105 protein-coding genes, 1 tRNA gene and 2 pseudogenes (2 of these 108 cut by a window edge) are annotated in these 115,343 nt (G+C 49.9%); 73 read left to right on the plus strand and 35 right to left on the minus strand.

Annotated elements, in window-relative coordinates:
* On the plus strand, nt 1-168 hold the end of the coding sequence (locus ACMYUL_RS11400; protein ID WP_415770623.1) for a fatty acid--CoA ligase. The gene continues 1,374 nt to the left of window position 1, outside the view; 168 of the gene's 1,542 nt are visible here — the last part of the coding sequence; its start codon lies off the left edge, out of view; its stop codon occupies nt 166-168.
* A gap of 35 nt (nt 169-203) precedes the next feature.
* Here ACMYUL_RS11400 and ACMYUL_RS11405 read toward each other — a convergent pair whose 3' ends face one another.
* Nucleotides 204-356: a hypothetical protein gene (locus ACMYUL_RS11405; protein ID WP_415770625.1), complete on the minus strand. Its 153-nt coding sequence runs from the start codon at nt 354-356 to the stop codon at nt 204-206.
* Here ACMYUL_RS11405 and ACMYUL_RS11410 point away from each other — a divergent pair.
* Nucleotides 355-1,902 (plus strand): ABC transporter ATP-binding protein, encoded by a 1,548-nt coding sequence (locus tag ACMYUL_RS11410; protein ID WP_415770627.1) that lies wholly within the window; start codon nt 355-357, stop codon nt 1,900-1,902. The two genes, ACMYUL_RS11405 and ACMYUL_RS11410, sit on opposite strands and share 2 nt — an antisense overlap.
* 150 nt (nt 1,903-2,052) lie before the next feature.
* Nucleotides 2,053-2,385, plus strand: coding sequence for a thioredoxin TrxA (gene trxA / locus ACMYUL_RS11415; protein WP_415770629.1), 333 nt, complete (start codon nt 2,053-2,055; stop codon nt 2,383-2,385).
* 229 nt (nt 2,386-2,614) lie between these two features.
* Here trxA and ACMYUL_RS11420 read toward each other — a convergent pair whose 3' ends face one another.
* The 4 genes from ACMYUL_RS11420 to ACMYUL_RS11435 all read right to left on the minus strand — a co-directional run bounded on the left by ACMYUL_RS11420 (nt 2,615) and on the right by ACMYUL_RS11435 (nt 8,995).
* A complete protein-coding gene (locus ACMYUL_RS11420; RefSeq protein WP_415770631.1) occupies nt 2,615-3,874 on the minus strand; it encodes an RsmB/NOP family class I SAM-dependent RNA methyltransferase in 1,260 nt (419 codons plus the stop codon).
* Nucleotides 3,875-3,944: 70 nt separating this feature from the next.
* Nucleotides 3,945-4,796 (minus strand): DUF1853 family protein, encoded by an 852-nt coding sequence (locus ACMYUL_RS11425; protein ID WP_342030999.1) that lies wholly within the window; start codon nt 4,794-4,796, stop codon nt 3,945-3,947.
* A 282-nt stretch (nt 4,797-5,078) separates the two neighbouring features.
* A complete protein-coding gene (locus tag ACMYUL_RS11430; protein WP_003757884.1) occupies nt 5,079-5,459 on the minus strand; it encodes a putative zinc-binding protein in 381 nt (126 codons plus the stop codon).
* 209 nt (nt 5,460-5,668) lie between these two features.
* Nucleotides 5,669-8,995: a DUF2339 domain-containing protein gene (locus ACMYUL_RS11435; RefSeq protein ID WP_415770633.1), complete on the minus strand. Its 3,327-nt coding sequence runs from the start codon at nt 8,993-8,995 to the stop codon at nt 5,669-5,671.
* A gap of 680 nt (nt 8,996-9,675) precedes the next feature.
* On the opposite strand from ACMYUL_RS11435, the gene ACMYUL_RS11440 reads away from it, so the two are divergent.
* From ACMYUL_RS11440 to ACMYUL_RS11450, 3 genes are all read left to right on the plus strand, one after another.
* Nucleotides 9,676-11,130: an efflux transporter outer membrane subunit gene (locus tag ACMYUL_RS11440; protein ID WP_415770635.1), complete on the plus strand. Its 1,455-nt coding sequence runs from the start codon at nt 9,676-9,678 to the stop codon at nt 11,128-11,130.
* A gap of 264 nt (nt 11,131-11,394) precedes the next feature.
* On the plus strand, nt 11,395-12,075 hold the full coding sequence (locus tag ACMYUL_RS11445; RefSeq protein WP_415770637.1) for a hypothetical protein: 681 nt from the start codon (nt 11,395-11,397) through the stop codon (nt 12,073-12,075).
* Between the two features lie 159 nt (nt 12,076-12,234).
* Nucleotides 12,235-12,669 carry a hypothetical protein gene (locus tag ACMYUL_RS11450; protein ID WP_342031003.1) on the plus strand — a complete coding sequence of 145 codons (435 nt, stop codon included), beginning with the start codon at nt 12,235-12,237 and terminating at the stop codon, nt 12,667-12,669.
* Between the two features lie 159 nt (nt 12,670-12,828).
* Here ACMYUL_RS11450 and ACMYUL_RS11455 read toward each other — a convergent pair.
* Both ACMYUL_RS11455 and ACMYUL_RS11460 read right to left on the minus strand, forming a co-directional pair.
* A tRNA-Asn gene (locus tag ACMYUL_RS11455) sits at nt 12,829-12,904 on the minus strand.
* A gap of 175 nt (nt 12,905-13,079) precedes the next feature.
* Entirely contained in the window at nt 13,080-13,568 is a 489-nt protein-coding gene (locus ACMYUL_RS11460; protein WP_415770639.1) for a NemA protein, read from the minus strand.
* A gap of 396 nt (nt 13,569-13,964) precedes the next feature.
* Here ACMYUL_RS11460 and dapF point away from each other — a divergent pair, with 396 nt between their 5' ends.
* From dapF to ACMYUL_RS11480, 4 genes are all read left to right on the plus strand, one after another.
* On the plus strand, nt 13,965-14,816 hold the full coding sequence (gene dapF, locus ACMYUL_RS11465; RefSeq protein WP_415770641.1) for a diaminopimelate epimerase: 852 nt from the start codon (nt 13,965-13,967) through the stop codon (nt 14,814-14,816).
* On the plus strand, nt 14,813-15,421 hold the full coding sequence (locus tag ACMYUL_RS11470) for a hypothetical protein (RefSeq protein WP_415770643.1): 609 nt from the start codon (nt 14,813-14,815) through the stop codon (nt 15,419-15,421). The genes dapF and ACMYUL_RS11470 overlap by 4 nt, the downstream gene beginning before the upstream one ends.
* A gap of 125 nt (nt 15,422-15,546) precedes the next feature.
* Nucleotides 15,547-16,479 (plus strand): cysteine synthase A, encoded by a 933-nt coding sequence (gene cysK / locus ACMYUL_RS11475; RefSeq protein ID WP_003755570.1) that lies wholly within the window; start codon nt 15,547-15,549, stop codon nt 16,477-16,479.
* 201 nt (nt 16,480-16,680) lie between these two features.
* On the plus strand, nt 16,681-17,193 hold the full coding sequence (locus ACMYUL_RS11480) for a lipoprotein (protein WP_009312050.1): 513 nt from the start codon (nt 16,681-16,683) through the stop codon (nt 17,191-17,193).
* Between the two features lie 67 nt (nt 17,194-17,260).
* Here ACMYUL_RS11480 and ACMYUL_RS11485 read toward each other — a convergent pair whose 3' ends face one another.
* The gene (locus ACMYUL_RS11485; RefSeq protein WP_003755567.1) at nt 17,261-17,659 is read right to left on the minus strand and encodes a YkvA family protein; all 399 of its coding nucleotides are present in this window, start codon (nt 17,657-17,659) and stop codon (nt 17,261-17,263) included.
* Between the two features lie 295 nt (nt 17,660-17,954).
* Between ACMYUL_RS11485 and sodC the strand changes: the two genes are divergently transcribed.
* The 18 genes and pseudogenes from sodC (at nt 17,955) to ACMYUL_RS11575 (ending at nt 37,865) form a co-directional block, all read left to right on the plus strand.
* A complete protein-coding gene (sodC, locus tag ACMYUL_RS11490) occupies nt 17,955-18,524 on the plus strand; it encodes a superoxide dismutase family protein (RefSeq protein ID WP_009312049.1) in 570 nt (189 codons plus the stop codon).
* 654 nt (nt 18,525-19,178) lie between these two features.
* Complete coding sequence (gene sdhC, locus ACMYUL_RS11495; protein ID WP_003779309.1) at nt 19,179-19,556, plus strand: succinate dehydrogenase, cytochrome b556 subunit; 378 nt, start codon at nt 19,179-19,181, stop codon at nt 19,554-19,556.
* Nucleotides 19,550-19,891, plus strand: coding sequence for a succinate dehydrogenase, hydrophobic membrane anchor protein (gene sdhD / locus ACMYUL_RS11500; protein WP_009312048.1), 342 nt, complete (start codon nt 19,550-19,552; stop codon nt 19,889-19,891). Before sdhC ends, sdhD begins: the two co-directional genes overlap by 7 nt.
* Before the next feature lie 2 nt (nt 19,892-19,893).
* Nucleotides 19,894-21,657 carry a succinate dehydrogenase flavoprotein subunit gene (sdhA, locus tag ACMYUL_RS11505; RefSeq protein ID WP_107825289.1) on the plus strand — a complete coding sequence of 588 codons (1,764 nt, stop codon included), beginning with the start codon at nt 19,894-19,896 and terminating at the stop codon, nt 21,655-21,657.
* A gap of 124 nt (nt 21,658-21,781) precedes the next feature.
* Entirely contained in the window at nt 21,782-22,489 is a 708-nt protein-coding gene (locus ACMYUL_RS11510) for a succinate dehydrogenase iron-sulfur subunit (protein WP_002241462.1), read from the plus strand.
* Nucleotides 22,490-22,492: 3 nt separating this feature from the next.
* Nucleotides 22,493-22,741: a succinate dehydrogenase assembly factor 2 gene (locus ACMYUL_RS11515; RefSeq protein ID WP_003755557.1), complete on the plus strand. Its 249-nt coding sequence runs from the start codon at nt 22,493-22,495 to the stop codon at nt 22,739-22,741.
* 117 nt (nt 22,742-22,858) lie between these two features.
* Entirely contained in the window at nt 22,859-24,142 is a 1,284-nt protein-coding gene (gltA, locus tag ACMYUL_RS11520; RefSeq protein ID WP_415770649.1) for a citrate synthase, read from the plus strand.
* A gap of 207 nt (nt 24,143-24,349) precedes the next feature.
* Nucleotides 24,350-27,178: a 2-oxoglutarate dehydrogenase E1 component gene (locus ACMYUL_RS11525; protein ID WP_342031853.1), complete on the plus strand. Its 2,829-nt coding sequence runs from the start codon at nt 24,350-24,352 to the stop codon at nt 27,176-27,178.
* 112 nt (nt 27,179-27,290) lie between these two features.
* Nucleotides 27,291-28,460, plus strand: coding sequence for a 2-oxoglutarate dehydrogenase complex dihydrolipoyllysine-residue succinyltransferase (odhB, locus tag ACMYUL_RS11530; protein ID WP_415770651.1), 1,170 nt, complete (start codon nt 27,291-27,293; stop codon nt 28,458-28,460).
* Nucleotides 28,461-28,653: 193 nt separating this feature from the next.
* Nucleotides 28,654-28,923, plus strand: a complete 270-nt coding sequence (locus ACMYUL_RS11535) for a hypothetical protein (RefSeq protein ID WP_377084078.1) — start codon at nt 28,654-28,656, stop codon at nt 28,921-28,923.
* Between the two features lie 285 nt (nt 28,924-29,208).
* Nucleotides 29,209-30,642, plus strand: a complete 1,434-nt coding sequence (gene lpdA, locus ACMYUL_RS11540) for a dihydrolipoyl dehydrogenase (RefSeq protein ID WP_003741784.1) — start codon at nt 29,209-29,211, stop codon at nt 30,640-30,642.
* Nucleotides 30,643-30,956: 314 nt separating this feature from the next.
* Nucleotides 30,957-31,244 carry a hypothetical protein gene (locus ACMYUL_RS11545; RefSeq protein ID WP_003755543.1) on the plus strand — a complete coding sequence of 96 codons (288 nt, stop codon included), beginning with the start codon at nt 30,957-30,959 and terminating at the stop codon, nt 31,242-31,244.
* Between the two features lie 95 nt (nt 31,245-31,339).
* A pseudogene (gene sucC, locus ACMYUL_RS11550) lies at nt 31,340-32,509 on the plus strand (ADP-forming succinate--CoA ligase subunit beta); the annotation flags it as partial.
* A gap of 10 nt (nt 32,510-32,519) precedes the next feature.
* Nucleotides 32,520-33,410 (plus strand): succinate--CoA ligase subunit alpha, encoded by an 891-nt coding sequence (gene sucD / locus ACMYUL_RS11555; RefSeq protein ID WP_415770654.1) that lies wholly within the window; start codon nt 32,520-32,522, stop codon nt 33,408-33,410.
* Nucleotides 33,411-33,874: 464 nt separating this feature from the next.
* Nucleotides 33,875-36,394 (plus strand): TonB-dependent siderophore receptor, encoded by a 2,520-nt coding sequence (locus tag ACMYUL_RS11560; protein ID WP_415770656.1) that lies wholly within the window; start codon nt 33,875-33,877, stop codon nt 36,392-36,394.
* Between the two features lie 234 nt (nt 36,395-36,628).
* A complete protein-coding gene (locus tag ACMYUL_RS11565; RefSeq protein ID WP_049231449.1) occupies nt 36,629-37,063 on the plus strand; it encodes a DUF883 family protein in 435 nt (144 codons plus the stop codon).
* Nucleotides 37,064-37,204: 141 nt separating this feature from the next.
* Nucleotides 37,205-37,603 (plus strand): phage holin family protein, encoded by a 399-nt coding sequence (locus tag ACMYUL_RS11570; protein ID WP_342031856.1) that lies wholly within the window; start codon nt 37,205-37,207, stop codon nt 37,601-37,603.
* Nucleotides 37,596-37,865, plus strand: coding sequence for a hypothetical protein (locus ACMYUL_RS11575; protein WP_019270317.1), 270 nt, complete (start codon nt 37,596-37,598; stop codon nt 37,863-37,865). Before ACMYUL_RS11570 ends, ACMYUL_RS11575 begins: the two co-directional genes overlap by 8 nt.
* Before the next feature lie 46 nt (nt 37,866-37,911).
* Here ACMYUL_RS11575 and ACMYUL_RS11580 read toward each other — a convergent pair whose 3' ends face one another.
* Nucleotides 37,912-39,453 carry a surface lipoprotein assembly modifier gene (locus tag ACMYUL_RS11580; protein ID WP_415770660.1) on the minus strand — a complete coding sequence of 514 codons (1,542 nt, stop codon included), beginning with the start codon at nt 39,451-39,453 and terminating at the stop codon, nt 37,912-37,914.
* A 565-nt stretch (nt 39,454-40,018) separates the two neighbouring features.
* On the opposite strand from ACMYUL_RS11580, the gene ACMYUL_RS11585 reads away from it, so the two are divergent.
* Together ACMYUL_RS11585 and ACMYUL_RS11590 are read left to right on the plus strand one after the other, a co-directional pair.
* Nucleotides 40,019-41,011 carry a Slam-dependent surface lipoprotein gene (locus tag ACMYUL_RS11585; protein WP_415770662.1) on the plus strand — a complete coding sequence of 331 codons (993 nt, stop codon included), beginning with the start codon at nt 40,019-40,021 and terminating at the stop codon, nt 41,009-41,011.
* Nucleotides 41,012-41,247: 236 nt separating this feature from the next.
* Complete coding sequence (locus tag ACMYUL_RS11590) at nt 41,248-43,485, plus strand: TonB-dependent hemoglobin/transferrin/lactoferrin family receptor (RefSeq protein ID WP_415772958.1); 2,238 nt, start codon at nt 41,248-41,250, stop codon at nt 43,483-43,485.
* 92 nt (nt 43,486-43,577) lie between these two features.
* Here the strand turns inward: ACMYUL_RS11590 and ACMYUL_RS11595 are convergent, their stop codons facing one another.
* From ACMYUL_RS11595 to ACMYUL_RS11605, 3 genes are all read right to left on the minus strand, one after another.
* Nucleotides 43,578-43,880: a hypothetical protein gene (locus tag ACMYUL_RS11595; RefSeq protein ID WP_070513787.1), complete on the minus strand. Its 303-nt coding sequence runs from the start codon at nt 43,878-43,880 to the stop codon at nt 43,578-43,580.
* 213 nt (nt 43,881-44,093) lie between these two features.
* Nucleotides 44,094-44,336 carry a DUF3969 family protein gene (locus ACMYUL_RS11600; protein ID WP_415770664.1) on the minus strand — a complete coding sequence of 81 codons (243 nt, stop codon included), beginning with the start codon at nt 44,334-44,336 and terminating at the stop codon, nt 44,094-44,096.
* A gap of 443 nt (nt 44,337-44,779) precedes the next feature.
* On the minus strand, nt 44,780-45,586 hold the full coding sequence (locus tag ACMYUL_RS11605) for an outer membrane protein assembly factor BamD (RefSeq protein ID WP_003742974.1): 807 nt from the start codon (nt 45,584-45,586) through the stop codon (nt 44,780-44,782).
* Here ACMYUL_RS11605 and rluD point away from each other — a divergent pair.
* The 3 genes from rluD to pgeF all read left to right on the plus strand — a co-directional run bounded on the left by rluD (nt 45,585) and on the right by pgeF (nt 48,188).
* Entirely contained in the window at nt 45,585-46,709 is a 1,125-nt protein-coding gene (gene rluD / locus ACMYUL_RS11610; protein ID WP_415770667.1) for a 23S rRNA pseudouridine(1911/1915/1917) synthase RluD, read from the plus strand. The genes ACMYUL_RS11605 and rluD overlap by 2 nt on opposite strands.
* A gap of 82 nt (nt 46,710-46,791) precedes the next feature.
* Entirely contained in the window at nt 46,792-47,376 is a 585-nt protein-coding gene (locus ACMYUL_RS11615; protein ID WP_415770669.1) for a hypothetical protein, read from the plus strand.
* A gap of 41 nt (nt 47,377-47,417) precedes the next feature.
* The gene (gene pgeF / locus ACMYUL_RS11620) at nt 47,418-48,188 is read left to right on the plus strand and encodes a peptidoglycan editing factor PgeF (RefSeq protein ID WP_415770671.1); all 771 of its coding nucleotides are present in this window, start codon (nt 47,418-47,420) and stop codon (nt 48,186-48,188) included.
* A gap of 70 nt (nt 48,189-48,258) precedes the next feature.
* On the opposite strand, the gene ACMYUL_RS11625 is transcribed toward pgeF, so the two are convergent.
* Nucleotides 48,259-48,417, minus strand: a complete 159-nt coding sequence (locus ACMYUL_RS11625) for a hypothetical protein (RefSeq protein WP_342031863.1) — start codon at nt 48,415-48,417, stop codon at nt 48,259-48,261.
* On the opposite strand from ACMYUL_RS11625, the gene ACMYUL_RS11630 reads away from it, so the two are divergent.
* From ACMYUL_RS11630 to ACMYUL_RS11660, 7 genes are all read left to right on the plus strand, one after another.
* Nucleotides 48,403-49,020 carry an SUKH-4 family immunity protein gene (locus ACMYUL_RS11630; RefSeq protein ID WP_415770673.1) on the plus strand — a complete coding sequence of 206 codons (618 nt, stop codon included), beginning with the start codon at nt 48,403-48,405 and terminating at the stop codon, nt 49,018-49,020. The genes ACMYUL_RS11625 and ACMYUL_RS11630 overlap by 15 nt on opposite strands.
* 88 nt (nt 49,021-49,108) lie before the next feature.
* Complete coding sequence (locus ACMYUL_RS11635; RefSeq protein ID WP_415770675.1) at nt 49,109-49,735, plus strand: hypothetical protein; 627 nt, start codon at nt 49,109-49,111, stop codon at nt 49,733-49,735.
* Nucleotides 49,732-50,241 carry a hypothetical protein gene (locus ACMYUL_RS11640; RefSeq protein ID WP_415770677.1) on the plus strand — a complete coding sequence of 170 codons (510 nt, stop codon included), beginning with the start codon at nt 49,732-49,734 and terminating at the stop codon, nt 50,239-50,241. Before ACMYUL_RS11635 ends, ACMYUL_RS11640 begins: the two co-directional genes overlap by 4 nt.
* 47 nt (nt 50,242-50,288) lie before the next feature.
* On the plus strand, nt 50,289-50,669 hold the full coding sequence (locus ACMYUL_RS11645; RefSeq protein WP_342031867.1) for a VOC family protein: 381 nt from the start codon (nt 50,289-50,291) through the stop codon (nt 50,667-50,669).
* 39 nt (nt 50,670-50,708) lie between these two features.
* Complete coding sequence (locus ACMYUL_RS11650; RefSeq protein ID WP_415770679.1) at nt 50,709-53,810, plus strand: ATP-binding cassette domain-containing protein; 3,102 nt, start codon at nt 50,709-50,711, stop codon at nt 53,808-53,810.
* Nucleotides 53,811-53,887: 77 nt separating this feature from the next.
* On the plus strand, nt 53,888-54,238 hold the full coding sequence (locus ACMYUL_RS11655; RefSeq protein WP_415770681.1) for an MmcQ/YjbR family DNA-binding protein: 351 nt from the start codon (nt 53,888-53,890) through the stop codon (nt 54,236-54,238).
* A gap of 37 nt (nt 54,239-54,275) precedes the next feature.
* The gene (locus tag ACMYUL_RS11660) at nt 54,276-54,968 is read left to right on the plus strand and encodes an aspartate/glutamate racemase family protein (RefSeq protein ID WP_415770683.1); all 693 of its coding nucleotides are present in this window, start codon (nt 54,276-54,278) and stop codon (nt 54,966-54,968) included.
* A 114-nt stretch (nt 54,969-55,082) separates the two neighbouring features.
* Here ACMYUL_RS11660 and ACMYUL_RS11665 read toward each other — a convergent pair whose 3' ends face one another.
* Nucleotides 55,083-55,541 carry a phage tail protein gene (locus ACMYUL_RS11665; protein WP_415770684.1) on the minus strand — a complete coding sequence of 153 codons (459 nt, stop codon included), beginning with the start codon at nt 55,539-55,541 and terminating at the stop codon, nt 55,083-55,085.
* A 324-nt stretch (nt 55,542-55,865) separates the two neighbouring features.
* Here ACMYUL_RS11665 and ACMYUL_RS11670 point away from each other — a divergent pair, with 324 nt between their 5' ends.
* The gene (locus ACMYUL_RS11670; protein ID WP_070513764.1) at nt 55,866-56,978 is read left to right on the plus strand and encodes an ABC transporter permease; all 1,113 of its coding nucleotides are present in this window, start codon (nt 55,866-55,868) and stop codon (nt 56,976-56,978) included.
* Between the two features lie 79 nt (nt 56,979-57,057).
* Nucleotides 57,058-57,582 carry a ClbS/DfsB family four-helix bundle protein gene (locus ACMYUL_RS11675; RefSeq protein WP_415770686.1) on the plus strand — a complete coding sequence of 175 codons (525 nt, stop codon included), beginning with the start codon at nt 57,058-57,060 and terminating at the stop codon, nt 57,580-57,582.
* Nucleotides 57,583-57,610: 28 nt separating this feature from the next.
* Here ACMYUL_RS11675 and ACMYUL_RS11680 read toward each other — a convergent pair whose 3' ends face one another.
* The 4 genes from ACMYUL_RS11680 to ACMYUL_RS11695 all read right to left on the minus strand — a co-directional run bounded on the left by ACMYUL_RS11680 (nt 57,611) and on the right by ACMYUL_RS11695 (nt 62,615).
* The gene (locus ACMYUL_RS11680) at nt 57,611-57,973 is read right to left on the minus strand and encodes a hypothetical protein (protein ID WP_415770688.1); all 363 of its coding nucleotides are present in this window, start codon (nt 57,971-57,973) and stop codon (nt 57,611-57,613) included.
* A gap of 231 nt (nt 57,974-58,204) precedes the next feature.
* Nucleotides 58,205-58,870, minus strand: a complete 666-nt coding sequence (gene pgmB, locus ACMYUL_RS11685) for a beta-phosphoglucomutase (protein ID WP_019270379.1) — start codon at nt 58,868-58,870, stop codon at nt 58,205-58,207.
* A 12-nt stretch (nt 58,871-58,882) separates the two neighbouring features.
* A complete protein-coding gene (locus ACMYUL_RS11690) occupies nt 58,883-61,141 on the minus strand; it encodes a glycoside hydrolase family 65 protein (RefSeq protein ID WP_415770691.1) in 2,259 nt (752 codons plus the stop codon).
* Between the two features lie 121 nt (nt 61,142-61,262).
* On the minus strand, nt 61,263-62,615 hold the full coding sequence (locus ACMYUL_RS11695; protein ID WP_070513755.1) for an SLC45 family MFS transporter: 1,353 nt from the start codon (nt 62,613-62,615) through the stop codon (nt 61,263-61,265).
* Between the two features lie 947 nt (nt 62,616-63,562).
* On the opposite strand from ACMYUL_RS11695, the gene ACMYUL_RS11700 reads away from it, so the two are divergent.
* From ACMYUL_RS11700 to ACMYUL_RS11740, 9 genes and pseudogenes are all read left to right on the plus strand, one after another.
* Entirely contained in the window at nt 63,563-64,678 is a 1,116-nt protein-coding gene (locus ACMYUL_RS11700; RefSeq protein WP_415770693.1) for a carbamoyl-phosphate synthase large subunit, read from the plus strand.
* A gap of 1 nt (nt 64,679) precedes the next feature.
* A complete protein-coding gene (locus ACMYUL_RS11705) occupies nt 64,680-65,756 on the plus strand; it encodes a GNAT family N-acetyltransferase (RefSeq protein ID WP_415770694.1) in 1,077 nt (358 codons plus the stop codon).
* A gap of 187 nt (nt 65,757-65,943) precedes the next feature.
* Nucleotides 65,944-66,396, plus strand: coding sequence for a hypothetical protein (locus ACMYUL_RS11710; protein ID WP_415770696.1), 453 nt, complete (start codon nt 65,944-65,946; stop codon nt 66,394-66,396).
* Nucleotides 66,397-66,477: 81 nt separating this feature from the next.
* Nucleotides 66,478-67,470, plus strand: a complete 993-nt coding sequence (locus ACMYUL_RS11715; protein ID WP_415770698.1) for a Rieske 2Fe-2S domain-containing protein — start codon at nt 66,478-66,480, stop codon at nt 67,468-67,470.
* A gap of 400 nt (nt 67,471-67,870) precedes the next feature.
* Nucleotides 67,871-69,598, plus strand: coding sequence for a biosynthetic-type acetolactate synthase large subunit (gene ilvB, locus ACMYUL_RS11720; protein ID WP_019271109.1), 1,728 nt, complete (start codon nt 67,871-67,873; stop codon nt 69,596-69,598).
* Nucleotides 69,599-69,609: 11 nt separating this feature from the next.
* Nucleotides 69,610-70,101: an acetolactate synthase small subunit gene (gene ilvN, locus ACMYUL_RS11725; RefSeq protein ID WP_049230419.1), complete on the plus strand. Its 492-nt coding sequence runs from the start codon at nt 69,610-69,612 to the stop codon at nt 70,099-70,101.
* A 62-nt stretch (nt 70,102-70,163) separates the two neighbouring features.
* Nucleotides 70,164-70,457, plus strand: coding sequence for a putative quinol monooxygenase (locus ACMYUL_RS11730; RefSeq protein WP_003674893.1), 294 nt, complete (start codon nt 70,164-70,166; stop codon nt 70,455-70,457).
* Between the two features lie 73 nt (nt 70,458-70,530).
* Nucleotides 70,531-71,544 (plus strand): ketol-acid reductoisomerase, encoded by a 1,014-nt coding sequence (gene ilvC, locus ACMYUL_RS11735; protein ID WP_003755457.1) that lies wholly within the window; start codon nt 70,531-70,533, stop codon nt 71,542-71,544.
* Nucleotides 71,545-71,640: 96 nt separating this feature from the next.
* Nucleotides 71,641-71,757, plus strand: a pseudogene (locus ACMYUL_RS11740) (IS5/IS1182 family transposase); the annotation flags it as partial.
* A 111-nt stretch (nt 71,758-71,868) separates the two neighbouring features.
* On the opposite strand, the gene ACMYUL_RS11745 reads toward ACMYUL_RS11740, so the two are convergent.
* Nucleotides 71,869-72,435 (minus strand): hypothetical protein, encoded by a 567-nt coding sequence (locus ACMYUL_RS11745; protein WP_342031385.1) that lies wholly within the window; start codon nt 72,433-72,435, stop codon nt 71,869-71,871.
* A gap of 255 nt (nt 72,436-72,690) precedes the next feature.
* The gene (locus ACMYUL_RS11750) at nt 72,691-73,332 is read right to left on the minus strand and encodes a hypothetical protein (RefSeq protein ID WP_415770702.1); all 642 of its coding nucleotides are present in this window, start codon (nt 73,330-73,332) and stop codon (nt 72,691-72,693) included.
* Nucleotides 73,333-73,951: 619 nt separating this feature from the next.
* Here ACMYUL_RS11750 and ACMYUL_RS11755 point away from each other — a divergent pair.
* Complete coding sequence (locus tag ACMYUL_RS11755) at nt 73,952-74,578, plus strand: hypothetical protein (protein ID WP_342031387.1); 627 nt, start codon at nt 73,952-73,954, stop codon at nt 74,576-74,578.
* Between the two features lie 191 nt (nt 74,579-74,769).
* On the opposite strand, the gene ACMYUL_RS11760 is transcribed toward ACMYUL_RS11755, so the two are convergent.
* From ACMYUL_RS11760 to ACMYUL_RS11780, 5 genes are all read right to left on the minus strand, one after another.
* On the minus strand, nt 74,770-74,913 hold the full coding sequence (locus tag ACMYUL_RS11760; RefSeq protein WP_415770705.1) for a hypothetical protein: 144 nt from the start codon (nt 74,911-74,913) through the stop codon (nt 74,770-74,772).
* Nucleotides 74,914-74,973: 60 nt separating this feature from the next.
* Nucleotides 74,974-75,216 carry a hypothetical protein gene (locus tag ACMYUL_RS11765; RefSeq protein ID WP_415770707.1) on the minus strand — a complete coding sequence of 81 codons (243 nt, stop codon included), beginning with the start codon at nt 75,214-75,216 and terminating at the stop codon, nt 74,974-74,976.
* 21 nt (nt 75,217-75,237) lie between these two features.
* Complete coding sequence (locus ACMYUL_RS11770) at nt 75,238-75,819, minus strand: hypothetical protein (RefSeq protein ID WP_415770709.1); 582 nt, start codon at nt 75,817-75,819, stop codon at nt 75,238-75,240.
* 193 nt (nt 75,820-76,012) lie between these two features.
* On the minus strand, nt 76,013-79,903 hold the full coding sequence (gene mfd / locus ACMYUL_RS11775) for a transcription-repair coupling factor (protein WP_415770711.1): 3,891 nt from the start codon (nt 79,901-79,903) through the stop codon (nt 76,013-76,015).
* A 220-nt stretch (nt 79,904-80,123) separates the two neighbouring features.
* Nucleotides 80,124-80,453, minus strand: coding sequence for a DUF6984 family protein (locus tag ACMYUL_RS11780; protein ID WP_415770713.1), 330 nt, complete (start codon nt 80,451-80,453; stop codon nt 80,124-80,126).
* 298 nt (nt 80,454-80,751) lie between these two features.
* Between ACMYUL_RS11780 and ACMYUL_RS11785 the strand changes: the two genes are divergently transcribed.
* A complete protein-coding gene (locus tag ACMYUL_RS11785; protein ID WP_415770715.1) occupies nt 80,752-81,270 on the plus strand; it encodes an LIC11966 family surface protein in 519 nt (172 codons plus the stop codon).
* Between the two features lie 192 nt (nt 81,271-81,462).
* Here the strand turns inward: ACMYUL_RS11785 and ACMYUL_RS11790 are convergent, their stop codons facing one another.
* The gene (locus ACMYUL_RS11790; RefSeq protein WP_415770717.1) at nt 81,463-82,155 is read right to left on the minus strand and encodes a VIT family protein; all 693 of its coding nucleotides are present in this window, start codon (nt 82,153-82,155) and stop codon (nt 81,463-81,465) included.
* A 189-nt stretch (nt 82,156-82,344) separates the two neighbouring features.
* On the opposite strand from ACMYUL_RS11790, the gene ACMYUL_RS11795 reads away from it, so the two are divergent.
* On the plus strand, nt 82,345-83,772 hold the full coding sequence (locus tag ACMYUL_RS11795; protein ID WP_415772960.1) for an acyl-CoA dehydrogenase family protein: 1,428 nt from the start codon (nt 82,345-82,347) through the stop codon (nt 83,770-83,772).
* Nucleotides 83,773-83,843: 71 nt separating this feature from the next.
* Here ACMYUL_RS11795 and ACMYUL_RS11800 read toward each other — a convergent pair.
* Nucleotides 83,844-84,691, minus strand: a protein-coding gene (locus ACMYUL_RS11800) for an IS630 family transposase (RefSeq protein ID WP_156798183.1) whose coding sequence is annotated in 2 segments (ribosomal slippage) — nt 83,844-84,376 and nt 84,376-84,691 — 849 coding nt in all. Because the reading frame shifts where the segments join, the coding sequence is not laid out codon by codon here.
* A gap of 134 nt (nt 84,692-84,825) precedes the next feature.
* Here ACMYUL_RS11800 and ACMYUL_RS11805 point away from each other — a divergent pair.
* Nucleotides 84,826-85,362: a hypothetical protein gene (locus ACMYUL_RS11805; protein ID WP_415770719.1), complete on the plus strand. Its 537-nt coding sequence runs from the start codon at nt 84,826-84,828 to the stop codon at nt 85,360-85,362.
* A 330-nt stretch (nt 85,363-85,692) separates the two neighbouring features.
* Here the strand turns inward: ACMYUL_RS11805 and typA are convergent, their stop codons facing one another.
* Nucleotides 85,693-87,504: a translational GTPase TypA gene (gene typA / locus ACMYUL_RS11810; RefSeq protein ID WP_415770721.1), complete on the minus strand. Its 1,812-nt coding sequence runs from the start codon at nt 87,502-87,504 to the stop codon at nt 85,693-85,695.
* Between the two features lie 583 nt (nt 87,505-88,087).
* Between typA and bfr (ACMYUL_RS11815) the strand changes: the two genes are divergently transcribed.
* The 7 genes from bfr (ACMYUL_RS11815) to ACMYUL_RS11845 all read left to right on the plus strand — a co-directional run bounded on the left by bfr (ACMYUL_RS11815) (nt 88,088) and on the right by ACMYUL_RS11845 (nt 93,830).
* On the plus strand, nt 88,088-88,552 hold the full coding sequence (bfr, locus tag ACMYUL_RS11815) for a bacterioferritin (protein WP_070514321.1): 465 nt from the start codon (nt 88,088-88,090) through the stop codon (nt 88,550-88,552).
* Nucleotides 88,553-88,576: 24 nt separating this feature from the next.
* Nucleotides 88,577-89,050, plus strand: a complete 474-nt coding sequence (gene bfr, locus ACMYUL_RS11820; RefSeq protein WP_016687569.1) for a bacterioferritin — start codon at nt 88,577-88,579, stop codon at nt 89,048-89,050.
* A 482-nt stretch (nt 89,051-89,532) separates the two neighbouring features.
* On the plus strand, nt 89,533-90,039 hold the full coding sequence (locus ACMYUL_RS11825; RefSeq protein WP_415770724.1) for a hypothetical protein: 507 nt from the start codon (nt 89,533-89,535) through the stop codon (nt 90,037-90,039).
* 126 nt (nt 90,040-90,165) lie between these two features.
* Nucleotides 90,166-90,720, plus strand: coding sequence for a hypothetical protein (locus ACMYUL_RS11830; RefSeq protein WP_070498033.1), 555 nt, complete (start codon nt 90,166-90,168; stop codon nt 90,718-90,720).
* Between the two features lie 373 nt (nt 90,721-91,093).
* A complete protein-coding gene (trxB, locus tag ACMYUL_RS11835) occupies nt 91,094-92,044 on the plus strand; it encodes a thioredoxin-disulfide reductase (RefSeq protein ID WP_045073357.1) in 951 nt (316 codons plus the stop codon).
* 103 nt (nt 92,045-92,147) lie between these two features.
* Nucleotides 92,148-93,218 (plus strand): magnesium/cobalt transporter CorA, encoded by a 1,071-nt coding sequence (gene corA / locus ACMYUL_RS11840; protein WP_415770727.1) that lies wholly within the window; start codon nt 92,148-92,150, stop codon nt 93,216-93,218.
* A gap of 129 nt (nt 93,219-93,347) precedes the next feature.
* Nucleotides 93,348-93,830 (plus strand): acyl-CoA thioesterase, encoded by a 483-nt coding sequence (locus ACMYUL_RS11845; protein WP_019270557.1) that lies wholly within the window; start codon nt 93,348-93,350, stop codon nt 93,828-93,830.
* Nucleotides 93,831-94,071: 241 nt separating this feature from the next.
* Here ACMYUL_RS11845 and ACMYUL_RS11850 read toward each other — a convergent pair whose 3' ends face one another.
* Entirely contained in the window at nt 94,072-94,536 is a 465-nt protein-coding gene (locus ACMYUL_RS11850) for a universal stress protein (RefSeq protein ID WP_003755397.1), read from the minus strand.
* A gap of 193 nt (nt 94,537-94,729) precedes the next feature.
* Here ACMYUL_RS11850 and ACMYUL_RS11855 point away from each other — a divergent pair, with 193 nt between their 5' ends.
* From ACMYUL_RS11855 to ACMYUL_RS11880, 6 genes are all read left to right on the plus strand, one after another.
* The gene (locus ACMYUL_RS11855; RefSeq protein WP_415770730.1) at nt 94,730-95,506 is read left to right on the plus strand and encodes a ThiF family adenylyltransferase; all 777 of its coding nucleotides are present in this window, start codon (nt 94,730-94,732) and stop codon (nt 95,504-95,506) included.
* 1 nt (nt 95,507) lies between these two features.
* Nucleotides 95,508-95,981 carry a hypothetical protein gene (locus tag ACMYUL_RS11860; protein WP_003763711.1) on the plus strand — a complete coding sequence of 158 codons (474 nt, stop codon included), beginning with the start codon at nt 95,508-95,510 and terminating at the stop codon, nt 95,979-95,981.
* Between the two features lie 51 nt (nt 95,982-96,032).
* Complete coding sequence (locus ACMYUL_RS11865) at nt 96,033-96,491, plus strand: hypothetical protein (protein ID WP_415770732.1); 459 nt, start codon at nt 96,033-96,035, stop codon at nt 96,489-96,491.
* Between the two features lie 105 nt (nt 96,492-96,596).
* Nucleotides 96,597-97,484 (plus strand): segregation and condensation protein A, encoded by an 888-nt coding sequence (locus ACMYUL_RS11870; RefSeq protein WP_415770734.1) that lies wholly within the window; start codon nt 96,597-96,599, stop codon nt 97,482-97,484.
* A 175-nt stretch (nt 97,485-97,659) separates the two neighbouring features.
* The gene (brnQ, locus tag ACMYUL_RS11875) at nt 97,660-98,997 is read left to right on the plus strand and encodes a branched-chain amino acid transport system II carrier protein (RefSeq protein WP_415770736.1); all 1,338 of its coding nucleotides are present in this window, start codon (nt 97,660-97,662) and stop codon (nt 98,995-98,997) included.
* Nucleotides 98,998-99,248: 251 nt separating this feature from the next.
* Entirely contained in the window at nt 99,249-100,715 is a 1,467-nt protein-coding gene (locus ACMYUL_RS11880; protein ID WP_342031402.1) for a DUF3360 family protein, read from the plus strand.
* 352 nt (nt 100,716-101,067) lie between these two features.
* On the opposite strand, the gene ACMYUL_RS11885 is transcribed toward ACMYUL_RS11880, so the two are convergent.
* The 3 genes from ACMYUL_RS11885 to ACMYUL_RS11895 all read right to left on the minus strand — a co-directional run bounded on the left by ACMYUL_RS11885 (nt 101,068) and on the right by ACMYUL_RS11895 (nt 104,548).
* Nucleotides 101,068-102,201, minus strand: a complete 1,134-nt coding sequence (locus tag ACMYUL_RS11885; RefSeq protein ID WP_415770738.1) for an AAA family ATPase — start codon at nt 102,199-102,201, stop codon at nt 101,068-101,070.
* A 32-nt stretch (nt 102,202-102,233) separates the two neighbouring features.
* Entirely contained in the window at nt 102,234-103,040 is an 807-nt protein-coding gene (locus ACMYUL_RS11890) for an RNA ligase family protein (protein WP_415770740.1), read from the minus strand.
* Between the two features lie 206 nt (nt 103,041-103,246).
* The gene (locus ACMYUL_RS11895) at nt 103,247-104,548 is read right to left on the minus strand and encodes a hemolysin family protein (protein ID WP_415770742.1); all 1,302 of its coding nucleotides are present in this window, start codon (nt 104,546-104,548) and stop codon (nt 103,247-103,249) included.
* 464 nt (nt 104,549-105,012) lie between these two features.
* Between ACMYUL_RS11895 and ACMYUL_RS11900 the strand changes: the two genes are divergently transcribed.
* Nucleotides 105,013-107,775, plus strand: coding sequence for a TonB-dependent receptor domain-containing protein (locus ACMYUL_RS11900; RefSeq protein WP_415770744.1), 2,763 nt, complete (start codon nt 105,013-105,015; stop codon nt 107,773-107,775).
* Between the two features lie 278 nt (nt 107,776-108,053).
* On the opposite strand, the gene ACMYUL_RS11905 is transcribed toward ACMYUL_RS11900, so the two are convergent.
* From ACMYUL_RS11905 to radA, 3 genes are all read right to left on the minus strand, one after another.
* A complete protein-coding gene (locus tag ACMYUL_RS11905; RefSeq protein WP_415770746.1) occupies nt 108,054-109,226 on the minus strand; it encodes an NYN domain-containing protein in 1,173 nt (390 codons plus the stop codon).
* 66 nt (nt 109,227-109,292) lie between these two features.
* On the minus strand, nt 109,293-110,279 hold the full coding sequence (locus ACMYUL_RS11910) for a malate dehydrogenase (protein ID WP_154885518.1): 987 nt from the start codon (nt 110,277-110,279) through the stop codon (nt 109,293-109,295).
* A gap of 125 nt (nt 110,280-110,404) precedes the next feature.
* Nucleotides 110,405-111,784, minus strand: coding sequence for a DNA repair protein RadA (radA, locus tag ACMYUL_RS11915; protein ID WP_415770748.1), 1,380 nt, complete (start codon nt 111,782-111,784; stop codon nt 110,405-110,407).
* A gap of 78 nt (nt 111,785-111,862) precedes the next feature.
* Between radA and ACMYUL_RS11920 the strand changes: the two genes are divergently transcribed.
* The 4 genes in view from ACMYUL_RS11920 to ACMYUL_RS11935 are tightly spaced (at most 59 nt apart) and all read left to right on the plus strand, a layout consistent with a single transcriptional unit that may run on beyond the window.
* On the plus strand, nt 111,863-112,099 hold the full coding sequence (locus tag ACMYUL_RS11920) for a hypothetical protein (protein WP_415770750.1): 237 nt from the start codon (nt 111,863-111,865) through the stop codon (nt 112,097-112,099).
* Nucleotides 112,100-112,158: 59 nt separating this feature from the next.
* Nucleotides 112,159-113,283 carry a DNA cytosine methyltransferase gene (locus ACMYUL_RS11925; protein ID WP_415770752.1) on the plus strand — a complete coding sequence of 375 codons (1,125 nt, stop codon included), beginning with the start codon at nt 112,159-112,161 and terminating at the stop codon, nt 113,281-113,283.
* Nucleotides 113,280-114,317: a restriction endonuclease PLD domain-containing protein gene (locus ACMYUL_RS11930; RefSeq protein ID WP_415770754.1), complete on the plus strand. Its 1,038-nt coding sequence runs from the start codon at nt 113,280-113,282 to the stop codon at nt 114,315-114,317. Before ACMYUL_RS11925 ends, ACMYUL_RS11930 begins: the two co-directional genes overlap by 4 nt.
* Nucleotides 114,318-115,343, plus strand: partial view of a Z1 domain-containing protein gene (locus tag ACMYUL_RS11935; protein WP_415770756.1) — the 5' portion only. 864 nt of this gene lie beyond the right edge of the window; 1,026 of the gene's 1,890 nt are visible here — the first part of the coding sequence; it begins with the start codon at nt 114,318-114,320; the stop codon falls past the right edge of the window. It begins immediately after the preceding gene.

A 115,343-nucleotide genomic window follows, 5' to 3' on the forward strand; every position in this document is an offset into this window, starting at 1 on the left:
CAACTCAAAGACGGCGAAACGTTGGATGAAGCCGACGTGCGCGCCCATTTGCGCGGACATTTGGCGAATTTTAAAATCCCCAAACAGATTTACTTTAAAGACGAACTGCCGAAAAACGCAACTGGCAAAGTGTTGAAACGGGTGTTGAAAGAGCAGTTTCAGAAATAATAAGCGTTCAGACGACCTCGGTTTGCGGGTTTGAATCAGAGGTCGTCTGAAAAGCAGAAAGCCGATGTTTGCTGGGCGCGTTTCTTGTTCATCATTAGATATTGGCTTATTGCTTCGTAAAGATTTCTGCCCGTGCGGCGGGTATTGCCGATTTGATTCCAACCGTTTTCAGACGACCTCGATACCATGACGAAACCCATCCTTGAAATTGAAAACCTAAACGCCTTTTTCCCCGGCAAGCAAGTCCTGCACGATGTCAGCCTGACCGTACAGACCGGCAGGAAACTGGCATTGGTCGGCGAGAGCGGCAGCGGTAAAACCGTGTTGGCGCAGGGCATTATGCGGCTGAATCCGCTGGTGTCGTTTGAAGGTCGTCTGAAATTCGACGGCAACGATTTGCTGACACAATCCGAACGCGCCCTGCAAAAGCTGCGCGGACGGGAAATCGGCATGGTGTTTCAAGAGCCGATGACCGCGCTCAACCCCGTGATGCGCGTCGGCGCGCAGATTGCCGAAGTGCTGACCCTGCATCTGGGTTTGGACAAAAAACAGGCATGGGCGAGGGCGGTCGAACTCTTGGCGGAAACCGGCATCCGCGAGCCGGAGCAGAAAGCCTTTGCCTATCCCTTCCAGCTTTCCGGCGGGCAGCGGCAGCGGGCGATGATTGCGATGGCGGTTGCCGCCGAACCCAAGCTCTTGATTGCCGACGAACCGACCACCGCCTTGGATGTCGCCGTGCAGGCGCAGATTCTCGATTTGTTGGCGCGCTTGCAACAGGCGCACAACATGACCATGCTCTACATTACTCACGACCTGAACCTTGTCCGCCGCTTTGCAGACGACGTCGCCGTGATGCGCGGCGGACGTATTGTCGAAACGGGCGCGGCGGCGGAAGTGTTTGCCCGTCCGCGACACGAATACACGCAAATGCTGTTGAACGCCGGTGCCGCGCGCAAGGTCGTACCTTTGGCGGGCAATCCCGCCACCGTCTTGCAGGCGGAGCAGCTTTCCGTTGCCGTCAAAGAAACGGCGGGCTGGTTCAAAAAACGCAGCAAAACCCTGCTGGAGCCGGTTTCCTTCGATTTGAAAGCGGGCGAAACGCTGGGCATCATCGGCGAGAGCGGCTGCGGCAAAACCACGCTGGCAAAAGCCGTGATGCACCTTATCGAAGCGGAAGGTCGTCTGAAAATCAACGGCGAAGACTGGAAACACGAATCCAGACGCGATATCCAAATGGTGTTCCAAGACCCCTTCGGCGCATTCAACCCGCGCATGAACGTCTTTAATATCGTTTCCGAAGCCCTGCGCGTCCACGAACCCGATTTGTCCCATGCAGAAATGCGGCAGCGCGTGCAAGACGTATTGCGGCAGGTCGGCCTGCCCGAAGACGCGCTCGAACGCTATCCGCACGCCTTTTCCGGCGGACAACGCCAGCGGCTCGCCATCGCCCGCGCCATCATCGTCCGCCCGAAAATCCTCGTTTTGGACGAACCCACCAGCGCGCTCGACGTACAATGGCAGCAACAGATTCTGGAGCTACTCGCCGATTTGCAGAAAAAACACGGTCTCAGCCTCATCATCATCAGCCACGACCTCGCCGTCATCCGCGCCCTGTCGCACCGCGTGATGGTGTTGAAAGACGGCAAAATCGTCGAAGAGGGCGGCTGCGAAACCGTATTTGCCAACCCTTCCAGCGATTACACGTGCCATCTGATGAGCTTCAGGGCAGGCTGAACCGTCGGATAGGTCGTCTGAAAAACATTAGCCAATCGCGATGGCGACCTTACAAAAAAACTATTACACTTTGGCGACACTTGAAATTTTCAGCCCCAAGCCCTATCCTGCACAACATCTGATTCAATTTGACACAAAAAGGAAAAACTCATGAGCAGCGAACTGATTATCCACACCACCGATGCAAATTTCGAACAAGACGTTTTGAAATCTGACGTCCCCGTATTGCTCGACTTCTGGGCACCTTGGTGCGGCCCTTGCAAAATGATCGCTCCGATCTTGGACGACATCGCCGCCGAATTTGAAGGTCGTCTGAAAGTCGTCAAACTCAACATCGACGACAACGAAGTCACCCCTGCCAAATTCGGCGTACGCGGTATCCCGACGCTGATGGTGTTCAAAAACGGCGAAAACGTCGCTACCAAAGTTGGTGCATTGGCAAAAGGTCAGTTGACCGCATTTGTAAACGCTTCTTTGGCTTAAGTTTCAACAACGCAAAAGGTCGTCTGAAAATTTTCAGACGACCTTTTTGTATGTTTGGATTTTAGGGAGACGGGGTGTTTTGCCTGTTCTCTTCTTTATCGTTTGAGGATTTCGGCAAACGGGCATTGCCCGATTAAATTCGCTTTAATCTGCACTAAAAAGGTCGTCTGAAAACCTAGTATCAGGTTTTTCAGACGACCTTCCGTGTGTTTATGCCTTATTTGAACATTTATTCCTTGCGTTGTAAAACGGCGGCGAAGAATCCGTCGGTTTGGTGTTTTGCCGAATCGAGGCGCAGGTATTTGCCAGTGTTCAAATCGATTTTTAAACCGGCGAGCAGTTCGGCGCAGTCGAGGAGTTCGTATTCGGGGTGTTCTTCCAAAAAGCGTTCGACCTGCGTTTCGTTTTCTTCGGGCAATACGCTGCAAGTGGCGTAAACCAGCCTGCCTTGCGGTTTGACCAGTTTGGCGGCGGCATCGAGGATGCTGTGTTGCTGCTCCAAAAGTTTGGCGACGGTTTCGGGCGACTGGCGGTATTTGAGGTCGGGATTACGGCGCAGTGTGCCTAAACCTGAGCAGGGGGCATCGACCAGAACGCGGTCGGCTTTGCCGGTCAGGCGGGCGATGCGGCTGTCGTGTTCGCTGCTGATGCGTTCGGGGTGGATGTTGGTCAGTCCGGCGCGGGTCATGCGGGGCTTGAGGTTGGCAAGGCGTTTTTCGGCGATGTCGAAGGCGTAGATTCTGCCTTTATTTGCCATTTGCGCGCCGACAGCGAGGGTTTTGCCGCCTGCGCCGGCGCAGAAATCGACGATGATTTCGCCGCGTTTGGCACCGACAAGCAGGGCGAGGAGCTGGCTGCCTTCGTCTTGGACTTCAAGCGTGCCGTCTAAAAACAATTCGTGTTTGTTGAGGGCGATTTTGTTTTTCAGGCGGATGCCCCAAGGGGAATAGGGCGTGGCTTCCGCATCGGGGCTTTCGGCTTGAAGCAGCGGCAGCACTTTGTCGCGTCTGCCTTTGAGCGTGTTGACGCGGATGTCCAGCGGCGCGGCTTGGTTGATGCTGCGGCCGAAGGCGAGGATTTCTTCGTCGCTGAAATGTTTCTGCAGTTGCTCCACCAGCCATTGCGGCAATTCGGCGGCGGTATGGAGGTCGTCTGAAAATTCGGTTTTGCGTGCTTTGAGGCTGCTGAGGAACTCAGTTTCTTCTTCGTCGAGCAGGTCTTTGATTTGGCTGATGTTGGTGCTTCTGCCGAGGACGAGTGCGGCAAGCGCGGCTTTGCGCGGCTGGGCGTGCGGACGGCGCAGGACGGCACTGATTTTTTGATAATGGCGCAGGGCGGCGAAGGCGGTTTCGGCAATTTCGTGGCGGTCTTGGCGGCCGAGTTTTTTGTGTTCGCGGAAGTAGGCGGACAAAACGGCATCGGCAGGCTGTTTGAAAGTCAGCATGTCAGCCAGGACTTTGGCGGTATGGTCGAGTTGGATCGGGGTCATGGTGGGTTCGCAATCGGGGGAAAGGCTTGGATTATACTGGAAAGGTCGTCTGAAAACGTTGAATCGGGTTTCAGACGACCTTCATGATGCGTTCGATTTCATGCCAAAAGCCGTCGGGGCGCAATTCGAGTTTGGCGATTAAGCCGCTTTCGATCTGGCGGACAGCATGGTCTGACAGGGTCTGCGCTTCGGCGACGCGGGCGGGGGCGAGGTATGCCATGCGGTCGATGAAGTGGTAGCGTGCGCCGTCGTGGGTCGGATATGCCGACCAGTCTCGGATAAAGACGCCACACCAGCAGTATGGGTTCAGCGGGGCTTCGGCGGAATTTGCGCCAGCGGGGAAAAAGCCGATGCCGCGTATGACGGAAGCGGGTTGCGGCGCGTCGGGGAGACGGTTTTGCCGCAGGGTTTCGCTGCCTTCGAGGGATTGAAGCAGGGCGAGTTGGCGGGGCAGTTTGGCGACTTTGGCGGCGAGGGTGTCTTTGGAATTGAGTCCGCACAGGTCTGTAGATTTGCCGCTGTCGCTGCCGTAATATTTGCAGGTCAGTTCGATATGGTAGGGTTTGCCGTTGATGGAGGCGATGAAATCGGCGGCGCCTTGCGTGAGGTCGTCTGAAAACACGGGTAGGTTGCAGGCGTGCAATTCGGTATGCGGCGCGTGGGCGAACCAAAATGCGAGCAGGCGCTCGGCGTAGATGCCGAGTCGGTTGCCGAAGGGAGCATGTTCGGCGAGATAGTCGTCTAAGGGGGCGGGATTACCGTCCAAATCCAAAAGATAGCGGAAGCCGCGTTCGCCCAATAGAGCGCGCACACTCAATTCGCAACCGCTTTGCCAAAGCGGCGGGGCAGTCAACAGGGTGGCGAGGTCGCGGACGGACGGGGTGGCGAGTTTCCACCATAGGGCATCTAGGGCGTAGTTCATGGGGCGGTGCGGATGTTGGGAAGGTGATGGATTTTATAATATTGAGCATGAAGTTGAAACCTGTAGGCCGCTGTACCGTCTAAGCAGCAATTGTTTTCCCCTTCAAGATATTGAACAAGTTGGCAATCGGGCGGTAACGTTCTCCCTGCCAAAAAAGGTCGTCTGAAAACGCTTTAGCGAGACTTGCTATCGGTTTTCAGACAACCTTTGTTTTGAAACGGTTGTCATCCATTCGGGTTTGTGTCGAAGGTTTTGCAAACGGATTGCTTGGGGGAAAGGTGGCTAGTTGCTTAACACATCGTGTTTTTTAGTTAAGACATATTGATAGACTTCTTCTACCGCCGCTTCGTCATAGCTTTTGCCAAAACGCTTTTTGTAGCCCAAGTCATAGAGTTTGACGTGATGTTCTTCTGAAATCTCGACGCCTACGTTTTCCAAACACGACTTGGCGCAATGCAGATGGCAACCATCGATGACCAGCATCGGCCGGCCGGACTGCGCTTTGCGTACTAAAGGTGCGACTTTGCCTCCTACGCCGGAAATGCACGACATTTCAAATTCACCGGCGTGATCAAGTGCTACGGCGGTATTGTTGGCAAGTTGCGCTACGTCAGAACATCCGGAACAGGAATAAATCAACGGAAGTTCGCTGCGGTTGGGCATTTTTAATCTCCTCTTTAGACTGTTTCATTTTGTATGTGTATTTTAATCCATCAATAATCGGTAAAGCATGCTTAGATTGAAGCAGGCCTGACAAAAGTGGTCGGATTTTCTGCAATGTCGGGTTGGATTCGGGATGCCTGAAGGTCGTCTGAAAATATTTTAGCAAAACTTGCTGTCGGTTTTCAGACGACCTTTGCTTTGGGACTGGACTATACCTTGTCCTCTTCATTTTCCACCGCTTTGGGCGGAACGGGCGCGAACCAGCCGACCAGAAGCAGCAGTACGCCGACGATGATGAAGGAGGCGATGCGGGCAATGCCGCCGCTGTTGGAAAGCTCGATGAGGAAGAGTTTGACGACGACAATCGCCATCAGCGCTGCGCCGGTTATCCAGAAGGGGCGCAGTTTGCGGCGGTTGCCGTACACCATGAGGATGATGGCGGTAACCGCCCACACGACGGAGAGGCTGGCTTGCAGGCCGAAGGATTGGAGCATGATGTCGAGTCGCCAAGTGATGCCGTCGTAGAAGTGCCACAGGCGCATCACGCCCGCGCTGATAACCATGAATGCGAGGGCGGCGACGCCGGGCGCGTTCACGCGGCGGTATTCCAAAGGCAGGGCTTCGGGCAGGGACTTCAGGGCAAACCAAAGCATTCCGGCGCAGGCGAGCTCCAGCGGGTTAAGCAGCGGGATATACGGCAACGGCGCGGGTTGGAACGGAGTGGAGAAGTTCGTCCATATCATCCAACTTGCCGACGCAAGGGCGGCTATCGGCAGGGCGAAATGCTGATAGGCGGCTTGATGTCGTCTGAAAAAGCCGCGCTGCCGCTGAGTATGGAGGACGACCCACATGATAAGCGGTACGGCAAGCCACGAGAGCTGCGACCAAACGCCGTCGAGACGCTCGCCGACGTACATTCCTGCCCAAAGCGACCAAAGGATGCCGAGCATGATGATGTTGAGTTTGTGCAAGTCGATAGGCGCATTGATTCGGTGGTTATTCAGGATGACGAAGTTCAACACGGTAGCGGCGGCAAGCGGGAGGGCTGCGGCGGCCATCCATAGGTGTTCGAGGTGATAGCCGATGAAGTGCAGGGCAAACAGGGGCATGAATGCCAAGGTCGTCTGAAAAAGTTCTTTCCAGTTCAAACGGTTGGCAAGCAACAGCAAGGTGATGAATATCGGCAATGCCCAAAGCTCGATAAACAGGGTTTCTTCGCCCGTCCATTGGGTGTAGGTGGCAAAGCCGCCCAACATCAGGGCGATAACGAGGATAGCCCAGCCTGCAATCCGTGAGAATGGGAGGGGTTGGTCTTGTGTGTCTTGGCTTTCCGAGACTTCGGTTTGGACACGCGAATATTGCAGCGCATAGGCGGCGGCAAACAGCAGCGGCGCGGCGGCAAAGAGATGCCAGTGTGTCAAAAAGCCGTAGGGTTCATCATTAATCGAGGCTTGGAAGATCAGAATAAAGATTGCATTGCCCAAGGCGAATGTGCTGAACACGTCCGACTTGCCTTTGCCCCGGCAGAACGCCCAAGCTGCGACCAAAGCAGAGAGAACGATGATGCTGCCGCGTTCTGCGAGAAACAGTAAAGGCAGGATGGATGTGTAGAACAGGGCGGCGCAGAGGGCTGCGTCTTGAAGCGTCTGTTCCCATTGCGCCGAGCTTTTACGGCGGTAGAGATGCCATTGCAGGTAAATTGCCGCGCCGCCGAACAGGGTCAGCAGGGTGGTGAACCATTGACCGTGCAGGATGGTGTTTTCTCCCGGCTGATAACCGCTCAGCTGGATCAGCGCTGCCAACAGATACACGACGAGCGCACCCAAACGCATATGCGGACGCTGTTGGCGCAGTCCGAAGAAATACACGAGCGCGGATTCTACCGTCCACAGGATGACGGTGTTGCCGCGTTCAAAGTAAAGCGGAACGGCGAGTGTGAGGAACAGCAGCGACAGGGTAAAAAACGCCTGACGCAGGATATATAAACCCTGTTGCCGTTTCAGCATCAGCGCGGCAAGCCCGTAAACGGCGGCGAAGCCCAGTGCGGAGAAGGCGTCCGCAGACGGCCAGTGTTCCACCATGCGGTATTGCAGCCCGAACGCCGCCGCCATCGTGCCGAACAATAAAGTATGGTCGAGGACATGGACGCGCAGACCGTGGGAGCAGAGGCTGTTCCAAATTTCTTCCAGCGTCGCATTGTCGGCAACAGGCGCGAGCGTGTCTTCGCGGCTTTCCGTCAGCTTGCGGCGGGCGAACAGATAGGCGATGAAGGTGTAGAGCAGCCAGTGGTAAATCAGGAAAGGCTCGGTGGTGGCGAAATGCTGCGGCGTATAGCTTTGCATGCCCCACAACGCGGCGATGGAGAAAGTTCCGGCGAAACCCGTCAGATTCAGCGGCCGCCATGCCTTAAACCAAGCAATCGCCGCTACGCCGGCATTGAGCAGGGAAAGGTAGGAAAACAGCACCAAATAATTGCCGCTGCCGTCCGATACTAGGATGGGCGCCGCCAGACCGCCGACCAAGGCGACCTGCGCCATAATCTGCGCGTTTTGCCTGATCGCCAGCAACGCCATTAATACGACCATCGCCACCATCAGCACGAACACGATCGGTGCGGGCAAGAGCGGATGCAGTTTCAACGCTGCCAAAGAAGTCAGATACATTACCGCCACGCCGAAGCCCTGCAACACCAAGCCGTATTCGCGTTTTCGGCTTTGCAGCTTCCAGCCGCCGACGACTGCTGCCAGACCTGCGCCTGCCACGGTCAGGTAACGCATTTCCACCGGTACATAAATCCGCTCGGAGGCATAGCGCAAGAGGAACGCCAAGCCGAGGAACAACACCACGATACCGGTTTTCAGCAGCGGATTGCCACGCAGGAACCAAGCAACAATCGGATTTTCGGAGAATTTGAAATCGAAACCTTCTTCTTTGTTGATAACGATTTCACTAGATTTTGCGTCTGCGTGTTCAGCTATATTTTCAGACGACATCTGCGCTTCATTTTCAGACGACGTTTGCAGGACAGGCGCGTTTTGTTTGCGTTCGTCTTCTTGAATAGCAGAAACTTGGATAGGCGTTTCCACGCTGTCTGCGTACAAAGCAGGTTCGGGCTGTACGGAAGGTTCAGCGGAAACAGGGGGAACAGGTGTAGAAAAAGAGGGCGCAGCAACCGGTTCGATGTGCGGTTCGACGGGCGCATTGTCCGCCGTTGCCAAAGGCTCAACCTTCTCATGAAGCGACGCAGGGGTCGTCTGAATATCGTCGGCATGTTCGGACAAAACAGCACGCAGTTTCCGTGCTTGCCCGACTTCTGCTTCATCATGAACGGATTCGTGTTCCAAAGCCGTCAAACGCAGCTTCAGCAACTCGATTTCTTTTTCCAGATTTTGCAGTTTCGCATCACGCTCTTCCTGACGTGGTTTGCCGAGTTCCCGCGCAAACAACCATAAAATAGAGCCGAAAATGACGCCGACGGTCATTTCGTCAAGAAAATAGCCAATGAGGATGGGGATGAGTAGGCAGAAATACTGCATAAAACACCTGTCCGATAGAGGTAAAAATATGCCAATTGTAGCATTCTTGTCATGAGAAAGATGTATAGAAGGCGTAACGGTAGGAAAAGCTGTTGTGCGGTAAGCGACATTGTATTTGCAGAATTAATTTACGGTACAAGGTTGTCTGAAAAGTGAAATTGGATTTCAGACGACCTTGTCGATGGGTTTTGTCCTGCTGTTTATCATGAATATAGGCTTTACATCGTGAAACCGGGCGCAAATCCTGTGAACTTGCCATGCTTGATACGGACTATTTATTATAGGCGTTAGCTTCGATAGGGTACGGTTTGTCTAGCCACCAAGTCTCAAGGCTTTTTTGATACCCATATTTTTCGAAAGAAAATCTAATGCCCCATTAACCCAACCATGCTTTGGGTTTCCCGCCAATTTTGTCTCCTCTCTTCATGGGAGAGGAGATTGAGGATGCTGAAACCCAACCATTTTTAGGGATTCGACCAATTTGTCCCCTCTCCCCGTGGGAGAGGGTTAGGTAGAGGGCAGTAAGCCGCAGGCTTACATTCAGGTTCCTAGGTTTCACAAAAAATATTTTGAAAGGTCGTCTGAAAGGTTGTCCGGTCAAGAGGCTGCACACTCTGAAAACGAGCGGAGCAAATTTTGCCAAAACGGAACGCTAAAACCTTTTCAAAAAGGAAAATACGATGAAATTCAATCAAATCCATTTATTGTGTATTGCCGCAGTCTTGGTGCTTGCTGCCTGCAAAAACACAGAAGTTCCGTTAAACAGTCAGGTTGAATTGCCCGAAACATTTACGCAGGATACGGCGGCGAAGGGCGATGCGGATATCGGGGCATGGTGGCAGAAGTGGAACGATCCGGTGTTAAGCGGATTAATCGCGCAGGGTTTGGCGCAGGGGCATGATGTGAAAATCACCGTCAGCCGTCTGAACGAAGCCCGTGCCGTGGCGGGGGCGGCGCGTGCCGATTTGGGGCCGACCGTCGGACTGAGTGGCAAGGTGGGGGCGAATTACAGCAAAATGGATAATCCGCTCGACAGCAATGCCAGGGCGTTGCTCTCGCGTTATCCGCAGGCCTCGTCTTTAAACGGCGATACCATCGAGTCCACAGGCACCAGCATGTACGGCGGACTGACCGCTTCGTGGGAGCCGGATATTTTCGGCAAGAAACGAAGCGATGCCGATGCCGCCCGTTATGCTGCGCTCGGACAACAAGAGCTGGCGTATGGCGCGCAAATGCTGGTGGCGGGCGATATTGCTGACAATTATTTCAAAGCACGTGCGGCACAAGGCCGTCTGAAAACCGCTGACCAAACCGTTGCCACTTTGCGGCGGATGGTGCGCTACATCGAAGGTCGGTTTAAGGCGGGACATGTCAGCGGCTATGAAGTGAACGAGGCGAAAGTGCAACTGACCGCAGCGGAAGCCAAACGCGCCACGATAGGGGCGGAATACGCCGCTTATGTGCGCAGTATCGCCGTGTTGACCGGTAACGTTCCGCAGACGTTTACGCTGCCCGAATCGTCTGTCGATGTGTTGGCGCGCCAACCCTCCGCGCCGGGCGGGCAGACGCCGCAAGGCTTGCTGGAACGCCGCCCCGATCTGCGCGCGCAGGCGGCGCAAGTCAATGCTTACGCCGCCAAATTCGCCAGTGCCAAAGCCGATTTGCTGCCGCGCTTCACCATCAGCTTTATGGGACAGGGCGGACGCATCGGTGTGGACGGCGACCGTTCGTTGACCGGCTGGGCAAGTTTGTTGTCGGTAGGCATACAGACGCCGCTGTTTACCAACGGCCGCATCAAGGCCAATATCAAAGCCGCCGACGCACGCCTTCAGACGGCATTGCTGGAATACGACAAACGGCTTCTGACCGCGCTGGGCGAAGTTGACAGCGCGTATCAAGGCGTGGAATCGCTAAGCCGTCAAACTGAGTTGCTGCAAACCGCCCATAATCAGGCGGCTCACCACGCGTCAGATACGGGAAAAATGTTCCGCAACGGCTACAAAACGCTGGATGTCGCCCTCAAAGCCCATATCGCCGAAGAACAAATGCAGGAAAACCTGATTGCGGCGCGGCTGGCAAGGGCGCAGATGCTGGTGTCGCTGTATAAGGCATTGGGCGGCGGTTGGTCGAAGTAAAGAGGTAAAAAGGTCGTCTGAAATTTTTCAGACGACCTAGGTTTATTAAAAAAATTGAAAATTCCTGATATAGGTATAAATAAGGTGCCGATTAAAAAGGTTAGTGGGTATTAGAACAATTTGTGTGTAAGGAAGTGCTGATGAATCAATGCGAACTGTATTGAGTTAGCGATATAAGGGGTTTTTAGAAATGAATGAGAAAAGCAGACTGTCTGCCCCATTTTTGCCAAATCAATATCTGGGAAGATTGGGTTAGGATTTTCAATGATGAAATTTTATTATTTGACTATTAGTCACAACATCCCTTGCGGGGTTGGTTTTTACAACAATTATCTATTGCCAGAGGAGTTGCTCCCCTCCTTCCAACTGAACGATTTTAAAGTGGAATATGGTTCTCTTCCTTGGTATGCTGGGATAACACGGAAGCGTAAAAAAATTATACTTCCTGATAATCTTATTTTGGTCTCTAATTTAAGGGAATATGACTATCCAGTACGTAGCTTATCTGAATACACTTATATCATTACTGAAGAATTTATGCGGTGTTTGGATGGAATGAAGACAAATATTTTACAAATAAAGCCTGTAAAATATATGAACGGAAAAACAAGAAATATCATATCAAATCGAGCTTATTATGCGATGACAACAGATAAGTTAGAACTAGAAGATGTTGTAAACCTAAAAGAATGCGAATATGAGCAGATTTATGGAGTTGATGAATTAATCAAAATGAGCATTTTGGAGAATTGTGATTACGATTTATTTGATATTAAACATGAGACTAAATGTTCTTTGATCGTTTCAGAAAAATTTCGACAAAAGGCTAATGATTTGAAGTTGGAGTATTTGGAATTTCTGCCTGTTGGATTGACAAGGTTAATCACATCCAAGGAATGGATGGCTACGGAGATAAATTCTTTGCCTAGATATACCCCTGTTTAATAAATTTTATATGTATTGTTTGATACACACAAAAGACTGTAAAAAGGTCGTCTGAAAAATTTCAGACGACCTGGGTTTATTAGAAGAATTGAAAATTTCTGATATCGATATAGATAAGGTTGTCGATTAAAAAGTTTTAGTGGGTATCAGACTAAATTTATGCGTGAGGAAGTGGTGATGAATCGATGTGAATTGTATTTAGTTAGTGATATTGTTGAAAGCGGAAGGGTTGGTAAGCTTCATGTAGGGGATGATCAAGAAGATATTTGCCAAGAGATCAAGGGTTTTGTATTAAACCCTATGAGGACTTCTAAAAAGTCAAAAATATTTTTAGATACTTATGAAAATATAATGTTCTTGTTAGAAAATAAAAAAATAATCTGTATGCAGATAAATTTCGAGAACAGAGATGCCAAATCCGTAGTTTTAAATGATTTGTTTTCAGAATTCTCAAGTATTGATGACTGGCTAAATTTTGCTGAAAAGTACGATTGGCAATGTGGGAAGAATGCATCAATATATGTATTTAGAAAAAATAATGTTTTTATTCATGTGAGTGCTCAGGGTGTGCTTCATTTAATATCTATTTATTAGGCTATTGAGGGCATCCAAGTTTCTATTCATGTTTAGTGTGTATGGAATACAAGTACAAGGATGTTTGGATTGGGGAAGTACCGAAGAAGAATGCTGAAGAAGTTAAAGTAGAGTCAGTAAACAAAAAAGCCTGAACATTGTGTTCAGGCTTTTAAAATTTGGCTCCCCGACCTGGGCTCGAACCAGGGACCTGCGGATTAACAGTCCGTCGCTCTACCGACTGAGCTATCGGGGAATAGGGGTGCATTATATCGTCTGAAAAAAAAGTGTCAATAGTATTTTTCAGATGAAGGGTAGTAATGTTACAAATATTTGAATGTTAAAAGTATTTATTTTGTGAATAGTTGTGTCGGAAATCAATAGGCGTAAATGGCAGCAGGTGCGGTTGGTCTGTCAGGGCACTATTCTGTCTAATATTTTGCACTGACGAGCTTGCCGTTGCGGAACTCTTGGTGTTGCATTACGGCGCCGTTATAGGCGTATGTAGTGAGTGAGCCGTCGTTTGGTGTAGCGCGGAATTGCATCAGTTGGTTGCGGCTTAAAATAAAGGGGTCTGTCCGCTTCCGGCTGTTGTCGCTGTAAAAATCTTGTACGGTATATTGATCGCCGCGTTTGTTTTTCAGCTGGCGGTAGTAGCCGCCTTTGACAGCGCTGTTGCTGGGATTGCCGTGTGTATCGAAATAAGTTACGATTTGTTCGTCAATAATATTGATGCCGCCTGTGTTGTTTGGGGCGGTTTTATTTTTGTCTAAGGCAATCGGTATGTTGACGGAAGTACCTAGTTCGACATGGCGCCCGATGCCTGTTCCTATGCCTAAACCGATGGACATGCCGGGTGTGCCGGCGGTGCAGGCGCAGAGTGTGGAAGAGAGAAGAATGAGGGGGATTGAGTGTTTCATGGCATTTCCTCGCTATGGGTAGGAGTGAAAATGAACCTGATTGCAGGCGGTAACGGGAAGGCGTGGTTTTCGTCGGACAGCTTACGGTTGGGGACTTTTCTTATTGAATTATATCGTTTTTATACAGTGAAGGACGTTAGTTTTGATAAAGGTGGAAGAAAGAGGAATTAAGGCTGTATAGATAATGAGGGCAGCGGTATGAAATCGGGAAAATCTGCGATATAGCATATATATAGTGTAGAATGCCGTTCAGACGACCCTTTAGACGGATTTTTTGTAAATTAAAGGGGCGTTTTCGGTAAAACTGACCTTACGATGATGGGGTAACGCTATCAAAGTTTGAGAAGATTTGGGTATTTGGTCGCTATTTGATCAATAACGAATTCTGGAAAAACAATGAAAACCTTGAAATTTACCAAAATGCACGGTTTGGGCAATGATTTTATGGTGGTAAACGGTATCGGGCAGGATTTTGATCCGCTAACTGCGCCGCTTGCCGAATGGTCTGACCGTTTTAGAGGGGTGGGCTTCGATCAGTTGCTGCTGGTGGAAAAGCCGTCTTCTGATGCAGTAGATTTCCGTTATCGTATATTTAATGCGGATGGCAGCGAGGTGGAGCAGTGTGGCAACGGCGCGCGCTGTTTTGCCCGATTTGTAGCGGATAAAGGCTTGACCGATAAAAAGGAAATTTTGGTTGAAACGGCTAAGGGTGTGATTATTCCCAAGCTGTTGGATAATGGTTTGGTTACTGTGAATATGGGCAAACCGCGCTTTACGTCGTCTGAAATCCCGTTTGTGCCGGTTCCTGACGAAGCAGATGATGCTTTGACGCATATGGTGATGGTCGGATTGGAGACGGTACAGGTCAGTTGTGTGAATATGGGCAATCCTCATGCTGTGATTGTGGTTGAGGATGTACAGACTGCACCCGTGGCTCATTGGGGCGAAGCCATTGAGTCGCACGAACAGTTTCCGGAACGTGTCAACGTCGGCTTTATGCAGATTGTCGATAGGGAATCTGTCCGCCTGCGCGTATTTGAACGCGGCGTGGGTGAAACTCAGGCTTGCGGTACGGGGGCTTGTGCGGCCGTGGTTGCCGGCGTTCGTTTGGGACTGCTGGCAGAAGGCGTGCCTGTGAAGGTTTCGCTGCCGGGCGGGGATTTGTTTATTACTTGGTCGCATGGTGAGGACGTTTTGATGACCGGGCCTGTTCAAACGGTATTTGAAGGCGAGTTGCAGTATTCATGATTTGGACGAATTTGGATTTTCTCGCCGTTGTTGCTTATGGACTGGTGTTTTTTGGATTGATTTTCCGCGCTGAAATGTTCCAGTGGTTTTGGGCTTCGGTCGTTTTGTGGCTGAGTGTGTCGATTTTGGGATCGCAGCTTTTGCCGGGAATGTGGGGGATTACACATGTCGGTCCGTTGTTTGTCCCGCATTTTTATCTGACTTTTGCCAGTGTGTTTTTCTTTGCTTTTCATTGGAAAAAGCAGGCGGATACTGATTTTTGGCAGGCGGACTTACGGCATCCGTTTTTGAGTGTGTTTGCTGTCAGCAATGTGTTGATGACTTTGGCTTTTGTGTCGATTGCCGCGATATTGTATTTTATGCTGCCGGGACGTTCTTTGGCTTTTACGTTTCCGGCTTTGTTGAAATTGTATGCGCTCAAGCCTGTTTATTGGTTTATTTTGCAGTTTGTTATCATGACCGTTTTTTATCTGCACCGCAGAAGCATTGCCAAGCAGTCGCCTGCGGTGTTCAGTAAAGCGCAGCTCAGGCTGGGCTGGCTGATGGCTTTGGTCATGCAGGTTATGGTAACAGGAGCTTTGGTCGGAGAAATTGGGCTTCATTAAGAAAAAAATTTTGCGAATCAAGCCAAACAACCAAAAGTTATAAAGAAAGAAATATTCGATATTGGTTTTTCAGACGACCTGTCTTTAATATACAGGTCATATCACATCAAAATCTGGAGTAGAAAATGAAGATTGCAAACAGCATCACCGAGCTGATCGGCAACACCCCGTTGGTCAAATTAAACCGTCTGACTGAAGGTTTGAAAGCCGAAATCGCTGTCAAACTGGAATTTTTCAATCCCGGCAGCAGCGTGAAAGACCGCATTGCCGAAGCGATGGTCGAAGCTGCTGAAAAAGCGGGCAAAATCGGTAAAGATACCGTAATTGTGGAAGCAACCAGCGGTAATACGGGTATCGGTTTGGCAATGGTGTGCGCGGCGCGCGGCTACAAGCTGGCAATCACGATGCCTGAAAGTATGAGTAAAGAACGCAAAATGCTGTTGCGTGCGTTCGGTGCGGAATTGATTTTGACTCCAGCATCTGAAGGTATGGCGGGTGCGATTGCAAAAGCCCAAGCCTTGGTGGACGAGCATCCCGATACTTATTTTATGCCGCGCCAATTCGATAACGAGGCGAACCCGCAAATCCACCGCGAAACGACCGCCGAAGAAATTTGGCGCGATACCGACGGTAAAGTCGATATTTTTGTGGCGGGTGTCGGTACGGGCGGTACGGTTACCGGCGTGGGCGAAGTGTTGAAAAAATACAAACCCGAAGTCAAAGTCGTTGCCGTCGAGCCGGAAGCTTCTCCGGTGTTGAGCGGTGGTGAAAAAGGTCCGCACCCGATTCAAGGTATTGGCGCCGGTTTCATCCCTACCGTGTTGAATACCAAGGTATATGACAGCGTTTCCCAAGTTCCGAACGAAGCGGCGTTTGAAACCGCCCGCGCGATGGCGGAAAAAGAAGGTATTTTGGTCGGTATTTCTTCCGGTGCGGCAGTATGGAGCGCGCTGCAGCTTGCCAAACAGCCTGAAAATGAAGGCAAACTGATTGTCGTGCTGCTGCCTTCTTATGGCGAACGCTATCTTTCTACGCCTCTGTTTGCCGATTTGGCATAGTAGAGTTGAGAGAACATGAGTGATAAAAAAGACCGCTTCGGCGGTCTTTTTTGCGGTCTTGCGGCATGGTGTGGCGCAAAAATGGATTTAAACCACCATATCGTGTAAAGATTGGAATGTAAGGCGAAAGTTGTTGTAATTCAGTCAACAGAAAAAGTCAGATTGATATAGAATTTGGTTATCTGGATAATCCTGATTATAATGGTAGACATGAAAAAATATATCCCCATCTTATTTGCGTTGGCGGCACTTGCCGGTTGTGAGACCATTTATGTCCCAAGTTTGCAAGAAGTGCCTGTCCGTCCGACTAATGTTAAGCCTAACGTTAAAGCAACTAAGGCTGAAAAACCTACAGCGTTCAGTTTGGCTTCTTCGCATTGGAGTGATGTTTCAAAAATCCGCGACGAGGCAACGCGTTTGAGCTATCAAGTCAGCCAAGGAAAAATGACCAAAGTTCAAGCTGCGCAATATCTGAACAAGTTCCGCATTCAGCTTGTCGGTCGCAATGTCGTGGATGACAGCGTATATGAGGTTTATCTGCGTTCTGCCGTTGACAGCCAACGAGGCGAAATCAATACCGAACAATCTAAGCTGTATATTCAAAACGCTTTGCGCGGATGGCAGCAACGCTGGAAAAATATGGGCAACAAACCTTCCAATCCGGCGTTTACCAACTTCCTGATGGAAGTGATGAATATGACTCCGTTGAAATAAGTTTCTCATTTCAAACAAAAGGTCGTCTGAAAATTTTCAGACGACCTTTTGTTTTGGATGTCGATATTTATGATGTTTTACGCAGCAGCTTCTCGGTTGCCAGTCTTGCTCGCTCTTTGATGTCTTCCGTCAGATAAGTTTTCATCTGGCTGTACACCAAAGTAATGACGGCAATGTCATCGCTGAATCCCAAAGGACCCAGCAAATCGGGAATGCTGTCGATAGGGCTGAGGAAGTAAACCAATGCGCCGACGATAATCATTTTGGCGCGTCTGGGGGTGTGAGGGGAGTCCCAAAGATAATACAGCGCATACAACTGGCGTACGATGGGCTCGCCCAACCGACCTGCAAAACGGGCGAGTTTATTGAGGAAACCTGTTTTATCCAAATTGCGCCTTCTGAATTTGGGGATAAAGTTTTCCGGATCGGAAGACTGGGTGTATTGTTTTTCTTCGGAATGTTTCATAACAAGCCTCACAGTAATTGAGTGGGAAGGGTTTGCCGTAATGCGGGCAAAGTATAAAACGGAGTAAGGCAAAGAAATGTCAGTTTTGCCTAAACGAGGCAAAAATTATGGTTGACTACTTCTTTATCGTAGCTGTTTCATATTATAAATAAATATTATTTCGATTAGTGGAAAAGATAGAAAAATCAAATGGCTTTGATAGCTAATAACATCTTAAAAATACTCGATTTACTCCCCATTTTGTTTAGAATACAAAGGGGCTTTGACATAAATTTGACATAAAAAGGAGATATAAATGAAATTTAAAACACTCGTAGCTGTTGGTATCAGTGCAATCTGTGCTGCGGGAGTGGTTAATGCGCATGAACACAAACATGACCACATGACACCTGCCGGTGCTTCTATTAAAGTGAAAGTGCAACAACTTGACCCGGTTAATGGTAATAAAGATGTAGGCACTGTAACGATTACCGAATCCAAGTACGGTTTGGTCTTTACTCCAAACTTAAGCGGATTAGAAGCTGGACTGCATGGCTTTCACATTCATCAAAACCCAAGCTGTGAGCCGAAAGAAAAAGACGGTAAACTGACTGCAGGCTTGGGCGCCGGCGGCCACTGGGATCCGAAAGAAACCAAAAAACACGGTTTCCCATGGCAAGATGATGCCCACTTAGGCGATTTGCCTGCATTAACCGTATTACACGATGGTACAGCCACCAATCCGGTTCTTGCGCCACGCATCAAACACCTTAATGAAGTTCGTGGTCATTCTATTATGATCCACGTTGGTGGCGACAATCATTCCGATCATCCTGCTCCGCTTGGTGGTGGCGGTGCACGCATGGCGTGTGGTGTGATTAAATAGGTTAATTGTTAGAAACAAAAAGTGCGGTTAAAAATGTTGAACGTTTTAACCGCACTTTTATTTGCAATGAGATCTACTTCAGCACTTCAGCTATGTCATTTAATTTATGAATAGCGTCAATCAGCTGTTTGTCTGAAGCCCGTATCATTCCGCTATGGTTGCAGCGCTGTCTTTTTGAAGGCATTAGTAGAAATCACACCATCGATATGAAGTATGACGCAAATCTATATTCACTAAAATATTGCAGTTTTGTAATAGAAAAATAAGAGGGTCGTCTGAAAAGTTGCCTGTTGAAATTTTGTTTTGAATGCAACGTTTTATCCCATAAGGTTATGGCTGTTTTTCTTGTGGATGCGTTAGTAAATGATATTAATTCATATTTTTATCACAAGAAACAGGATATTAATACTATTTTGATGGTGTGAGATTGTGCGAAACTGATTAAGCGGTAGTGGAAAAAATGTTGGTTTAAGTATTAATAGAGATGTTTATTGTTATTGGTACAGTTTATGATGTTTTTTGGTAAAATTTATTAGATTGTTTATAAATTAGACTGTTCAAAATCGGATAAAACAGGTAAATTATAGTTTATGTAACTCGATGTAATTTGAGTTATTGGTTTTGAGCTGATAAAAAAATACAGAGGAACTGGCTATGTCCGTCAAACCGCGTCCTGTCTTTTTGGAGATTCCCAATATACGGTTGCCTATACCGGGAATTGTCTCCATCTTGCACCGCATCAGCGGGGTAGGATTATTTATAATGCTTCCCGTTTTGCTGTATCTCCTGTCCGGTACGTTGAGCCGCGAGTCGGCGTTTGAAACTTACCGTGCCATCGTTTCCAATCCTTTGGTCAAGTTGATTTTAATCGGCGTGTTGTGGGCTTATCTGCACCATTTTCTCGCCGGTATCCGTTTTTTATTTTTAGATGCACACAAAGGCCTTGAGCTGAATACTGCGCGCAATACTGCCAAATTGGTGTTTGCCGCCGCTTTGGTGTTGACCGTCGTTTTGGGAGCGTTGTTATGGTAGAGCGTAAATTGACCGGTGCCCATTACGGTTTGCGCGATTGGGCGATGCAGCGTGCGACTGCGGTTATCATGTTGATTTATACCGTCGCACTTTTAGTGATTCTGTTTACCCTGCCTAAAGAATATTCGGCATGGCAGGTATTTTTCGATCAAGTTTGGGTGAAAGTGTTCACCCAGGTCAGCTTTATCGCCGTATTTTTGCACGCTTGGGTGGGTATCCGCGATTTGTGGATGGACTATATCAAACCCTTCGGTGTGCGTTTGTTTTTGCAGGTTGCCACCATCGTTTGGTTGGTCGGCTGCTTGGTGTATTCAGTTAAAGTAATTTGGGGGTAAGTATGGGTTTTCCTGTTCGCAAGTTTGATGCCGTGATTGTCGGCGGTGGTGGTGCAGGTTTACGCGCAGCCCTCCAATTATCCAAATCCGGTCTGAATTGTGCCGTTTTGTCTAAAGTGTTCCCGACCCGTTCGCATACTGTAGCGGCGCAGGGCGGTATTTCTGCTTCGCTGGGTAATGTGCAAGAAGACCGTTGGGACTGGCACATGTACGATACCGTGAAAGGTTCTGACTGGCTAGGCGACCAAGACGCGATTGAGTTTATGTGTCGCGCCGCGCCTGAAGCGGTGATTGAGTTGGAACACATGGGTATGCCTTTTGACCGCGTGGAAAGCGGCAAAATTTATCAGCGTCCTTTTGGCGGGCATACTGCCGAACACGGCAAGCGCGCGGTAGAACGTGCTTGCGCGGTTGCCGACCGTACCGGTCATGCGATGCTGCATACGCTGTATCAACAAAACGTCCGTGCCAATACGCAATTCTTTGTGGAATGGACGGCGCAAGATTTGATTCGTGATGAGAATGGTGATGTCGTCGGTGTTACCGCTATGGAAATGGAAACCGGCGAAGTTTACATTTTCCATGCTAAGGCTGTGATGTTTGCTACCGGCGGTGGCGGTCGTATTTATGCGTCTTCTACCAATGCCTATATGAATACCGGCGACGGTTTGGGTATTTGCGCTCGTGCAGGCATTCCGTTGGAAGACATGGAGTTCTGGCAATTCCACCCGACCGGTGTGGCAGGTGCAGGCGTGTTGATTACCGAAGGCGTGCGCGGTGAGGGCGGTATTCTGTTGAATGCCGACGGCGAGCGCTTTATGGAACGCTATGCACCGACCGTAAAAGACTTGGCTTCGCGCGACGTGGTTTCTCGCGCAATGGCGATGGAAATCTACGAAGGTCGCGGTTGCGGCAAAAACAAAGACCATGTTTTGCTGAAAATCGACCATATCGGTGCCGAAAAAATTATGGAAAAACTGCCGGGCATCCGTGAGATTTCCATTCAGTTTGCCGGTATCGATCCGATTAAAGACCCGATTCCCGTCGTGCCGACTACCCACTACATGATGGGCGGTATTCCGACCAACTATCATGGTGAAGTCGTTGTTCCGCAAGGCGATGAATATGAAGTGCCGGTGAAAGGTCTGTACGCAGCGGGCGAGTGCGCTTGTGCTTCCGTGCACGGTGCGAACCGTTTGGGTACCAACTCCCTGCTTGACTTGGTGGTATTCGGTAAAGCTGCCGGCGACAGCATGATTAAATTCATCAAAGAGCAAAGCGATTGGAAACCTCTGCCTGCGGATGCGGGCGAGCTGACCCGCCAACGTATCGAACGTTTGGATAATCAAACTGATGGTGAAAACGTTGATGCGTTGCGTCGCGAGCTGCAACGCTCTGTCCAACTGCACGCCGGCGTGTTCCGTACTGATGAGATTCTGAGCAAAGGCGTTCGAGAAATCATGGCGATTGCCGAGCGCGTGAAACGTACTGAAATCAAAGACAAGAGCAAAGTGTGGAATACCGCGCGTATCGAAGCTTTGGAATTGGATAACCTGATTGAAGTGGCAAAAGCGACTTTGGTGTCTGCTGAAGCACGGAAAGAATCACGCGGCGCGCACGCTTCAGACGACCATCCTGAGCGCGATGACGAAAACTGGATGAAACACACGCTGTATCATTCGGATACCAATACCTTGTCCTACAAACCGGTACACACCAAGCCTTTGAGCGTGGAATACATCAAACCGGCCAAGCGCGTTTACTGATGCGTTTTCAGACGACCTCCGTATCACAAGGGGTCGTCTGAAAATCAAATACACCACCACACTGAACAGCCTGAACCCATAACATAAAACCATCAGGCGGTTTATGAGAAAAGGAACACTTCTCATGGAAAAAATGAGTTTTGAAATTTACCGTTACAATCCGGACGTTGATGCCAAACCTTATATGCAACGTTACGAGTTGGAACTGGAACCTACCGACGTCAAACTTTTGGACGCGCTGGTGCGCCTGAAAGCGCAAGACGATACCCTGTCTTTCCGCCGTTCTTGCCGCGAAGGTATTTGCGGTTCTGACGGTATGAACATCAACGGCAAAAACGGCTTGGCATGTTTGACTGATTTACGCGGCTTGAAACAGCCCGTCAAAATCCGTCCGCTGCCCGGTCTGCCTGTCATCCGCGACCTGATTGTGGACATGACCCAGTTCTTCAAGCAATACCACTCCATCAAACCTTACGTCGTCAATGATAATCCCATCGATGCAGACAAAGAGCGCCTGCAAACTCAGGAAGAGCGTAAAGAGCTGGACGGTTTGTACGAATGTATTTTGTGCGCCTGCTGTTCGACTGCCTGTCCGTCGTTCTGGTGGAATCCCGACAAATTCGTTGGTCCGTCCGGTTTGCTGAACGCCTACCGCTTCATCGCCGACAGCCGAGATACCATCACCAACGAGCGTTTGGACAATTTGAACGACCCGTATCGTCTGTTCCGCTGCCATACCATCATGAACTGCGTGGACGTATGTCCTAAACACTTGAATCCGACCCGTGCCATCGGTAAGATTAAAGAAATTATGTTGAAACGAGCCGTTTAAGAAATGATGGTTTTTGACGATATTGCCAAACGGAAAATCCGTTTTCAAACCCGCCGAGGATTATTGGAGTTAGATCTGATTTTCGGCAGGTTTATGGAAAAAGAATTCGAGCATTTGAGCGATAAAGAGCTGTCCGAGTTTTCCGAAATCCTTGAGTTTCAAGATCAAGAGCTTCTTGCCCTGATCAACGGACATTCGGCGACAGACAAGGAACACCTTATCCCCATGCTTGAAAAAATCAGACAAGCTTGACGTATTGGAAATCCGCCTGCCTTTCGGCGGATTTCTAGGATACGGAGGTCGTCTGAAAATAAAGACCGTGCTGCATAGGCAGCAACGAAAGCCCCAACCTACAAAGGAGCGATAAATATGTCCAAATCAATTAAACTCAACGTACCCAATCAAGAGGATTTAGAACTGCCCGTATTGGAGGCGAGCATCGGTCATGACGTGGTTGATATCCGCGCACTGACGAAAAACACAGGCTTATTCTCATTCGACCCTGGATTCGTTTCAACAGCAAGCTGCGAATCCAAAATCACTTATATCGACGGCGACAAAGGTCTGCTGTATTACCGTGGTTATCCCATCGAACAACTCGCCGAAAAATCCGATTATTTGGAAGTCTGCTACCTGCTGATTTACGGCGAACTGCCGACGCCTGAGCAAAAGGCAGAATTTGACAATACCGTCCGCCGTCATACGATGGTGCATGAACAGCTGACTTGGTTCTTCCGCGGCTTCCGTCGAGACGCGCATCCGATGGCGATGATGGTCGGCGTGGTCGGTGCATTGTCTGCGTTCTATCAAGACAGCCTGGACATCACGAACCCCGAACACCGCAAAATCGCGATTTACCGTCTGATTTCCAAAATTCCGACGATTGCGGCAATGTGTTACCGTTATTCCAACGGTCTGCCGTTCAATTATCCAAAAAACAACCTCTCTTATTCCGAAAACTTCATGCACATGATGTTCGCTACACCATGTGAAGACTACAAACCCAATCCCGTATTGGCACGCGCGCTCGACCGCATCTTTATCCTTCATGCCGACCACGAGCAAAACGCATCGACTTCGACCGTCCGTTTGGCAGGTTCTTCAGGTGCGAACCCGTTTGCCTGTATCGCTGCCGGTATTGCCTGTCTGTGGGGTGCGTCCCACGGCGGTGCGAACGAAGCCGTCTTGAAAATGTTGGACGAAATTGGTGATGTGTCCCGTGTTGCCGAATATATGGAAGGCGTGAAACAGCGTAAATACCGCCTGATGGGCTTCGGACACCGTGTGTACCGCAACATGGATCCGCGCGCCAGCATCATGCGCGAGACCTGTTATGAAGTGCTGAAAGAATTGGGCTTGGAAGACAGTCCGAAATTCAAACTGGCGATGGAATTGGAACAAATCGCCCTGAAAGACCCGTTCTTCGTAGAGCGCAAACTGTACCCCAACGTCGACTTCTACTCCGGTATCGTCTTGTCCGCGCTTGGCATTCCGACCGAAATGTTTACCGTCATCTTCGCTCTGTCGCGCAGCGTAGGCTGGATTTCGCACTGGCATGAAATGATTAGCGATCCTTCGCTGAAAATCGGCCGTCCGCGCCAACTTTATACCGGTGCCGTACGTCGTGATTATGTACCGGCGGATAAACGCTGATAATCGGTATATTAATATGTTGTCGGAGTTTTATTTGAGAAAGCCGAATAGCTTTTTTAAATGAGTTTGTCCGCAATAAACGAAACAGATACAAGTAATTTGGCTGGAAATAGGGTAGAATGAAGTGTCATTTCAAACGGCATGGATTCCGTTGAAACACATGGAATTCTACCCTTTGTTTATATTTTAAAGAAAAGAGCTCGCGTCATGATGGATGAAAAACTCAATTTTTCTTATCTGTTCGGTTCAAATGCTCCCTACATCGAGGAGTTGTATGAGAATTTCTTGGAAAACCCAAGTTCTGTCGATGAGAAATGGAAGCAATATTTCACCGACTTAAGCAAGCAGCCCGGTGCGGCGGATGTTGATGTCGCCCATGCTCCGATTCGTGAATCCTTCGCTAATTTGGCAAAAACCAAATCGACAGCGGCTATTGCCGGCGGTATGGATGAAGCCATGATGAAGAAACAGGTCGGTGTATTGCGGTTGATTTCTGCTTACCGTATTCAAGGTGTGGGTGCTGCCCAGCTTGACCCGCTCAAACGTATCCCGCCACGCAACATTGAAGCCCTCGATCCCAAATTCCACGGACTGAATGATGCCGATATGGCGGTTCAGTTCAATATGGGCGAGGGCGATTTTTCCGGCCAAAGCAAGCTGCCTCTGTCCCAAATCATCAGCAACCTCAAACAAACCTACTGCGGTCACCTCGCATTGGAATACATCTACATTCCCAATACAGAAGAACGCCGCTGGTTGCGCAATTATTTCGAGGATGTGCTGTCCACCCCGAGTTACAGTGCCGAACAGAAACGCCGCATCCTGAAAGAAATGACCGCTGCCGAGACTTTGGAGCGTTACCTGCATACCAAATATGTCGGTCAGAAACGCTTCGGCGTAGAAGGCGGCGAGAGCGTGATTGCCGGTCTGAATTACCTCATTCAAAACGCAGGTAAAGACGGCGTCGAAGAAGTCATCATAGGTATGGCACACCGAGGTCGTCTGAATGTCTTGGTCAACATCTTGGGTAAGAAACCGGGCGATTTGTTTGCCGAATTTGAAGGCCGCGCCGAAATCAAGCTGCCTAGCGGCGACGTGAAATACCACATGGGTTTCAGCTCCGACATCGCTACGCCGAACGGTCCGATGCACGTTTCTTTGGCGTTCAACCCGTCGCACTTGGAAATCGTCAACCCTGTCGTTGAAGGTTCTGCACGCGCCAAACAAAAACGTTTGGGCGAAAACGGCCGCGACAAAGTATTGCCCGTATTGATTCACGGCGACTCTGCATTTGTCGGTTTGGGCGTCAACCAAGCGACCTTCAACCTGTCCAAAACGCGCGGCTACACCACCGGTGGTACGGTCCACATCGTCATCAACAACCAAATCGGCTTCACCACCTCCGATACCCGCGACACCCGTTCGACCGTGCATTGTACCGACGTGGCGAAAATGGTTTCCGCTCCGGTCATCCATGTCAACGGCGACGATCCGGAACGCGTTTGCTTCGCCATTCAAGCAGCTTTGGACTACCGTAAAAAATTCAATAAAGACATCGTGATCGATGTCGTCTGCTACCGCAAATGGGGTCACAACGAGGGCGACGATCCGACCCTGACACAGCCGATGATGTACAAAAAAGTATCGCAACACCCCGGTGCGCGTGCTTTGTACACCGAACAACTGATTGCAGAAGGCGTGGTGACGCAGGCAGAAGCCGACGGCTATATCCAAGCCTACCGCGATGCTTTGGATAAAGGCGAACATGTCGAACAAACGACGTTGAGCAATTTCCAACGCACGCAAATTGACTGGAGCAAATACCAAGGCAAAGACTGGCGCGAAGATGTGGAAACCGGCCTGCCCGCTGCCGACATCGAGCGTCTTGCCGAGAAATTTACCGCCGTTCCCGAAGGCTTTGCACTGCATCCGACTGCCAAACGCGTGCTCGAAGCGCGTAAAGGCATGGCTGCGGGCAGTCAGCCGATTGACTGGGGTATGGCGGAAACCCTCGCATACGCCAGCCTGGTCACCAAAGGACACGGCGTGCGCATTTCCGGCGAAGACTCCGGACGCGGTACGTTCTCACACCGCCATGCTGTATTGCACGACCAAAAACGCGAAAAATGGGATGACGGCACTTATGTACCGCTGCGCAATATGGGCGAAGGTACGGGCGAATTCCTCGTTATCGACTCCATCTTGAACGAAGAAGCAGTCATGGCGTTCGAATATGGTTTTGCCTGCTCTGCGCCCGACAAACTGACCATTTGGGAAGCGCAGTTCGGCGATTTTGCCAACGGCGCTCAAGTCACCATCGACCAATTCCTGTCATCCGGCGAAACCAAGTGGGGTCGTCTCTGCGGTCTGACCACCATCCTGCCGCACGGCTATGACGGACAAGGTCCGGAGCACTCATCCGGCCGCGTAGAACGCTGGTTGCAGCTTTGCTCCGAACACAATATGCAAATCATCATGCCGTCCGAAGCGTCGCAAATGTTCCATCTGCTGCAACGCCAAGTCTTGGGTTCGTACCGCAAACCGCTGGTGATTTTCATGTCCAAACGCCTGTTGCGCTTCAAAGGCGCGATGAGTCCGTTGGAAAACTTTACCGAAGGTTCACGCTTCCGTCCCGTCATCGGCGATACCGCCGAGCGTGGCAACAATGAAAGCGTGAAACGCGTGATTCTGTGCGCCGGACAGGTTTACTACGATTTGGAAGCAGGCCGTGCCGAGCGTAAACTGGAAAACGATGTCGCCATCGTCCGTGTCGAGCAGCTTTATCCGTTCCCATACGACGAGGTGCGTGCAGAGTTGGCGAAATATCCGAACGCGAAATCCGTGGTTTGGGCACAAGAAGAGCCGAAAAACCAAGGCGCGTTCTACCAAATCCGCCACCGCTTGGAAGACGTTATCGGCGAAAGCCAAAAACTGTCTTATGCCGGTCGTCCAAGCAGCGCATCGCCAGCCGTCGGCTATATGAGCAAACACGTCACCCAGCTGAAACAACTGGTTGAAGACGCAATGACGCTGTAACGCAATACGGTGCGGCGTTCCGAATGAAACACTTCAGACGGAACGCCCGCCAAACAAAAGAGATAACACACAACAGGTCGTCTGAAAACCAACGACCATCCGGAGACACAAAATGATTATTGATGTAAAAGTACCCATGCTGTCCGAAAGCGTATCCGAAGGCACGCTCTTGGAATGGAAGAAAAAAGTCGGCGAAGCCGTAGCGCGCGACGAAATCCTGATTGACATCGAAACCGACAAAGTGGTTTTGGAAGTACCTTCCCCACAAGCCGGCGTATTGGTTGAAATCATTGCCCAAAACGGCGAAACCGTTGCCGCCGAGCAAGTATTGGCACGCATCGACACCGCTGCAACCGCTTCTGCTGAAGCCCCAGTCGCTGCGCCTGAAGCCGCTCCCGCCGCTGCGCAAACCAATGCCGCCATGCCTGCCGCCGCCAAACTGGCAGCGGAAACCGGCGTGGATGTGAACGCGCTGCAAGGTTCCGGCCGCGACGGTCGCGTCTTGAAAGAAGACGTGCAAAACGCCGCCGCCAAACCTGCCGCTGCACCCGCTGCTGCGACTGCACCTGTTCCGGCGGGCGCACGTCCGGAACAACGCGTTCCGATGAGCCGCCTGCGCGCCCGTGTTGCCGAACGTCTCTTAGCTTCGCAACAGGAAAACGCGATTCTGACTACGTTTAACGAAGTCAACATGAAACCCATCATGGACTTGCGCGCGAAATACAAAGAAAAATTCGAGAAAGAACACGGTACCAAACTCGGCTTCATGTCTTTCTTCGTCAAAGCAGCCGTTGCCGCGCTGAAAAAATATCCGGTGATCAATGCCTCCGTTGACGGCAGCGACATCGTTTATCACGGTTACTTCGACATCGGTATCGCCATCGGCAGCCCGCGCGGTCTGGTCGTTCCGATTCTGCGCGATGCCGACCAAATGAGCATTGCCGACATCGAGCAAGCCATCGTCGATTACGCCAAAAAAGCCAAAGACGGCAAAATCGCGCTGGAAGATTTGACCGGCGGTACGTTCAGCATTACCAACGGCGGTACATTCGGCTCTATGATGTCCACCCCGATTATCAATCCGCCGCAATCCGCCATTTTGGGTATGCACGCGACCAAAGAGCGCGCAGTCGTAGAAAACGGTCAAGTCGTCGTCCGTCCGATGATGTATCTGGCACTCTCTTACGACCACCGCATCATCGACGGCCGCGAAGCCGTGTTGACTTTGGTTGCCATCAAAGACGCGCTGGAAGATCCGGCACGCCTGTTGTTGGATCTGTAAACGCCGCCAAAGTGATATAAAGCGGATAAAAACAAAGCAGTTTGAAATCGGGCTGCTTACTGGTTTTCAGACGACCTTGAAACGAAAAAAGGTCGTCTGAAAACGGCGGGATGTTTGAAATCTAAGGGAGAAAGTTTGTTGCTGCCATTTTCCGTGCATAAGCAAACGGTTGAAAATCCATAGGAGTATATCCATGAAACCCATTTCCCTGTTTCCGCTTTTGGCTGTCGTTTCCCTGCTTGGCGCGTGTGCCGCATTCGAAGGCAAGGAATATTCCGTCAATGCCTATGACGCGCGCGGCAGAATGTTGAACAAGCGTTTTGAAATGGACAGCAACAAAGCAGGTATTCCCGTCGCCCGCAGCGTTTTGTGCAAACGTTATCCGCACGCTACCGTCCGCGTTTACAACAATTTCACCGGACAGGAAGTCAGGGAATTCAGCCCGCATTCCTGCCGCCGCTGATGTGGCCGAACCAATCGGGCTGAAGTTTCAAAGGTCGTGCCTGCGGGCAGGCTTCGTACTCTGAAAAGGGCAGAATGAGTTTTAACTGCGTTGAAGCCGCGCTTTCAGACGACCTCTTATGCAAAATATAGTGGATGAACTTTAAATCAGGAGAAGGCGGCGAAGCCGCAGACAGTACAGATAGTACGGCAAGGCGAGGCAACGCTGTACTGGTTTAAAGTTAATCCACTATACCGCTGCCGAAGGTTTTCCTGCGGCAAAAATGTCAAACAAAGGATTTTTCACATGTCTCAATACGATGTAGTAGTCATCGGCGCAGGCCCCGGCGGATATGTTGCCGCCATCCGCGCCGCCCAACTGGGTTTCAAAACCGCCTGTGTCGATGCGGGCGTCAACAAAGCAGGCGATGCGCCCGCGCTGGGCGGCACCTGCCTGAACGTCGGCTGCATTCCTTCCAAAGCCCTGTTGCAGTCGAGCGAACATTTCCATGCTGCGCAGCATGATTTTGCCGAACACGGCATCAGCGTCGGCGACATCAAATTCGACGCAGCGAAAATGATTGCGCGCAAAGACGCCATCGTAACCAAGCTCACCGGCGGCGTGAAATTCCTGTTCCAAAAAAACAAAGTAACCAGCCTGTTCGGTACGGCGTCATTTGCCGGCAAAAACGGCGATGCCTACCAAATCGAAGTCGATAACAAAGGCGAGAAAACCGTTATCGAAGCCAAACACGTCATCGTAGCGACCGGTTCCGTGCCGCGTCCGCTGCCGCAGGTTGCCATCGACAATGTAAACGTATTGGACAACGAAGGCGCATTGAATCTGACCGAAGTGCCTGCCAAACTCGGCGTCATCGGTTCGGGCGTGATTGGTTTGGAAATGGGTTCGGTGTGGAACCGCGTCGGTTCGCAAGTTACCATCCTCGAAGCCATGCCGACCTTCCTTGCCGCTGCCGACCAGCAAATCGCCAAAGAAGCCTTCAAATATTTCACCAAAGAGCAGGGCTTGAACATCGAGTTGGGCGTGAAAATCGGCGACATCAAATCTGAAGGCAAAGGCGTTTCCGTTGCCTACCAAACCGCCGCAGGCGAAGCCAAAACCGAAGTTTTCGACAAACTCATCGTCGCCATCGGCCGCATTCCGAACACCAAAGGCTTGAACGCCGAAGCCGTCGGCTTAGAAAAAGACGAGCGCGGCTTTATCAAAGTGGACGGCGAATGCCGCACCAACCTGCCTAATGTCTGGGCAATCGGCGACGTGGTTCGCGGCCCGATGCTGGCGCACAAAGCCAGCGACGAGGGCGTGGCGGTTGCCGAGCGCATCGCCGGTCAAAAACCGCATATTGACTTCAACAACGTACCGTTTGTTATTTACACCGACCCTGAAATCGCTTGGGTGGGTAAAACCGAAGAGCAGCTCAAAGCCGAAGGCGTGGAATACAAAAAAGGCACTTCCGGCTTCGGTGCAAACGGCCGCGCTTTGGCAATGGGCAAGGCAAAAGGTACGGTCAAAGTGTTGGCGGATGCCAAAACCGACCGCATCTTGGGCGTACACATGATCGGCCCGGTTGTCAGCGAATTGGTTACCGAAGGCGTAACTGCGCTTGAATTCTTTGCCAGCAGCGAAGACATCGCCCGCATCATCCATGCCCACCCGACCTTGTCCGAAGTGGTTCACGAAGCCGCACTGGCCGCCGACAAACGCGCTTTGCATGGCTGATAAGGTCAAGTAGAGCATAAAAGGTCGTCTGAAACTTTTCAGACGACCTTTTCGGAAAGATGAATGTTCGGAAGCAATGTTCCGATAGGTATAGAGAGAAAATAGGGCATATGAGTTGCCATTGTTCCCTTACCGGAATGACGATTTAAGCATTTTCTATTTGAATCTGCGATAGTGGGTTAAGTTTAAATTCAGGACAAGGCGGAGAAGCCGCAGACAGTACAGATAGTACGGCAAGGCGAGGCAACGCAGTACTGGTTTAAACTTGAACCACTATATATAATCGGCGACACATTCACAGACAGCATTTGATTATGAATAAAGAAGTAATCGGTATCCTGTTTATACCGATGGGCATCATCAGCATGTGTATGGCCGCGTTGTGGCAGATGTATGTGATGATGACCGAAACTTATACGCTCAACCGTTTCAAAGACAAAGAATTGGTTTGGCGCGTAGCATTGTTGTTTATCAGTTTCAGCCTTGCCGTTTACCTGCTCTGCCCGAATTCGCGTAAAAAAGGCATCGTCTTTTTTATTCTCGGGGGCGGCGGTGCAATCATGTATCTGCTTGCGCGGATGTGGTTGCCGTTCAGCAAGTGAAACGATGATTTTCCGACCGCCGAAAGGTCGTCTGAAACGCATGGGATTGTCATTCAGAGACAGTCTCAGGGCATTCCACTAATCTAAAGGAGAAATCCATGAATCTACACGAGTATCAGGCTAAAGAACTGCTGGCAGGCTACGGCTTGCCCGTGCAAGGCGGTATTTTGGCGCACAACGGCGAAGAAGCTGCAGCCGCTTACGACAAACTGGGCGGCAAATTTGCTGTTGTCAAAGCCCAAGTCCATGCAGGCGGCCGCGGTAAAGCGGGCGGCGTAAAAGTCGTCAAAAGCCGTGAAGAAGCCAAAGAAGTGGCAGAAAGCCTGATTGGCACCAATCTGGTTACTTATCAAACCGATGCCAACGGTCAGCCGGTCAACAGCGTTTTGGTTTGCGAAGATATGTATCCGGTGCAAACCGAGCTGTATTTGGGCGCGGTGGTTGACCGTTCTACCCGTCGCATCACATTCATGGCTTCGACCGAAGGCGGTGTGGAAATCGAAAAAGTTGCCGCCGAAACCCCTGAAAAAATCTTCAAAGTAACCGTTGACCCGCTGGTCGGACTGCAACCTTGCCAAGCGCGTGAAGTGGCGTTCCAACTGGGCTTGAAAGACAAACAAATCAACGAGTTCGTCAAACTGATGACCGGCGCGTACAAAGCTTTTGTCGAAAACGACTTCGCTCTGTTTGAAGTGAACCCGCTGGCAGTCCGCGAAAACGGCGCGCTGGCCTGCGTGGACGGCAAAATCGGTATCGACAGCAACGCCCTTTACCGCCTGCCGAAAATCGCCGAATTGCGCGACAAATCCCAAGAAAACGAACGCGAGCTGAAAGCCTCCGAATTTGACCTGAACTACGTTGCGCTGGAAGGCAACATCGGCTGTATGGTTAACGGCGCAGGTTTGGCGATGGCAACCATGGACATCATCAAACTCAAAGGCGGCCAACCTGCCAACTTCTTGGACGTTGGCGGCGGCGCGACCAAAGAGCGCGTGGTTGAAGCGTTCAAACTGATTCTCGAAGACAAATCCGTTAAAGGCGTATTGATCAACATCTTCGGCGGTATCGTCCGTTGCGACATGATTGCGGAAGCCATCGTGGCAGCCGTTAAAGAAATCAACGTTGACGTGCCTGTCGTTGTCCGTCTGGAAGGCAACAACGCCGAACTCGGTGCGAAAATCCTGAACGAATCAGGTCTGAAACTGACTTCCGCCGACGGCCTGAATGACGCAGCCGAAAAAATTGTCGCAGCCGTAAACGCCTAAGGAGAAAAGAATGAGCGTATTGATTAATAAAGACACCAAAGTATTGGTTCAAGGTTTCACCGGTAAAAACGGTACTTTCCACTCCGAACAAGCTCTGGCTTACGGCACTAAAGTCGTCGGCGGCGTTACCCCGGGCAAAGGCGGTCAAACCCACCTGAACCTGCCCGTGTTCAACACCATGAAAGAAGCCGTTAAAGAAACCGGCGCAGACGCATCCGTGATTTACGTTCCCGCTCCGTTTGTGTTGGATTCTATCATTGAAGCGGTTGATTCCGGCGTAGGCTTGGTGGTTGTGATTACCGAAGGCGTACCGACTCTGGACATGCTCAAAGCCAAACGCTACTTGGAAACCAACGGCAACGGCACACGTTTGGTCGGCCCTAACTGCCCGGGCGTGATTACTCCGGGTGAGTGTAAAATCGGCATTATGCCGGGCCACATCCACACTCCCGGCCGTATCGGCATCATTTCCCGTTCCGGTACATTGACTTACGAAGCCGTGGCACAAACCACCAAACTGGGCTTGGGCCAATCAACCTGTATCGGTATCGGCGGCGACCCGATTCCGGGCATGAACCAAATCGACGCGCTGAAACTCTTCCAAGAAGACCCCGATACCGACGCCATCATCATGATCGGTGAAATCGGCGGTACTGCGGAAGAAGAAGCAGCCGAATACATCCAATCCAACGTAACCAAACCCGTTGTCGGCTACATCGCAGGTGTGACCGCTCCTAAAGGCAAACGCATGGGCCACGCCGGTGCGATTATCTCCGGTGGCAAAGGTACTGCGGAAGAAAAATTCGCCGCTTTCGAAAAAGCCGGCATCGCCTACACCCGCAGCCCTGCCGAATTGGGCAGCACCATGCTGGAAGTGTTGAAAGCAAAAGGCCTGGCATAACGCTTGGTCGTTTTGACTGAAGAGCTGAAAGGTCGTCTGAAAACTTGGAAACAGGTTTTCAGACGACCTTTTTACTTGGTTTGCCATAATCTGCAAATTTCGTTAGGCGTTTGTTTCCAGCGTTATAGTGGATTAAATTTAAATCAGGACAAGGCGACGAAGCCGCAGACAGTACAGATAGTACGGAACCGATTCACTTGGTGCTTCAGCACCTTAGAGAATCGTTCTCTTTGAGCTAAGGCGAGGCAACGCCGTACTGGTTTAAAGTTAATCCACTATATCGTACAGATTGTCGCATAAGCTACATAAATTGTCGGATATTCTATACTTTATATCATTATCTTTAATTTTTATTCAATATATAATCATTCTCAAAAACAAATCAATTATATCAACATCTTCCTATCTTGCTTTTTCAGACGACCTTACTCATATCTGAATTCGTTTCCCATCAAGGAGCAGCTATGAATAGTCTATGGAAACCCAGCCGTTTGAGTATCGTCATCGCTTTTGCATTTTCATCCGCATATGCTCAAACCGTAACCGACAAAGTCAATCTGAATGAAATTACCGTAAAGGGGGCAAGAAATACACCCGCCCAAAGTAATAGCAACTACACCGTCAAAGGCAGCACCTCGGCCACCAAGCTTGACTTAAAACTCAAAGAAACCCCGCAAAGTGTAACCGTTTTCACCCAGCAGCAGATGCAGGATCAGAATTTGCAGAACCTTGATCAGGTACTGGAAGAAACGCCGGGTATTACCGTCTTGCAGGACTCCGTTACCGGCATGGGCGAAGCCCAGTATTATTCACGCGGCTTTCCCGTCGACAATTACCAGCTTGACGGTGTACTGGCCAATAAATACCTGCTTGGCGGGCCACGTTTTATTGCCGCGCAGGACAGCTATCTTTACGACAGGGTGGAAATCATCCGTGGTTCGAACGGGTTGAGCACCGGAGTAGGCGATCCAGCGGCCAGCGTCAATTTTGTACGCAAACGCCCGATGGCGAAAAGCGCGGGGGAATTGAACCTGAAATACGGTTCTTGGAACAACAAACGTGTCGAATTCGATTACGGCGGTGCGTTGAACAAATCCCAAACCCTGCGCGGCCGCGTCGTCGGAACATGGGAGGACGGAGACAGCTTTATGGACAGAATCAAACGCAAATCCCATGCCTTCTACACAGTATTCGATTGGACGCCAACCGACAAAGACAGCTTTACGTTTGGCTTCAGCCGTCAGCACCGCAACATCACCGGTGCGCCGACTAAGGGGTTGATGCGTTATTCGAAAGTTACCCAGGATTATGATTTCGAATTGGGGGATTCCCCGACGCATTGGATAGATGCCCGCGACGTTCCGCCGAGCTTCAACAACGGGGCGGAATGGGCGTTTAACAAAGCCACCAGCGACAATATGTTTGCCGAATACAAACATCATTTCAACGACCATATCAAGCTGCAAACTGCCTATACCCGCAGCCGCGCCAAAAGCGATCTGCGTTACGGCGATATGGGGGTAAACGGCTACGCGCCGCAATTTAACGCGGCAACTTATGATTTCGGCCGCGAACGCGACAAATACGACGACAAGGCGTTCGATATCCATCTGGACAGCCGTTTCAAACTTTTTGACCAGGACCAGCAGTTTATTGTCGGTTTTAGCGGCATCCGCCATACCCAGACGAGGGACGATTATAATTTCAGCAGTAGCGGTGAATTGAATGTCGATGATGCCAAACCTACAGGTATTGCGGCCATGACCGGAGAACCGATAGACCGTAACTTCTATTTATGGCAGGCGATTCCGCTTGATTACTGGAATAACGGTAGCTATCCCATGCTGGGGTACAACCGGGCTTGGGAGAAAAAATTGGGACCGGACGGATTGATTTCCCGCGATCATTTGGCTTCGGAGCAATACGGACCCTATTTTGCCCTGAAGCTCAAACCGGCCAGGTGGCTGACGGCGGTGGTAGGCGGGCGTTGGCTGACATGGCGGGACAAAGGGGGCGGGAAATGGTCGTTTTACAAAAACAAAAACAACGTGATAACAGACGATACGGTTGAAATGCCCGACGAAGGGTACGCCCCCGATCACAATAAAAGCAGTATGTATCACGATACGGTGCGCAAATTCGTCCCGTACGGCGGCGTGATTGTAGAACTGACGCCGACCATCAATGCCTACGCCAGCTATACCGGCATCCTGAAAACTAACAATGTCTTAAGGAACAGGCCGGCCTATGGCGAGGGCGGCGGATGGCTGCCGCCGATTACCGGCAATTCCAAAGAAGTCGGCATCAAAGGCGGCTTGTGGAACGACAAGCTGAATTTCGCCCTGTCTTACTTCACCATGACCCAGAAAAATTACCCCACGCTCGAACCTACAGGCTCGCGTTGTTACGAATGGAAATACGGCGGGGAAAACGGCAACGAACCGTGGTGCTTCCAAGGCGATTGGGAATACGGCACAGGCAAGGGCTATACCAGCAGGGGTTTCGACATCAACCTTGCCGGACAGATTACCCCGAAATGGCGGATGCAGGCAGGCTTTGTCAAACTGAAGATAGACAAACCTTACGACGCGCCCAACTCCTCCAACGACTTGGGGGACGACATGAATCTGGAGTACGGCGGCACCTATACCGCGCCGGATAAAACCTTCAAATTTTTCACCAGCTACGACTTTACGCCTAAGCTGACGATGGGGGTGGGGATGCGCTGGGTTAGCGGCACCAAGCCCAAGCCTTGGGGGCATGGTCTTTCCAACGGGCAATATTACGTTTCCGACAAACCCAAAGCACTGTGGCAGCCTTCCTACTCGATATGGAACGTCATGGCGCGCTATAAAATCAACAAACACGCCGCACTGGCGGTCAACGTCGGCAACCTGACCAACAAACGCTATTACACCAACTCCCGCAGCAATTTTTACGGCAAACCGCGCAATGCCTCCGTTGCCTTGAAAATAAAGTGGTAGGCTGTTTGGACGGAGCCCTTCCGCCAAGAAGCAGTTTACATGACGGAAAAGTTTTAAAGAGGCCCAAAGGTCGTCTGAAAGTTTTCAGACGACCTTTTATCTCCCGCGTTAATCTTTACATGTTTTCAAACCACCTTTAGCCGAATTGACTTGAGAAGAAGTGTAAAGGGGTTATAATCAGTTAACAGATGAATAATCTGTTATTTCACCCATATGGACATCAAGGAGAAGGTAATGAGAAAGCATGATTTTGAATCCCGCAAAGAAGCTTTGTTGAAAGACATCCAAGACGTGATGAGCGATGTTGAAGAGCTGTACAGCAAAGGCGTAGAAGTCGGCTCGGAAGAAGGCAAAAAAGCCAAAGCCAAATTGCAGGAGAAACTTGAAGCTGCTAAGGATCGTTTGCATGACTTCCAAGAAGAAGCCGGTGACCGAATCAAATACCACGCTGACCGCGCGCGCGAAAAATACGACGAATTTGAAGAATTGGCAGAAGAGCGTTTCAAAGAAGGTAAAAAACGCTTTGCCGAGTTTGGAGAAGAAGCGGGCGACCGCATCAAACGCGGCGCACGCCAAGCCGATGCAGCCGTACACGACAAACCTTATTACGCAATGGGCTTTGCCGCACTGGCGGGCTTGGTCGTCGGCGTATTGCTGAACCGCCGATAATCGGTCAAACATGAATGCCGTCCGGACACGATTTCCCGAAATCTTGTTCTGGCGGCGTTTGCTTATTCGGGTCGGCAAAGGTTTCAGACGACCCCAAAGCCTTCGGATTGTCCGTTTTGGAACAATCAGGGAAATCGGAATATGGGTATCAGACAAAATATCGAACATACGAAAACGTTGCTGAATCAGGGTGTTGATTTGCTTTTGCTGCGTTTGCAGATTTTGAATCTGGATTTGGCGGAACAGGCGGAAAACGTGTTCCGCATCATCATATGGTTGGTCGTATCGGGCATCTTGCTGCTGATTGCATTCATCAGCCTGCTTTTCGGACTAAACAGTGTGTTGTCGGATATCGCAGCGATATGGGTATTTTTCGGGATAACTGCCGTCAGCCTGATCGTCATTGCGGTCTTGTTCGGCAAAGTCGCAAAAGACTGGCGCAGCCAAAACAACAAAATCGCCGCAACCTTGCAGGACATTAAGGCAGACATCGCCTGCCTGCGTGGTCAAGATATGCAGGAAGGAGAGGACGATGAATAAAACGGAACGCGATGAAGCACGCGAACTGCTGCAACTGGAAGCCAAGTTGGTTCGTCTGAGAATCGAAGCATCGCATATGAAACAGCAAAAATGGAAAGAACAGGACGATCGCAAGTCGGATAAGCTGATGACACTGCTGGACTTAGGCAGCGAGCTGAACCGCACACGCCTCCTGTATAAAACGGCAGGACTCGCCATTCCCCGAAAATTCCGCTTAGGGGCACTACTGGCAGCGTTTGCGTTGAAAGCTGCGATGAAGTAATTAGATTAAGACGCGGAGGTTTGCAAATTCGAATTTACGGCTGTTTTTAAAAATTCCATTCAGCTCCCAACGACCATTGACGGCTGCTGCGTCGTGCATAAGGGGCATTGCTGCGGATGCGGCTGTATCCGTAATTCAAGGTCGGCGTGATGCCTTTGTAGGACAATTTATCATGGCTGAGGCTGACGGAGAGGGAGTGCTCGCGGTTGCGTTGCGGCTCCGTGCCGAATGCCATAATGCCTTTATAGCGGCGGTTGGCAAATGAGGCGGTCAGGTGGCTGTTCAGCCCGCCCAAAAACGGCCATTGCTGTATCCAGCCTATGTTGAACCCGCTGCGGCGGTAGGCGGCATTGTTGACGGCATTGCGTATGTTTTTGTTTTCAGGAACAAAGCGGTTGTATTGCCAACCGCCGAACAGGGTCGTTCTGCCGAAACGGCGCGCCAGGGAGAGATAGGTGCCGTCGTGCCAACCGTCGTTACGCAGCGCACGATCAGTTTCCCGATAGTTTTGGTGGTAGCGTTCCAGCGAGTAATAAAGTTGTGTCGCGTTGCCGAGATTGACCATATGCGAAAGCTGTACGCCGACCCCGTGTGCCAGCATATACGGCGCGGCGCGGCGGTTGTTTTCTTTTTTGCTGTCAAACTCGCTGCTGCCTGCCAACTGCGTCTGATAAAACGGTAAAACGCTGACGGTTTGTTTGCCGTCCTTGCGCTGCCAGCCCAAATAAGCCCTGCCGAACGCATCGTCGTAAGCCGATTGGCGGTCAAAAAAATAGCTCGTTCCGCTGAGGTTGGCGCGGAATTTGACGGCGTGATGCCCGTAAAACGGGGTGAGTTTTTCGGTGTTCAATTCGTAATTCAAGCCGTTGGCACTGACAGGCAAAGTGATACTGCATGCGGTTTGCCCTCTTGCTTCGATGCAATAACGCGGGGCAGCGTTGTTGGCATTATCGTTATGCACGGGGCTGATTCCGCCGGACCATTTCCATTCTGTCTGCCGCTTGACGGCTTCTTGAAAACGTTTGACGTTTTCCAAAACGGGGGCAGGTATATCGCGTTGCGCGGCATGGCGGAAATGCGCCGCCGCCTCGCCCAAACGATAATCCTGAAACTCTGCCGCCGCCAAATCCAATAATATGCGGTCGTCTGAAACGTCAGATTCATAAAGGGTACGATAACGTTCGACCGCTTCGGAAGTCCGCCCTTTCAACTTTGCCAGCAAAGCATCGGCACGTGCAATCAGCTTGGGATTGTGGTTGGGCTGTTTGCGGTAAAGTGAGGCAAGCGAAGAAACCAAATCTACGCTATTGCCGTTAAGCGCTTGAATCAGTGCGTCCTCAAGAATATGCGGGTTTGCCGTTAAAAAATCATCGCCGACCACAGTCGGTTCGCCGACATTCTCATTCTTTTCAGACGACCTTTCTTCTTCGGACAAAATATCCAGCCATTGTTTTTGCTGCACTTGTACGGCAGCATCCTGAGAAGGCGCATCCTGCCGGATACCACCTTCGGGCAATTGAGCCAAGACTGCGGAAGGCAACAGGCAACATAAAGATGCCGAAACCATTTTTTGTTTTATTTTTAACATTCAAAATCATCCGAAATATATGTGTGTATATCACAGGGGTAGCTAAATGCAAACCGCCATGCCCTACTGATTCAATCCCCAGTCATGGATTTACAGCTATCAAAGGTCGTCTGAAACTTTTCAGACGACCTTATTTTTGCGTAAAAGCAACAGATTCGCATTAAGATGCAGCATTATAGAGGTAAATTTCCAAAACAAACATAACTAATTTATTTTTATGGTCTTATAAATTATTCAAATATTATTCATCAGTAGATTCATAGGATTAATCAAGCCAACCCACTAAACACGCCTGCAATATATCTTGCGAATCCAAAGCAATAGTTTGATCACACTATCACTCAATTTTCTCTGTCGGCAATCAAGTAGCAGCATTAAATCAAATATTTGGAGTAAAGTTTCAACTCTACATCATCAATTAATTCACTTGCTAATATTCATCTTGGAAACCATTTAAAACCCGTAAGGATATTGCCAAAACGGCATAATTATTACACAATATTACAACAAAATTGGTAATCCTTATCATTAATTTATAAAACATCAATATTAAGAGAAATTCATCATGAAAATCAAAGTACCCGCAATTTCTGCGGCAGCAACCCTTATTCTGACTGCCTGCGCTGGAGGAGGCGCATCCGAACCTAAAGTCCCCGTTGCCATACCAACGGCGCAGCCTATCGCCAATATCAAGCTGAGTGATGAAAGCAGTGCGGTACAGACCATCAACACCCTTTCCGGTAAAGGCGGCAGTCTGCATGAAGCGGAACTCGAAGTGAAAGCATCATGGGGCAGCTATACCGATAAACAATATGTCTATCAAACCCCTTCCGGCAACTATTACAACATCAGCTCATATTCCGACCCGATTGTCCCCTCTTACTCCAGCCCATCTTATGCCCTTCGTACCCGCCATGAAGGACAACCTTTATCTGAAGGTGGCAAACTGTTTGTCTGTTGCAGTAGTTCGGGACAATTCACCTATGCACCGGCAACCAAACATGACCACCTCAAATTCGGCGCATGGATAAATGCAGACGGCACGGCAGACCTGTTTGTCGGCGGCAAACCCGTCGGAACGGCGAAACCGTCTTATTACACTCCGTCAGACAGTACAGTGGCAAAAGGCAAGACTACATACGAAGTTTGGGCTGTCCGCGTCCGCAACGGCAATATCGTTACCTCAACCTACGATCCGGGCAAATCCTCTGGGTCGTCTGAAAAAAACACGCCCAAACTTTCACTGTTAACAGCCAATTTCAACACCAACAAACTCGGCGGCACGATTTTAGGTAATGCGGATTACGGTCCGGACGTTGTGATGAAAGATGTAGGCATCAACGGCGTTGATTTCTCAGGCACTGCTGAATCCGATGGTAAAAACGGCAAAGTCGAAGGGAAATTCTTTGGTCAATTTAACGGCGATAAAACAGAAGTCAGCATAGGCGGTAAAGTTACCTTTGATGCCGATAAATCGTTGGATACCGTGTTCGGCGGCGTGAAGAATGATGACGACCGCAATACGACGGATACAAGCTTGACACCTGTCAGCAAGTAACCGTACGTCAAACATCCCAATAAACCGATAATCAGTACATCTTTAAGAGGCAAAAAATGTCCTTCCCCTTTAAACCCGTACTGCTGGCAGCCATTGTCAGCCAAACTTTCCCTGCCTTCGCTGCCGACCCCGTACCACAAGCCCATCAGGACTTGAATGAAGTCAAAGTCATCGGCGGCCGCAAAGTCCAAAAACTCGGTGAAGAGAAAGTCCGCCGTCAGGCATTGGATAAACAAATGGTCTCTGACGAAAGCGACTTGGTGCGCTACGATCCGGGCATCAGCGTCGTCGAAGGCGGGCGCTCCGGTTCCAACGGTTTTACCATACGCGGTGTCGACAAAGACCGCGTCGCCATCAATGTGGACGGACTGGCACAAGCAGAAAGCAGGTCGTCTGAAGCATTCCAAGAGTTGTTCGGTGCATACGGCAACTTCAATGCAAACCGCAACACTTCCGAACCTGAAAATTTCTCGGAAGTAACCCTCACCAAAGGCGCGGACTCGCTCAAATCCGGCAGCGGTGCATTGGGCGGTGCCGTCAACTATAAAACCAAATCCGCAAGCGACTATGTTTCCGAAGAAAAGCCCTACCATTTGGGCATTAAAGGCGGCTATATCGGACGCAACAGCCAGAAATTCAGCAGCATAACCGCCGCAGGAACTTGGCTGGGTCTGGACGCATTGATGGTTTATACCCGCCGTTTCGGTAAAGAAACCAAAAACAACAGCGACGCTGCCGATACCGTCATCACCGACAACAAACAAAGTTGGAACCCGAATGCCGGCAGCACCAACTACGGCAGCCGCGGCATAGCGCGCAGCAAACCTGACCCTCAAAATTGGGAAAACATAAGCACCCTGTTCAAGCTGGGTTACAACTTCAACGATCAAAACCGTATCGGCTGGATTTACGAAGACTCTCGTACCGACCGCACAACGACCGAATTATCCAATATGTGGGCGGCAAACTGGAAAGGCGAGGCACTGGGCGATACCCGTTCCCGCCAAGACATCTCCTACCGTAAACGCATCGGTTTTGAATACAAAAACCAACTTGACAAAGGACCATGGGACAGCCTCAACCTGCATTACGACCGTCAAACCATCGACATGAGCACCTGGAGCTGGGATTTGCCGACGGATTATAATCGCAGCGGTGTGAACAGCGACGTGTACCATATGTTTCGCAACATCCGTCAAAAAAATACCCAATTTGGTGCCGATGCTGAAAAACAAATCGACTTTTCCAAATTGGTATGGGCAATGCAATACGGATTGGGTGGTTCCCAAAACGACAACGACAATAGAGATCATAGCTATTGGGTACGCCTATACGACCCGAAATATCAAACGTCCAACAACCAAGAATTGACTATGCTGGTCGAAAGCTCCTCCAAAAACCGTTTTGCCTACTGGAACAACACATTCCAATTCGGCGACAGCAGCCAATACCGCCTCAATGCCGGGCTTCGCTACGACAACAGCAGCAGCAAAGCCAAAGACAATCCCAACTACACTCCTGCCATCCGCGGTCAAATTCCTTATCTCGGCAGCGAACGTAAACACAGCGGTTTCAGCTACGGTTTAGGATTAGACTGGAAATTCACGCCGCGTCTGAATCTTTTGGCAAAATATAGCACTGGCTTCCGCGCGCCGACTTCAGACGAAACCTGGCTATTGTTCCCGCATCCTGACTTCTACCTTAAAGCAAACCCTAACCTTAAGGCAGAAACCGCCAAAAACTTCGAACTGGGACTTGCCGGCAGCGGCAAAGCCGGAAACTTTAAACTCTCCGGCTTCCAAACCCGCTACCGCAACTTTATCGAACTGACCTACATGGGCGTGTCCTCAGACAACCCCAACAGCCCTAATTATGCGCCGATTTCCGACGGTACCGCATTGGTCAGCTCACCCGTTTGGCAAAACCAAAACCGTTCCTCCGCATGGGTGAAAGGTTTGGAATTTAACGGCACATGGAACCTTGACAGCATCGGTTTGCCGCAAGGCACGCACGCAGGTGTCAACCTTAGTTATATCAAAGGTAAAGCCAAACAGACCAACGGACAAGAAACCCCGATTAACGCTCTTTCCCCGTGGTCTGCTGTTTACAATTTGGGCTACGATGCGCCGTCCAAACGCTGGGGCGTCAATGCGTACCTGACCCACACCGCAGCTAAAAAACCGTCTGACACCGTTCACAGCAGTGATGATTTGAACAACCCATGGCCATTTGCCAAGCACAGCAAAGCCTATACGCTTTTCGACCTGACAGGCTACGTCAACTTGGGCAAATACTTCACCCTGCGCGCCGGTGCGTACAACATCGGCAACAAAAAATACTATACTTGGGAATCGCTGCGCAGCATCCGCGAATTCGGCACAGTCAACCGCGTTGACAACAAAACCCATGCCGGTATAGAACGCTTCACCTCTCCGGGCAGAAGCTACAACTTCACGCTTGAAGCCAAGTTCTAAAAAAGTTTGAAGTAACAAGAAAGGTCGTCTGAAAACGTTTTTCAGACGACCTTAATATTTGGTTGGGTTTTGTCTAATCTACGATTTCTTTCTTAAGAAATTGAAACAACATCAGCAATGCATCTTGCCCCATCAAAAATTTTAAATTTTGTTCCTTGCGGGATCTTTTCATTTTTCCTTATGAGAAACCAAGCCTTCGCATAGCTGATGTTTTTATTGGCTATATGTTCGTAAATATCTAAAACGATACTTCTAGGAAAATTTTCTTGAAAAATCCCATCTTCAAATTTGCTTACAGGATAAAAGAGACCAGTAGGGGGAATTATCTTGCAACCTCCGTCTTCTCGGGACTTCCAAAAAATTTGAACATTAACAGTATTGTCAGCATTGATCATCTCGCCCTCCTGATACTTAATTTCAACAGTTTGAGGTTATAGATTGTTTTCATTTAAAGTATTTGTAATTTCATATTTCATTAGTATGGGGTAATAATCTGGCTGTTTTATTGTAGTTTGATCTGGGTATGGAGAGAAAAGGTCGTCTGAAAACGTTTTTCAGACGGCCTGATTAAACTGTTGTGGTTTGATCTACCATACGATCACTATGATTTATTTAATTAAATATTCAGTCTTGTCAAATAACAAGGTAATGTTAATTGGGTCTTGTTTGGATAGAGATATAGATTGATAGTTATTTAATATTGTTTTTTGTATAGATGCCAAATAATCATCTAATTTTTCAGGAAATAAACTTGCTATATCCTCGATTTCCGTACCTTGGTGAATAATATCTGAGTATATGGATTCAATAGGAATCAATTTTAGAAGTTCAATACTCTTCGGTCCAAACATCAAATATTCTATATCGTCAATATTTGCCTTCTTCTGTAATAGAGATGTTACTCCCCCCCAAGAGTAAGGTATTGAGCAAAAATTTAAACTGATCTAGATTGCTTGTATCTATTGAGATTTCCATAGTTGTCTTTCTCTTCATTTAAATGTCAAAGTATATATTATCAATATTCCTATGAAGGACTCCGTCTTTGCTTTGTTTTGATATCAAAAAGCAAACTGGTTTTCGTATATTCAAAAACCATCATAACCAGTAGATGTATTAAGGATGCCAGATTCAGTTCACCTTGTAAGGCGGAAAGGGTAGAGTGGACTTTACCTGCGAAGAAGTTGTTTGAAACATAAAAAGGTCGTCTGAAACTGTATTTTTCAATTTCAGACGACCTTTGGTTTCAGAAAAGCATAGTGTGATACGGTATCACTATACTTTTAGACTTCAAAATTTAACGCCAGTAACGCCACCAAGGCATGTCGTTCGGCTGCCATTGGTGTTGCAGGAACGGGCTTTGCGGGAAGTTGGTTTCCAAGACGCGGCGGGTGTCGGCGGCGAGTTGGGGTTTGTCCAGTTTTTTGTAAGCCAGCTCCATCATGGCAAGGGCTTCTTCGACGTAGCGGGTGTTTTGGTAACGCTCGACGATTTTTTGAGCGCGGTTGACGGCGGCAAGGTAGGCGCCGCGTTTCATGTAGTAGCGGGCAACGGAGATTTCGTTACCGCCCAACGCGTCCACCAGTTTCGCCATGCGCTCGGTGGCGTCGGCGGCGTATTTGCTCTCCGGATAGCGTTGTACCAATTCGGCGAATGCTTGGTATGCGCTGCGGTTGGCTTTAGGGTCGCGGTCGGACCAGTCTTGCGAGGCGAGTTTGTTGAGGAAGGATTGGTCTTCGTTGAACAAAACCAAGCCTTTGAGATAAAGCGCGTAATCCATATTCGGATGTTGCGGGTGATGGCGCTGGAAGCGGTCGATGGCGGCGAGGGCTTTTTCAGGCTCGTCATCTTTGTAATAGGCGTATGCGGTATCCAGTTGCGCCTGTTGCGCGTAGCGGCCATTGGGGAAGCGGGATTCTAAAATTTCGTATAACTTGATGGCTCGCGTATAATTGCTGCTGTTCAACTCGTCATGCGCTTCGGCATAGAGTTTTTCTACGTTCCAATCTTGTGTGATTTGCGCGTCTTTATCGACCGTACCTTTATTGCTTGCACAGGCACCGAGTGCCAGACTTAACGAAACTACTAAAAGAATTTTTTTCATGCAGAATACTTCCTTTGATAATGAAGCCGATTATAGCGACGATTTAGACTTTACGTCAGCCCCCGAAGCAGAAAGTTGTGTTAATTTGACTGTTCCGCTGGAGCTTGCGGGCGGGCGACTGGATGCTGTGTTGGCAAAGCTCATGCCTGATTATTCGCGCAGCCGCCTGACATCGTGGATTAAAGAAGGCGCGGTTATTGTAAACGATAAGCCTGCCCAACCCAAAGACAAAATGATAGGCGGAGAATCCGTCAGCGTAACGGTACGTCCGAGCGAAGAGAATCTCGCGTTCAAACCCGAAGCGATGGATTTGGATATTGTGTACGAAGACGATACCGTCATTGTCGTCAACAAACCTGCCGGACTGGTTGTCCACCCCGCCGCAGGCAACTGGACGGGGACGCTGCTCAACGGCCTGCTGGCGCATTGTCCCGAATTGAGCCAGATTCCGCGCGCGGGCATTGTCCACAGGCTAGACAAAGAAACCAGCGGCCTGATGGTGGTCGCCAAAACCCTGCCTGCGCAAAACTCCCTCGTGCAACAGCTTCAAGAACGCACGGTCAAACGCATCTACCGCGCCGTCGCCAACGGCATCGTTCCCTTTGACGGCAAAATCGAAACCCAAATCGGACGCGATCCGCACAACCGCCTGAAAATGGCAGTCGTCAAATTCGGCGGCAAACCTGCCGTGACACACGTCAAAGTGTTGGAACGCTATCTTGCCCACAGCTACATCGAATGCTCGCTCGAAACAGGCAGGACGCACCAAATCCGCGTCCATATGCGCGAAGCCAACCACCCGCTTGCCGCCGACCCTGTTTACGGCAACCTGCGCCATCCGTGCAGCGAACCGGTAAAAGAAGCGGTCAAAAGTCTGGGCGCGCGTCAGGCGTTGCACGCCTACCGCTTGAGTTTCGTCCATCCGAAAGCCGGTGAAACCGTTTCCTTCGAAGCCCCGATTCCTGACGATATCTACCATTTGCTCTCCGTCCTGCGTCTCGAAGCGGGCTTGGATTCGTCTTTGAGCAACGAAGAAGAATGGCAGGACAAACTTGGCACGGATGACGACGATGATTGGAACGAAGACGACTACGATGTCGAAGTGGTTTATGTGAGGGATTAAGTAGGTGTTTTCAGACGACCTTCATGCAGAAGGTCGTCTGAAAACAATATTCTGTTCAAGTTAACGAAATAGCAGATCGAATATGAATATAGAAATGTTTTACAGATTGTATCTTCAATTATTTCAAGAAAATAAAGAAATACTTGATCAGATCCGAGAAACTAATGATGAAATTGGAGCAGTCCTAAGAATACATTTAATTTGTGAGCAGTTTTTAGAGATTTACATATGCAGCTTTTGCAACCAAGAAAAAATGTTTTGGTTTCAAGAAAAAGCGAATAGCGAAGAGCAAAAAATCACTATCAGTTTTGATCATAAATTAAAAATGGCTAAGTCTTTAAAACTGCCTGACTGGGGATACAATATATTCGCAAATGTAAATACTATCAGGAATCGGCTCGCTCACCGGATTAACGGTCAAATTGATTACACAAGATTAGAAAGCATCTTGAGCTTTATTAAATCAGATGTCGAACCGCTTATTCCATTTCATAAGCATTTTTTGGATAAATTTAGTCTCCCAGATTATTCTGAAGAAGGTGGGCTCTTTAAATTTCTAAATAAAATAAAAACATCTGAACCTAGAATGACATTAGTTCTATCTATTTATTACACATTAATATTCCTTAATTTAAATATTCGGGAAAAATATGAAACAAATGAATAAATTTTAACTCCAGCTGACTGAAAACCCGTTCCCGACATACCATGAAAACCATCACAGAAACCTTAAACCTCGCCCCGAAAGGCAAAAATTTCCTGACTGCCGACTGGCCTGCGCCTGCCAACGTCAAAACCCTGATTACCACCCGCAACGGCGGCGTGAGCCAAGGGGTGTATCAAAGTTTGAACCTCGGTTCGCACGTCGGCGATGATCCCGATGCCGTGCGCCGCAACCGTGAAATCGTGCAGGAACAGGTCGGGCTGCCCGTTGCCTACCTCAATCAAATCCACAGCACCATCGTCGTCAACGCTGCCGACGCATTGGGCAATACGCCCGACGCAGACGCTTCGGTGGACAACACGGGCGAAGCCGCCTGCGCCGCGATGACTGCCGACTGCCTGCCTGTCTTGTTCTGCGATAAAGCCGGGACGGTCATCGCTGCCGCACACGCGGGCTGGCGCGGTTTGGCGGGCGGCGTATTGCAAAACACCATAGCCGCGATGAATGTCGCGCCCGTCGAAATCATGGCATATCTCGGTCCTGCCATCGGCGCGGACGCATTTGAAGTCGGACAAGACGTGTTCGACGCATTTTGTACGCCTATGCCCGAAGCGGCAGACGCATTCGAAGACATCGGCGGCGGTAAATATCTTGCCGACATCTACGCACTGGCACGTTTGGTTCTGCGCCGCGAAGGGGTAGACATGATTTACGGCGGCACACATTGCACCGTCTTGGAACGCGACACTTTCTTCTCTTACCGCCGCGACGGACAAACCGGCCGCATGGTCAGCCTGATTTGGTTGGCGGAATAGTGCGCGGTAAGCCGTGTATCCGATATTTGACTGAAAAAAGTCGTTGTTAAGCGTATCGGTTCCAATATCGTTAGGGTCGTCTGAAAATATCGGTTTCCTCAATTTCAGGAACGGTTTTCAGACGACCTTTGTTCGTTGTATCCTTTAGATAAATCAGGCGGTATTTGTCATTGCATATGACGCTATTGAGGTCGTCTGAAAACAAGGAAACCGTATGTTTGATTTGCACCGTGCTTTAACCGCTGACGGTATTGCGATATACCGTCCTGCCGACTATGTTTCGGGTAAGAAGGCGTTGCTTGAAGATTATTGCCGTGATGTGATTGCACTTTTGACCGACTATCCGCCCGCCCGTTTTTACTTCGTCCGCTTTTCCGATGAAACGGTGTCTATTGATACGCCGCTCGGTGAGGTACGCTGTTTCGGTAAGTACGGTTACGGCGGAGCTTATTTTATCGTTGGTGCGGACGGACGGGTGTGGCTGTATTCGCCCGAGGCGGAAAATGCTTGGGAGAAGGAACTGGTGTTTGCCGGCAGCAGTTTGGATTTGTTTGTGCAGACTTATTGCCGTTTGATGGCGGAAGTGTTCCTGCTCAAGTCAGGCTTTGTTCTAGAAGGTAGGTTGCCGAAAGATGGAGAAATAACCGAAAACTTGACCCGTTGGCTGGAGCAAGCCGATCCTGAAGTGGCTGTGGAAGATGCTTTTTGGGGACGGCTGCTGTATGAGCTGAAGGAGGGCTTTTTTCCGTTGATGGATAATCCTGTGACGCGGGATGTCGGTATGCCGGAGCATCGTTATCTGGAGGCGGAGAGGTCGTCTGAAAAATTGTAAAACTTTCCGCTGAAGAAAAGTAGTATAGAGACCCAAACCATCCAAAATCAATTTAACGCTGTATCTGCGTAACATGACGGTCAATGCTATGAACGATAAACTGATTCAAACCTTTGCCAAAACTTTTGGTCTTCCTTACAAACAAGAGCTGCAAGAATTGCCGCCGTTGGAAGGCGGGCGGCATCTGCATTTGGGCGCGTTGGACGGGTTTTACCGCCATATGGATGGTACGTGGCAGGGCGAAAACCCGCTTGCTGATTATCGGCTGGAAATGGAAACCCTGTTTTTGCAATGGCTGACTTATGCAAGGCTGCCGGATATTTGGAACGATTGGGCGTTTGGCTGGAATGGAAAAGCCAAACAATATCTGCCGATAGAAGGTTGGCGCGAAGAATGGGCGGTGTTTGGCGTAATGTTTGACGATTCGATTCTTTTTGCCGATACCGTCGCACTCGACAGCCTTGTTTATTGGCTGATGACCGGTTATGGTGCGGTGGAAAACCGCCGCCTTGTCGCGCCGTCTGTGGCTGCCCTGATGCAGACTTTATTGGCAATTTATGATTTTGAACAGAAATGGCAGGCAGAGGGCAGGGCGGTTTATGATGAAGAAGGCTGTTGTACGGCTGCAGAATTGAGTGCGGCATTGCACGATTTGCTGTACCGGGAACTGCCGCCCGAATGTGCGGCAGGGTTTGAAGAAGCGTTTTGGGGATGATTATGTGGTACGAGAAATTTGACTTTCTCAGCCGCGAAGCTCCCGCATCTGATGAGGATTTGGCGTGTTTTTTTCAGACGGCGGACAAGCATATCGGTGATGAAGGTATTTGTGCTTTGGCACAGGCTTTTCCCGCAGCGGGCGTGGCGGAAAAATTTGCCGCCACTGGTCTGCGGCTGCCTGATTACTTTTATATTCCTGAAGAGATGGAGCATCTTTGGCGTTATGCCGTAAGCGGCGAAATCGAAGGAAACGGGCGGGAATTCGGCTATTTTTCGCCGAAAGACGTGGTGGAATTTTATTTTAGTTACGAATTTTGGTTTTACGCCCCGCATTTCCTGCCGGTTGCCTTTGACGGCGGCGGTGTATTTTATGCTTATGATTTCCGCCAGCCTGACGATTTACAGATTGTGTTGGCGGATTCGGGCTTCTACGGAGAAAAAGAAGGCGAATACACGCCTGTGGGTAAAACGTTGGCAGAAGTTTTAAGTCGGAAGCCTGATTAATTCGTTGCTTGCAACCAAGTCAAAACGGAACTAAGGAGATACAAAAAATGAAGATTACTTCGCTGGATCATTTGGTTTTAACCGTTGCTGATATTTCCCGCAGCATTGATTTTTATACCCGTATTTTGGGTATGGAAGAAATCACGTTTGGCGAGGGGCGCAAGGCTTTGTTGTTTGGCAGGCAGAAAATCAATCTGCACATGCGCGGGGCGGAAGTTGTGCCTCATGCTGAAAATGCTGCCTGCGGTACGGCGGATTTGTGTTTGTTGACGGAGACGCCTTTGGAGCAGGTTTTGGAAGAATTGGCTTCGCATGGGGTGGACGCCATCAGCGGGATTGTTCCGCGCACGGGAGCGGTCGGCGCGATACGGTCGGTCTATTTGCGCGACCCTGACGGCAATCTTTTGGAAATCAGCCGTTACGAATAGGTCGTCTGAAATACCGTTTTCTGCAAAAAAGGCTGCATCATGAACACCGTTTCCATCCAAAACCTTTCCCACCGCTACGGCAAGACCCTTGCGCTTGACGATGTGTCGCTGGACATTCCGAAAGGCGCGACGGTCGGTTTGATCGGGCCGGACGGCGTGGGCAAATCGACGTTGCTCTCGCTGATGGCGGGTGTGAAGATGATTCAGGACGGACGGGTGGAAGTGTTGGGCGGTGATATGGCGGACAAGGATGTGCGGCGGGATTTGTCGCACCGCATCGCCTTTATGCCGCAGGGTTTGGGGCGCAACCTGTATCCTACCTTGTCGGTGTATGAAAATATCGATTTCCATGCGCGGCTGTTTGGTTTGGACGGGCAGGAACGCACGCGGCAGATTGCGCGGCTGATGGAGGCGACCCGCCTTGCGCCGTTTTCCGGCAGGGCGGCGGGCAAGCTATCGGGCGGGATGAAGCAGAAACTGAGTTTGTGCTGCGCGCTGGTACATAGTCCGGATTTGCTGATTTTGGACGAACCGACCACGGGCGTGGACCCTTTGTCGCGTCGTCAGTTTTGGGCGTTGGTGGACGATTTGCGGCGGGAACACGCGGGTATGACCGTGATTGTGGCGACCGCCTATATTGAAGAGGCGCAGCGTTTCAAGCGGCTGCTGGCGATGGACGCGGGCAGGCTGCTGGAAAACAAGCCCACTGCCGACGTGCTGGCGGATTACGGCACCGATGTGTTGGAAGAGGCCTACGTCAAAATGCTGCCGCCGGAAAAACAGCAGGGTTCGGGCGGTTTGGACATTACGCCGTTCGTTCCCGATCCCGCTGCGCCGCCCGCGATGGAAGCGCACGGGCTGACCAAGCGTTTCGGCGATTTTACTGCTGTGGACCACGTCAGCTTCACCATTCAAAAAGGCGAGATTTTCGGCTTTCTCGGCAGCAACGGCTGCGGCAAGTCCACCACCATGAAAATGCTGACCGGCCTGCTGGAAGCGACCGAAGGAGATGCCACGCTGTTGGGCAAGCCGATAGACGCGGGCGGCTTGGATACGAAAATGCGCGTCGGCTATATGTCGCAGGCGTTTTCGCTGTATGAAGAACTGAGCGTGCGCCGCAATCTGGATTTGCACGCCAGACTCTACCAGATGGGCGCTAAAGGCGCGGCGGCGGTGGAGGAAGCCCTGCAACAGTTTGATTTGGCGGACGTTGCCGACACTGCGCCCGCATCGTTGCCGTTGGGCATCCGCCAACGCCTGCAACTTGCCGCCGCCTGTCTGCACCATCCCGAAGTATTGATTTTGGACGAACCGACTTCGGGGGTCGATCCCGCCGCACGCGATATGTTCTGGCGGCATCTTCTGAAACTCTCCCGCGAAGACAAAATCACCATTTTCGTTTCCACCCACTTTATGAACGAAGCCGCCCGCTGTGACCGCATTTCCTTTATGCACAAAGGCCGCGTGCTGGCGGTGGGCACGCCCGCCGAACTGGCGGCAAGGCAGAATGCGCCGGATTTGGAAGAAGCGTTTGTACAGTATCTGATTGAAGCGGAAGGCGGGGAAGGTGAGGAAAGGTCATCCCGCCAGGAGGCTGCGCACTCTGGAAGTGAACAGCGCGAGTTTCGCCAAGACGTAGACGGCGTGCGTGAACAAAGTTCACACACCCTATCGGCGGAAACTTTGACCGTAGGGTGTGTGGCGCAAGCCACGCATGCGGAAGGGGAATCGGATGACAGGCATTCTGAACTTTCAGACGACCTTCAAGGAAAAGATACAGGGTCGTCTGAAACCCAAAACGGCGTGCGTGAACAAAGTTCATACGCCCTACCAGTAGAAACTCCGACCATAGGGTGTGTGGCGCAAGCCACGCACGCGGAAAGGAAATCGGATGACAGGTATTCTGAACTTTCAGACGACCTTCAAAAAGATACGAGGTCGTCTGAAACCCAAAACAGCGTGCGTGAACAAAGTTCACATACCTTACGAGACAACCCAAACACCGACACCTTCAAATACCGTTTTTCCATGATTTGGACCTTCGCCCGCCGCGAAGCCAAAGAGCTTTTGCGCGACAAAATCCGCCTGTTTTTCGCCGTGTTCGGTCCGCTGATTATTATGGCGTCGGTATCTTGGGGGATTTCGTTTGACGTGCGGAATCTGAAATTCGCCGTTTATGACCGCGACCAAACCGCCGCCAGCCGCGAGCTGGTTGAGTATTTCGACGGTTCGCGCTACTTCCTCCAACAGCCGCCGATACAGTCCGAAGCCGAAATCGACACCGTGCTCAAAAGCTCCGGCGCCATATTGGTCATCGATATTCCGAGCGGTTTCGGGCGTGATTTGGCGCGCGGGCTCAAACCCGAAGTCGGTTTTTATGTGGACGGCTCCATGCCGTTTAACGCCACCAACATCCGCGGCTACATCGGCAGCCTGATTACCGCCTACACTAAAGACCGCATCGCCGAAAGCGGGCTGCCCGTTTCGCTCAAAGCCCCCGCCGGCATCGAACCGCGCTTTATGTACAATCAGGATTTCGACAGTATTAACGCCATCGCTCCGGGCGTGATGATGCTGGTGTTGATGATGATCCCCGCCATGATGTCGGCGGTCGGCGTGGTGCGCGAACGCGAAATCGGCTCTATCGCCAATTTCTACGCATCGCCTGCCGCCGTGGCGCAATATCTGATCGGCAAACAGCTTCCCTATATCGCCGTCGGCATGGTCAACTTCGCCGCCATGATGCTGATGATTATTTACCTGTTCGGCGTGCCGCTCAAAGGCTCGTTTGCCGGACTCGCCATCGGCACGCTCTTGATGGTGTCCGCCACCACCGCGCTGGGGCTTTTGATTTCCTGCTTCGTGCGCTCCCAGCTTGCCGCCATCTTCGCCACCGCCATCATCACTATGATCCCCGCGCAAACCTATTCCGGCTTTCTCTACCCGCTGTCCACCATGGAAGGCGGCGCGCTGATTATCGGCAAAACCTTCCCGTCGTCGTGGTACTACACCGTCAGCGTCGGCAGCTTCACCAAAGGGCTGCACACCGCCGACCTGCTGCATGAATATGCCGCCATCGCCGCCTTTGCCGCCACCAGCCTGATTTTGGCGTGTTTGTTGTTGAAGAAGCAGGAGAAGTGAGAGGTCGTCTGAAAACTCAGCAGGCGCGTATGGATGTCCACCCCGAACCTTAACCCACTATTAAAGAAAGAAACGCCATGAACCGAACAACCCTGTTTGACGGACTGGTCGAACGCTACGGCGCGGTGGCAGAATATCCGTGGGCGAAATTCCCCGACTTTGCCGTGTTCCGCCACACGGGCAAACGCAAATGGTTCTGCCTGTATATGCCCGTGCCGTCTGAAAAACTGGGCAGGGGCGAGGGCGGTCTGACGGAAATCGTCAACGTCAAATGCCGCCCCGAACACATCGGCGCATGGCGCGCGACGGCAGGCATCCTGCCCGCCTACCACATGAACAAAGAACACTGGTTGAGCATCGTATTGGCGCAAACGCCCGCAGAAAATGTGTGGCGGCTGATAGACGACAGCTTCGTGCTGACACGCTAGGATTGATTAACTCCACACATCAAACGAAAGGAAAAACATGAAAACCATAGGTATCATCGGCGGCATGAGTCCCGAAAGCACCGTACTCTACTACCAAATCATCAACCGCGAAACCAACCGCCGTTTGGGCGGCAACCGCAGCGCCAAAATTCTGCTCGACAGCGTGGATTTTGAAGAAATCGTCCGTTTGCAGAAAAGCGGCGATTGGGCGGCGGCGGGAAACGTGTTGGCGCAAAGCGCGCGGAAGCTCGAAGCGGGCGGTGCGGATTTTTTGCTGCTCGCCACCAACACCATGCACAAAGTCGCCCCCGCCATCGAACAGGCGGCCGGCATCCCCTTGCTGCACGTCGTCGATGCCACCGCCGCCGCCATCAAACGGCAGGGCTTGTCCGCCGTCGGCCTGCTCGGCACGCGCTTTACCATGAGCGACGGTTTTTATACGGAGCGCATGGGTTCGCAGGGCGTACAAACCATAACTCCGACCGCCGCCGAACAAGACGAAATCCACCGCATTATTTTTGACGAACTGTGCTTGAACCGCATCCGCCCCGAATCCGCCCGCTACTTTTACGACGTGATAGGTCGTCTGAAAAAGGAAGGCGCGCAGGGCGTGATACTTGGCTGCACTGAAATCTGCCTGCTCGTAAACGAAACCGACAGCCCGCTGCCCGTGTTCGACAGCACCGCCATCCATGCGCTTGCGGCGGTGGATGCAGCGCTGACGGAATAAGTGGGACTCCTGATTAAACTGCTACGGAGTGGGTTTGCCATTTCGTATCAGTTTATCCGTAGTCCCACCCATGATGCGGCAAACGTCAAATTTCACGATATGGATGTTATCCGCTTATGAGGAGTAAACTTTGTGAATAATGTTGACGGTTTTTCCGTTGCGGTTAAATTCCGTATCGGTATGAGCGCCTGAAGCGCAATCCAAACTTTGGTATTCCATATTGATATGGTTGGGATTTTTACGGCGCAGTTTGAAGGACCATTCAAAGGTTTCGGGTTGTGCGTTCTCCGTGTTGCCGCAGTCCATTTTTTCTTTACCGTTCAGAGTCAGGTTTTTGCGCGGCAGGGTGGAAGGAACGGTTTTAGGGTAGGGTGCTTCGCCGTTGTAACCTTGCTTCATAAAGGCGGAGTAGGCTTGTTGCAGCGAACCGGTATAACGGCATTCGTAGCGGGTCACGATGGCATCGAGTTCGGGGTTGCCCGTGGATTTCGGGCTTTCATGGCAGGACAGATTGCCGGCAAAAGCGGCAGGGGAAGCGAGAAGCAGGCAGAGCAGTAAAGGTTTGACGGACATCATAGTTCCTTAGATTGGATTGATAAAATAGGTCGTCTGAAATCAAAGCTGATCCCAAAGACCTTATTTGAAAAACATAATTATACATCGTCGGTCTGACTAAACGAGTTGGATTGACCAAGCAGCGTGGTAGCCGATTCCATAAGCATTGACTTTATCCGATGCGTTTCGACGGATTTTTTAGGAAAAAACAGACTCTATTGTGTGTGCACGGCGAACCTGCTGCCGGACTTTTAATGGGAAAACCGAGGCTGTAAAGCTGAAAAACAGCCGGACAATTTTTCAGACGACCTTTGAGAAGGCAAGCTACCAACAGGAATCCCCATGCGTACCCTGAAAAACATTCTGACCCTGATGCTCAAAGAGTTCCGCAGCGTGCTGACTGATCCGGTGCTGATGGTGCTGATTGGGTATATCTTTACCGCCACGATTTATCAGATGGCGCAGGTGGGCGCGGATTTGAAAAACGCCACTGTCGGCATCATCGACCAAGACCGTTCGGTTTTGTCCATGCGTATCCGCGATGCCGTGCAGCATCCGTTTTTCAAACCGGTAGAGGACGTGCGGCGCGAGGATTCGGACGAATTGATGGATAAGGGCGAGTTCACCTTTATTTTGGAAGTGCCGCCCAATTTTCAGCGCGACATGGCGGCGGGGCGCAATCCTGATTTGCAGCTTTTGGTTGATGCGACGTCAATGACGCAGGCGGGGGTGGGCGCGTCTTATCTTTCGCAAATTATCAACCGCGAAATTTACGAATTCACCGGCGTGACGCGGCCGGAGTTAATCAACCCCGTCATCAATACTTATTACAATCCCAACGGCGAAAGCGCGTGGTTCATGCCGACTTCGCAAATCGGCTCGATGTCGTGTATGTTGCTGATTTTATTGACGGGGGCGGCGGTTATCCGCGAACGCGAGCGCGGCACAATCGAGCATTTGCTGGTGATGCCGGTCAATGCGTTCGAGCTGATGATGGGCAAAGTGCTGGCAAATGCCGCCGTGATTTGGGTGGCGGCCTTGTCGTCGCTGTGGTTTATCGTACATTTGGGCATAGGCGTACCGCTCATCGGCTCGGTGCCGCTTTATGCGGTGGGGCTGGCGTTGTTCCTGTTTTCGGTGGCGTCGCTGGGCATCATGATTGCCACGTTCGCATCGACGATGGGGCAGTTCGGTATGCTGATGCTGCCGGTGTATATCGTGATGAACCTGTTTGCCGGCGGCGCATCCCCGCGCAGCAACATGCCGCACGCGGCACAACTGATCAGCGAATATTGGCCGCTGACGCAGTTTGTGAAGTTTTCACAAGACATCCTGTTCCGCGGCGCGGGGATTGGAATCGTGTGGGGACATATGCTGATCATGGGCTGTATCGGCGTAGGATTCTTATGGTTGGCATTGTTGCGGTTTCAAGGGATGTTGGAGAAGCAGAATTGACGAGATCTTCCCGCCAAGAGGCTGCGCACTCTGAAAATGAGCGAAGCGAGTTTCGCTAAAACAAGCAGAGGGAACTTCCGTGAGAAATTACCCAAACAAACAAGCATTATTGGATGCCGTTCAGACGGCCTTGGATAATTATCTCGCCGAGTTCGCCGATATACCCGAAAGCGCGCGGAATATCCGTACGGCGGACGGCGGCAAAACCCCTTCGGAACATTTGTCCTACCAACTGGGCTGGGTCAGTTCCCTGCTGGATTGGGAACGGCGTGAACAGGCGGGCGAAGAGGTGCATACGCCTGCCGAAGGCTTCAAATGGAACAACTTGGGCGGTTTATACCAACGTTTCTATCAAGTTTACAGCGTTTACACTTTGGCGGAACAACAAGCGATGCTGCGCGGGAAAACCGCCGAATTGTGTGAGTGGATAAAGAGTTTGAGCGAAGATGAGCTGTTTCTTGCAGGGCAGAGAAAATGGGCGGAAACTGCCGCGCAATGGCCGTTGTGGAAGTGGATACATATCAACACAGTCGCCCCGTTCACCAATTTTCGTACTAAGATTCGGAAGTGGAAAAGGGAGGTGAGGAATAGGGCGGATGAGTGATTTTTTAGAGAAATTACCTCTATTTGTTTTATCGAAACTCGTTTTGCTCGTTTTCAGAGTGCGCAGCCTCTTGGCGGGACGACCTTTTGCCGTTCTTGAACAAGTTAGGAGTTTTCGGATAGAGCTTCTGCAAAACCAAGGATTGTAAAAAGCAAACCTGACGGTTCGCTACCCTCTCCCTAGCCCTCTCCCACGGGGAGAGGGGATTAAGGATACCGAAATCCAACCATGTTTGGGATTTCCAGCCAATTTGTCCCTTCTCCCCGCGGGGGAGGGGATTGAGGATGCCGAAACCCAACCGTGTTTGGGATTTCCAGCCAATTTGTATCTTCTCCCCGCAGGAGAGGGATTGAGGATACCGAAACCCAGCCATTTTTGGATTTTCAGCCAATTTTGTCCCCTCTCCCTGTGGGAGAGGGTTAGGGAGAGGGCGGTAAGCCGCAGGCTTACATTCAGGTTTCGCAAAAAATCTTCTGAAAGGTCGTCCCGCTAAGAGGTCGCACATTCTGAAACCGTTGCGGCAAATTTTGTCTGGGTGTAAGAGAAACAAAAGGTCGTCTGAAAACCAAAATCCTGTTTTCAGACGACCTTTTTACTTCATTAACACTTTACCTGACACGCTTTACCTGCCCGACTGTGCCCACACGTTTTGCAGGTAGGCGTAGGTCAGCTCGGCGGTGCCGGACACCAGCGCGATGTCGCTGCCTAAGTCTTCGGCTTTACCCACGCCGATGGGCAGGGCGCCGGCGGCTTTGATGGCGGCTACTCCTGCTGCGGCGTCTTCGATGCCGATGCAGCGGCGGATGTCCGCGCCCACGCCCTCGGCGGCGGCGAGGAAGATGTCGGGGGCGGGTTTGGAATGCGCGACAGCGGCAGGGTCGGCGACGGCGTCGAAGAAGTGGGTCAGCCCCATGCGTTCTAGCAGGAACGGGCCGTTTTTACTGGCAGACGCGAGGGCGATTTTTTTGCCGTTTGCCCTCAATGCTTCCAGCAGCGGCAAAATGCCGGGGTACACGTCTTCGGGTTTAACCGCCTGAATCATCTCGACGTAGTTGTCGTTTTTACGGCGGGTCAGTTCGGCGAACTCGGCTTCGCTGACGGTTTTGCCGCCGTGCGCGAGGATGCGTTTGAGTGAATCGTCGCGCGATACGCCTTTGAGCTGCTCGTTAAACTTGCGGTCGATACTGATGCCCAGTTCTTCGGCGAGCTTTTTCCATGCGCGGTAGTGGTATTCGGCGGTGTCGGTGATGACGCCGTCGAGGTCAAAGAGCACTGCGGTAAAAGTCATTTTGCGCCCTCCTTATTTTTCCAATGCAACGGTGTGGCTGCCGCTGAGCGTGATGTCTTTGCCATACACCTGCAAATCGAGTGGCTCGCCTTTGAGCAGGGTGAAGACCACGTTTTCTTTGCCAACGGCGACTTTAATCAGACGGCCTCGGTAGTTGATGTGGAAGGCGTAGCCTGTCCACGCACTCGGCAGGAACGGTGCGAAGCTGAGTTTGCCGCCCCAGGTTTTCATTTGGGCGAAACCTTGGACGATGGCGAGCCACGAGCCGGTCATGGAGGTGATGTGCAAACCGTCTTCGGTGTCGTTGTTGTAGTTGTCCAAGTCCAGGCGGGCGGTGCGCTGGTACATTTCCACGGCTTTTTCTTCTTTGCCCAGTTCGGCGGCGAGGATTGCGTGGATACAAGGCGACAACGAGCTTTCGTGCACGGTCATCGGTTCGTAGAAGTCGAAGTTGCGGCGTTTTTCGTCGATATTGAAACGGTCGCCGAAGAAGTAGATGCCTTGCAATACGTCCGCCTGTTTGATGAATGGCGAACGCAGGATTTTGTCCCACGACCATTTCTGGTTGAGCGGCAAATCGTCCGGCGAAAGCGCGGACACGGGGCGGATGTCTTTGTCGAGGAAGCCGTCGTGTTGGACGAATACACCGAGTTCTTCATCATGAGGACGGTACATATTGGCGCTGATGTCCGCCCATTTTTCCAACTCGGCGGCGCTCACGTTCAAATCAGGACGCGGGTATTTCGCCAGGGCTTCGCGGGTGTAGTCCAATACCCATGCGGCGAGGGTGTTGGTGTACCAGTTGTTGTTGATGTTGTTTTCGTATTCGTTCGGGCCGGTTACGCCGTGAATCATGTATTTGCCGTTGCGTTTGGAGAAGTGGACGCGGTCCGCCCAGAAGCGGGACACTTCGACCAAGACTTCCAAGCCTTCTTTGGCAAGATAGCTTTCGTTGCCGGTGTAGTTGGTGTAGTTGTAGATGGCATAAGGAATCGCGCCGTTGCGGTGGATTTCCTCGAAGGTGATTTCCCATTCGTTGTGGCACTCGATGCCCGTAAACGTCACCATCGGATAGAGTGCGCCCGCCAAGCCCTGTTCGCGCGCGTTGTGCTGCGCCTGCGGCAGTTGGTTGCGGCGGTATTGCAGCAGGTTGCGGGTAACTTCGGGTTCCGCCAGTGCGAGGTAGAGCGGCACGGCGTAGGCTTCGGTGTCCCAATAGGTCGCGCCGCCGTATTTTTCGCCGGTAAAGCCTTTGGGGCCGATATTCAGGCGCGCGTCTTCGCCGTAGTAGGTGGAGAACAGTTGGAACAGATTGAAGCGGATGCCCTGCTGCGCTTCGTCGCTACCTTCGATGACCACGTCGGCGATTTCCCAACGGTGCAGCCAGCCCGCTTTGTGCGCGTCCAACAAGGTTTCGAACGCAACGCCTGCGACTTTTTCCGACAAGGCGCGGCCTGCGGCTTTCACCGCTTCCAAGCCCTGATAATCGCGGCTGGTAGTAACAATCACGCGTTTTTCAAAGGTTTCGGGCGTGCCGCCGACTTCGGCTTCAAAAGAATTGGAGACCTGCCAGTCGGTTTGGCTGCCGCCGAGGGATTTGAAGCTGCCGGCGAAGGTTTGCTCGGCGTTGACGATGAATTGTTCCACGCCGAAGGGATTGGCGACGGTTTGGGTGGCAATGTAGGAGCGGTCGTCTGAAACGCCTTTGTCCAATACCTGCCAGAATTTTTCTTCGTAGTTGGAGTCTTCGTTTTTCACGTCGGCGTCGATGATGGAATCGATGCGGACTTGGTGGGTTTTTCCGTCAACGGATACGGCTTCCCAGCGGATAACCGCCAGTTCTTTTTGCGCGACGGACAGGAATTTGCACACATCGAAACGCACGCCGAATACGGTGAACGAGCGGCGCAACACGCCGTGCTGCATATCGAGTTCGACGGAGAAGTCGGTAACGTCATTTTTCGCCAAATCCACTTCCTGCCCGTCAACAAAGATTCTGACTTTGCTGAAATTGAGCGCGTTGATGGCTTTGCCGAAATATTTGGGGTAGCCGTTTTTCCACCAGCCGACGCGGGTTTTGTCGGGGAACCACACGCCGGCGATGTAGGTGCCCAAGTGGCTGTCGGCGGAATAGGTTTCTTCAAAGCTGCCGCGCATACCCATATAGCCGTTGCCCAAGCTGGTCAGGCTCTCTTGCAGCCGTTTGTGTTCTTTTTCCAGTTTTGCCGAACGCAGCGTCCAAGGGCTGATTTCCATGATTCTTGTATACATCGTAAAGCTCCTGTTTTGATGGTTTTATGGCAAACCGTTTTGGAATACGGTTCGTCTTATTCAATCGGATAAAGCGTCGGCAGAAGTTTCAGACGACCCTCCTGCCGATAAATGAAGAAAATTATGCGCCGCCGCGTGTTTCTTTAATCAGGAACACGGAAAACGCGCCCAGCAGCAGGGCGACGCCCCCTACCAAGAACATATTGGCCTGCAACTCGCCCAGCATCGGGAACAATTTGACGGTCGACAGCGAAGCGACGATTTGGGGCATACAGATGGAGCCGTTGAACAAGCCCAAGTAAGTGCCCATGTGTTTGCCCGACAAGGCGTTGGTCACAATCGTCAGCGGATAAGTGATGATGCCCGCCCAAGCGATGCCGATTAAGGTGTAAGACAACACCAGCGCGTATTGGTTACTGATGTAGCAAACGGAGAAAAAGCCGAGTGCGCCCAAAGCCAGACAGCTGAAATAACCCGCCTTATGGTATCGGTTGGGGATTTTTGCCAATACAAACGAACAAATCACTGCCGCAACCGACTGCACCGCCGCCAATACACCATACCAGTTGCCCGCTTCCTGATAGCCTACGGAAGACGCATTGGTCGCATGCCAGACGTTTTCCGCAATCGCGCCTGTGGAATAAATCCACATATATTGGAAGGCGAACCAGCAGAAAAACTGCACCAAAGTAACCGTCCAAAACGCCTTAGGCGCGGTTTTCAAGAGTTCGATCCAGTTGGTCTTTTCCTGATTCGCCGCCACATCTATGCCGTGGTAGCGGGCGTAGGTCTCCGGATCGTATTCCTTCACTTTGAAAATCGTGAACGCGCTGGTAATCACCAGCAACGCCGCACCCACATAAAACGCCACGACCACGGTCTGCGGCACGACGCCTTTCTCGGCAGTGTTCGCCAAACCGATATACGCAAACACAAACGGCAGAATCGCCGCCAAAACCGCGCCCGTATTCGCCAAGAAGCTCTGAATCCCGTAGGCGTAGCTTTTCTGCTCCTCATTGACCATGTCGCCAACCATCATCTTAAACGGCTGCATCGCCATATTCGACGACACGTCCAACAGCGCAATCATCAGCGCGCCAAACGACAAAGCCGCCAGAGACGCATAGCCGAAGCCGAAGCTGCCCGAGTTCGGCATCAAAATCATCACGATGACCGCAATCAGCGTGCCGTAAAGCAGATACGGCAGACGGCGGCCGCCCAAGTGCGGCTTCCAAGTGCGGTCAGAGTAATGACCGACAATCGGCTGTACCAGCATCCCCGCCAACGGCGGCAGGATAAAGAACCAGCCGAGGCTGTGCGGGTCGGCGCCGAGCGTCTGGAAGATGCGGCTCATCTGCGAACTTTGCAGGGTAAAGGCCGTCTGAACGCCGAGAAAGCCGAAACTGAGCATCCAAATCGTGCTTTTCGGCAGCGAGGGCAAGCCCTGCCGCGTAGGTTGCGTATTGTCCGACATGAGGTAGTCCTTTCGTTTTTTTGTAATAAAACCGGTTTCGGTAAACATCATCGATCGATGGATACCGATAAAAGGGGCGTGTTGTGACAGCGCATGATGTTGAGTTGCGCGGGTCAGGGGTCGTCTGAAAACGAAGACAGAAGACGTTTTCAGACGACCTGATGTCCACATCACACTAAGCTATTTTTTAATCAACAGTTCGGGCAATTCAGCCCCATCGGTGCAATTTCGGTAACGCAGGCAGCGGTTAAACCATAATCATCGTTATGATGAAGTCGGTTTGGGAGAGGACATCCGGCTGCGAAACGGTAAGAAATTGTTTAAGGAATTCAATTAAAGAGGAGGCGTCCTTACTTGGATAACAGTCGGATAAAACCATTTTCCGCGCTTGTCACGGATAGAAAGCGTAGCGTTCAAACATTTGTTTTCAGACGGTTTTGAGTAACGTGTCATCAGTAAAAACGCGCAGGGGATGTTGTCGGAAGAGTAGGGTGGGCGCGATTTGCTGAGGGATGGTATTGTTGTTGTGAAGCATCTGGTATAGATAAGCGGGGTCATTATGTTTTAAAACATACATGCTGGCAAGTGGCTATAAGTACCATAGTTGACTATCCGCAAAGTTTGAGTGGAGAAGCAAAGAAACGGCTTGCAAGCTGTTTACTGATTCGTCCTATTTTCCGTAGGGCATATCGGGAAGGCGGCAGAGAGTTTGGAGGCAGGGTATACAGGTCGTCTGAAAACGGTTCAGCCCGTTTTCAGACGACCTTTTTTGACAATGTGATACACTGTCATTCTGACGACATAAATTATAGTGGATTAAATTTCAATCAGGACAAGGCGACGAAGCCGCAGACAGTACAGATAGTACGGCAAGGCGAGGCAACGCCGTACTGGTTTAAAGTTAATCCACTATATCGATGCAAAGCCAAACGCTTCAGGAATACAAATTGAACATCCTCATCACTTCTCCCCGTGCGCCCGTTGCGCTGGAATGGGCGCGGTTCGCCAAGCGCGGCGGGCATCAGGTCGTGTTTTGCGACAGCCTGCGTTTCCCCGTCGGTATTTTTGCCGGATTGGGCGAGTACCGCCGCATTCCTGCGCCGCGTTTGGATTTCGCCGGCTATGCGCGAGCTATGACGGAATTGGTGGCGCAGGCGGATTGTGTGATTCCGACTTGTGAAGATATTTTTTATTTGGCGAGGCTGGATTTGCCGGAATCGGAGCGCGCCAAATGTTGGATGCCGGATAATGAAACGCTGTTCACCCTGCATGACAAATTCCGTTTTTTCGAGCGGATGCCGCAGGATGCGGCAGTACGTTTTCCGGCTACGCGCCGAATCACGTCGGTCGGCGAAGTCGAATGCGACAGCGTGAAGAAAACGGTATTGAAGCCTGTTTATTCGCGTTTCGGGCGTTCCGTGATACGCGGCGTAACGGAAGGTCGTCTGAAAAACATCCATATCAGTGCGGATTATCCTTGGGTGCAGCAGGATTTCATTACGGGGCAGGGGCTGTGCAATTATGTGATTTGTGAACACGGCACCGTGTTGGCGCATGCCGCCTACCGCCCGCGCTACCTGCTCAACGATTCGGCATCGACCTATTTCGAGCCGCTTTCCGATCCGCGTTTGGACGAATTTGTGACGAAATTTGCCGAGCAAAACGCGTATCACGGACAGGCGGCTTTTGACTTTATTGATGACGGAAACGATTTGTGGCTGTTGGAATGCAACCCCCGCGCGACCAGCGGTTTGCATATTTTGCGCGAAGATTTGATATTTGACGGAGCAGGGAGATTGCAGCAACGGGAACACAACGCGCCTTCCAAGCCTTTACGGGTCGGCACAACCTTGCCGCTGCTTTTCGGTTATCAGGCTTGGAAAGAGGGGAAATGGTCGTCGCTTTGGCAGGACTTCCGCCGCGCCGATGATGTGATTGCCGATTTGCCTGTCTATGCGCAATGGCTGGCATTGGGGGAAATGATGTGGCGCAAAATCCGACACCATAAGCCTTTAACCAGCGCCAGCACTTTTGATATTGAGTTTGACGGTGATGAAAACTGATTTGTCCCACAAATTTGCGGCATTGTTTCGAGACATCCCGCTGCAACGCCTGTTTGCCAATATGAACGCCCGCGCCGAGATTTTGAATATTGGCGGTTTGGATATTCCCTGCACCGTCATCGACCGGATCACGCCTAATTGCTATACCGCGTCGCCGCATTCGGCAATCGTGGATTATGCGAGGGACGAGTTGGTCAAACTACCCGGCGGGCAGCGTATGCTTGCGGCCGGTTTGTTGTCGGCGTTAAGCGGCATTCTGCGGCTGAATCAGATCGACCGTATGGTGACGCTGAACAATTATTGCCTCTCTACCAATAGCTTCTCTGAGGCTTTTCAGACGATCCCAATGTCGAAGCTGACCCAAGCCGCCGTCGCAAAATGGCCGAAACATGCTTTGTCCGTCCGTTCGCTGAATCCGCGCCAACATAAGGATTTGATTGAACGGCTGGAACAGCTCGGTTGGAAAATGGTTGTGACGCGGCAGGTTTACATTATGGACGATTGGCAGGCAGTCATGGCAAAAACCAATACCAAACGCGACCGCAAGATATTTAATGACGGGCGTTACGTTTTCGAGCGCTTGAGTGCCGACAGCCCTGATGTGGATTTTGAAGCGTCGGTGCATTGGTACAACCGCCTGTATCTGAACAAATATTCCAAAGAAAACGTACAATTTACCGTTGAATTTATGCGCGAAGCCGTATCACGCGATATCTTGAATTTATTTCTACTGCGTGACGGCAAAACCGGTGAAAGCGCCGGAGTATCAGGCGTGGTCATCGACAGCGGTGCCGCTACTTCGCCCATCGTCGGCTACGATGATGCCAAACCGCAAAGTGATGCCTTATACCGCCGCTGCATGACGCGTTCCATGCAAACCTGTATCGAAGCGGATGTCCCTTTAAATTTCAGTTCCGGTGCGCCCGATTTCAAAAGGGTACGCGGCGCAGTACCTGAAATCGAATATATGGCGGTCTATACGTCCCATCTCCGACCTGCGCGCCGGCTTATTTGGAAGCTGTTACACGCATTGAGCCAGGGGTATTACAAAAAAATCCTGATTAAATACAAACTGTAAATATATAGTGGATTAACTAAATCAGGACAAGACGACGAAGCCGCAGACAGTACAGATAGTACGGAACCGATTCACTTGGTGCTTCAGCACCTTAGAGAATTGTTCTCTTTGAGCTAAGGCGAGGTAACGCCGTCCTGGTTTAAATTTAATCCACTATAAATATTGAACTTAAAACACGGAGTACATCATGAAAAAAACGTTTTTACTCATCTGCCTTACCGCTACTGCGGCCGCATCCGCCGAAACGATATCGTTGGAAGTATCGGGCAATCCGGCATTCCGTCAATATTCCGCCAATGCAAAGGTAGGGCCTGCGTTCAAATCCATACAAAACGAATGCGGTGATTTTGCCGTTGCGCCCCTTTCGCTTTCCCCGAAAAAGGATGCCAAATATTTCGTCGCAGTCTGCACAATGGGCGGCAGCGCATCGACAGAATTTCAAATCCTAGCCAGCAAACACGGCAAATCAAAGGTCTTGTTGGAAGACGGAGGCTATGGAATCAATATCTTGCCGCAACAACATAACGGCTTGCGCGATATCGCCGTTACAGAAGGCAATGCAGGATATTGCACCGAAACGCGTTACCGCTTTAATGGAAAAGCTTACCGCCCCTATAAGCGCAAGAGCTGCCTAGGTTAATCCATGCTGTAAGTTTCAAAAGAGGTGTATCAACATAAAAAAGTTGATTTGCCATCACAATCAAATAAAACGACACAAACCATGAACATAGAAAAAATGAAACGCGCTTGGTATCCGTTGATACCGAGCAAGCAGCTGAAAGACAAACCTGTCCATCGCGAATTGTTGGGACAGCAGCTGGTATTGGTACGGCTTAACGGACAGGCAGCCTGTATGGATGATTGCTGTCCGCATCGGCATGTGCCGCTGAGTGCGGGCAAAATCGTTTCGGGCAAACTCCAATGTTGTTATCACGGCTGGGAGTTTGATGCGCAAGGCAAAGTTTTGACTGTTGTCGGCGGGATGTGTGCTTGTGAAGAAGCTGAGAGTGTTCCTACGTTTCCATGCCGAGAGTACGACGATTGGGTATGGGTTTGTCTGGTTTCCGGTATTCCTTTTGAACCGTATGCCGATTTTGAAGCACCGGAAGGTTTTGAAACCGCCAACGCCGTCCGATACATGGAAGGCGATTTTATCCACGCCATCGAAAACTTCCTTGATCCGACCCATACGCGCTATATTCATGCCAAACTGCTGCGCAACAACGGCAAACAAAGCATGCAAATCAGCCAGAGCCACCACGAACGCGGTTTCGTAACGCAGTATCGCCTCAATCAACAACAAAACGGATTGATTAACAAGCTGTTCGACAAAGGCATTACCGTCAATAATGCGGCATTTACATTCCCGGGGCTGGTTCGTATCGATTACTTCACACCGAACAGTCATGAATATCGGATTTCCGCCTTCTTTATCCCTCAAAGCAAGGGCAGCATGAGTTTGAATGTCCGCGTTCATTTCCCTAAAAGCCGCTTTCCGTTGCACATCAAATTCCATCTGTTCCGCCCGTTTCTTGAACGGCTGATGGTTCAGGATTCCGCCATTATCAAAAGCCAATACCATCATCACAAAGAACATTATGCAAATAGGCCTTATTGCAGCACCACCAATGACTTGGTGATTGATCATTTGCTGTATCTCTTCTTGGAAAATATGCCTGAAGGAATAGACAAAACGGGAGAAATGAGTTTATAGGGAATGTGAAACAAGAGAAGAATGGCAGCCAGAGGGTCGTCTGAAAACACTTTAAAAATGGTTTCAGACGACCTTTCTATGAAAACTGTCAACAATTTTCATTAATATGTTCTGAGCGCTTACATATTTATCTTATAAAAATCAATACTCAATCTTTTCGGTATTCGGATAATGTTAAAAGATGAAAGATTTTGTCTTGATTGAACAGGCGGTTTGCGTTATCGTTTGCATTCTTTCATTCATAAACTCTGTGTTTCATCCCAATTGATTGGACAGTTTGACTGTCGCCGTGTTTCTTCAATGCGCGTACCCTAAACCGCTGCTTGGAGGGCTTGCATTACAGGTGCTGTGGCGAGGCGGGTTGCCCCTATTGGTTTGAAGCCGTATAAAAGAGGTCATTATGCAATTATCAGGTGCACAAATCATAGTGCAAAGTCTCAAAGCCGAAGGTGTAGAGTATGTTTTCGGCTATCCGGGCGGTGCAGTCATCGAAATCTACGACGCTATTTTCCAACTCAATAAATTCAAACACATCCTGGCACGCCACGAGCAGGCGGCGGTACACGCGGCAGATGCGTATTCGCGCGTCAGCGGCAAAGTCGGCGTCGCGCTGGTTACCTCCGGACCGGGCGTGACCAATGCGTTGACCGGCATTGCCACCGCATACAGCGATTCGATCCCGATGGTGGTCATCAGCGGACAGGTCGGCAATTCGCTCATCGGTACGGATGCGTTTCAAGAGGTGGATACGGTCGGCATTACCCGGCCGTGCGTCAAACACAATTTCTTGGTAACCAATGTCAACGAGCTTGCCGAGACCATCAAGAAAGCATTCCAAATCGCCGCCAGCGGCCGTCCCGGCCCGGTCGTGGTCGATGTTCCTAAAGATGTAACGCAGGCGATGGCGAAATTCAGCTATCCGCAGGAAGACATCTTTATCCGCTCTTACCAACCTGTCGTACAAGGCCATATCGGGCAGATTAAAAAAGCCGTCCAAATGTTGGCTTCCGCCAAACGTCCGGTCGTTTATTTCGGCGGCGGCGTGGTATTGGGCAATGCTTCGGAAGAGCTGACGAAGTTTGTCCGCATGACGGGCGCACCATGTACCGGCACACTGATGGGCTTGGGCGCATATCCTTCAAGCGACCGCCAATTCTTGGGTATGCTGGGTATGCACGGTACTTACGAAGCCAACCTCGCTATGCAAAACGCAGATGTCGTGTTGGCTGTGGGCGCGCGTTTTGACGACCGTGTCGTATCCGTTCCGTCCAAATTCTTTGAAAAAGCCAAAAAAGTTATTCATATTGATGTTGACCCGTCCAGCATCGCCAAACGCGTCAAAGTCGATATTCCGATTGTCGGCGACGTGAAAAACGTGTTGACCGAAATGATCGGCTTGTGGGGTAAACAAGATACGACTCCCGCGTCCGATTCTTTAGACAAATGGTGGAAAAGCATCGAAGAATGGCGTTCGCGAGACTGTCTGTGGTTTGACAACGACAGCGAAATCATCAAACCGCAATACGTCGTGCAAAAACTTGCCGAGATCACCAACAACTCCGCCATCATCACTTCGGACGTAGGGCAACACCAAATGTTCGCAGCGCAATATTATCCGTTCGAACGCCCGCGCCAATGGCTTAACTCCGGCGGCTTGGGTACGATGGGTGTAGGTTTGCCGTATGCGATGGGCGCGAAACTCGCCGCTCCCGATCAAGACGTGTTCTGTATTACCGGCGAAGGTTCGATTCAGATGAACATCCAAGAATTGTCCACCTGCTTCCAATACCGCATTCCGGTAAACGTAGTTACCCTCAACAACGGCTATCTCGGCATGGTTCGCCAATGGCAGGAGCTGTATTACGGCAACCGCGAATCGGAAACCTATTTCGATTCCCTGCCCGATTTCGTCAAACTGGCGGAAGCATACGGACACATCGGCATCCGCGTGGACAAAAAATCCGATGTTGAAGGCGCGCTTTTGGAAGCGGTCAAACAAAAAGACCGTCTGGTATTTATGGACTTCTTGACCGATAAAAAACAAAACGTGCTGCCCATGGTCGGCAACGGCAAAGGTTTGGACGAAATGGTCCTGCCGCCGCATATGCGCGAAAACCCGAAAGCGTAAGGAGAACGACAATGCGACATATCTTATCTGTTCTGATGGAAAACGAATCAGGCGCGATGAGCCGCGTGGTCGGTCTTTTCTCCGCTCGCGACTACAACATCGACTCTTTGGCAGTAGCCCCGACCGAAGACAAAACCCTTTCACGCATGACCATCGTTACCCACGGCGACGAGCAAGTCATCGAACAAATCACCAAGCAACTCAATAAATTGATTGAGGTTGTCAAAGTGGTCGATTTGAACGAAAGCCGTTTTGTCGAACGCGAATTGATGCTGGTAAAAGTCCGCGCCATCGGTAAAGACCGCGACGAATTTTTACGGTTGACCGAAATCTACCGTGGCAGCATCATCGACGTAACCGACCGCAGCTATACCATCGAAATCACAGGCTCGACCGACAAACTCGACTCCTTCCTCGAAACCGTCGGACGCGCCCAGATTTTGGAAACCGTACGCACAGGCGCAGCCGGTATCGGCCGCGGCGAGCGTATTTTGAAAATTTAACGCCGTCAGGTCTTCAGACGACCCGATAGGTCGTCTGAAAACAGAAACGGCAGGAGAGATTGATGTCAAACATTAAAATCGTCGCGCTGGTTACCGTCAAACCCGAATACACGGAAACGCTGAAACCCTTGTTCCAAAGCCTGGTCAAAGCCAGCCGCGCGGAAGAAGGCAACATCAGCTACGATCTGCATCAGGAAATCGGCAAACCCGAACGTTTCGTCTTCGTCGAAAATTGGAAATCTCAGGCGGCCATCGATGCACACAACGCCAGCGAACATTTCCAAGGCTTCGTCAAAGCCATCGACGGAAAAACCGACGCACTCGAAATCGTTTTGATGGAAGAACTCTCCGTTTAACCCTTTACCCTCAATCCAACCGTCCGGCATCCTCAACACACAGCCGGAATCCATTTTACCCAAAGGAAATCAAATGCAAGTTTATTACGATAAAGACGCCGACCTGTCCCTGATCAAAGGTAAAACCGTCGCCATCATCGGCTACGGCTCGCAAGGCCACGCCCACGCGGCCAACCTGAAAGATTCAGGTGTAAACGTAGTAGTCGGCCTGCGCCAAGGCGGTTCTTGGAAAAAAGCAGAAGCGGCCGGCTTCGAAGTATTGTCCGTAGCCGATGCCACCAAAAAAGCAGACGTGGTGATGATTCTGCTGCCCGACGAAAACCAGCCTGTTGTGTACAAAAACGAAATCGAGCCTAACCTGAAACAAGGCGCGGTACTCGCTTTCGCACACGGCTTCAACGTACACTACAACCAAATCGTACCGCGTGCCGACTTGGACGTGATTATGGTTGCTCCCAAAGGTCCCGGCCACACCGTACGCAGCGAATTCTTGAAAGGCGGCGGCGTACCTTCCCTGATCGCCGTTTACCAAGATAAAAGCGGCAAAGCCCGCGACATCGCCCTGTCTTACGCAGCAGCCAACGGCGGCACCAAAGGCGGCGTGATTGAAACCAACTTCCGCGAAGAAACCGAAACCGACCTCTTCGGCGAACAAGCCGTGTTGTGCGGCGGTGTGGTCGAACTGATCAAAACCGGCTTCGAAACCCTGACCGAAGCAGGCTACGCGCCCGAAATGGCCTACTTCGAATGCCTGCATGAAATGAAGCTCATCGTTGACCTGATTTACGAAGGCGGCATTGCCAACATGAACTACTCCATTTCCAACAACGCGGAGTACGGCGAATACGTTACCGGCGTGGAAGTCATCAACGACAAATCCCGCGAAGCCATGCGCAATGCCCTCAAACGCATCCAAACCGGCGAATACGCCAAAATGTTCATCCAAGAAGGTGCCGTCAACTATGCCAGCATGACCGCACGCCGCCGCCTGACTGCCGACCACCAAATCGAAAAAGTCGGCGCGCAACTGCGTTCCATGATGCCTTGGATTGCCAAAAACAAACTGGTTGACTTGGACAAAAACTAATTCAATTCAGCCATAAGAAAACCTGCCCGATGATTCGGGCAGGTTTTTTGTTACGTTGAGATTTTGAGAAATTAAAAATTCCGGTAGAGGAAAGGTCGTCTGAAATATAGTGGATTAAATTTAAATCAGGACAAGGCGACGAAGCTGCAGACAGTACAAATAGTACGGCAAGGCGAGGCAACGCCGTACTGGTTTAAATTTAATCCACTATACGAATTGAGAATTTCAGACGACCTTTGGCTTGAGTTGGAAGTTATAGTGGATTCAGTTCAAACCAGAACATAGCGACGAAGCTTTATCTGTGGTTTGTAGTGTTCTTTTTTATTAACGAATTTCAGGTCCGAAATCGGCTATGATAAATTCTTGAACAATCATGACCGTGCAGTTGTCTTTACGTTTTTTCATAAAAAGCAGTTTTGCCTTTGCCGGAGCGGGTAACGTAAGAATGGATATGTCTTTACCGTCTAAATGGCCGATAAAGCTGGGGCTGCCTGCGAACTCTTCATAGTTTGTAGGTGGTAACGGACAGCGATTATGGTGAAGTTCAAATTCAAGCTGCTTCATCTTGCCTTTTTCAGACGACCATTCAGCAAACGAAATACTGCGGATACCGTATTGTTGATGGGGTTGTTGGTTAACATGGTATGTGCTGTTGAACTGCTTGTCGTTTTTTATCGTATGGTTAACAGTTCGATTGATTTCATGCGCCAACTCGGGGATGTCAATACTGCGACCGATTTTATCCAAGTCAATAAAACTGCCATCGCGGGCAGCTTCTACCAAAACCTTAGACAAAGATTTATCGTACATACGCATGGTTTCCATCGTATCAGCCTTGGCGATATTGACAGATGTAAGCAATGCGCAAAATATCAAAAAATGAGATTTCATTATAAATCCTTGTTATTAAATAGAGTTTAAGAATAAAACAAAATTGTCTGCATAAAAGATGGGATATTATAAGGTATACCAATAATTTATTGAAATTTTCCCAACATTATTTTTCTTATGTCTGAAAAACTTTTTGATGAATTATTTTTAAGAGCTATATAAATTTCATCATCAATTTTGTTTTGTGTTAATACCATATCTTCAATATATGGAATAATTTGTTCACAGTTGATTGAGATTAGGTAGGCAGCTATTTCAATATAAATATATGATTCTATGCGAGAATGGTCTAATCTTCAATAGCAAAGTTTCAATCGATTTCGAGTGATAGCTTTTTTCTTTTAATGCATACACAATCCAAGAGATAACTTTGGGGTGTCTGCTATTTAAATTTTTTATTAGATATTCTTCAATATAATCCCTTTTGGGAAAAAATGCAGAGCTGAACGCAGTAGCAATAACAATAGAATATCTATGTATTTGCCAAATTAATTTAATTTTTTCTTCTATTGCGCAGAATTCTTCCTCTCCTAAATCATAATGGTGAAACAAATGCCCTAAAGAGGATATCGCTGAGGATTTTACGTTAATGCTTTTATCGTTGTTTATAAAATGAATTAAAAGAGATAAAACCTCTTCAAGTTCGGATTTATCAAGCTTATTTTGAATTTGTCCGAGAATAAAAACAGCAAGTTCCCTATGCCGACTATACTGGCTTGTTAAGAGAACATTTTTAACGATGTCTTTGATTTCACGATATCGGAAAAATTGCAATCTTCTAGCTGCTTCGTATTGAGTTTGAGTATTAGAATTCAACAGGATATTGAGTAATTCAGTAGATGATAAATCTTTACATGCCAAATAAGCATCAAAACTCATAGAATCGTTATTTTTCATATAGTTTGCCTTGTCTTGTGTCTAATGCAGGGGGCTATCTTGAAAAATGTGATTTGATTTCATGAGTTTTGGCATTTATATGAACCTCGATAATTCCATGTCCCCCTCTGCGATGAGGATTTAATATTTGAGGAGAGTAGGTAAAACATAATATTTGTTTTCTGTTTTATCAATGTAAGTGCTGCATGATATATTGTAGTCGGAGATATTTAATCCTTTAGCCTCTATTTCTTTCATGGAGAGAAATAGAGGTTGGGAATATTCTTTTTCTATTAATAGTTTTTTACCCGAATATCTGTAAATTTCAAAAGAATCAGCCATAGTATTTTGCGGTATAAAGAATATAAAGAGTAAAGTAATCAGATATTTTTTAAGATTCATTTTTAGCATTAACTCGATAGGATTTAAAATCGAAGGAACCAAGTTTCATGGTTTATAGCAAGCTGTTGGATCAGCAGATGTAGGTTGGGTCGTGACCCAACATTCAGGTTTTTGTTGGGTTTGCCAACCCAACCTACGCTTGCTATTCAAAAGAATTGCAACTTATTAATACAGTTCAATAAAATATAATAAACACATATAATAACTAAAGACAAAGTTATCAAGGAATTTGGCAAATATGGAAAAGATTGAGAAATTTAAATCTGAATTATTGGATAACATCTTTGAGTACATTCAGTGTATATCCATTTTTGTCTATAAGAAAAAGATATATTATTTGATTGATTATAAGGAAAATTTTGAATTAAACGCAAAAATATCTTTTGATATTTATCTAAGAGAAGGAATTATAACCAAAGAACAATATAATTATGATTATAAGAATTACCGTAATGGTATCTGGCAGTTAACAAAGGACAATTTCGAAAGCTATCTTCAATCAGATTCGGTCGTCGTACTGGAAAAAGATGAATTGATGGCACTGATGTTACAGGGATTTACTTCTGATGAAGCGGTAAGGTTATATTCCGTTGTCGAAAATAAGTTGTCGTACAATGAACCTATCTCGGATTCTGGCCAACAAAGTGATTTCTTAAAAATCAATCAGATTTCTTCGAGACTGCCGTTGTTTTATATTAATTTTGATACGGAAGTTTACCTTCATATGGATTGGGACAGATGTCATGAAGATTATGTCTATGATGGTTGGTTTTCTAAGGCAATGGACTTTGGGTATTTGATACCGGACGAATTTTGTTATTGGAAAATTGAAGGACGGGATTATTGGAAATTTCAGCAATTATAAAAATAAACAAACGATACAAGTCGTAGTCTGCCCAAAACTGAAGGTGGGGGCTGAGGCACGCACGAGGTTCAACAAGTGATATTTCGCATCATTTGATAAAAGGTCGTCTGAAAGCCGGAAAAACGTTTCAGACGACCTTTGTTTAATATGGTGTCTGTAATTGATAATTAGCCTGCATGCGTACTACACTCTTATAACTCTTTCGAATCTGAAATATCCTCAAATCCAACAACATCATTATCGTGGTAGTTGATTAAAATGCCGTATGGCTCGGTAATGGGGAGCTGACTTTCTCTAAATATAATATCCCAATCTTTTGTTTTTTCATAAAACATAAACTCCGGAAAAGAAATCAATTCTTTAGTTTCATCTAGTTTATCTTTGTAATGATTAAATCAAAGTTGTTTGGGTTGGGTATATAGAATATTTCTTAAGAATAGTTCAGTTTTTACTTTGATCTGAGAAAAGTTATTCATTTTGTTTTGAATAAAGTTAAAATCTATTTCCCCTAAATTAAATGGTTGACTGACTTGAATAGAGAAATACATTTCATCAAATTTACCTTGAAGAAAAGATATGTTTGTTGTTTCTTCAGTAATAAGGGTCAAGTTGCCCAGTGGGGTATGGAATTTACCCATATTAGCGTCCTCTATAAGATATTAATTTTTTGATTGTTTAATATTTTTCATTACATTGGAAAGTTCTATTGGTATGGGTATATCATGTTCACTTGAACGTGAAATTTTTAGCAAATAGCTATGTAGAATAAATTCAAAATCAGAAAATATTTTTAATTTGATTAGGCAACATATTTTTAACTCTTGGATTTTTAAGTCTCGCCAATTTTGATGACTGGATAGTTTTGAAAAGTAATTATCTGGAATTTGCTCTATCATATCAAGGCAATGATTAAATTCCTTTAGGTCATAATAAATATGTGCTAGGTAGGCTTTGGCAAACATAGCATTTTCAGAATCAGAAGTAGCCTTTTTAAGGGGAATTTTTGCTTGTTCTAAAAGAGAAATTCTATTTTTATCTTCTGATAGACTAGCTTTTAAATATAAGTTATATCCTAAAAGATATGGGTAATTATCTAAATTTAATAAATTATTTAGAAGATAATCTATCAGGATTAATTTTGTTCGATTCTCCTCAGTCAATTCGATTACCTCAGTTATTACATAAGGATTGTTAGTTGATATTGAGTCTAAAGGGGAGTCGATATATTCCAAAGCATTCATAATATTAACTTATGGTTGTACTGTTTTCTTATAGTATATTCTCTGTTAGTTACATATTTTGCTATTGAATCATTCACTTACTTTACGTCGATAATCGTAGGTCAGATCCCTGAAACCGTCATTTTGTATCTAACAGTTGTGCAAGATAGGGTCGTCTGAAAATCGTTTCAGACGACCTTTTCTTCACTAGCCTCTACCTTGCTATCATTCTTTCTTTCAAAGTCTTCAACACACTTTTCACCGTCTTAATTCTTATCTCCACATCCTCCATCTGAGCCGTAAACTTCAACTTATCCGCTCCAGCCAGCCGATATTTTTTATCTGTCTGAATCAGCAGGATGATTTCTGTCGGGTCGATTTGGTGGTGTTTACCGAAGGTAACGGTAACGGCTTCGCTGGTGGCGTCTATCGCGTCTATGCCCAATTCCTTTGCAGCAAGCCGCAGGTGGTGGCTTTCGATAAGGGTTTTGACGGGTTGTTCGGGCAGGCCGAAGCGGTCGACGAGTTCTTCGTGTATCGCGTTGATTTGCTGCACGGTTTCGCAGACGGCGAGGCGTTTGTAGAGGACGAGCCGTTCGTGGATGTCGGGGCAGTAGCTTTCGGGCAGCAGGGCGGGGCTGTGCAGTTTGATTTCGGTGGTGATGCCCAACGGTGCGTCGAGGTCGGGCTGGCGGCCTTTTTTGAGGTCGCGCACGGCTTGTTTGAGCATTTCGGTGTAGAGCGTGAAGCCGACCTGTATCATTTCGCCGGATTGCCCTTCGCCGAGGATTTCGCCTGCGCCGCGGATTTCCAAATCCTGCATGGCGAGGGTGAAACCTGCGCCGAGTTCGTCTGCTGCCGCAATGGCGTCGAGGCGTTTTTCTGCGTCTTTGGTGATGTATTCGGGCGTGAGCAGGTAGGCGTAGGCTTGGTGGTGGCTGCGGCCGACGCGCCCGCGAAGCTGGTGCAGTTGCGCCAGCCCGAATTTGTCGGCGCGGTTGATGATGATGGTGTTGGCGTTGGGGATGTCGATGCCGGTTTCGATGATGGTGGAACAGAGCAACACGTTGAATCGTTGCTGCAAAAAGTCGCGCATGACTTGTTCCAGCTCGCGCTCGCGCAGTTGTCCGTGCGCCACGCCGATGCGGGCTTCGGGCAGGAGGGTTTCCAGCCGCTCGCGCATGTTTTCGATGGTATCCACTTCATTGTGCAGGAAAAATACCTGCCCGCCGCGTTTGAGTTCGCGCAACACGGCTTCGCGCACGCTGCCTTCGCTGAAGGGTTTGACAAAAGTTTTGACGGCAAGGCGGCGGCTGGGCGCGGTGGTAATCAGCGAGAAGTCGCGCAGGCCTTCGAGCGCCATGCTGAGGGTGCGCGGAATCGGTGTGGCGGTCATGGTGAGGATATCGACATTGGCGCGCAGGCGTTTGAGCTGCTCTTTCTGGCGCACGCCGAAGCGGTGTTCTTCATCGATAATCACTAAACCTAAGTTTTTGAATTTTATATCGTCCTGAACCAGTTTGTGCGTGCCGATAACGATGTCGACCGTGCCGTCCGCCATGCCTTCCAGCGCGGCTTTGGTGGCTTTGCTGTTGTTGAAACGCGAAAGGCTGGCGACTTTCACGGGGAAATCGGCGAAGCGGTCGGCGAAATTTTGCGCGTGCTGCTCGACCAGAAGCGTGGTCGGGGCGAGTACGGCAACCTGTTTGCCGCCCATCACCGCCACAAACGCGGCGCGCAGGGCGACTTCCGTTTTGCCGAAACCGACATCGCCGCACACAAGGCGGTCCATCGGCTTCGCCTGCGTCAAATCTTTAATCACGGCGGCGATGGCGGCGGCCTGGTCTTCAGTTTCTTCGTAGCCGAAGCCGTCGGCAAACGCCTGATAGTCCAACTCGTTGATTTCAAACTTGTATCCCGATTGGGCGGCGCGTTGGGCGTAAAGGTTGAGCAACTCGGCGGCGGTGTCGCGCGCTTTTTCGGCGGCTTTGCGTTTCGCCTTGTTCCACGCGCCGCTGCCGAGCTTGTGCAGGGCGACGTTTTCATGCGCCTGACCGGAGTAGCGGCTGATTAAATGCAGTTGCGAAACAGGTACATAAAGCTGCGCTTCGCCCGCGTATTCGAGCAACATCATTTCGTTGGTTTCGCCGCCCAAATCCATCGTTACCAAGCCCATATACCGCCCGATGCCGTGTTCCTCGTGAACGACGGGGTCGCCGATGTTGATTTCGGCAAGGTCACGCAACAGGCCGTCTGAAACGGCGGCGTGTTTCTTGCGGCGGTTGTGGACGCGCGAACGGGCGACGTATTGGTAGAGTTCAGATTCGGTGATGACGGCGATGGCACTTTGAGCGACAACCGCTTTACCCTCTCCCCAGCCCTCCCCCACGGGGGAGGAGGTAGGTTGCTGTTGGATTTGCCCGTGCAGAGTATTTTCGACGGAGTGAAGGCTGCTTTCGGTTTTCAAGTCGTCTGAAACGGCGGCTGCATTCTGTTCCCTCTCCTGCGGGAGAGGGCTAGGGAGAGGGTTTGTTGCGACTGCGGAAAATTCGGTTTGGTCGGCAACCGCTTTGCCCTCTCCCCAACCCTCCCCCACGGGGGAGGGAGCAGGTTGCTGTCGGATTTGCCCGTGCAGACTATTTTCGATGGGGTACAGGCTGCTTTTGGTTTTCAGGTCGTCTGAAACGGCGGCGGCACTTTGTTCCCTCTCCTGCGGGAGAGGGCTAGGGAGAGGGTTTGTTGCGGCTGCGGAAAATTTGGTTTGGTCGGCAACCGCTTTGCCTTCTCCCTCGGAGGCGGAAGTGGGTTGCTGTTGGCTCGGAGATTGCAGCCCGCCCAGTTTGAACCCGTATGCCAACGGCGCAACCGTTATCATCAGCGGCTCGTGCGCCGATAAAAAGCCCTGCCAGTCGGATACAGGTTTGGCTTTCAAACCGTTTTGCTGCAAGAAGCCGAGCATGGTTTCGCGCCGTCCCAAGCTTTCGGCGCACAGCAAAATCCGTCCTTCAAAGGTCGTCTGAAAATCCTTCAATGCCTGCAAAGGCTCGTCGGACTGGCGGTTGACGGCAAGGTCGGGCAGGGTGTGTTCCTTGCCGGAAACATCGGGCAGCACTTGTCCGTAGTTTTTCAGACGACCTGCGAATACATCGGCAGAGAGATACAAATACTGTGGAAGCAAAGGCGGATAGGTTTCGTCGCCCTGAGCCATGGCGTAACGCGATTTGACGTCGCTCCAAAAGCGGTTTGCCTCGGCATGAACATCGCCCAAAGAGACAAACAGCGCATCTTCGCCGATATAGTCAAACAGCGTTTCCAGTTCGTTTTCAAAAAACAGCGGCAGATAATATTCCACGCCCGCGCCGAAGTGGCCGTTGCTGACGGCTTTGTACACGGCGGCATCGTTCGGATTGCCATCGACTTCCTCGCGGAAGCGGCTGCGGAAGATTTTTTGCGCCTCGCTGTCGGTGGGGAATTCGTGCGCCGGCAGCAGGCGGATTTCGGAAACGGGGGAGATGGTGCGCTGCGTCTCGGTGTCAAAGGTTTTGATGCTGTCGATTTCATCGTCGAACAAATCGATGCGGTAGGGCATTTCGCTGCCCATCGGGAACAAATCCACAATGCCGCCGCGTACGGCAAATTCGCCCGCGGCGACAACATGGGAAACATGGTTGTAGCCCGCATCCACCAAATCGGTTTTCAGACGGCCTATATCCAAAGTCTGCCCCGTTTTCAGCCAAAACGTGCGCCCCGCCAGAAACGGCACGGGCGGCAGCTTCTGCATCGCCGTGGCAACCGGCACGAACAGCACATCCGCCGCGCCGCTCTTAATCTGCCACAACGCCGAGAGCCGCTCCGAAACCAAATCCTGATGCGGCGAAAAACGCTCGTAAGGCAGCGTTTCCCAGTCCGGCAGGAACACTGCCGTATCGTGCGGACGGAAAAACCGCCATGCCGTCTGAAGGCGCAACGCCTGTTCCGCATCTTGGGTCAGCACGACTTTGAGCCGCTTATGCGGCAGATAGCGCGCCAAAGCCAGCGGCAGCGAGCCTTGCGAAAGATTGAGCCAACGGGATTTTTCACGGGGTTTGGGGATAGGGTAGTTCATGGTGTAGGAACAATGGCTTGTGGCAGCCGGAAAATTTTTCGGGCTGCCGAGATGGGTTGTAAAAGCGGGATTTTAGCAGATTAAAAGCGGATGTAAGGAGCGGGATGGTTTGGGTGGTTTTCAGACGACCTTTTTATGCCAGAGGGTCGTCTGAAAATGTTTGTCCATAAAAACCGATATTGCAGGGAGATGCCGCGATTTGAAATGGATAGAGCGGATATTAAGGTTTGTCCGGATAAGCCAATAACGGGCTGAAGTCCGCTTTCCAAATATCCAGTTCATGCAGTTGACCGTCGCTGTAAGAATACAGGGTTGCCAAAACCGGAATGCCGTCTTTGTCGTGAAACAGGTATTCGGCAATCGGAATAATTTGTAGCGGGCGCGTTTCGTTTGTATCGTTGGAAAATAGAAAACTGCCCATTCCGCCGTCGTCGAGCGTGGTTACGCTGTTGGAAAAGCGGGTTTCCAATCCGGCATATTGAGGTTTTTTGTGGGACAGAAGAAGATTCAGCAAATTGGTTTCGTCGGCTGTCAGCGGGCGTGTGTTCAATGGTTCAACTCCATGTGTCTACCGAAGAAGGGCTGGTTTGTCGGGATGTTTTCAGACGACCTTTGGCGGTAGGAAGTCATTCTAATGGATGCAAACCGGCAAAGACAGCGGCGGCTTTTTCAGACGACCTGCAAAGGTTTGTGATAAGGTATAAAACGTTCCTATTTCTGGGAACGAGGTCGTCTGAAAACGGAGGGGAAGGGTATGCCGCAGCAAAAGTGTTGGCAGCAGGCATTTCAGATTTGCGTTATACTTTTCCCCGTCTGTGTACTTTACTTATGAGAAAGGCAGCAAAATTATGATCTTAGAATTCATTAAAAAACTGTTTGGCGCGACTGGCGGCGCATCGTCTTCGTCAAAACGCGGCGGCTGGAATGAGGAAGAGGGCGTGTATTACGCCAAAGGCAGCTATGATAATGCAGTAGAGTACAACAATGAGTTGATGTGTATTGCCAATTTTATGCTCTACCACATGGAAGACATGAACAAGGCAATGGACAGACGCGATTACGCCCAAGCCGAAAAAGTCCGCGTGCAGTGGATAGCCGCAATTCCCAATTACATCGCGCAAGCCGATAAATTGGGCGCATACAAAGGCGATGCATCCCTGTTGAATGCTTTGAAAACCCATCTGCGTTTCTTTAGCGATTTGATGGAAGACGGCTATAAAAAGCTGATCCAAATCCGCGCTTCCGGCAAACACGGCACTGAGGAAGACGAAGAACAGTTGGACGAGAATAACGAGAAAATCTTGGACAGTACCGATAAGTTCAATGAAGTGAGCGACGAGTTTTTGGAAAAATTCGAAGACGAATAAACCTTGTAGGCGAATTTTGTAAAACGCCATCTTAAAACCAAAAATCCTCTAAATTTTTTCAACAGAATTTAGAGGATTTTTTATCAGCAATGTTCAAGCAAACAGCACAAACGTAGTGAATCGCGAATGATCAAAGAGGTCGTCTGAAAACCGGTATGGCGGGTTCACTACAAGTTTTCAGACGACCTCCGTTCAAACCGCTACGCCCGCCAGTTTGCCGATCATGCCCGTAACCGCCAATGCCGCCACGCCCCACAGGCACACGCGCAATACGGCGGGGGCGACGGGTGCGCCGCCGAGTTTGGCTGAGGCGTAACCCAGCGCGGCCAGCCCGCACAAAGTGGTTGCCGCCAGCGTAGGGATAAGGGCGGTGGGTGTGGTCAGCGCGACCAGCAGCGGCAGTATGGCGCCGGCGCAGAACGAACCAGCGGAGGCAAGCGCGGCCTGCATGGGCTTGGCGGCGGAGGTTTCGGTGATGCCGATTTCGTCACGTGCATGGGCGGAGAGAGCGTCGTGTTCCATCAATGCTTGTGCGACTTCGGCGGCAAGCGCGTCGGACAAACCGCGGCGGCGGTAGATTTCGGTCAGCTCTGCCAGTTCGGCAGAGGGGTTGGCTTCCAATTCGTGGCGTTCTTTGTGCAAGTCGGCTTTTTCCGTGTCCGACTGGCTGGATACGGAAACGTATTCTCCCGCCGCCATCGAAACCGCGCCGCCGATAAGGGCGGAAACGCCCGTCAGCAGCAGGGTTTGAAAATGGGGTGCAGCGGCCGCGACGCCCGTCAGTAGCGAGGCGGTGGAAATCAGTCCGTCATTCGCGCCCAATACGCTCGCGCGCAGCCAGTTGTTGCGGTTGCTGAAATGGCGTTCGCTGTGTTGTGAGTACATGGCAGTGTTCCGATAGTGTTTTACGTTATGGTAGCACCGTATCGGTTTATCGGGGCGGCGTAATCATGCGTTTGCACGCTGAAAATCTGTCCACACTTGATAATCATTGTCGCTTAAACGGGTTTGTGGTATAAATCCTAGAAATTTAGCTCTAAACTCTAATAACTGCCCGATTAACTGAGAATCATGATGACACACACCGAATCAAGCGCGCAGCCGTCAACTATGGACACGGCTGCTTTTTTAAAGCATATCGAAACCGCATTCCGCCGCATTTTTTCAGACGACCTCAACCTCATGCAATACCTGCCCGAAGACAAATGGCTTGCCTTGAAGCAGGCAGGTTTGCTGTTGCCCTTCCTCGACAAAAAACACGGCGGCCGCAAAGGCAGCCAGTTTGAAATCCAAGAAGTCCTGCGGATTGCGGGGCATTACGGCGTACCCGTTACCCTGCGTACCGGCATCGAAGGCGCACTGGTGTTGCAGCCTTTGCAAGAGTTTGGCGGCGAAGCACAAGTCGCGCAAGGTTTGGACATGGTTTTCAAAGGCGAGGGCGGCGGTTTGGGCATTACCGAACCCGAAACCTCCGGCGCGGCGATTGCCCGCGAAATGCAGTCCTACTACGAATATATCGACGAACAAACGATTTACGTCAACGCCGCGAAATATTGGCAGGGCAACTCGCAGAGCGACTTCCTCCTCGTTGCCGCCAAAGAGCGCAAAAACGGCAAACTTTCCAAAGTCATCAATCTGTTGCTCGTTCCCAAGCAATACATCCGCTACGAAGCCCTCGCATCCGAAGGCCTGCGCGCCGTCCGTTACGCCGTCAACCGCATTGATGCCGAAATGCCCGCTACCGCCGTCATGAAACTCTCGCAGAGCGACGCCGCCGGTTTGCGCGCGTTCCAAAACATCTTTATCCGCAGCCGCCTGCAACTGATCGGCATGACGCACGGTATCATGGAATACATCCTTGAAAACCTGAACCGATACGTCCGCAACGACATCAAATTCGTCGATTACGAACGCCGCGAAATCCAACGCCGCCATCAGGTTTCCGAGATTCTTTACCGCTACGTCTGCCATTGCGTTTCGCCCGTTGCACCCGTCGCCCATCAACTGATGGAGGCAAACATCATCAAAACCCTCGCCACGGAATACACATACGCCGCCGCGCAAATGTTGCAAAAACTCTTGGGCGCGAAGGGTTTTGAACGCGGACACACCGCCAGCAATATCGCTATCGACATCCGTCCCTTCACGATTTTTGAAGGTCCGAACGATATGCTTTATGCCGAAATTTACGACCAGTTCGTCCGCGCTACCGCCGAAGAAAAAGAAGCGGGCATTAAGTTGGATAAAAACCAAACCCTGCTCGCCCGCCTGCAAACCGAGGCCCGCTTTGCCGCCGTTGCCCGCTACTACACCTTGCCCGAAGACATCCGCAGCTTCCTGCAGGAACACACCCTGACCGACGCCTGCGCCTTGCAAAAAGTCTTCATCGGCAAAATCATCGCCCGACTCTTCGCCTTCGTACAGGCGGAACATGAAGACACCGTAGCTTTCCTGCTGAACGACATCCGCAAAGATATATTGGATTGCCGATATTGCGGTTGATGGTTTAAGGCAGAGAGGTCGTCTGAAATCGGTTTTCAGATGACCTTTCGTCGATTTTCATATTTTTATAGTCAATTAAAATCAAAATAGGACAGTAACGCATCGTCAAATCGGGCGTAATCAGACAATACGGTTCGCAGATACCGCTTAATATTCGCCCACACCTTCTCAATCGGGTTGAGCTCAGGTGAATAAGGTGCAAGAGGCAATACCTTATGTCCCCATTTTTCCGCCATTTCCCGTAAGACACCCATACGGTGAAATCGCGCATTATCTAAAATAATCACCGATTTTTGAGTCAATGCGGGCAGTAGGCATTGCTGAAACCACGCTTCAAAAAAGACTCCGGTCATCGTATTTTGATAAACCATCGGAGCAATCAGCCGGTTGCCGACTTGTGCGGACACCAGAGATAAGCGTCGGTATCTTTTCCCACTTATCTGCGCTTTCACTATTTGCCCTTTCAGGCTGCGGGCATAGGGGCGGAACAGGTAGCGGTCAAATCCTGTTTCATCCAAATAAACACGTTGGTAGTCGGAAAATTCGGCCAGCTGTGTCAAATAATGCGTTACTTTGGCCGGGTCTTGTTCTTTGTAAGTGGTGGTCTTTTTTTGCGCGTCATCCCCATCTGTTTGAGTGCATAGCAAACGGCGGCTGCCGTACAATCAAAATGTTTGGCGATTTCATGCAGATAGGCATCCGGGTGTTGCCCAACATATTGAGCCAGTTTTTGCCTATCCAATTTGACGGCATTTAGACCGGTAACTTGATGTTTTAGGCTGCCTGTTTGTTTTTTAAGGCGAATCCACAGGTAAAGCGTGTTTCTTGACAAGTTAAACGTCGCTGCGGTTTGGCTGATGTTTTTGCATTGTTCGTAATAGTTTAAAGCTTTGTTTCTTAAGTCCGCAGAGTATGCCATGGTTAGACCTTAAAAGTTGAGTATTGTACTATTTTGTTTTTAATTAACTATAATTCAAAAGCAGCTTCGTCGTGAAAAGTATATGAACCGGCCATCTGGTTGACGTCCATTGATTTTCAGACGACCTCAAGCCCATGACCCTCTCCAAACTTCCTCTTTGGCAGACTCCCGAACAAGTCTGCGACATTTTACTTGCGCTGCCGGAGAAACAGCGCAACCGTGCCTTGTACGAACTCGTTTCCCTTTTTGATCATGAAAACCCACAAGGTCAGACGGAAGCAGAAAGTCAGCTCGCTACCCTACGCCTGCTGTGGTATGACCCGCATTTTCAAGGTTTGGAAAACATCAAACATTGGTTACGCGATGTGCTTGGGCTGGACGAGTCAAACGGTTCATGGCTTGCGTTGCAGGGCGATATCGAAACGTTGATGGAAATACTCCATCCCGAAACCTGCCGCACTTACGGAGAATACGGCGGTATGTTCAAAAGCGCGCAAACGCTCGAACCTTTTGTCGCCCGAATGTTCGAGCGCGATACCGAGGCCTCGCGCAGCATGGCTTGGGACTGTCTGTATTGGAATAAAGAACTCTGCCGTTTACGCCCTGATTGGGATGAATGGTTGAAAGAAGGAATCCGAAATCTGCATAATAAATACGGCGAAAACAAATAGCCGCCGCAACTGATTCAGGTTGACTGAAAGGTGTTTCTGACTTTGAGCGGCTGAAAATCAAACCCGACAGTTTTTTATAGTGGATTAAATTTAAATCAGGACAAGGCGACGAAGCCGCAGACAGTACAGATAGTACGGAACCGATTCACTTGGTGCTTCAGCACCTTAGAGAATCGTTCTCTTTGAGCTAAGGCGAGGCAACGCCGTACTGGTTTAAAGTTAATCCACTATAAAACGGCAATTTTGTGCAAGAACGAATAGCAAGCAATAAAAAGGTCGTCTGAAAATTTTCAGACGACCTTTTTTCATTTCATCAACAGCTTAGTTGAATCAATCCAGCTTTTTAAAGTGGCGGCGGCGTTCCAGTTCGCTCAGGTAACGTTTACGCAGGCGAATGGATTGCGGCGTGATTTCAACGAGTTCGTCATCGTCGATAAACTCGACCGCACCTTCCAGCGTCAGCTTGATCGGCGTGGTCAGGCGTACGGCTTCGTCGGTGCCGCTGGCGCGGATGTTGGTGAGTTTTTTACCTTTGAGCGGGTTGACCACCAAATCGTTGTCGCGGCTGTGGATACCGATAATCATGCCTTCGTAGATTTTGTCGTTGGGCGACACGAACATACGGCCGCGGTCTTCCAAGTTCCACAAGGCATAAGCGACGGCTTCGCCTTGCTCTTGGGACACCAGTACGCCGTTGTGGCGGCCGGGCATATCCGGTTTTACGGGCGCGTAGTCGTCGAATACGTGGCTCATCAGGCCGACGCCGCGCGTAAGGGTCATGAATTCGCCTTGGAAACCGATCAAGCCGCGTGCGGGAATATGGTATTCGAGGCGGGTACGGCCATTGCCGTCGCTTTCCATATTGGTCAGTTCGCCACGGCGGCGGCCGAGTTCTTCCATTACCGCGCCTTGGTTGTCGTCGGGCACGTCCACGGTCAGGTTTTCATAAGGTTCGCATTTTTGACCGTCAATGTCGCGGTAAACGACGCGCGGTTTGCCGACTGCCAGTTCATAGCCTTCGCGGCGCATGTTTTCCAGCAAAATCGTCAGGTGCAGTTCGCCGCGCCCGGATACGCGGAACACGTCGGCATCAGCGGTATCTTCCACGCGCAGGGCGACGTTGGTCAGCAATTCTTTTTGCAGGCGGTCGCGGATTTGGCGGCTGGTCACGAATTTGCCTTCGGTACCCGCCAGCGGGCTGGTGTTTACCATAAAGTCCATCGTCAGCGTCGGTTCATCCACGCTCAACATCGGCAAACCTTTAGGGTTGTCTTTGTCGGTGATGGTCACACCGATACCGATGTCTTCGATACCGGAAATAATCACAATGTCGCCGGCTTCGGCTTCTTCAAGCGGCACGCGTTCCAAACCTTTGAAACCCAAAAGCTGGTTGATGCGGCCTTGGGCGATATGTTGATCGTGGTTCATCACGGCAACGACTTGACCGGGTTTGATACGGCCATTCAGGATGCGGCCGATGCCGAGACGGCCGGTGTAGTTGTCGTAGTCGAGCTGGGAGATTTGCAGTTGCAGCGTTTCGTCCGCGCTGCCGCTTGGTGCGGGCGTGTGTTTTAAGATGGTGTCGAACAGCGGACGCATGTCGTTGCTCTCGTCGGTTTCCTCCAGTTTGGCGAAACCGGACAGGCCGGAAGCGTAGACAATCGGGAAGTCCAACTGCTCGTCGGTTGCGCCCAAGTTGTCGAAGAGTTCAAAAGTTTGGTCGATGACCCAGCTCGGACGGGCGGACGGTTTGTCGATTTTATTGATGACGACGATCGGTTTCAGTCCCAAAGCCAAGGCTTTTTTGGTAACGAAACGGGTTTGCGGCATCGGGCCTTCCTGCGCATCTACCAACAATACGACGCAGTCCACCATACCCAAAACGCGCTCTACTTCGCCGCCGAAGTCGGCGTGTCCCGGAGTGTCGACGATGTTGATGTGGTAGCCTTCGTAATCGATGGCGGTGTTTTTGGCGAGGATGGTAATGCCGCGTTCTTTTTCAAGGTCGTTGCTGTCCATCACGCGCTCGTCAACCTGCTGGTTGGCGCGGAATGTACCGGATTGGCGCAGCAGTTGGTCAACTAATGTGGTTTTGCCGTGGTCGACGTGGGCGATGATGGCGATGTTGCGAATTTGTTTCATGGTGATATGTATTTCAAATGATTTTTATCAAAAAGTAACTCGCAATTATATCACGGTTCATCTTATCGGACGGTGGGGGAGTAGATTAAATTTGAATCGGTACGGCGTTTGTTCCGGTTCAACCGTCATTCACTAATGCGTACTGCAGCACAGTTTGACGATATAGTGGATTAACTTTAAACCAGTACGGCGTTGCCTCGCCTTGCCGTACTATCTGTACTGTCTGCGGCTTCGTCGCCTTGTCCTGATTTAAATTTAATCCACTATAAAAGCATTTGAGAATAATTAATAATAAAATTTGATTGGATTTTGTAATTTATTTGCTTTTGTTTATGGTTAAAGAGTGTAAATGTTTTTGAATGTTGAAATGGATTCTTAATACCAATGGCAACAAATATCTATATAAAACAAGATATTGAATTTTCAGACGACCTTTTAAGGCTTCTGTTTCTTTTGATAATTGTTTGTATTTTAAATAGAAAATTTGTCAAGCGTCAGGCTTTTTCATACAATTCAGTCATCAAAAAACAACACGCAATGTTTTTTACAGACACTTTACAATTTCAAAGAAAGAGAAAGAATTATGCAAGGCAATCAAGCTGTTATCGATTATATGAACGAACTGTTGTCCGGCGAGCTGGCTGCACGCGATCAATACTTCATCCACTCACGCCTGTACTCCGAATGGGGCTACACCAAACTGTTCGAGCGTCTGAACCATGAGATGGAAGAAGAAACCACTCACGCCGAAGACTTCATCCGCCGTATCCTGATGCTGGGCGGTACCCCTAAAATGACCCGTGCCGAACTGAACATCGGGACCGACGTGGTTTCCTGCCTGAAAGCGGACTTGAACACCGAATACGAAGTACGCGATGCGTTGAAAAAAGGCATCAAACTGTGCGAAGAAGCACAAGACTACGTTACCCGTGATTTGATGATTGCCCAGTTGAAAGACACTGAAGAAGATCACGCGCACTGGCTGGAACAACAACTGCGCCTGATCGAACTCGTCGGCGAAGGCAACTACTACCAAAGCCAAATGTAATTAAGCGTATATAAGGAGCTGAAAATGAAAGGCGATCGCTTAGTTATCCGCGAATTGAACAAAAACTTGGGCTTGCTTTTGGTTACCATCAACCAATATTTCCTGCATGCCCGCATTTTGAAAAACTGGGGCTTTGAGGAATTGGGCGAACATTTCTTCAAACAATCCATCCGCGAAATGAAATCCGCAGACGATTTAATCGAGCGTATTTTGTTCTTGGAAGGTCTGCCTAATCTGCAAGAATTGGGCAAACTGCTTATCGGCGAATCAACCGAGGAAATCTTGACCTGCGATTTGACAAAAGAACAGGAAAAACACGATGCCCTCGTCGCTGCCATCGCCATCGCGGAACAACAGCAAGACTATGTCAGCCGTGATTTGTTGGAAAAACAAAAAGACATCAACGAAGAACACATCGACTGGCTCGAAACCCAGCAGGAGCTGATCGGCAAAATCGGTTTGCCGAACTACCTGCAAACAGCGGCGCAAGAGGACTAAAACACAAACCACTGCCAAATATAGCAGTCCCTGCACCCATAAACGGCATATCTTTTCGGATATGCCGTTTTTCTTTTAAGTTTTTTGAGTAAAAGGACCGGTTTTCCTGCCTTGTTAATGGCTGAATATGGAGCGTATATGGGTTTAAAACAAAATAAAATCATATGAATATTAATAAGTTATAAATATTTTTGTATTATTTCCCTTGCTGCTCTTGAAATATTTAGAATTTTTGTTTTAAACTGCACACGTTACCTATTCCATTATTTATGTATTCTGTCATGCAAACAGCGCATCATTCATCTGCTTTCTTCTATTGGTACCACACAAACGTGCGGTACTTTTTTGCGCTTGTCTGAAACAGATTAGAGATAGGATACGCAAATCAGAGCCGCCTCAGTTTGAGCGGCTTTTTTGTTACCTATACATGGCCGCATCAATTGAAATATGAAATAAAACACAACTGAATCAGGATTACAGCCATGACCCCGTCCATAAACACCCAAACAAAAATGCTTCCTTTACACCGCTGCCAAATGATTGTTGACGGCAACAGCCATCACCACACATCAAATCCCCAAACTTTGCCGGGCAGCGCAGATACGCTGATCAGCGAGGCATTGATTCCGCAAATCCGTATGGTTGCCACTTTGATTGCCGTGGAAAGACACGATTTTGAAGCAGGCAGCCCTGCTGTCTTTACGGAGGAAGCCGACTTTTTTGCCGCGCGTATCTTAGTATTGGGTGTACAACGTTTTCATTTGGATATCACGCTGTTGCCGATGTTGAAAACCGCCAACCAACGCGCCCAAGCTTTTGCCAAACGCCATCATCTTCCATTTACCCCCGCCCAAATGCATATGAGCCTGCATGCCCGTCGCCCTGATAACTTGCTGATTGTAGAAACCGAACATGAAATGGAAAATCATGGCAGCCTGATTGCCAACAGCCTTGCTTTCGCAGCCAAACTTCCCCGTCTGCCTTTGTAAAAAACATTTACGCGCTTGATAAAAATCAAATTTGCACCATATACCACGGCAAGGCGCAGTATATTGATGCGCAGTTTGCCGATAACGCTCGGCTTGGACAATACCACTTCAAAAAAGGATAAAAAAATGAAAAAACTCATTGCCTTAGCCGCACTTTCCTCACTTGCTCTTGCCGCCTGCAAAGACAATACCCAAGCCCAGCTTGAGCAGCAGCAAAAACAAATCGAAGCGCTTCAGCAGCAACTTGCCCAACAACAAGACAATACGATTTACCAACTCACGCCGGAAGGTGTGAAAGATACCATTCCTGCCGAAGCACAAGCCAACGGCAACAATGGTCAGCCTGTGACCGGAACAGACGGACAACAATATATTTACGACCAATCCACTGGCAGCTGGCTGCTGCAAAGCTTGGTTGGTACAGCGGCAGGCGCATTCATCGGTAACGCGCTGGCAAACAAATTCACACAAGCACGCAATCAAAACAGCCCGATTGCCCAACGCGCACGCGCCAATTATTATCAAACAGCCCGTCCTAACAGCCGTACCAGCCAGCAACTCAATACCCGCAGCCTGCCTGCACAACAACAAGCGGCGCAACAACAACGTTACCGCCAAACCACCCAGCAGCCGTCCAACCATCGCCGTCCAATGAGTCGCGGTTTTGGCCGTCGCCGCTAAAGCCATCTGGTTTTTTAAAACGGGTTTCCGATTCGGCAAAGAATGGTTATTAGGAAAAGACAACGTATTTGCCGATTAAAACAGATGAAGGTCGTCTGAAAATTCAGACGACCTTTGTTTATCCATAGCCATATAGTGGATTAAATTTAAATCAGGACAAGGCGACGAAGCCGCAGACAGTACAGATAGTACGGCAAGGCGAGGCAACGCCGTACTGGTTTAAAGTTAATCCACTATACAAGATGCCTTCAGCCACTACCCTTTATCAAAAGAAAAGTGGAATGCGGATGCATCTACATTTTCAGACGACCTGAGTTTCAAGTAAAATCTACCTCGTCTGAAACACACTCAATCTCTCAGTAAGGAAAACATCATGAGCAACCATCACAAACTCATCATCCTCGGCTCAGGTCCTGCCGGCTACACTGCCGCCGTCTATGCCGCCCGCGCCAACCTCAAGCCCGTCATCATTACCGGTGTCGAACAGGGCGGACAACTGATGACCACCACCGAAGTCGACAACTGGCCCGCCGATGCCGAAGGCGTACAAGGCCCGGAGCTGATGGCTCGTTTTCAAGCCCACGCCGAACGCTTCGGCACCGAAATGATTTTCGACCAAATCCACACCGTTGATTTGCAAAACCGTCCCTTTACCCTCAAAGGTGACATGGGCGAATACACCTGCGACGCCTTGATCGTTGCCACCGGCGCATCCGCCAAATATCTGGGGCTGCCCAGCGAAGAAACCTTTGCGGGCAAAGGCGTATCCGCCTGCGCGACTTGCGACGGTTTCTTCTATAAACAACAAGACGTCGCCGTCGTCGGCGGCGGCAATACTGCCGTAGAGGAAGCCCTTTACCTCGCCAACATTGCCAACACCGTTACCCTGATCCACCGCCGCGACAGTTTCCGCGCCGAAAAAATCATGGTGGACAAACTCATGCAGCGCGTTGAAGAAGGCAAAATCATCCTCAAGCTCAACAGCAATCTGGACGAAGTCTTGGGCGACGAAGGCGGCGTTACCGGCGCTCGTCTGAAACACAACGACGGCACTACCGAAGACATCGCCGTCAAAGGCGTTTTCATTGCCATCGGCCATAAACCCAACACCGACATTTTCAAAGGTCAGCTCGATATGGACGAAACCGGCTATTTGAAAACCAAAGGCGGTACTGGCGACAACGTCGGCGCGACCAACATCGAAGGCGTATGGGCAGCGGGCGACGTCAAAGACCACACCTACCGCCAAGCCATCACCAGCGCGGCTTCAGGCTGCCAAGCCGCACTTGATGCCGAACGCTGGCTCGACCGCCAAGGCTTGTAAAACATCCGAAACGGTTTTCTAAAGCATAAAGGTCGTCTGAACCTTTCAGACGACCTTTTTCACAATATAAAAACATATTATCCATCCTGCCTTATCCCATTTTATGAGCAAACAGCCCAACAGCGCAGACGCAGTCGAAATCCCGCAAGACCAAACCGTCCCGCGCAGCAATACCGACAACGCTCCACGTTCCGCCATCCACCAAACGCTTTATTCCGCCAATACGTTTGCCCAACACGATTATCTCGCGGGTAAAAAACTGCCCGACATTGCCCGCCCGCAAGCGGGGCAGACCAACTGGCTGCATTTCGTCGGCATAAACGACGCCGCGCTGCTCAAACACGCGCTGGAGCCTTACGGCATCCACGAGCTGGTCATTGAAGACATCCTCAGCCGCAAACAGCGCCCCAAAATCGAAGACTACGACAATTATCTGTTTATCGCCGCGCAGGTCTACCACTACACCGCCGCCGGCAAACTGAATTCCGACCAAGTTTATCTGATTATCGGCAAGGATTTCGTGTTGTCGTTCCAGCAAAAACCGCTGGGGCTGTTCAGCCAGCTGCGCCGCCAAATGAGCGAAAACCCGCGCGGCATCCTCGGTAAAAACACCGCCTTCCTCGCCTATTGCCTGCTCGACCGCATCGTGGACGACTATTTCATCGTCTTGGAAGAGTACAACAACCGCGTCGAAGCCATAGACAAATCCCTGTTTAAAAATGAAAACAGCGACATTCTCGGCAAAATCCACCGCCTCAAGCGCGACGCCGTCCGCCTACGCCGCACGCTTTTGCCCTTGCGCGACGTGTTCTATCAGCTTGCCGTGCGCGGCGATTTTGCCATTTTCAAAGGCGAGTCCACCGTCTATCTGCGCGACGTGTACGACCACAACATGCAGCTTATCGAATCGCTCGACGCCTCGCGCGACATGGTGTTGAGCATGATGGACATCTACCTTTCCTTCCAGTCCAACCGCATGAACCAACAAATGCGCGTCCTGACCGTCATCACCATCATCTTCATGCCGCTGACCGTCATCACCGGCATTTACGGCATGAACTTCGACAATATGCCCGAGCTGCATTGGCATTACGGCTATTTTATGGTTTTGGGTTTGATGTTGTGCATCATCGTCGGGCTGCTGATTTTCTTCTCGCGTAGGAAATGGTTATAAACCCATAAAAAAATCCAATTGCCGTATATTCATAGATTAAATACACTCGTTAAGGTCGTCTGAAACCATTCAAAATACTCGCAGACCGCCCGTTTCAACACAAACATTTATTTCAAAAAGAGGAACATCATGGAACAAGCCCGCCAACTCCCTTCACACGAACTCATCATGTCCGAGCTGATGATGCCGGACACCGCCAATTTCAGCGGCAACGTCCACGGCGGCGAACTTTTGCGCCTGCTCGACCAAGTCGCCTACTCCTGCGCCAGCCGTTACAGCGGCAACTACTGCGTTACCCTGTCTGTCGATAAAGTCTTGTTTAAAGAGCCGATACACGTCGGCGACTTGGTAACTTTTTACTCCAGCGTCAACTACACGGGCAGAACTTCCATGGAAATCGGTATCCGTGTCGAAGCGCAAAACATCCGCACCGGCGAAGTGCGCCATACCAACAGCTGCTACTTCACCATGGTCGCGGTTGAAGACGGCAAACCCGTTCCCGTCCCGCCGCTGGAAATTACTACCGAGCGTCAACGCTGCCGTTACGAAAAAGCTCAAAAACGCAAAGCCTTGAGCCTTCAGACATCGGATGAAACGTCTTGCGGATGCTGAAAACGGACGGATAAAACGGATTACAAGACAAAGGTCGTCTGAAAACCAAGGTTCAGGTTTTCAGACGACCTTTTTATAGTGGATTAACTTTAAACCAGGACGGCGTTACATCTGTACTGTCTGCGGCTTCGTCGCCTTGTCCTGATTTAAATTTAATCCACTATATTTGACGGATAAGGACATTATCGAAACTGCGTTTGTCGAAGCAGTTTCAGACGACCTTCTTCAATAGGGCAAACCCTTACGCTTCTTCTGCTTTGCTGCGGATAATCAGAAGCGGCAGGTGGCTTTGGCGCATAACGGTTTCGGCGAAGCTGCCCATCAGGAGGTGCATCAGGCCGGTGCGGCCGTGTGTGCCGAGTACCAGCAGGTCGGCGCCGTTTTCATCGGCGTAATCGACCAAATCCTGCGCCATTTCGCGCGCGCCTTTGTTGGCGACGAGCAGGTGTTTGACGATGTTTTCCACGCCGTTTTCGCGGGCGGTTTTTTCAGCGAAGTCCAAGACTTCGTTGCCTTGGGCGACGGCGGCGGCCTCGTAGCTTTCGTGTTGCAGGAATTCGGGGGCGAGCGCCATGTATTCGGCGGGGTTGGCGACGTGCACCAAAGTCAGGCGGGCGTTGTTGACGCTTGCCAACTCGGCGGCGTGTTTCAGGGCGTTGAGGGAAGTTTCGCTGCCGTCAACGGCTACAACCAGATGTTTGTACATAGTTCATTCTCCTTTTTGCGCCGCAGGCGGCACTTTGTTGGATGCGGTTGGGAAGGGTCTGATATGAAACGATTATAGACCCTTTCGGGCTGCTGCAACAGTCCGGCTGCTTTCCAGTATAATATGCGCCGGATTCCTCCGCAGCGTTTTGCGTTGATTTTCATTCATTTATTGACATATCACAAGGTTGGGTATGAACGACACTGTTTTTCTTCCTTCGCGCCGTTTCGGCGGTATTGCCAGACTCTACGGAGATGAAGCACTGGTGCGGTTTTCGCGCGCGCACGTCTGCGTGGTCGGCGTGGGCGGGGTAGGCTCTTGGGCGGTGGAGGCTTTGGCGCGGACGGGCATCGGTCGTTTGACCTTGATTGATTTGGACAACGTCGCCGAGTCCAATGTCAACCGCCAGCTTCATGCGCTGACCGACGATTTCGGCAAGGCGAAGGTGATGGCGTTGCGCGAACGCATTGCCCAAATCAATCCGCAATGCGAAGTGGAGGAAATCGAAGATTTTGTGACGGAAGACAATCTGGAAACGCTTTTCAGACGACCTTTCAACTTTGTGATCGACGCGATAGACCAAGTACGCGTCAAGGCGGCGATGGCGGCTTATTTTGTGAAACACAAACAGCCGTTTATTCTCAGCGGCGGCGCGGGCGGACAGAAAAATCCGGCGTTGATTCAAACCGCCGATTTGAGCCGCGTTACCCACGACCCGCTGCTTGCCAACCTGCGCTACACCTTGCGCAAACGCTACGGCTTTAGCCGCGATACCAAAGAAAAAATGCGCGTGCCGTGTGTGTTCTCGACTGAAAACATTACGCCGCCGCAATCGGGCGAAGCGTGTTCGACTGATGCCGCGCCGCAAGGACTGTCCTGCGCGGGCTATGGCGCGAGTATGTTGGTAACGGCTTCGTTTGGGCTGTATTGTGCGCAGGCGGCGGTAGAACATATTGCGGGACGGAAGTGAGATGAATCGATTTTTTAAAGCCTACTTTATCAGTAGCCTGATTTATGCGGTTGTCTTCGGTTTGCTGGTGTACAGTGTCGGTTTGCTGTTTTCAGGATTCGAATGTTTTGATATTGACGCTGACAATGAACAGTATGCAGAGTATTGTTCACGAGCTCATGAAATGTCGGCTTTTGAGAAAGTGTCTTTGAAGTTTTTCTTCTTTCCGTTTTTATCTGTAATGTTATTGTCCCTACTCAATGCCGGCATTATGAAGTGGACCAAACGCTGTACAACTTCGATGACTCTTGCCTTGCCTATTGTCGAATGGTTGATTGTTTGGTTTGTTTTTTTATTGTGGGAGTGGAGTAGTCTGGATAGTAGTTGGACGGCAATAACGGGACTTCTTTTTTTCGGATTGCCTGTTTATGGCATGGCAGCAGTTCAAGCCCTGAGTGTGTTGGTCTCTTCTGCAAATGCCAATCAGAAAATTTGATGTGGGTTTAAGCCTTTTGAAATTTATTTTTTCAGACGACCTTTTTTGCCTATGAACCGATTTTTTAAAGCCTATTTTATCGCCAGCCTGATTTATGCGGTGTGGTTCGGCGTGTTGATGTATGCCGTCGATCCGATGTTTGGCGCAATGGGATGCGACATGCAGTCGGGCGATTATTTGTGTTTTCAGGACGGCTCTCCGCGGCCGTTTACCAATTTCCTTTATCCTTTCCTGTCCGTTCCGATATTCAGCTTTTTGCACGCTGCCATCATGAAGTGGCGCAAACGCTGCTCGGTCGGGATGATTTGGTTTTTGGTCGGCTGCGAGTGGCTGCTATTGTTGGCTTGGATAATCGCAATGCTTGCGCGCGATGGCTTTGTGTTTTCCCGCGATGCCGTTACTGTGCTGATCGGTTCGTTTTTCGCCGTTTTGCCGCTGCTGGGCATGGCGTTGGCTCAAACGCTTGCCATTGCCATCGCTTCTTTGAAAAGCCAACGCAAAAAAGGCTGATTTTTGTTTTGCCGCACTCGTTTTGGCGAACCCCGCTGTGTTTTCAGACGACCCCGTTATTGATTAACCACCCATCGAACCTAATAAGAAAAAGCTCCTCTAATCATGCCTTCAGAACACCTTATCTCTCCCGCTGCGGCAACGTCGTCTGAACACACAGTCGCGTGGGTATTCGGTCAGCCCGTTACCGATTTGCCGCAGGATTTGTTTATTCCGCCCGATGCTTTGAAGGTTGTCCTAAGCAGCTTCCAAGGGCCTTTGGATTTGCTGCTTTACCTGATCCGCAAACAGAATATCGACGTTCTCGATATTCCGATGGTGAAGATTACCGAGCAATATCTGCACTATATCGCCCAAATGGAAGCGTATCATTTTGATTTGGCGGCGGAATATCTTTTGATGGCGGCGATGCTGATTGAAATCAAATCGCGCCTGCTCTTGCCGCGTCCCGAAGAGGTCGAGGATGAAGAGGCGGATCCGCGTGCCGAGCTGGTGCGCCGCCTTTTGGCTTACGAACAGATGAAGCTGGCGGCGCAGGGTTTGGATGCGTTGCCGCGCGCGGGAAGGGATTTTGCTTGGGCGTATCTGCCGTTGGAAATCGCGGTCGAGGCGAAGCTGCCGGAGGTGTATGTCGCCGATTTGACGCAGGCGTGGTTGGGCATTTTGTCGCGGGCGAAACATACGCGCAGCCATGAAGTGATTCAGGAAACAATTTCCGTGCGCGCGCAGATGACGGCGGTTTTACGTCGTCTGAACGAGAGCGGGATATGCAAATTCAGCGATTTGTTCAAACCGGAGCAGGGCGCGGCGTATGTGGTCGTCAATTTCATCGCGCTCTTGGAGCTTGCCAAAGAAGGCTTGGTCCGCATCGTCCAGCCGGACAGCTACGGCGAAATCGAAATCAGCCTGAAACAGGAAAATTTAGAACACTCGGAAGCAGAAGAGGGTGTTTCAGACGACCCCTCCGCCGATGTTGAAGACGAAACAGCATGATGATTTCACGCTTGGCAAACCCATACTCATTTCCATCAACTGCCCTTTATATAGTGGATTAAATTTAAATCAGGACAAGGCGACGAAGCCGCAGACAGTACAGATAGTATGGCAAGGCAAGGCAACGCCGTACTGGTTTAAAGTTAATCCAATATAAACAAACAGGTACGAATTTATGAACAGAGTTTCCCCGCTCAACCGTAAAGCCTCGCTGTGGGCGGTCGGTTTGATGTTGTTCGCTTTGTTTTTCGGTGCGGGCAATCTGATTTTCCCTGCTTATCTCGGACAACAGGCGGGGGAAAGCTGGTTCTCTGCGATGACAGGTTTCCTGTTGACCGGAGCGGGTCTGCCGCTGTTGGGCGTGATTGCCATCGGCTATTCCGGTTCGCGCGATGTGCAGGCGCTGGCATCCAGGGTTGCCCCTTGGTACGGCGTGGCGTTTGCCGTCGCACTGTATTTGTCCATCGGGCCTTTGTTTGCCATGCCGCGTACGGCGACGGTGTCGTTTGAGATTGCCGTTGCGCCGTTTTTGAATGAAAGCCAAAAAACAGTCGGGTTGGCGGCGTTCAGCGTGGCGTTTTTCGGCGTGGCGTATTGGCTGTCGATGTCGCCGGGCAAACTGGTGGACCGCATCGGTAAAATTCTGACGCCCGTATTGCTTTTGACGATTGCCGTTTTGGTCGGCTACGCCGCGTTGAATCCGATGGGCGTTCCCGCAGCGGCACAAGGCGATTTTACCCTTCGTCCGTTCATAAAAGGCATTTTGGAAGGCTACAGCACAATGGACGCACTCGCTTCGCTGGTGTTCTCCATTATCGTCATTGACGCCGTGCGTGCGATGGGCGTGGACAACCGCTCCGAGCTGCTGCGGACGACTGCCGTTTCAGGCATCGTCGCCGCATCTTGTCTGGCTTTGGTGTACCTCTTTATCGGCTATATGGGCGCGACCAGCGTGGCAGGCTTGGGACTTCAGGAAAACGGCACGGAAGTGTTGTCGAAAACCGCGAATTTCTACTTCGGCGTACCCGGCAACACCCTCTTGGGCGTCATCGTCCTGCTCGCCTGCTTAAGTACCGCCGTCGGACTGATTACATCATGTTCCGAATATTTCAACCGCCTGTGTCCCGGCATTTCTTACAAAATGTTCGTCATCATCAATACGGTCGTGTCTATGGCGTTGGCGAACAAAGGCCTGTCCTCCATCCTGACCTTCTCCATTCCGATGCTGATGCTGCTGTACCCGCTGACCATCGTCATCATCCTGCTGGTCTTCCTGCACAAACTGTTCGGCGGCAGCCGCATCGTCTATTTCTGCACTATGATGGCAACGCTGGCAGTCGGCTTGCTCGATGCCTATAAAGCCGCGTTCGGTTTCAGCGAAGAAGTCGCCGCCGACATCAACGGCGCACTGCCGCTTTACAACGTCGGACTGGGTTGGCTGCTGCCCGCAACCGTCGGCTTCGTTTTAGGGTGCATCCTGAACGCCGCGCTCAAGAAAAAACATAAGGCTTAAATCACAAAACGAAGGTCGTCTGAAAGATTTCAGACGACCTCTTTTGTTGTTTTTCCAACTTATTCATACCAAAACGAAAATTTTTACCTAAGCCGGATAATTTGTGTGTTAGTATCCAAACACTAAATTGTTGACAATAAGCCCGATCTCGACTACCGGCTTTGCCGTGTATAGCCGCTTTCGGAGCGGATATAAAAAGTCGGACGGCGATTGCCGACAGAACCAAAAACAAGTCAACCAAAGGAGAAATTATGAACCACGACACATCATATTCCGGCATGCACAAGCCGCCGTCGGACTTTGAAAGCCGTGAAGCGTATTTGGAACATGAGCTGCAAATCATGCAGCCTAAACGCTGGCGGCTCAATCTGCCGTTTCGAGATTACCGCTTCGAACCTGAAGACCTGATTCCTGCGGTGGCGGGAACCATTGGCAAGGTGGTGATGGTCAGCGCAGTAGCGGCGGCGTTTGCCGTGCCGTTGGGTCTGCCCGACACCTTTCTGCCGCAAAACGTCCGTTACGAGCTGCTGATTGCTTCAATCTTTATCATTCTGCTCTCCGGCCTTTTTCTCCCCACTTCCAACTTACCCGGTACGCACGGGCCGTTGATTCCGCTGATTCCCGTCGTCGTTGCCGCAGGCGGGCATCCGCTGGCTTTCGGCTTGTTGATTGGTGTGTTCGGTTTCTTGTTGGGCATTACCAAAGGCGGCAGCCTGATGGCGAAACTGACGAGCAACGGCGTATGCGGCGGGCTGCTGCTGTATCTGGGCTTCGTTGGTACGACCAGTCAGGTCAAGAAACTTTTTGAATGGGCAGGCAGTTTTGACAAAAGCTACATTGCCTTCATCGTGATCATCGGCACCATCCTGCTCTATGCGCTGCTGGAACATTGGCGCAAACGTTGGCTTGCCGTCCCGTTGGGCTGCGTGCTGGCAGGTTTTACCGCGTATCTTTTGGGTGCACCGTTTTCCTTCCAAACCGCTCCAGGCCTGCCGCCTATGAGTCCTGCTTACTGGTGGGGTGAAAATACCGGCTGGATGATGGGTCTGCCGACGATGGACAGCTTTTTGGTCGTGTTCCCCTTTGCCGTACTCGCCGTCGCCATGTGGTCGCCTGATTTCTTAGGGCATCAAGTGTTCCAAAAAATCAGCTATCCCGAGCGATCCGAAAAAGCCTTGATGAACATCGACGACACCATGTTCACCTGTTCCGTCCGCCAAGTCGCAGGCTCGGTACTGGGCGGCGCGAACTTTACCTCTTCATGGGGAACTTACATCGTTCCCGCCTCCATTGCCAAACGTCCGATTCCCGCAGGCGCGATACTGACTGCCTTGTTCTGTATCATTGCATCCGTCTGGGGCTATCCTATGGATTTGGCGATTTGGCAGCCCGTATTGAGCGTTGCGCTGATTGTCGGCGTCTATGTCCCACTTTTGGAAGCAGGCATGGAAATGACGCGCAAGGGAAAAACCACCCAATCCGCCGCCATCGTTGTCTTCTCCTCTGCACTGGTCAATCCCGTTTTCGGCTGGTCGCTGACCATGCTTTTGGATAACTTGGGCTTAATCGGATGTAAAGAACGCAGCGCGGAACTCGGGTTTATGGGTCGCGTCGTCGTACCTACCGTCGGCTTTGTCATCCTCTGCGCAGCAATGGGCGCAGTCGGCATGCTGCCCGGCATTCCCGCCTTCCTCGAGCAGTTTAGAAATCTGCATTAACAAAGCAGCACGAGCGTTTCAGACGACCTTTTTAGAACTATAGTGGATTAAAATTGCAATGATACAGCGTTGCCAACGCCCTTATGTACTACCCGTACACGGCGGGCGTTGCCGCCTTGTCTCATTTTTATTTTAATCCACTATAAAGGTCGTCTGAAAACCTCAAATCTCGGATAAGTCGGATAATCGACATTGGTTTGAAGTTTTAACATAAAAGGTCGTCTGAAAAACTGATTTTCAGACGACCTTTTATATTCAATCCTAGATAAGCCCATGAAGTCGCAGACGGTAATCGATTGACGCGAGAATCGTTTGCTGTATGGTTGGTAGCCGTACTTCGGATGAGGGCTGCTTAATCAGAAACCACAAAATCCACCGTATGCGCTTCGCTGTAATCGGGAATTTCCAGCTTATTGATCATGCGGTGTATCACATCGTTCGGCACGGAATATTCGCGGTTACGGTTTTGCGACAGCAATTGCATGTAAGGCACTTCCAAATAAATCAGGTGTACCCGCGCGCCGTAGTCGGCGAACATAGGCAGCCACTTGCTGCGCAAGTCGCGGTTGAGGTTGGTGGCGTTGAAGACAAATGACGTGCGGGCGCGCAGGTATTCTTTTGCCTGCTCTTTACCCAAGCGCACGGCTTCGGCGGTGTGTTTCGGGTCGGCGGGGTCGAGTTTACGCTCGCGGCGGATGTCGTCCAGCGACAGCATGGGCAGATGGGCGAGGTGCCGCCGGATATAGCTGTCTTTGCCGCTGCCCGCTATGGCGCACATGGCGTATATGTCAAAGGTTCGGTCGTCAAACGGTTGGTAATCGGGCATTTCGCTGCGGCCGTTAAGGTAGAGATAGCGGCCGTAATCGCTGGCAAAATTGCGTGCTTTGCCCCAGCAGCCGTTTTCTTCGCACAACTCGCGGAACAAGTCGATGCGCAGCAGGATATCCTGTTGATCGTTGCAGGTGCGGCCCAGAATGTCGGCTTTGGCAAGCATGGCAAGGTGTGCGGTATTGACCTGCAAAGAAGCGGCAATGGCAGCGCGTTCCGGATTCGGTTTGTCGATTGCCCACAGCGGCAGCCCGTGCAGGCGCACGAGTTTGGCTATTGCTTCACGCACGGCAAACGGCGCGGCAAGTTCGGTGTAAAGCAGGGCGCGGGCAGTATATTCACCTTTTTTGGCATGGTTCGGCGACACAATCCGCTCTTTGCCGTCTTGGATCTCACGTTTAGTGGTGCTGTGTTTTTCTACATCATGCAGCATAGCGGCGGCAAACAAGATATGTTGCTCCTGCTCGCTGAGCGCTTGGAATTCGGGCAGTTGCAGCAGGGCTTCGCATACCATTTTAGTATGGACGAATACATCGCCTTCTGCGTGCCATTCAGGATCCTGCGGCACGTTTTTCATGTCGGCAAACCAGCTGAAACGGCGTTCCAAGGCTTGCCAGTCGGGAAGTTTGCCGGGTGTGTAGTGGGGGAATGTCCACATGGTGGTCTTTCTTATTATTGGATGGTTTGACTTCAGGTCGTCTGAAACTGCCAGCTTTGCCAATGGTATTTATCATAATCGATAAGACGGGCGGGCTTCCAAGTTTTTGTCCAATGCACATCGGTTTTAACGTGTTTGGCGCGAACAAGTTTAAAGAGGTTGTCAAACTCGTTGGACTGTACGGGCAGGTTGCCGTTGTTGGTGGCAAAATCAGCGGCATTGCGGATGACGAAGCCTTCGCTGCATGCTTCGCCTGTTTTCGGGTCGTAGCCGCCGAGTTTGCCTGCGGTTTGCACGCTGTCTGTCCATGTTGCACCTAAATTGGCGAGCAGCCATTGCGCCAAAGCGGTGTTTTCGTCGGCGTATTTTTGGGTGAAGTCGGCAAGCGGCTGCACGATGGGAAGTTCGGGGACGGTGGGGAAGTCAAACAGCTGGGCATAGAATTTGACTTCTTCCCACGACAGCCAATGTCCGCCGCGACGGACGGCAAACAGGTAAAAATAGCTTTCCAACTGCGAATAGGCGATGGAGTGGATGCCGTACATGTTTTCGCCGAAAAGTTCGAGGTCGCCCAAGTCGTCTTTGATGTGCTGCCAGCGTTGCAGCAGCGGTTTGTCCCACGGATGTTGGGTGGGGGCGGAATGGCTGCGGGCATAAAGACCGTGGGCGGCGAAGCAGTTGTTTTGCCCGTCCAGCTTTTCGGTCAATACCAATTGCGGCAGGGAGGCGAAATGCGTGAGGTAGCCGCGAGGCATAAAGCGGTCGTCTGAAGTCGTGCCCAAGCTGATGGGTGCGTGCAGGCTGCGGGCGTATTTCTGTGGTTCGGTATTGGCTATCATGATTTGTCCTTGAAATTTATTTTTTGAGTTTTCTGATGGTTGCTGCGGCTGATTATATAGTGGATTAACAAAAATCAGGACAAGGCGACGAAGCCGCAGACAGTACAGATAGTACGGAACCGATTCACTTGGTGCTTCAGCACCTTAGAGAATCGTTCTCTTTGAGCTAACGCGAGGCAACGCCGTACTGGTTTAAAGTTAATCCACTATATTTTTTCTACTGTATCGCTTTGTTTAGACACCAAAAGCTGGTCGATTTTCAGATTTTCGGTGTCGATGATTTCAAATTTATAGCCCGCGTAAACCAAAAAATCGGTGCGTTTCGGGATTTTGCGCAGGGAATACATCATAAAGCCGGCGATGGTTTCGTAGTTTTCCGAATGGGGAAATTCCTCAATGTCCAGCGCGCGCATGACGTCGGCGAGCGGGGTCGCGCCGTCCACCAGCCAAGTGTCTTCGGTGCGGCGGATGATTTGCGGCTCTTCTTCGGTATTGACCAGCTCGCCCATGACGATGCTCATCACGTCTTTCAGCGTCACCACGCCGACCACCAACGCGTATTCGTTCACCACCACGGCAAAGTCTTCGCCGGAAGTTTTGAAGGTTTCCAATACATCGTAAAGCGACAGCGTGTCGGGGATGAACAAGGCTTTGCGCAACACGCGCTTGTCGGTCAGGCGCACGTCTTTTTCTTTTAAAAACAAGGTCAATAGCGTGTGCGATTCGATGTAGCCGATGACGCGCTCCAAATCGCCGTCGCACACCAAGAATTTGTTGTGCGGTTTTTCCGACATGATTGCCAACACGGTATCGCTGTCGTCGTTTTTATCGAAATAGGCGATGTATTCGCGCGTGCTCATGGTGGAAGTTACCGTGCGCGCCTGCATGTCGAAGATATTTTCAATCAGGTAGTGTTCCTGCTCTTTCAACACACCCGCCTGCGCGCCCGCATCGACGACGGCGTAAATGTCTTCCGAAGTCAGCTGCTCTTGGCGGACGGTGGAAATTTTGAAGAGTTTGAATATCGCGTTCGCCATTCCGTCGAAAATCCAGACGACGGGTTTCAGGATAAAAATCAGGAACATCATTGGACGTACGATGCGCAACGCCACCGCTTCGGGATGGGTCATCGCCATGCGCTTGGGCATCAGGTCGGCAATCAAGATGAAGCTGCCCGTTACCAGCGCGAACGTCAGCAGAGACGCGGCGGTACTGCCCCAACTGCCCGCATTTGCCAACAAACCGCCGAAATAAGGGCGCACCGCCGCTTCGCCGACGATACCGGCGAGAATGGCGACGGCGTTCAAACCGATTTGGACGACGGTGATGAAGCTGCCCGGTTGCTGCTGCATATTAAGTACGTCCAGCGCGCGCGTGTCGCCGCCGTCTTTCGCCATCACTTGCAATTTGATTTTGCGCGCCGAGGCAAGCGCGAGTTCGGAACAGGAAACGAATGCGCTGATGACAATCAGCAGGCACAATAATAATAAGGCTTCGAGAATATTCATGAAAAATGGTGTGTGTGGCAAACAGAAGACATTTTAGCATTAAAGGTCGTCTGAAAAATTCAGACGACCTTTTTAGATTGGGCGGCAGATTGTCTTTCGCCTTCAAACCTATGAAGAGTTTTGCAAAGATCGGCCTTTGCTTCAACTGAATTCAAAACTTTCTATATTGACTTTATATTTTGCATTTCACGTTTTTTACCGGTTTCATTTTAAACCGACGGCCCAATTCACATATTGCAATCAAATTTTCTTCTTTCGTCTGTTTAAATCCAATTAAATCTTCCCTCTTCCCTGCTAATAAAATTCAAATTCAGCCCCGCTTTATCTTTTCAGCCATATTCATCATATGCGTTTGAGTTATCTCCTAAATTTTATTTTTCAATAAATAAAATTCATTATTAAAATATTTGTAAAGTTTAATAATATGTTATAAAGTAACGGACTTCGTTTCTGAGGTAACTATTATGAATCCGAATTTCAAATTAAACCTACTGACATTATCTTTACTGGCTATAACAAGTATCGCACACGCAGAAGACGAGGTTTCAACTCAAGAGCTTGATGAAATTCAAGTCAAAGGCAAATACATTGCCAAAGAGAAAAAAGTTTTTACCGAAGGCCAAGCCAAAAGTTCGCGTGAACGCGTTTATCAATCCAGCGAAAACATCGACGCCATCGTGCGGAGTATGCCCGGTGTTTTCACCCAACAAGACAAGGGATCGGGGGTATTGGCGGTCAATATCCGTGGCGATAGCGGTTTGGGTCGCGTCAATACGATGGTTGACGGCGTAACCCAAACCTTCTATTCCACTTCTGCCGATGCTGGACGCAGCGGCAGCTCTTCGCAATTCGGGACAGCACTGGATCCTAATTTTATTGCCGGTGTGGATGTAACCAAAGGCAGTTTCTCGGGCGCCAACGGCATCAATACCTTATCCGGTACAGCCAATTTCCGTACTTTACGGGTAGACGATGTGGTACACGGAAACCATACCTTTGGGCTTTTAACCAAAGGATTGACCGGCACAAACAGCACCAAAAGCAATTTTATGGCAACCGGAGCAGTACAAAAATGGTTTGAAAGCGGTGCACGCCTTGGCGCGTTATATGGCTACAGCCACCGTAATGTCGAGCAAAACTATAAAGTAGGCGGCGGCGGTCAGCGTATCGGCAATTTTGGCGAAGAATATTTGGACCGTAAAAAACAAGAATATTTTGAAAGCAACTTATTGAAATTCGACCAAGGGCAAAATCGTTGGGTTCGCGACTTTTCCAAACGCAACGCAGTCGGTAAAAGCTATTGGGACTACCCTTTCTCCAAAAAATATAACGATCCTGAGGTTTTGCAAAGAGATTATGTCGATGATTTGGAAAGAAGCTGGAAAGAGAATTTGGCACCGCAATGGGATCTGACACCTATCGACCCTACCAGCCTGCAACAACGCTCAAACAGTCATTTGGTCAAAGTGGAATACGAAAACGACAACAACAAGCTGGATCTTCAGCTTCGTACCATGAACAACCGTATCGGCAGCCGTAAAGTAGAAAATCGCAGCTACCAAGCCAATTACAATTTAAACATTGGCGATTATGTCGATTTAAACGTATTGGCCGCCCATAATCTGGGAAAACAAAAATATCCGAAAAACTCACGTTTTTCAGGATGGGGGCTGCTCGATTATTTGGAAACCAAAAACACAGCCAACCTTTTGGATATCAACAACCGCTTCTCTTTCAACCTTCCCAACAAAACAGATTTAAAAGCCACCGTCGGTTTCAATTTCTTTAAAAACCAATACAGTAAAAACCGCTTTCCGGAAGAGCTGAGCCTGTTTTACGACGGTCCCGATCAAGATGCCGGCCTGTACAGCTTTTTAGGCCGCTTCAAAGGCGACAAAGGAATATTTCCTCAAAAATCAACCATATTACAACCTTCAGGCCAGCAAAAATTCAATACGTTCTATTTTGATACTTCCTTGAAAAAAGGCATTTATCAACTGAATTACAGCACCAATATAGTCAACTACCGCTACAAAGGCGAATATACCGACTACTTCAATACCCAAGAAGACTTTAAAAAAGCATTTGGAGAAGATTCTGAAATTTATAAACAGCATTGCACGCCAAGCTGCGACCTTTACGAACCGGTTTATACCAAATCCGGTAAAAAGCATGCGGTAAACCATTCGGTGGCATTAAACATCAATGTCAACGACTACTTTATGCCGTTTATCAGCTATTCGCGTACGCATAGAATGCCAAATATTCAAGAAATGTATTTTTCACAAATCGGCGACTCGGGCGTCAATACCGCCCTTAAGCCGGAACAGGCCAATACTTACCAAATAGGCTTCAATACCTTCAAAAAAGGGATTTTCAAGCCGGATGATGTATTGGGTTTCAAACTGGTCGCCTATCGCAGCAGGATAAACAACTATATTCACAATGTTTATGGCAAATGGTGGGATTTGGATAAAGCACCCAGCTGGGTAACCAGTACCGGCTTGCAATACTCTATCCAGCATCGAAACTATGCCAAACCTGTCCATAAAAATGGTTTGGAAGTGGAAATGAACTATGATTTCGGCCGCTTTTTTTCAACCCTGTCTTACGCATATCAAAAAACCAACCAGCCGACCAATTATAGCGATGCCAGCGAATCGCCCCGTAATTCTTCTAAAGAAGACCAAATCAAACAAGGTTACGGCTTAAGCAAAATTTCCCGCTTGCCCCGAGATTACGGGCGGTTTGAATTGGGTTCCCGCTGGTTGGGCAACAAATTGACCATCGGCGGCATTATGCGCTATTACGGCAAAAGTACACGGGCGACGACTGAGGAAGAATTTGTTGACGGTACAACCGGTGCCAACACCTACTCTTCACACCAAATGGGCAGAAGGGCTATCAAAAAAACAGAAGGCATCAACAGACAACCGCTGATTTTTGATTTCTATGCCAATTACGAACCGAAGAAAAACCTTATCCTTCGTTTCGACATTCAAAATGCGTTCAATAAGCGCTATATCGATCCTTTGGATGCCGCAAACGATGCCGCAACTCAGCGCTATTTCAGCGTATTTGAAAGAAAAGGCGGTTTAGATGACGAAGAAGTCGAATGTGATGCCAACGGTTTATGCAATGGCAAATATGGCGGCACGACACGCTCCGTTCTGAATAACTATGCGCGTGGCAGGACTTTGCTCTTTACCATCAGTTATAAGTTCTAAACCTAACCGTCAGCATTCTTAATACTGTGCTGACTAAAAAGCCGACAAACATAATGTTTGCCGGCTTTTTTAATATATTCTCAAAGTTCTCAATCTGCGACCTTTGCAAAAATGGTCCGTTACCGAAATTTGACGCATAAAAATGCGCCAAAAAAATTTTCAATTGACTAAACTGATATTGAAAAAAAGTGGAAGAAATCAGGTAGGTTCTTCATTTTGAAAATGGTATTGGGCATAAAATTTTAATAACTCATGTTATTGCAAAGGTCTCCTATGGTTTAACCTTTGGCGGTAAAGCGTTTGTTGATGCGCAGGCGTTCGCCGCGGCCGGCTTTTTTGATTTCCAGCCAGTCGGCGAAGATGGCGTGGATAAGGTGGCGTATGGTTTCAAAGCCGTATTGTTGCGGGTCGGTGCCTTCTGCGGTCAGCTGCTTGGAGACGTCGCTCAAACGCGCCCAGCCTTGTTCGTCGGCGTGGGTGTCGACTGCCTGCTGTACGGCGGGGATAACGCGGGTTACGGGCAGTTTGCTGCTTTTGGCGACGGGTTCGGGTTTGGCTGGTGTTGGTTGCACGCTGTCTGCCGTTGGGCTTGGCGCGGTGTTTTCGCTCTTGGTTTGGTTGGTTTTTTTGCCGCGCGTTTTGCGTTTTTGCGCGGTGTTGGGGTTGTCTGAAACGGTTTCTTCTGCCTGATGGGTTGCCACCGGGTTTTCAGACGACCTCTCTGCCGGTTTGTCGGCGGATTTGCGGCGGCGGACTTGGAGTTGGTTGTTGTCGGTGCGGTGTTCGAAGATGTCGAAGGATTTGATGAGGTCGGAAAGTTTGCCGTAGCCGTACAGCCTTGAGTCGAAATCGGGATTGATTTTGCTGATATAGCTGCCGATGGGGCCGAGGTTTGCCCAGCCGAGGTCGTCGGCGTTTTCGCGTACGGCGCGTTTGAGCAGGGACAGCGCGTCAGGGGCGGCGGCGGGGTTGTTTTTGCCGTTGTTTTTCTCTTTTTCTTGGCGTTGTTTTTCGGGACGGAAGATTTCGGTGTAGATGAATTTGTCGCAGGCTTTGCGGAAGGCTTCGGGCGTTTTCTTCTCGCCAAAACCGTACACGGTCAGCCCGCTTTCGCGCAGGCGGCTTGCCAGGCGGGTGAAGTCGGAATCGCTGGATACGATGCAGAAGCCGTCGAAATTGCCGCTGTACAGTAAGTCCATCGCGTCGATGACCAAAGCCATATCAGTGGCGTTTTTGCCTTTGGTGTAGGCGAATTGTTGGACGGGGATGATGGCGTGGGGCAGGAGGGCGGCTTTCCATTTGGAAAGGCCGTGGCTCCAGTCGCCGTAGATGCGTTTGACGCTGGCGATGCCGTATTTGGCAACTTCTTCGAGCAGGCGGTCGATGATGTCGGCGGGGGCGTTGTCGGCGTCGATGAGGACGGCGAGTTTTTTGTTGGCCAATGTGGTCATGGGGACTCCGTGGTGTTCATGTCAGTCGAGGTCGTCTGAAAACCGGTTTTCAGACGACCTCGATTTTTAGAGCATATCTTGTATGGCGGCGCGTTCTTCTTCCAGCTCCGCCAGTGTCGCGGCGATGCGCTTGCGGCTGAATTCGTCCGACAAATCCAAGCCTTGGACGATGCGGTAGCTGCCTTCGTCGCAAATGACGGGGAAGCCAAAAACCAAGCCTTCGGGAATGCCGTAAGAGCCGTCGGAGGGGACGCCCATCGTGATCCATTTGCCGCTGCTGCCGAGCAGCCAGTCGCGCAGGTGGTAGATGGCGGCGTTCGCAGCGGAGGCGGCGGACGACGAACCGCGCGCGGCGATGATGGCGGCACCGCGTCCGGCGATTTTCGGCATGAAGACTTCGGTGTTCCAATCGGGTTCGGTAATCATGTCTTGGACGGACTCGCCGTTGCTGGTGGCGTAGCGGTAGTCGGCGTACATGGTCGGGCTGTGGTTGCCCCAGACGCACATTTGCTCGATGGAAGGAATCGGGCGGTTGATTTTCTCGGCGACTTGGCTGACGGCGCGGTGGTGGTCGAGACGCATCAGGGCGGTGAAGTTTTCCGGCGGGATGTCGGGCGCGGATTTCATGGCGATGTAGGCGTTGGTGTTGGCGGGGTTGCCGACGACGAGGACTTTAACGTTGCGGTTTGCAACTTTGTTCAACGCCGCGCCTTGTACTTTGAAAATTTCGGCGTTGGCGTGCAGCAGGTCGGCGCGTTCCATGCCTTTGGTACGCGGACGCGCACCGATCAACAAAGCGATGTCGGCATCTTTAAAGGCGACTTCGGGGTCGTCTGTCGCGAAAATGTCGTCAAGGAGCGGGAAAGCGCAATCCTGCATTTCCATAATCACGCCGCGCAATGCCTGCTGCGCCTGAGGCAGGTCGAGCAGTTGCAGAATAACGGGTTGGTCGCGTCCGAGCATAATGCCGCCGGCGATACGGAACAGGGTCGCATAGGCAATTTGGCCTGCGGCGCCGGTAACGGCGATTCGGACGGGGGGCTTAAGCGTCATATTTTTCCTTTTGAAGTCGTTGTTTTACTTGATTTACGAATTATAACAGCATTGAGTAGTTGAGAATAAAAAGGTCGTCTGAAACTTGGCATAGGTTTTCAGACGACCTTTCATGTTGCTGTCTGTCAATTTTCTGCATCGCGGCAGATTTCGATGGCTTCCTGAAGGCTGGAAACGCCGAAGATTTTTAGATTTGGGAACTCTTTTTCGTTGCGCGGCATATTGGCTTTGGGGACGATGGCGCGTTTGAAGCCGAGTTTTTCCGCTTCTTTGAGCCGCTCTTGTCCGCGTGCGACGGGGCGGACTTCGCCGCTGAGGCCGATTTCGCCGAAGGCAACCATTTTTTCGGGCAGCGGGCGGTTGCGGAAACTGGAGAGCATGGCGAGGATGACGGCGAGGTCGGCGGCGGGTTCGCCGATTTTGACGCCGCCGACGGCGTTGAGGAACACGTCTTGGTCGAAGCAGGCGATGCCGCCGTGGCGGTTGAGGACGGCGAGCAGCATGGCGAGGCGGTTTTGTTCGAGACCGACGGTGAGGCGTTTGGGGGTGAAGCCGTGAGCGTCATCGACCAATGCCTGAATTTCGACCAGAAGCGGGCGGCTGCCTTCCTGCGTGACCAAAACGCACGAACCGGGCGTGTCGTCGCGGTAGCTGGCAAGGAAGATGGCGGACGGGTTGGACACGCCTTTCAAACCGTTTTCAGTCATGGCGAATACGCCCAATTCGTTTGCTGCGCCGAAGCGGTTTTTGATGGCGCGTATCATGCGGTAGTTGGAATGTTGGTCACCCTCGAAATACAGCACGGTATCGACCATGTGTTCCAGCACGCGCGGGCCGGCAATCGCGCCGTCTTTGGTAACGTGTCCGACCAGTATCATGGCGATGCCCATTTGTTTCGCCATACGGGTCAGTTGGGCGGCACATTCGCGTACCTGCGACACGGAACCTGGGGCGGAAGTGATTTGATCGGAATACATGGTTTGGATGGAGTCGATAACGACGACTTCGGGCTGATGCTGTTTCAACGCTGCTTGAATCGCTTCCATGCGGATTTCGGCAAGCAGGTTCACGCCTTCGGTGGGCAGTTCCAAACGCTGTGCACGCAGGGCAACCTGTTGGGCGGATTCCTCACCGGAAACGTACAGCACTTTGCGGCTTTGCGCCATTTTGGCGATGGTTTGCAACAGCAATGTGGATTTGCCGATGCCGGGGTCGCCGCCGAGCAGGATGACCGCGCCGTCTACCAAACCGCCGCCCAATACGCGGTCGAGTTCGCCCATGGCGGTCGGATTGCGCGGCACTTCGGTGGCGGTCACGGCTGAGAGGGATTGGACGGTCGAGGTATCCGCAGCCCAAGATTGGAAGCGGGCGTTTTTAGGCTCGGGCGCGGCAAGGCTTTCCTGAAGCGTGTTCCACTCGCCGCAATGCGGGCATTTGCCCTGCCATTTCGGGGAAGTGCCGCCGCATTCGGTGCATTGGTAGATGGTTTTGGGGGCTTTTGCCATGATGTTTTCCCTATGGGATTTTTGAAGTGTGAAAAGGTCGTCTGAAAACTGATAGCGTTTTCAGACGACCTTGGGATTATGAATACTTTATTTATAATTTCAAGTATTCATAACTGGTTTAATGCAGCGACATTTGCTGTTTTTTTGCGGCATAATAGGAAAAATTTACATGGAAGTTTTAGAAAAATGATTTTATTTAAAAATAACGATGGTAAGCTTGCCTTGCCTTGCCTTGCCTTGCCTTGCCTTGCCTTGCCTTGCCTTGCCTTGCCTTGCCTTGCCTTGCCTTGCCTTGCCTTGCCTTGCCTTGCCTAGTTCTCTATTAAAATCCCTTCAAGGGTTTTTATCAAATCTATACATAGGAGTGAAATCCTATGTCATCTAAAAAAATCTCAAAGTTTAATTCATCTGACAAGAAACCCAGAATTCTATCTCTATTTTCAGGATGTGGAGGTTTAGATTTGGGTTTTCACCAAGCTGGTTATGAAACTGTTTGGGCGAACGATTTTTCCCATTGGGCTTGCGAAAGTTTCCGTAAAAATATTGGCGATGTCATCGTAGAAGGCGATATTGAACAAATAGATCCTAACGATCCAACTATTCCTGATTGCGACATCATTTTAGGCGGATTCCCTTGCCAAGATTTTTCCATGATTTGGAAACAGCCGGGCCTAGAGGGTGAGCGTGGCAATCTTTATAAAAGCTTTTTACGTTTTGTAAATGCAAAAAAACCAAAAGTCTTTGTTGCTGAGAACGTAAAAGGTTTGTTGACTGCCAACAAGAAAAAAGCCATCCAGCAAATTATTACCGATTTTGAAAATTGCGGTTATTACGTTCAGGCGAAGCTATATAACTTTGCAGAATTTGGCGTACCTCAATTTCGTGAACGTGTGCTGATTGTAGGAGTACGTTTAGATACAGGATTTGATTTTCGCCATCCAGAACCGACGCATAATGAAACTGGCGAAAATGGTTTAAAACCATATGTAACTGCTGGTCAAGCGATATCTAATATCCCACAAAATGTTAGTAATAATGAGTTACTAAAAATTAGTGATAAAACACGCCGTATGTTGGAATTAATTCCTGAAGGTGGAAATTTTACCGATATTCCTAAAGATCATCCTTTATATGTGAAAGGTATGATTAGCCACGTTTATCGTCGTATGCATCGGAGCGAGCCATCAAAAACAATTATTGCAGCAGGTGGCGGTGGAACTTGGGGCTACCATTTTCCTGAACCGCGTGCCTTTACTAACCGTGAACGCGCAAGGTTGCAAAGCTTTCCTGATGATTTTGAATTTGTCGGTTCAACAACCGAAGTACGTCGTCAAATTGGTAATGCTGTCCCGCCTCAAGGAGTGGTTGAACTGGCAAAAAACATTTTGCCGATTTTTTCAGACAACTACGAAAAAATAGATTTGCATGAGAAATTGATCGCAGAAAAAGAAATTTTATTCCATGACCGACTAAGCAAAATTCGAGGGGGAAAACAATGAATACAGTTTTTTCCAATATCGCCAATGCCAAAATCACTGAAAAATCACTTAATGCGGTTTGGATGGATTTATTTAAATCAGCGGATGAAGTGTTGATGGCGACTGGTTATGTATCTAATGACGCAGTGGTTGAGTTACATAAAATCTTGGAGCTAAATGATCACATTCAAAAAATAGATTTATTGGTTGGAATGCATTATTTGGAAGGTTTTAGCCATTTACAATATGACAGTTTATGCAAATTAAATGATTTTTTGCAACATGAGAAAAGAGGAGCTGTCTATGTTTCTCCCTTTGTGAAATTTCACGGAAAAATGTATTCCTTTAAAAATTGTCAACAAATCAATGGATTAATTGGTTCTGCTAACTTAACGTGTTTTTGGGATAGTACGGAACGTACTTATGAAACCATGTTACATTTGGACGGTAAGGTTGCACAGATGTTGCAGGCAGATATTCAAAATACCATTTATAAGCTAGGCAAAAATATCCAAGAAGTTGAGAGGCCGAGTACATTTATTGAACATAACAGTCATTTAGAAAATTGTTTGGGTGTCCAAAAAGTTGGACCAGAAAAGATTCGGCAACTATTTGCCCAAACGTCAGAATATCATTTCTCAATTCCGGCTAAAACCGAAGAAAAAAGTAATTTGAATGTATTTTTTGGAGAAGGGCGACGAGATAAACGGGGGTTTGTCAAACCACGACCCTGGTATGAAGTAGAGTTGATTGTATCCAAAGACATCACTTCACAAGAAGGGTATCCGATTCTGAAGTCTTTTACAGTTATTACTGATGATGGTTGGCAATTTCAATGTAAGACATCGGGAGATTATTCCAAAAATTTCCGTTCAGAAAATGATTTGAAAACACTTGGCAAATGGATTAAAGGTCGCTTGGAAAATCGTGGTTGTCTGAAAAATAACGAGAAGATTACGCATGAAACCTTACGCCAATATGGTAACGATCATTTTGAGTTCCGTTCAACCGACAATTCTGATGTTTGGCTGCTCTCATTTAAGGGGAAAAACTAAATGTTGCGAACCTACTTGAATCAATTGACCCCGCCCGAATTAGCTGATTCTGTTGAAAATACTGTTAATGGTTTTATGGAGAAATTATCACAAACCGAGCCGAAAATTGCTCAAAACGTTTTATTCCTAGGCAATGTTCAAAGTGGCAAAACGGCACAGGTTTTGGGTGTATTAAGTGCGCTGGCTGATGATGGCGACCACAAAGTTTTTTTGTATCTTACTACTGATAGCGTAGATTTACAGGAACAAACAGTCAAGCGCGCCGAAGCTAATCTGAAAAATTTTATTGTGTTGTCTGAAAATGATGACCGAAGTTTTATGCAGGTAATGAAGGCAAATAATCCCATCTTGGTCGTGATTAAAAAGAATGACCGTGTATTGAAACGTTGGCGTAATTTGTTTGCCAGTCAAAGTAGCCTGAAAGGCTACCCTTTGGTTATTGTGGACGATGAAGCCGATGCGGCCAGCCTAAATACTAATGCTGATAAGCCGGATAAAGATGCTAGTACTATTAATAAACTGCTAAATGACATTAAGAATTCCTGTTGTCAAAACCTATTTATTCAATTGACCGCCACACCTCAATCGCTTTTATTGCAACATGAAGAATCTGATTGGCAACCTGAATTTATCCATTTCTTTGAAGCTGGTGAAAAATACATCGGTGGTAACTTTGTCTTCTCTGATCCTCCAAGCTATATCGTTCGCTTTATTGACAGTGAATTGGACGATATGAAAGATGCGAGTGGTGAAATTGCCGAAGGGGTAAAACAGGCATTGCACAGTTTTCTGCTTACTTGTGCAGAGTTTGCTTTATGCGGTAAAACCAATTGTAATTTTGCTTTACATCCAAGTTATAAAATCCAAGATCATCAAGCCTTTTCTCAAAAAATCCAAGCCCTTTTGAATGATTTGGTACAAGCGATTAACAGCGGGGAGAATTTTGCAGACAGCTTTAAAGAAGGCTATTTGGATTTACAAAAGACTAAACCTGACATTCATCATTTTGAGGAAATTTATGAAAAA

It is taken from the genome of Neisseria sp. CP9, assembly GCF_047758525.1.
GTDB lineage: Bacteria > Pseudomonadota > Gammaproteobacteria > Burkholderiales > Neisseriaceae > Neisseria.

Coding starts and splice junctions, on each gene's coding strand:
- sodC (WP_009312049.1), top strand. CDS start 17,955: ATGAAATTTAAAACACTCGTAGCTGTTGGTATCAGTGCAATCTGTGCT.
- sucD (WP_415770654.1), top strand. CDS start 32,520: ATGAGCGTATTGATTAATAAAGACACCAAAGTATTGGTTCAAGGTTTC.
- ACMYUL_RS11655 (WP_415770681.1), top strand. CDS start 53,888: ATGAACCGAACAACCCTGTTTGACGGACTGGTCGAACGCTACGGCGCG.
- ACMYUL_RS11560 (WP_415770656.1), top strand. CDS start 33,875: ATGAATAGTCTATGGAAACCCAGCCGTTTGAGTATCGTCATCGCTTTT.
- ACMYUL_RS11640 (WP_415770677.1), top strand. CDS start 49,732: ATGATTATGTGGTACGAGAAATTTGACTTTCTCAGCCGCGAAGCTCCC.
- ACMYUL_RS11745 (WP_342031385.1), bottom strand. CDS start 72,435: ATGAAATCTCATTTTTTGATATTTTGCGCATTGCTTACATCTGTCAAT.
- ACMYUL_RS11765 (WP_415770707.1), bottom strand. CDS start 75,216: ATGGGTAAATTCCATACCCCACTGGGCAACTTGACCCTTATTACTGAA.
- ilvN (WP_049230419.1), top strand. CDS start 69,610: ATGCGACATATCTTATCTGTTCTGATGGAAAACGAATCAGGCGCGATG.
- ACMYUL_RS11890 (WP_415770740.1), bottom strand. CDS start 103,040: ATGATAGCCAATACCGAACCACAGAAATACGCCCGCAGCCTGCACGCA.
- ACMYUL_RS11515 (WP_003755557.1), top strand. CDS start 22,493: ATGATGGTTTTTGACGATATTGCCAAACGGAAAATCCGTTTTCAAACC.
- ACMYUL_RS11860 (WP_003763711.1), top strand. CDS start 95,508: ATGAATCGATTTTTTAAAGCCTACTTTATCAGTAGCCTGATTTATGCG.
- ACMYUL_RS11480 (WP_009312050.1), top strand. CDS start 16,681: ATGGTAGACATGAAAAAATATATCCCCATCTTATTTGCGTTGGCGGCA.
- ACMYUL_RS11880 (WP_342031402.1), top strand. CDS start 99,249: ATGAACCACGACACATCATATTCCGGCATGCACAAGCCGCCGTCGGAC.
- cysK (WP_003755570.1), top strand. CDS start 15,547: ATGAAGATTGCAAACAGCATCACCGAGCTGATCGGCAACACCCCGTTG.
- trxA (WP_415770629.1), top strand. CDS start 2,053: ATGAGCAGCGAACTGATTATCCACACCACCGATGCAAATTTCGAACAA.
- ACMYUL_RS11690 (WP_415770691.1), bottom strand. CDS start 61,141: ATGTATACAAGAATCATGGAAATCAGCCCTTGGACGCTGCGTTCGGCA.
- ACMYUL_RS11440 (WP_415770635.1), top strand. CDS start 9,676: ATGAAATTCAATCAAATCCATTTATTGTGTATTGCCGCAGTCTTGGTG.
- ACMYUL_RS11430 (WP_003757884.1), bottom strand. CDS start 5,459: ATGCCCAACCGCAGCGAACTTCCGTTGATTTATTCCTGTTCCGGATGT.
- ACMYUL_RS11870 (WP_415770734.1), top strand. CDS start 96,597: ATGCCTTCAGAACACCTTATCTCTCCCGCTGCGGCAACGTCGTCTGAA.
- bfr (WP_070514321.1), top strand. CDS start 88,088: ATGCAAGGCAATCAAGCTGTTATCGATTATATGAACGAACTGTTGTCC.
- ACMYUL_RS11645 (WP_342031867.1), top strand. CDS start 50,289: ATGAAGATTACTTCGCTGGATCATTTGGTTTTAACCGTTGCTGATATT.
- ACMYUL_RS11410 (WP_415770627.1), top strand. CDS start 355: ATGACGAAACCCATCCTTGAAATTGAAAACCTAAACGCCTTTTTCCCC.
- ACMYUL_RS11580 (WP_415770660.1), bottom strand. CDS start 39,453: ATGTTAAAAATAAAACAAAAAATGGTTTCGGCATCTTTATGTTGCCTG.
- ACMYUL_RS11865 (WP_415770732.1), top strand. CDS start 96,033: ATGAACCGATTTTTTAAAGCCTATTTTATCGCCAGCCTGATTTATGCG.
- ACMYUL_RS11460 (WP_415770639.1), bottom strand. CDS start 13,568: ATGAAACACTCAATCCCCCTCATTCTTCTCTCTTCCACACTCTGCGCC.
- ACMYUL_RS11805 (WP_415770719.1), top strand. CDS start 84,826: ATGACCCTCTCCAAACTTCCTCTTTGGCAGACTCCCGAACAAGTCTGC.
- ACMYUL_RS11760 (WP_415770705.1), bottom strand. CDS start 74,913: ATGTTTTATGAAAAAACAAAAGATTGGGATATTATATTTAGAGAAAGT.
- ACMYUL_RS11710 (WP_415770696.1), top strand. CDS start 65,944: ATGAAAAAAACGTTTTTACTCATCTGCCTTACCGCTACTGCGGCCGCA.
- ACMYUL_RS11605 (WP_003742974.1), bottom strand. CDS start 45,586: ATGAAAAAAATTCTTTTAGTAGTTTCGTTAAGTCTGGCACTCGGTGCC.
- ACMYUL_RS11900 (WP_415770744.1), top strand. CDS start 105,013: ATGAATCCGAATTTCAAATTAAACCTACTGACATTATCTTTACTGGCT.
- ACMYUL_RS11485 (WP_003755567.1), bottom strand. CDS start 17,659: ATGAAACATTCCGAAGAAAAACAATACACCCAGTCTTCCGATCCGGAA.
- ACMYUL_RS11925 (WP_415770752.1), top strand. CDS start 112,159: ATGTCATCTAAAAAAATCTCAAAGTTTAATTCATCTGACAAGAAACCC.
- ilvC (WP_003755457.1), top strand. CDS start 70,531: ATGCAAGTTTATTACGATAAAGACGCCGACCTGTCCCTGATCAAAGGT.
- gltA (WP_415770649.1), top strand. CDS start 22,859: ATGTCCAAATCAATTAAACTCAACGTACCCAATCAAGAGGATTTAGAA.
- ACMYUL_RS11750 (WP_415770702.1), bottom strand. CDS start 73,332: ATGAAAAATAACGATTCTATGAGTTTTGATGCTTATTTGGCATGTAAA.
- ACMYUL_RS11850 (WP_003755397.1), bottom strand. CDS start 94,536: ATGTACAAACATCTGGTTGTAGCCGTTGACGGCAGCGAAACTTCCCTC.
- ACMYUL_RS11920 (WP_415770750.1), top strand. CDS start 111,863: ATGAATACTTTATTTATAATTTCAAGTATTCATAACTGGTTTAATGCA.
- mfd (WP_415770711.1), bottom strand. CDS start 79,903: ATGAACTACCCTATCCCCAAACCCCGTGAAAAATCCCGTTGGCTCAAT.
- ACMYUL_RS11755 (WP_342031387.1), top strand. CDS start 73,952: ATGGAAAAGATTGAGAAATTTAAATCTGAATTATTGGATAACATCTTT.
- ACMYUL_RS11895 (WP_415770742.1), bottom strand. CDS start 104,548: ATGAATATTCTCGAAGCCTTATTATTATTGTGCCTGCTGATTGTCATC.
- lpdA (WP_003741784.1), top strand. CDS start 29,209: ATGTCTCAATACGATGTAGTAGTCATCGGCGCAGGCCCCGGCGGATAT.
- ilvB (WP_019271109.1), top strand. CDS start 67,871: ATGCAATTATCAGGTGCACAAATCATAGTGCAAAGTCTCAAAGCCGAA.
- ACMYUL_RS11510 (WP_002241462.1), top strand. CDS start 21,782: ATGGAAAAAATGAGTTTTGAAATTTACCGTTACAATCCGGACGTTGAT.
- ACMYUL_RS11930 (WP_415770754.1), top strand. CDS start 113,280: ATGAATACAGTTTTTTCCAATATCGCCAATGCCAAAATCACTGAAAAA.
- ACMYUL_RS11905 (WP_415770746.1), bottom strand. CDS start 109,226: ATGACCACATTGGCCAACAAAAAACTCGCCGTCCTCATCGACGCCGAC.
- ACMYUL_RS11885 (WP_415770738.1), bottom strand. CDS start 102,201: ATGTGGACATTCCCCCACTACACACCCGGCAAACTTCCCGACTGGCAA.
- ACMYUL_RS11855 (WP_415770730.1), top strand. CDS start 94,730: ATGAACGACACTGTTTTTCTTCCTTCGCGCCGTTTCGGCGGTATTGCC.
- ACMYUL_RS11910 (WP_154885518.1), bottom strand. CDS start 110,279: ATGACGCTTAAGCCCCCCGTCCGAATCGCCGTTACCGGCGCCGCAGGC.
- ACMYUL_RS11830 (WP_070498033.1), top strand. CDS start 90,166: ATGAAAAAACTCATTGCCTTAGCCGCACTTTCCTCACTTGCTCTTGCC.
- rluD (WP_415770667.1), top strand. CDS start 45,585: ATGCAGAATACTTCCTTTGATAATGAAGCCGATTATAGCGACGATTTA.
- sdhA (WP_107825289.1), top strand. CDS start 19,894: ATGGGTTTTCCTGTTCGCAAGTTTGATGCCGTGATTGTCGGCGGTGGT.
- ACMYUL_RS11660 (WP_415770683.1), top strand. CDS start 54,276: ATGAAAACCATAGGTATCATCGGCGGCATGAGTCCCGAAAGCACCGTA.
- ACMYUL_RS11445 (WP_415770637.1), top strand. CDS start 11,395: ATGATGAAATTTTATTATTTGACTATTAGTCACAACATCCCTTGCGGG.
- ACMYUL_RS11575 (WP_019270317.1), top strand. CDS start 37,596: ATGAATAAAACGGAACGCGATGAAGCACGCGAACTGCTGCAACTGGAA.
- ACMYUL_RS11825 (WP_415770724.1), top strand. CDS start 89,533: ATGACCCCGTCCATAAACACCCAAACAAAAATGCTTCCTTTACACCGC.
- ACMYUL_RS11470 (WP_415770643.1), top strand. CDS start 14,813: ATGATTTGGACGAATTTGGATTTTCTCGCCGTTGTTGCTTATGGACTG.
- ACMYUL_RS11595 (WP_070513787.1), bottom strand. CDS start 43,880: ATGATCAATGCTGACAATACTGTTAATGTTCAAATTTTTTGGAAGTCC.
- ACMYUL_RS11435 (WP_415770633.1), bottom strand. CDS start 8,995: ATGCAGTATTTCTGCCTACTCATCCCCATCCTCATTGGCTATTTTCTT.
- ACMYUL_RS11565 (WP_049231449.1), top strand. CDS start 36,629: ATGAGAAAGCATGATTTTGAATCCCGCAAAGAAGCTTTGTTGAAAGAC.
- ACMYUL_RS11795 (WP_415772960.1), top strand. CDS start 82,345: ATGACACACACCGAATCAAGCGCGCAGCCGTCAACTATGGACACGGCT.
- ACMYUL_RS11590 (WP_415772958.1), top strand. CDS start 41,248: ATGGTCTCTGACGAAAGCGACTTGGTGCGCTACGATCCGGGCATCAGC.
- ACMYUL_RS11425 (WP_342030999.1), bottom strand. CDS start 4,796: ATGAACTACGCCCTAGATGCCCTATGGTGGAAACTCGCCACCCCGTCC.
- sdhC (WP_003779309.1), top strand. CDS start 19,179: ATGTCCGTCAAACCGCGTCCTGTCTTTTTGGAGATTCCCAATATACGG.
- ACMYUL_RS11715 (WP_415770698.1), top strand. CDS start 66,478: ATGAACATAGAAAAAATGAAACGCGCTTGGTATCCGTTGATACCGAGC.
- ACMYUL_RS11785 (WP_415770715.1), top strand. CDS start 80,752: ATGATCTTAGAATTCATTAAAAAACTGTTTGGCGCGACTGGCGGCGCA.
- ACMYUL_RS11650 (WP_415770679.1), top strand. CDS start 50,709: ATGAACACCGTTTCCATCCAAAACCTTTCCCACCGCTACGGCAAGACC.
- brnQ (WP_415770736.1), top strand. CDS start 97,660: ATGAACAGAGTTTCCCCGCTCAACCGTAAAGCCTCGCTGTGGGCGGTC.
- ACMYUL_RS11585 (WP_415770662.1), top strand. CDS start 40,019: ATGAAAATCAAAGTACCCGCAATTTCTGCGGCAGCAACCCTTATTCTG.
- ACMYUL_RS11730 (WP_003674893.1), top strand. CDS start 70,164: ATGTCAAACATTAAAATCGTCGCGCTGGTTACCGTCAAACCCGAATAC.
- ACMYUL_RS11635 (WP_415770675.1), top strand. CDS start 49,109: ATGAACGATAAACTGATTCAAACCTTTGCCAAAACTTTTGGTCTTCCT.
- ACMYUL_RS11525 (WP_342031853.1), top strand. CDS start 24,350: ATGATGGATGAAAAACTCAATTTTTCTTATCTGTTCGGTTCAAATGCT.
- ACMYUL_RS11665 (WP_415770684.1), bottom strand. CDS start 55,541: ATGTCCGTCAAACCTTTACTGCTCTGCCTGCTTCTCGCTTCCCCTGCC.
- ACMYUL_RS11405 (WP_415770625.1), bottom strand. CDS start 356: ATGGTATCGAGGTCGTCTGAAAACGGTTGGAATCAAATCGGCAATACC.
- bfr (WP_016687569.1), top strand. CDS start 88,577: ATGAAAGGCGATCGCTTAGTTATCCGCGAATTGAACAAAAACTTGGGC.
- pgeF (WP_415770671.1), top strand. CDS start 47,418: ATGAAAACCATCACAGAAACCTTAAACCTCGCCCCGAAAGGCAAAAAT.
- radA (WP_415770748.1), bottom strand. CDS start 111,784: ATGGCAAAAGCCCCCAAAACCATCTACCAATGCACCGAATGCGGCGGC.
- ACMYUL_RS11670 (WP_070513764.1), top strand. CDS start 55,866: ATGCGTACCCTGAAAAACATTCTGACCCTGATGCTCAAAGAGTTCCGC.
- ACMYUL_RS11630 (WP_415770673.1), top strand. CDS start 48,403: ATGTTTGATTTGCACCGTGCTTTAACCGCTGACGGTATTGCGATATAC.
- ACMYUL_RS11770 (WP_415770709.1), bottom strand. CDS start 75,819: ATGAATGCTTTGGAATATATCGACTCCCCTTTAGACTCAATATCAACT.
- ACMYUL_RS11600 (WP_415770664.1), bottom strand. CDS start 44,336: ATGTTTGGACCGAAGAGTATTGAACTTCTAAAATTGATTCCTATTGAA.
- ACMYUL_RS11570 (WP_342031856.1), top strand. CDS start 37,205: ATGGGTATCAGACAAAATATCGAACATACGAAAACGTTGCTGAATCAG.
- pgmB (WP_019270379.1), bottom strand. CDS start 58,870: ATGACTTTTACCGCAGTGCTCTTTGACCTCGACGGCGTCATCACCGAC.
- ACMYUL_RS11535 (WP_377084078.1), top strand. CDS start 28,654: ATGAAACCCATTTCCCTGTTTCCGCTTTTGGCTGTCGTTTCCCTGCTT.
- corA (WP_415770727.1), top strand. CDS start 92,148: ATGAGCAAACAGCCCAACAGCGCAGACGCAGTCGAAATCCCGCAAGAC.
- ACMYUL_RS11420 (WP_415770631.1), bottom strand. CDS start 3,874: ATGACCCCGATCCAACTCGACCATACCGCCAAAGTCCTGGCTGACATG.
- dapF (WP_415770641.1), top strand. CDS start 13,965: ATGAAAACCTTGAAATTTACCAAAATGCACGGTTTGGGCAATGATTTT.
- ACMYUL_RS11615 (WP_415770669.1), top strand. CDS start 46,792: ATGAATATAGAAATGTTTTACAGATTGTATCTTCAATTATTTCAAGAA.
- ACMYUL_RS11790 (WP_415770717.1), bottom strand. CDS start 82,155: ATGTACTCACAACACAGCGAACGCCATTTCAGCAACCGCAACAACTGG.
- typA (WP_415770721.1), bottom strand. CDS start 87,504: ATGAAACAAATTCGCAACATCGCCATCATCGCCCACGTCGACCACGGC.
- trxB (WP_045073357.1), top strand. CDS start 91,094: ATGAGCAACCATCACAAACTCATCATCCTCGGCTCAGGTCCTGCCGGC.
- ACMYUL_RS11845 (WP_019270557.1), top strand. CDS start 93,348: ATGGAACAAGCCCGCCAACTCCCTTCACACGAACTCATCATGTCCGAG.
- ACMYUL_RS11450 (WP_342031003.1), top strand. CDS start 12,235: ATGCGTGAGGAAGTGGTGATGAATCGATGTGAATTGTATTTAGTTAGT.
- ACMYUL_RS11545 (WP_003755543.1), top strand. CDS start 30,957: ATGAATAAAGAAGTAATCGGTATCCTGTTTATACCGATGGGCATCATC.
- ACMYUL_RS11695 (WP_070513755.1), bottom strand. CDS start 62,615: ATGTCGGACAATACGCAACCTACGCGGCAGGGCTTGCCCTCGCTGCCG.
- sdhD (WP_009312048.1), top strand. CDS start 19,550: ATGGTAGAGCGTAAATTGACCGGTGCCCATTACGGTTTGCGCGATTGG.
- odhB (WP_415770651.1), top strand. CDS start 27,291: ATGATTATTGATGTAAAAGTACCCATGCTGTCCGAAAGCGTATCCGAA.